The following is a 114,105-nucleotide window of genomic DNA, read 5'->3' on the forward strand; positions in this document are numbered from 1 at the left end:
GGTCAACACGGCGGTGAACGCCGGGGGTTCGGCCGCGTCCGCAGGCGTGGGACTGCTCGCCGGGCGGCTTCCGCTCGCGTGGTGCTTCGTCCTCGCGGGGCTGCCCGCGCTGTGTTCCGCGCTCGCCGTCAGATCTTCCCGCGGTGCCCGCGCAGATGCTCCGCGACCGGTGTCAGGGACTCCCGCAGATCAGCCAGGGCCTCGCCCGACAGCAGATCGATGAAGTGGCGCCGCACGGAGGCCACGTGGTGCGGGGCGACCTTCTCCATGGTCGCCGCGCCCTGCTCGGTGAGGACGGCGAAGAGCCCGCGCCGGTCCGACTCGCAGTTCTCGCGCCGGACCAGGCCCGCGTTCTCCATGCGGGTGATCTGGTGCGAGAGACGGCTCTTGGACTGGAGGGTGGCGGCCGCGAGGTCGCTCATCCGCATCCGCTTGTCCGCCGACTCCGAGAGGTTCACCAGGATCTCGTAGTCGTTGTTGGTCAGGCCGAACGGCTGGAGATCCTTCTCCATCTGGTACGTCAGCATCCTGTTGACGTCCAGGTAGGTGCGCCAGGCGCACTGCTCGTTGTCGCTCAGCCAGTTCGTGGCCGTCTCGGTCTCCATATGTGGATTCTACCTAAGAAGTTGAATTCTGAACCAACCGGGAGGATGTGACGCCCGGCACCCGACGCGGGGCACACCCCTCGGGCGTGACCGTCGCCCGGAGGGGCTCAGGCGTTCGACGTCACACTCCGCAGACTACCGCTCACAGCCCGAAGCGACGCTGCAGGTCCCCCAGCTGGCCGGGAAGACGCGGTGCCCCGGCCGCCGGCACGTGCCCGCCCTGCCCACCGCCGGGTACCCCGGGCTCGGCGGCCACCTGCCCGGTCGCCTGCTCCGCCATGAGCGCTTCGGTGGACTGGAGCAGCACCGTACCCGCCCCCACGAACTCGAACTGGTGCTCCTCGCCCGAGGCGCCGCCGATCCCGGTCAGTGACCGGATTCCGCCCAGGACGCCGGTCAGGTACCCGTGGTCGTAGTGGTGACACGGTGAGGGGCAGTCCGCCCAACCGACCAGCGCCTGCGGATCCACCCGGATCGGCGGCTCCAGGAAGACCACGGGCCCGTTGGAGGCCGCCACGAACTTGCCGGTGCCGATCAGGGTCAGGAACCCCGGCACGATCGACTGCTTGAGCGCGAGCGAGGGCTGGTACGCCAGGAGGTTGCCGGACCGGATGGTCAGATTGCCCTCGTCCAGGTCGTAGCTGTTCACATCGAAGGCGCGGTCCGCGAGGAGCATCTTGCCGCTGCCGTCCGCCACCACCCAGTCGGCAGCGTGCAGCGGCGAGTGGAAGCTCGTGCGCAGCAGCCGGTCGAGCCGCCCGTGACCGATCCCGTTGAACTCGATCTGCCCGTAATAGGCGATCATCTTGCCCTTCTGCAGGAACCACTGGCTCGACTTGAGCTCCACGCAGAACGTGTACTTGTTGACGTTGTCGTCGCTGGGCAGCGAGTACGGATCGAAGATCACCGGGGCGCTCACAGCTTGTCCTCCGAGGCCTGTACGTACACCGCGCCCTGTCCGGACAGTTCGAGCTGGAAGGCCTCGCCGGAGCCCCGGCCCACCATCTCGCGCCAGCCGAGCGCGGCCGAGAGCTTGTTGCGTACGTCGCCGTGGTGGGCGACGTACGCCTGCGGGTCGACGTGGACCGGACGCTGCGGGGTGATCGGCAGCTCGATCACCCCGCCGTGCGCCATCACCGCGACCGCGCCATGGCCCTTGAGGGTCGTGGTGAACAGGCCCTGCCCGGTCACCTGGCCGCGCACCATGCCCATGACCCCGCCCTGCGAGCCCATGAACATCGTGCCCTGCTGGAGAGAGCCGTCGAAGGCGAGCAGCCGGTCGGCCTCGACGTACAGGGTGTCGCCCTGGAGGCTGATCACCTGGATGTGGTGGCCGCCGTGGCCGAACATCACCGTGCCACTGCCCTCGACCGTCATGAGTGGCGTCGCCTCGTTGGCGACCCGGCGGCCGATCATCGACATGAGGCCGCCCTGGCCGCCCTGGATGTTGGGCGTGAAGGACACGTCGCCCTTGTACGCGAGCATCGCGCCGCGCTGGCTGAACATCTTCTGGCCGGGCAGCACCGTGGCCTCGACCATCTTGGAGTTGATCTCGCGGAACGGCATCAGACGTCCCCGCCGATCGTGTTGCGCTCGCTCGGCTGCACGTACACCAGGCCCTCGCCCTCGAACCGGATCTGGAACGCCTCGCCGGAGCCCTCGCCGACGAAGGTGCGGAAGGTCACCCCGGACTGGAAGTGCTGGCGCAGGTTGCCCTGGTGGGCGATGTAGGCGCCGGGGTCGACCAGGAGCGGGTACTGGGCGCTGACGCGCAGCACCACCGCAGGCCCGTCCGACATGATCGCGGCCTGGCCCCGGCCCTCGATCGTCGTGGTGAACAGGCCATTGCCCTGGCTCGCGCCGCGCAGGCCGGTGAAGGTGGTACCGGTGCGCAGCCCCGCATCGGTGGCGAGCAGATTGCTCGCCTCGACGTAGAGCTTGTCGCCGGTCAGGCTCACGAGGTTGATCTCGTTCGCACGGTCGGCGAAATAGCACGTGCCGTGGCCCTTCACCTCCATCACGGTCATCTGCTCGCCGGTGAGGCGCCGGGTCACCATGCCGCGCAGACCCTCGCCGCCGCCGGACATCTTCTTGAACGCCATCTGTCCGTCGTAGGCGACCATCGAGCCGTTCTTCGCCTTGACTGCGTCGCCGGTCATGTCGACGGCGAGCACCTTGCTGCCCTGAAGTCGGAACATTGCCACGGCCCGACGGTAGCGGGCCGGGGACCCGCCCCGACAGGGGCAAGGGGACGATGTCAGAATGAGGAACGTTTGTGCACGCGTTCACAAACGATCACCGTCCCGTGAACGCCGTCATTCGATCACTGCCGCCCGCTCTCTCCCAGCGAAAGTGCCCCTCACGTGGACCTCAAGACAGCCTCCGCCCTGCATCGACTCCGACTGATCTCGCTCCCCGAGGCCATCTCGTTCCCGATCCTGCTGGTGTGCTCGGTGCTCAAGCGCACCACCTCGTTCGACGGGGTGATGGTGATGGGCATGGTCCACGGCATCCTCTTCACGCTGTACGTGCTCTTCTGGCTCGACGCCTGGAACCGCACCAAGTGGCCCGCGAAGACCGGCATCCTCTACTTCGTGCTCGCCGTCCTGCCCTTCGGCGGCTTCTTCGCCGAGCGCAAGCTCCGGCGTGAGCTCGACGACGCCGTGATCGCGACCAGGGCCCGCAAGGAAGGCGTGGTCAACGCATGATCGTCGCCTTCTCGGTCAGCCCGCTCGGCGTCGGCGAGGACGTGGGGGAGTACGTCGCGGACGCGGTGCGCGTCGTGCGCGAGTCCGGCCTGCCCAACCACACCGACGCGATGTTCACCAGCATCGAAGGTGAGTGGGACGAGGTCATGGACGTCGTCAAGCGCGCCGTCGCCGCCGTCGAGGCCCGCTCGAACCGGGTCTCTCTCGTCCTCAAGGCGGACATCCGCCCCGGCGTCACCGACGGTCTCACCTCCAAGGTCGAGACGGTCGAGCGCCACCTCGCCGACGAGTAGGCACCCGTCACCGGGCCGCCGAGCAGCGGCCCCCGCCCAGCACGTCGAGAGCCCCCCGGCCCGCCCAGGCCGGGGGGCTCACGCATGTACGCGCAGAAGACGGCGACGGGCCCCCGCCGCCGAAACGGCCCGCCACCCTAGAACCGCTCACTCGGAGTACTCCAGTCGACACGCCGGGCTTTCTCCACTTTTGTGGGGTTATCAACCCGATGCAAAACCCCTGCTCGACGATCAGCTGGAGGGCACGTGCGCCCGGAGGGCTACGCATACGACACCCACAGCCGACTGGCCGGACCGCTCACGGAGCCGGGCGCCAAGCCCTACCGGGTGCAGTACCGGAGTCTGCTCTCACAGGAGCCGCACCGCATACGCGCCGTCCTTCTGATGACCCTCGCGCCGATACTCACCGGCCTGCTGCTCGTCTATCTCATCTGGCCCACCCACTGGGTCGAGCGCGAGGGCGGCGACCGCTGGCTCGTGGACCTCGACATCACGATGCTGGTCTCGATCGGCCTGATCGAGCTGTTCATGGTCGCCAACGTCGCCTCGGTCGCCCACGCCACGCTGGTCGCCCGCGACCCCGTCCCCGTCACCCCCGAAAAGGGCACCCGGGTCGCCTTCCTCACCACGTATGTGCCGGGCACGGAACCCATATCCATGGTGCGCACCACCCTGGAGGCGGCCGTCCGGCTCACCCACCCCGGGCCCCTGGACATCTGGCTCCTGGACGAGGGCGACGACGACGAGGCCAAGGCGCTCTGCACGGAGCTCGGCGTACGCCACTTCACCCGCAAGGGCGTCCCCGAGTGGAACCGCAAGAAGGGCGCCCACAAGGCCCGTACCAAACACGGCAACTACAACGCCTGGATCGCGATGCACGGCGGCCACTACGACTTCTTCGCCTCCGTCGACACCGACCACGCCCCGCTCCCCAACTTCCTTGAGCGGATGATGGGTTACTTCCGCGACCCCGACGTCGCCTTCGTCGTCGGGCCGCAGGTCTACGGGAACTACGACTCGCCCGTCACCAAGGCCGCCGAGTCCCAGCAGTTCCTCTTCCACGCGCTGATCCAGCGGGCCGGCAACCGCTACCGGGCGCCCATGTTCGTCGGCACCAACAACGTGGTGCGGATCGCGGCGCTGCGGCAGATCGGCGGCCTGTACGACTCGATCACCGAGGACATGGCCACCGGCTTCGAACTGCACCGGCACAAGAACCCGAGGACCGGCCGGCACTGGCGCTCCGTGTACACCCCGGACGTACTGGCCGTCGGCGAGGGCCCGGCCTCCTGGACCGACTTCTTCACCCAGCAGATGCGCTGGTCGCGCGGCACCTACGAGACCCTGGTCAAGCAGTACTGGAAGGCGCCCTTCACGATGCCGCCCGGCCGGCTGCTCTCGTACACCCTGATGCTCGTCTACTACCCCATGACGGCCGTCAACTGGCTGCTGGGCATCGTCAGTTGTGTGCTCTTCCTCTGGTTCGGCGCGTCCGGCACCGAGGTCACCGCCTCGGTCTGGCTGATGCTCTACAGCGACGCCGCCGCCCTCCAGATCGGCCTCTACCTGTGGAACCGGCGGCACAACGTCTCGCCCCACGAACCCGAGGGCTCGGGCGGCCTCGCCGGGATGGGCATGTCGGCGCTCTCCGCGCCGATCTACCTCAAGTCGCTCGGCTCGGCGGTGCTGCGCACCCGCGGCCGGTTCGTCGTCACCCCCAAGGGCGGCCGGGCCAGTCCCGACCGGCTGTGGACGTTCCGCATCCACCTGTTCTGGGCGGCCGTCCTCACGTCCTCACTGATCGCCTCCGTGCGTTACGGCCACACCCACGCCGCCATGCGCACCTGGGCCGTACTCGCCCTGTGCATCGCGCTCGCGCCGGTCGCGATCTGGGCCTGGACCTCGCTGCGTGAGCGCGCCGCGACCCGCGCGGCCGTGCCGCTCCCGCAGCACAAGCCCGGCGGCGAGGCCGAACCCGCCGTCGCCACGACGACCGGAGGGAACTGACGTCATGGCCTACCGGCCTTCGAAACGGATGAAGAAGACCCTGTTCGGCGGTGGCGCCGTCGTGCTCCTCGCGGGACTCAACGCACCCGCCGCACTCTCCTTCGCCACCGAGCAGTACCACGCCTACGAGATCGCCCAGCCCGAGTACATGCGGAAGTACGGCGCCTGGCACGGCGTCGACATCCCCAAGGAGTACCGGACCAACGCCATCCACGCGGCGCTCCTCCACACCGGCAAGGTGCTGATCATCGCGGGCTCGGGCAACAAGCAGGACCACTTCGACGCGGGCACCTTCGACACCGTGCTGTGGAACCCCAAGGACAACAGCTTCAAGAAGATCCACACGCCCGAGGACTTCTTCTGCGGCGGCCACGCCCAACTCCCCGACGGCAAGCTCCTGGTGGCCGGCGGCACCGCCCGCTACGAGGTCCTCGACGGCGAGGTGAAACGGGCCGGCGGTGGCATGCGGGTCAAGAACGAGGACCCCAACAAGGCCGTCACCCTCAAGAAGGGCACGACGTTCCGCTCCCCGTCGGGCGTCGAGTACGTGTCGAAGTTCGACGTCACCGTGCCGCGCGCCAAGCGCGAGTTCGAGGTCTCGTACTACGCCAACGGCCGGATGAAGCCGTGGAAGACCAAGACCACCGCCGCCGAGGCGCGGGTCTTCGTCGAGGCGGCCGTCGAGGGCCCCCAGTCGGTCGCCACCGACCAGGCCCAGTACGAGGTCGTGGGCCTCGCAGGCAAGGACGCCGACAACGTGTACGGGCTCGCCGAGAAGATCACCCTGGACAAGCAGGACTACCAGGGGATCAGGGCGGCCTACGAGTTCGACCCCAAGGCCGAGAAGTACGTACCCGTCGCCCCGATGAAGGAGGCCCGCTGGTACCCGACGCTCACCACGCTCAAGGACGGCAAGGTGCTCGCCGTCTCCGGGCTCGACGACGTGGGCGTCATCCTCGCCGGCAACAACGAGATCTACGACCCGAAGACCAAGAAGTGGTCATCCGGGCCCTTCCGCTACTTCCCGACCTATCCCTCGCTCTTCCTGACCAAGGGCGGCAAGCTCTTCTACTCGGGCGCCAACTCCGGCTACGGGCCCGCCGACAAGGGCCGCGAGCCGGGCCTGTGGGACGTCGAGAAGAACACCTTCACCAAGATCGGCGGCCTGAACGCCGCCGATCAGCTGGAGACGGCCAGCTCACTCCTGCTGCCGCCCGCACAGGACCAGCGGTTCATGCTGCTCGGCGGCGGCGGCGTGGGCGAGTCCAAGAAGGCCACCCCGCGCACCGCCGTGGTGGACCTGAACCAGAACAACCCCGTCTTCACGTCCGGACCCGAACTCCCGCAGGGAACACGGTATTTGAGCAGCGTGCTCATGCCGGACGACTCCGTCTTCACCACCGGCGGCTCCTCCGACTACCGGGGCCGGGGCGGCTCCAACATCTTCCGCGCCCAGTTCTACGACCCCAAGGCGAACGCCTTCCGCGAGGCGGCGGACCCTACCATCGGCCGCAACTACCACTCCGAGGCGCTGCTGCTCCCGGACGGCCGGGTCGCCACCTTCGGCTCCGACTCGCTCTTCGGCGACAAGAACAACACCAAGCTCGGCAAGTTCGAGCAGCGCATGGAGATCTACACCCCGCCGTACCTCTACGGCGACAAGGGCGAGCGCCCCGCGCTCGGCGACGGCCCCGAGGCGGTGCCCGCGGGCGGCAGGGCCTCCTTCAAAGCCGCCCATCCCGAGCGCCTGGTCAAGGCCCGTCTGATGCGGCCGAGCGCGGTCACCCACACCACGGACGTGGAGCAGCGCTCCATCGAACTGGGTCTGACGAAGGACAAGGACTCGGTCACGATCACCGTCCCCACGGACCGCGCGCTCGTCCCGCCCGGCTGGTACATGGTCTTCGTGAGCGACCAGGACGGCACCCCGTCCGAAGCGAAGTGGCTCCGGGTGGACTGAGCGTGCGCCGGGCCGACGGGGGCGTCAGTAACGGGCGCGCTTGGCGAGCCCGAGGGCGTACTCCGGCCACCAGGTGCCGGCGGACGGGCCCCCGCGACAGGGCCCGTCCGAATCGCCCGGCCGCTTGATCCACAAGAACGCGTCGACGAGCGGGTCCCCGGTGCTGACCGACGGCGGGGTGCCGAGCGAGCGCCCCGGCGGGTTGCACCAGGCCTGGTCGCGGCCGTCGAGCAGCGGGCCCTCGCCGTTGCGGCTGGTGTCCATGACGAAATGCTTGCCGCCGAGCCCCTGGGAGACCTTCACCCCGTACGCCCGTACGGCGCCGTTCGTCTGGAAGTTGGAGACGTTCAGGGCGAAGCCGTCGGCCTTGTCGATGCCGGCCCGCTTCAACGGCTCCACCAGGCTGCCCGGGTCGGGGATCCACGACGGGTTGCCCGCGTCGAGGTAGACCTTGGTACGGGGCAGCGTCTTGAACGTCTCGATCGCCTCGGCCAGGAGCTGGTAGCGCTCGGCGTGGTGGTCGGGTGTGGTGCACCCGTCGACCATGTGGGCGATCGCGTCGGGCTCCAGGACGATCACGGCCGGCGCGTCCCCGATCGCCTCGGCGAACATCCGGGTCCAGGCGCGGTAGCCGTCGCCCCCCTCGGCGCCGCCCGCCGAGTACTTGCCGCAGTCGCGGTGCGGAATGTCGTACGCCACGAACAGCGCGGTCCGGTGCTCCTCGGCGGCGCCCGCTACGGCCTTGCGGATGCGGGCCCGCGGGTCGTTTCCGGACGGCCAGGTGGCGACCGGCCGGTCGGCGATCCGCCGCAGGGCCGCGGCGTCGGCGGTACGCCCCTGGCCTTGCCAGAGCTTGACCTGCCGCGCGGCGTCGCTCTCCGGGTCCACCCAGAACGGGGAGCCGGACGCGGGCGCGGGGGCGGCCTCGGCCCGCGAGCCGGTCCGCGCGCCGGGCCCCTCCCCGGATCCGTCGCCGCCGGACGAGCAGCCGGCGACGGCGGCGAGCAGCACGGCCGACACGGTGGCGAGCAGGATTCGGTACCGGGACATCGGGCCCCTTGGGGGTCGCGAGGGTGCACACGGGACGGCGTACACGGACGGTGTGCACGCGATGGTGTGCACAGGGCCGGACCATCGTGACATGACGGGCCGTCAGGTCGGCGGAGTGCCGCGCCCCGCGCCCTGGGCGGCGGGTCGGCGGTACCGAACTACGAGACGGAGCTGACCGGCATGTGACCAGTGGGTAAGGTCGTCGCGTGCCCAAGCCGCTCAGCCTTCCCTTCGATCCCATCGCCCGAGCCGACGAACTCTGGCAGCAGCGCTGGGGTCCCGTGCCCTCGATGGGGGCGATCACCTCGATCATGCGGGCACACCAGATCCTGCTTGCCGAGGTCGACGCGGTGGTGAAGCCGTACGGGCTGACGTTCGCGCGGTACGAAGCGCTGGTCCTTCTGACCTTCTCCAAAGCGGGGGAGCTGCCGATGTCCAAGATCGGCGAACGCCTGATGGTCCATCCGACGTCGGTCACCAACACGGTGGACCGCCTCGTGAAGTCGGGCCTGGTCGACAAGCGCCCCAACCCGAACGACGGCCGCGGCACGCTGGCGTCCATCACGGACAAGGGGCGCGAGGTGGTGGAGTCGGCGACGCGTGACCTGATGTCGATGGAGTTCGGCCTTGGCGCCTACGACGCGGAGGAGTGCGCCGAGATCTTCGCGATGCTCCGCCCGCTACGAGTAGCAGCCAACGACTTCGAAGACTGACCCAGGTCTCCGCCCCGGCCCCCATGGGCAACGGGTCCCCTGCAGCGGGCGTGCTCGGCGGGGGCGGGCGCGGTCGGTCGGTGCCGGGTGCCCCACAGGCGCGCGGAACTGCGCGACCGGCCACGCACGGTCCGCACTCGAAAGTGGGGTGTCGGGGGCTGCGCCCCGGACCCGTTCGCGCCAGGTGGGCGCTCGTCCTCGATGGCCGGACGGGCCGGGTACGCCGGGGCGGCGTGCTGCCATGGGGCATCCCGGCAGGGGGGCGGGCCGCCGCGCGCGGGGGCGGGGGAGAGCCCCCGCAAGGCGTGCCCCGGGGGAAGATCGCCCCGCATGTCCGGTTACGCTCGACCGCATGAAAAAGAGCGTACTGACCCGCTACCGGGTAATGGCGTACGTCACAGGCGTGCTGCTGGTCCTGCTGACCCTCGGCGTCATCGCCAAGTACATCCTCGACATGAACGGCGCCGCCGACTTCACGAAGGTCATCGGCATCGCCCACGGCTGGCTGTACGTGATCTACCTCGTCTTCGCCTTCGACCTCGGCTCCAAGGCGAAGTGGCCGGTCGGCAAGCAGCTGTGGGTGCTGATCGCCGGAACCATCCCCACCGCCGCCTTCTTCGTCGAGCGCAAGGTCTCCAAGGAGCTGGAGTCGAAGGTCAGGGACACCGTCCCGGCCGGCGCCAGCGCCTGACCCCGCCGCACCCGGCCGCACCCCGAGGGAGCCCCACCGCCGCGCAAGCGCAACGCGTGGCGGTCGCCCATCGACATTTACTAGGACGTCCAAGTAAATTTGAGCCATGGACGCTGACGCGATCGAGGAAGGCCGCCGCCGCTGGCAGGCCCGTTACGACAAGGCCCGCAAGCGCGACGCGGACTTCACCACACTCTCCGGGGACCCCGTCGACCCCGCGTACGGGCCCCGGCCCGGCGACACCTACGACGGGTTCGAACGGATCGGCTGGCCCGGCGAGTACCCCTACACCCGCGGCCTGTACCCGACCGGCTACCGGGGCCGCACGTGGACGATCCGGCAGTTCGCCGGGTTCGGCAACGCCGAGCAGACCAACGAGCGCTACAAGATGATCCTGGCCGCGGGCGGCGGCGGCCTGAGCGTCGCCTTCGACATGCCCACGCTCATGGGCCGCGACTCCGACGACCCCCGCTCGCTCGGCGAGGTCGGCCACTGCGGCGTCGCCATCGACTCGGCCGCCGACATGGAGGTCCTCTTCCAGGACATCCCGCTCGGCGACGTCACCACGTCCATGACCATCAGCGGCCCGGCCGTCCCCGTGTTCTGCATGTACCTCGTCGCCGCCGAGCGGCAGGGCGTCGACCCGGGCGTCCTCAACGGCACCCTCCAGACCGACATCTTCAAGGAGTACATCGCGCAGAAGGAGTGGCTCTTCCAGCCCGAGCCCCACCTGCGCCTCATCGGCGACCTGATGGAGCACTGCGCGCAGGGCATCCCCGCCTACAAGCCGCTCTCCGTCTCCGGCTACCACATCCGCGAGGCCGGGGCGACGGCGGCGCAGGAGCTGGCGTACACCCTCGCCGACGGCTTCGGCTACGTGGAGCTCGGCCTCAGCCGCGGCCTGGACGTGGACGTCTTCGCCCCCGGCCTCTCCTTCTTCTTCGACGCCCACGTCGACTTCTTCGAGGAGATCGCCAAGTTCCGCGCCGCGCGCCGCATTTGGGCCCGCTGGATGAAGGAGGTGTACGGCGCCCAGTCGGACAAGGCGCAGTGGCTGCGCTTCCACACCCAGACCGCCGGGGTGTCGCTGACCGCACAGCAGCCGTACAACAACGTCGTGCGCACCGCCGTGGAGGCCCTGGCCGCAGTCCTCGGCGGCACCAACTCCCTGCACACCAACGCCCTCGACGAGACCCTCGCCCTGCCGAGTGAGCAGGCCGCGGAGATCGCGCTGCGCACCCAGCAGGTCCTGATGGAGGAGACCGGCGTCGCCAACGTCGCCGACCCGCTGGGCGGTTCCTGGTACATCGAGCAGCTCACCGACCGCATCGAGGCGGATGCGGAGAAGATCTTCGACCAGATCAAGGAGCGGGGCACCCGGGCGCACCCCGACGGGCAGCACCCCATCGGCCCGATCACCTCCGGCATCCTGCGCGGCATCGAGGACGGCTGGTTCACCGGAGAGATCGCGGAGTCCGCCTTCCGCTACCAGCAGTCCCTGGAGAAGGGCGACAAGCGGGTGGTGGGCGTCAACTGCCACCACGGTTCGGTCACCGGCGACCTGGAGATCCTGCGGGTCAGCCACGAGGTGGAGCGCGAGCAGGTACGCGAGCTCGCCGACCGCAAGTCGCGCCGCGACGACGCCGCGGTGTCGGCGGCCCTGGACACGATGCTGGCCGCGGCCCGCGACGGTTCGAACATGATCGCCCCGATGCTGGACGCGGTACGCGCCGAGGCGACCCTGGGTGAGATCTGCGGGGTGCTGCGCGAGGAGTGGGGCACGTACACGGAGCCGCCCGGCTTCTGACCCCGGACGCCGGTCCGCTTCCCGGAGCGGGCCGGCGCACGGCCGGCCCGGCGCCCCCAACCCCGCTTCCCGCTGCGGCCCGCCCCGAGTCTCGCGCAGTTCCCCGCGCCCCTGAACTGCTCTATACCGGCCCGCACGGGCAACCTCAGCCCGTCATGGGGGTTCCCCGGCCCTTAAGGCCTTGGGGAGTTTGCGGACGAGCGCCCTTCAGGCGCGCACGGGGTCCGGGGCGGAGCCCCAGGTAGCTGCACCCTCAAGTAGCCGTACGAGTGGCCCGAACCGCCGTCAGCGGCGCGGCAAGGTCAGGCGGAACTGGGCTCCGCCGCCCGCCGCCCGCTCGACCGTCAGCGCAGCACCATGCGCCCGCGCGATCTGCCGAGCCATCGCAAGCCCCAGCCCCGACCCCGGGAGCGCCCGGGCCTGCTCGGCCCGGTAGAACCGGTCGAAGACGTACGGGAGATCGGCCTCGGCGATCCCGGGCCCGTGATCCCGTACCGTCAACTCCCCAGCGGAAAGCGTCACTTCCACCGGCGCCCCCGGGGGGCTGAACTTCGCCGCGTTGTCCAACAGGTTGGAGATCAGCCGGGCCAGCCGGGAGGGAACCCCCGGCAAGGTCACCGACGCGTCCACCAGCTCCAGCCGGAACGGGGTAATAGGCCAGTGCGCCCGCGCCGTGTCCACGGTGTGCGTGAGCAGCGGTGCCAGCGCGACCTCCTCAAGGAGCGGCACCGGCTCCTCGTCCCGCGCGAGGTCGATGAGGTCGTTGACCAGCACGGACACCTCCCGGATCTGACGCCCGAGCGCGGCAGAGGCGCGCTCGCGCTGAGCCGCGGTCAGCCGTTCCGCCCGCGCCAGCAACTCCGCGTTGGTGCGCAACGCGGTCAACGGCGTCCGCAGCTCGTGCGACGCGTCCGCCACGAGCCGCCGCTGCGCCGTCACCGACTGCTCCAGCTCGCCCAGCATCGTGTTGAAGGACGTGGCGAGCCGCGTCACCTCGTCCTCCTTGTCGGGCGGCCCCGGCGGAAGCTCGATGCGGTGGCTCGGGTCGCGGGTGGCCGCGATGTGCTCGGCCGTCGCGGTGAGCCGCGCCACGGGGGCGAGACCCGTACGCGAGACCCAGTATCCGAGCGCCCCGGCGAGCAGCACCCCGGCCGCCCCGACCCCGCCCATCAGCCAGGCGGCCTGGCTCACCCCCTTGCGTACGGTGTCCGAACGCAACGCCACCTGAAGGGAGTTCGAGCCGCCGAAGGGCGTGGTGAGCATGCGCGCCGGCTCGCCGTCGGGCAGCGTGATGTTGGTGGAGTACGGCCTGCGCTCCCCGGTGGCGACCTCGCGCACGGGTGGGCTCACCGGCAGCAGATAGGGCTTGGCGGGATCGTCCGCCGGATCGGCCGGCACGACCTGCGCACAGGCGGGCGCCGCCAGATAACGGCACTCCCCGGCCAGCACGCCGGGGGCCGCGCCCCGGTTCTGCTGGATGGCCAGGGTCGCCGACTGGGTGAGGTTCAGGTCGAGCTGGTGGTACAGCTCGAAGCGGAGTACGAAGAACGCGGCCGTGCACACCCCGACCGCGACCAGCGCCACCGCGGCGGACGCGGCCACCGCGAGCCGGGTGCGCAGCGGACGGTGCCGGCGCCAGCGGGCCCCGAGGCGCCGCCGGGAGCTCACGACGCGTCCAGCCGGTAGCCGACCCCGTGCACCGTGTGGACCAGGCGCGGCTCGCCCGCCGCCTCCAGCTTGCGGCGCAGGTAACCCACGTACACGGCAAGAGAGTTGGAGTCGGGGCCGAAGTCGCGGCCCCAGACCAGTTCGTGGATCAACTCTCTCGGCAGCACCTGCCCCGGGTTGCGCAGGAGCAGTTCGAGCAGCGCGAACTCGGTCCGCGTGAAGTCGATTCCGCGCTCGCCCCGGCGGGCGGTGTGCGCGACCGGGTCGAGCACGAGGTCGGCGTACCGAAGCTCCTGCGCCTCGGCCGGATCGGGGGCGGCCCGGCGCAACAACGCCCTTACACGGGCGATGAGTTCATCCAGGGCGAAGGGCTTGACCAAGTAGTCGTCCGCGCCCGCCTCCAGGCCGTCCACCCGCTCGCTCACCGAGTCGAGCGCGGTGAGGACGAGCACCGGGGTGCGGTCGCCCATCGCGCGCAGCTGGCGGCAGACGCCGAGCCCGTCGAGGACCGGCATCATCACATCGAGGACGATCGCGTCCGGCCGCCAGAGGGCCACGTCCGAGAGGGCCGCGAGCCCGTCCGGGGCGCCCTTCACCTCGTACCCCTCCACCGCGAGGCCGTCCTCGACGGCCGCCCGTACCTCCGGCTCGTCGTCGACGACGAGAATTCTGACCGCGCGCGTGGTGCTCATGGGCAAAGCCTGCCAAACGAGGCTCTTAGAACCCTCTTAAGCCGCCCCGTGAACCTCGGTGCCATGCGCACACCATTGTCAGTAGTGATCGGGGCGGGCGGTACCGGCGGGCACATCTACCCCGGGCTCGCGCTCGCCGAGGCGCTGCGGCGGGCCGTACCCGACGCGGTGATCTCCTTCGTCGGCACGACCAGAGGCCTGGAGGGCGACCTCATACCGGGCGCCGGCTACCGGTTGCACACCGTCGACATGATCCCCTTCGACCCCTCGCTCGGCGCCAAGCGGTATCTGCTTCCGGCCGCGCTCCTCAGATCGGGCGCGCAGTGCCGGTCCATCCTCAAGGCGCAGGGCGCCCAAGTCGCCGTCGGCATGGGCGGCTATCCGAGCGCGCCTGTGATCGTCGGCGCCAAGATGGCCGGTCTGCCCAGCCTCATCCACGAGTCCAACGCGGTGCCGGGCCGTGCCAACCAGTTCGCGGCCCGGCTCACCCCCCACATCGCGGTCGCCTTCGACCGCAGCCGCGCCCACCTCTCGGGCGGCCAGGACGCCGTCACCACCGGCATGCCCATCGCCGCCGCGCTCGCCTCCCTCGACCGTACGACGATGCGCGCCGGGGCCCGCAGCGCCCTCGGCGTGCCGCCCGGGGCGCGGCTCGTCCTCGTCAACGGCGGCAGCCTGGGCGCCGCCCGGCTCACCGCGGCCGCCGTCGGCCTCGCCCACCGCTGGCGCGACCGATCCGACGTCCACCTCCTCGTCAAGACAGGCCCGGCTCAACTCGCCGACACCGAACGTCAGTTGACCGGGCTCACCGGGGTGCGTGCCGTGCCTTACCTCGACCGGATGGACCTGGCGTACGCCGCCGCCGACCTCGTCGTATGCCGGGCGGGCTCCGCGACCGTCGCCGAGCTCGCCACGACCGGTGTGCCCGCCGTCCTCGTGCCCTACCCGCACGCGCCCGGCGACCACCAGACCCACAACGCGCGGGTCCTCTCCGACGCGGGCGCCGGCCTGCTCGTGCCGGACGCCGAGACCACCGCGTTCCGGCTCGCCGGCCTCATCGAGCCCCTGCTCGCCGACCCCGCCCGGCTCGCCGCGATGAGCGGCGCCGCCGACCCCGGCAACCACGCCCGCGCCGCCGACCTGCTGGCCGCCCGGGTCCTCGAACTCGCCTCCCACCCCGCCTCGCGCCTCAAGGAGTACGCAGCATGAACACCACCACCCCCACCACCCCGTGGCACGGCCGCACCGTCCTGGTCACCGGCGCCGAAGGGTTCATCGGCTCGACCCTGGTCGACCTGCTCGTCGAACTCGGCGCGAACGTCCGGGCGTTCGTGCACTACAAGCCGTACGCCGAGAAAGGCCACTTGGCCCATCTGCTGAACCACCCCCGGGTAGAGACGGTGGCCGGGGACGTCCGCGACGCGGGCCGGGTCTCGGACGCGGTGGCCGGCTGCGACACCGTCTTCCACCTGGCCGCCCTCATCGGCATCCCGTACAGCTACGACTCCCCGGGCGCCTACGTGCAGACCAACGTGGTCGGCACCGAGAACATCGCCGAGGCCTGCCGCCGGCACGCGGTGCGCCGCCTCGTCCACACCTCCACCAGCGAGGTGTACGGGACCGCCCTGACCGTGCCGATCAGCGAGGAACACCCGCTCCAGCCGCAGTCGCCGTACTCCGCCTCCAAGATCGGCGCCGACATGACGGCGCTCTCGCACTGGCACGCCTTCGAGCTCCCCGTCACCGTGGTGCGCCCCTTCAACACCTACGGCCCGCGCCAGTCGGCCCGCGCCGTGATCCCCACCATCCTGGCCCAACTCCACGCGGGCGTACGGGAGATCAAGCTCGGCTCGCTCACCCCGACCCGCGACTTCACGTACGTCACCGACACCGCGCGGGGCTTCCTCGCGGTCGCGGAGTGCGACCGGGCGCTCGGCGAGGTCGTGAACCTGGGCACGGGCCGAGAGATCGCGATCGGCGATCTGGCCGAGGCGCTCATCGCCGCGTCCGGCCGAGAGGCCTCCGTGGTGGTGGACCCGGCCCGCCTGCGCCCCTCGGGCAGCGAGGTCGAGCGACTGCTTTCGGACAACTCACGCGCCCGCGAATGGGCCGGCTGGGCTCCGCAGGTCGCCCTGGAGGACGGCCTGAAGCACACCTCGGAGTGGGTACGGGAGAACCTGGCCCTGTTCGCGCCGGAGCGGTACCAGGTCTGAGCGCTCGGCACCGCCACCGGCATCGGCGCGGGGGCGGCGCTGCCTCAGGCCGTCGCCGCGAGCCCCGTGCAGATGAGGAGGGTGAAGTCACGGGCCCACTCCTCGTCCACCGGCTCCGCGCTCACCAGGGCGCGGTGCACCACCGCGCCCGCCACCACGTCGAAGATGAGGTCGGTGTGGCGGGCGGAGACCGCGGGGTCGGCCTCGTAGGGGAGTTCGCCGCGGGCCTGGGCGCGCTCACGGCCGACCAGAACCAGCCGCTTCTGGCGGTCCACGATGGCGGAGCGGATCCGCCCGCGCAGCGCGTCGTCCCGGGTGGATTCGGCCACCACCGCCATCAGCGCCGTCTTCGCCTCGGGGCGCTCCAGGAGCGCCGCGAACTGGAGGACCACGCCCTCGACATCGGCCATCAGGCTGCCCAGGTCCGGGAGTTCGAGCTCGTCGAAGAGGACCGCGACCGCGTCCACGACGAGCTCGTTCTTCCCCGCCCAGCGCCGGTAGAGCGTCGTCTTGGCCACCCCGGCCCGGGTCGCCACGTCGCCCATCGTCAGCTTCGACCAGCCCAGGTCCACCAGCGCCTCCCGGGTCGCCAGCAGGATCGCGGCGTCGGCCTCCGCGCTGCGGGGGCGGCCCGTACGACTCGTACAGGACGGTCTCGCGGCGCGGGATGAAGAAGGCATGACGGCGACCATACCGGCCGGTAGCAATCGCGCCAGGGGGCCCGCGGTGTGCGCGAGATCACCCCGCACGCCGGGCGTGCACCAGTTACGCTACGGCTCGTAGCGAAAGCCTTGAGCGGCCTTCCGCGACAACCACATGTCACAGGCGCCCGGGTGGGGACCCGGGAGCCGCACGCAACACCGTACGACCGTCGTCAAAGACCGGTGGCGCGTCCGTGGTGCCCGATGTCTCGCAATCCGGCGGGAGGCGTCGAGCGGGCCCGGATCCTGCCACCGGCGCACCAGGCACCTGCGCGGAAGGGGGAGGATGTACGTATGCAGCCTAGGAACATGTCCATGAGCGGCGTCGTCGACCTCGCCGCGGTGAAGGCGGCCGGTGAGGCCAAGAGCAAGGCGGAGCAGGCGCGGGCCGAAGCAGCCCGGCAGGGCGGGGTCCCGGCCGTGGCGCCGTCCGCGCTCGTCATCGATGTCGACGAGGCCACTTTCGAGCGCGACGTCCTGACCCGCTCCGCCGAGGTGCCCGTCGTCATCGACTTCTGGGCCGAGTGGTGCGAGCCCTGCAAGCAGCTCGGCCCGCTGCTCGAACGGCTCGCCGTCGAGTACAACGGCCGTTTCCTCCTTGCCAAGATCGACGTCGACGCCAACCAGATGCTGATGCAGCAGTTCGGGATCCAGGGGATCCCGGCCGTCTTCGCGGTCGTCGCGGGACAGGCGCTGCCGCTCTTCCAGGGCGCCGCCCCTGAGGCGCAGATCCGCGAGACGCTCGACCAGTTGGTGCAGGTCGCCGAGGAGCGCTTCGGCCTGACCGGGATCGCGGTCGACCAGGACGCGGCCGCCGCTCCCGCCGCGGAGGCCCCGGCCCCGGCCGGCCCGTACGACGCCCTGCTCGAAGCCGCCGTCGTCGCCCTCGACTCGGGCGACCTGGCCGGCGCGGTCCAGGCCTACAAGAACGTCCTGAGCGACGACCCGGGCAACCCCGAGGCCAAGCTGGGGCTCGCACAGGCCGAACTGCTCCAGCGCGTGCAGTCCCTCGACCCCGCGCAGGTCCGCAAGGACGCGGCGGAGAAGCCGGCCGACGCGGCCGCGCAGATCGCCGCGGCCGACCTCGATCTGGTCGGCGGCCATGTCGAGGACGCGTTCGGGCGGCTCGTCGAGACCGTGCGGCGCACGTTCGGTGACGATCGCGAGGCCGCGCGCGTGCGGCTCCTTGAGCTCTTCGAGGTGATCGGCGGGGACGACCCGCGCGTCACCGCGGCCCGAACCGCGCTGGCGAGGGTGCTCTTCTAACCCCTCTGCCGATCCACCCGTGGACGCCTGCGCGCGTTCACCCGCCTGTCACCGAATGAGTGCCCGAGCGCGGTAACGACGGGTGATTTGGCGACAGAGAGACAAGACGCGGCCGCGCTTTACCAAAACTTGGTAAACGCGGCCGCTGTTACTTCCAGTAAGTTGAGCCGCTTCTTACGTCCGCTTTTCTGCGGCCATTTCCTCTTCTGTCCGGTCGCTCGGCAGCACCCTGTGTGCCCGCTTGATGCCCGCCGGTCGTGGCTCGGTTATCAGGCCGTTACTGGCTAGTAATGACCCCCCTTGTGCCCCGGCTCGGAATGGACCACGATCGGCCACGCTCGGTCCAATAACGCACCAGCCCGACAGCCACTCGGCGCGGCCGCTGACTTGGGTCCCCACCGGGCCGGCCGGTGACAGTGGCACCGGCCGTGGACAGGGGGGTCTCTGCTCTCCCGGCAGGGCCTGTCCAGAGGTTGCGCGAACGCGTGGCCAGTGGTTGTCGCTCGGGGGTGATCGCCGGTGTCGGACGAGGTGCGCGAGTCGTACGCGGTCGACCTCCCGCGCGTTCCCCTTCCCGAGGACGTAGCACTTCTCCCATCCCGTGACAGCCCTTGAGGGGTCCGTCCCGGAGATGTACGTCCGAGAAGGAGGAAAGTCATGGAGTCCCAAGTACGTGGCGGGACCAGATGGAAGCGGTTCGCTCTGGTCATGGTGCCGAGCGTGGCCGCGACGGCCGCGATAGGCGTCGGCCTGGCACAGGGCGCGCTCGCGGCGTCGTTCAGTGTGTCGGGCGTCGACTTCAAGGTGACGGCGAAGTCCCTGACCGGTCAAAACCTCCTGCAGTACGGGAGTGTGGCGACCGGTAAGTCTCTGGACGGCAAGGACGACGTTCACCCCGTCGTCGTGTCCGGTTTCAGCAGCGCCACCATCAACGACATGTGTCAGTCGGTCGTCCAGCCGCTGCCGTTCGGTCTCGGCAACGTGACGATGACGCTGAAGGCCGGTCAGCAGAAGGAGATCGAGGCGAGCAACCTCTACCTCGACGTCTCCCAGCTTCAGACCGACGCGACGTTCACCAACATCGACATCGGTGTCGCGGCGGGCGAAGGCAAGCGGGACGCCAAGGGCAACGTCGTTACGAAGATCCAGCCGGGTGCGGACGGGAAGACGCCTGGCGGCAACCCGTACGGGTTCGCGCAGCGGGCCGACGTGGCGCAGCTCGACAACGTCTCGCAGCGCGCGTGGGCCACCACCGCGGGCACGTTCAAGCTCCCCGGGCTGAGCCTGAGCTTGAGCAGGAGCGGCGCGGAGTGCGAGCTCTCCAAGGCCACCAACTGAGTCAGGCCTTGAACCGTTGACCGACGGGCGTCCCCTAGAGCCCGTCGGTCAACGGAATCACTTCTTCACACCACAGCAATTGCGGTACCAGGGAGCTGTTTTCATGAGCGCCGAGACCACGGGTTCCTGCGACAACCAGCACTGGTGGCTTCGATACCGGGCGTGGAGGGGCCGTCGGCCGTTCTGGGCCGGGCTCTTCACCATGGCCGGCGGCGTGCCCATCATGTACTTCCCGTACGCCAACATGCACCTCGGCAACGTCACGCTGGCGATGTCGACGACGGCCGGTGCGGGCTCGCTCATCATCGGTGTCCTGCTGGTCACGCTCGGCCTCACCATGTGGTTCCACAGCGTGGTGCGGACGTTCGCCGGCATCGCGGCGATCCTCTTGGCGCTGATCTCCATCCCGATCGCCAACATCGGCGGCTTCGTCATCGGCTTCATGCTTTCCCTCTTCGGCGGAGCGCTGGCTTGCGCCTGGGTGCCGTCCAAGCCGCGCCGTGGTGACAAGGTCGAACAGGGCGGCACGGTGGAACACGGCGGCACGGTGGAACACGGCGCCACGGTGGAACAGGCCGGGAACACTCCGGAGCCCGGAACCGCCTCCACCGAAACGACAGTTGACGCCAACGGCGGGAGGAACAGTGCGGGGTGACGAGACGCAGCTGGACTCGACCGGAGGCGGCGACCCGCGGGAAAGAAGCGGGCCGCGTCACGCGGCCCCGAGGAAGTCGCTGCTGACCAAGTGGCACATGCCCGCGGGCAAGGCGATGGCTCTCGCCGCCATGCCCACGGCCGTGCTGGTCGGGATGAGCCTCACGCCCAAGCTCGCGATGGCCGACGAGCGGACGGACATCCCGTTTGCGCCCGGCCCCTGTGTGACCCGCTCCGACAGCCCCTCGGCGTCGCCGAGCCCGTCGGGCAGCGCCTCGGGCAAGGCATCGCCGAGCCCTTCGGCGACGAAGTCGGCCGAGAAGAAGTCGGACGACACGGCGACACCGGACACGAAGACGCCCACGCCCACCGCATCCGGTTCCGCCGGTGACGGCGTCGACAAGCTCCTCAAGCCCGCGGACAAGCCTGCCGACCAGCACAGTACGGACCAGCCGGACACGGCAGGATCGTCCGCGAGCCAGTCCGCGACCCCGCCGCCCGCGAAGAAGAGCAACCCGCTCGACCCGCTGGGTCTGGGTGACGCGCTCAAGGATCTGTTCGGCGTTCACGACACGCCGGCCCCGACGCCCACCCCGACCGCGTCGACGCCATCCGCGCCGAAGCCCACGGCGAGCACGAAGCCGAAGCCCTCGGCGAGTACGACGCCCAAGCCGTCGACCAAGCCGGCCAAGCCGAGTACGCCCGCCGCCAAGGCAGGTACCACCCCGCTCGACAAGACGGCCGAGGCGATCAAGAAGGCGGCCGACGAGGCGGGCCAGAAGGTATCCGAACTCCCGGACGCGGCAAAGGGGTTGGACCCGAAGGCGGACACGGCCATCCCCGACGGCGCCAAGCCGCCCTTCCCGTGCCCGACCGCCGACCCGAAGGCGCTCTCGGCGGCGAAGCTGGACAGCGGCGTCCCGGTGCTGCCCACCCAGCCGTGGATCCTCAAGAGCTCGATGCTCACTCTCAAGGGCCTCAACTACGAGGGCATCGTCGAGGTGAAGGCGGGAGACACGACCAAGAAGGTCCTCAAGTTCACGGCTTCGTCGATCGACATCGACAACCTGGACCAGCAGGTGTACGGGCCCGAGGTGAACGGCAAGCCCACCACGGCCCATGTCGTGGCGCGCTCCGGCTCGACCTCGACGATCCGCAACGGCACCGTGACGATGTACACGGAGGAGCTGAAGGGCAACCTCTTCGGCCTCATCCCGATCACCTTCAGCCCGGCGACCCCGCCGCCGCTGAACGTGCCGTTCGCCTTCTTCACCAACGTGACGATCCGCCAGGCCGGCCAGTTCGGCGGCACCCTGACCGTCCCGGGCCTGCACAACTACATGACGGACGGCAACCCAACGACGTAGGAACTGGAAGCCCCCCGCAAAGCGGAGCCGCGGCCCGCACTCCAAACGGAGCGCGGGCCGCGGCTTTTTATTTTACACACAGATTACTCACAGTATCTTTACCGTCTTTACTCATTCACCCTAGTGTTCGTATTGCTGCGGCCTTCGGCCCGGCGCGTGGGTCCGTGGGGGGGGTCTCCATGTGTAGAACCACGCTCGCGACATTCTTGCGGGGGGCTCTGTGTTGAATTTAGCCAAACTGCCGATGCGTCGCTCAGGCATCTGGGCAATGGTACTTGCGGGGGTAGTTCTCCTCGTGCCAGTTGTGAGCATTTTGCCGCAACAACTCCTATCGGGTTCGGGCGGAGCCGTGACGGCCAAGTCCGAAGTCGGCTCGGGGGCCGCTCAGAGCAGTATGAAGTTCCCGCTGCTCGGGCGAAAGCCAGACGGACATCTAGTTGACTACGAGCCGAACGGCACCGGCGGCGTCAAGGCCGGTGTTGACATGGGAGGGGGGTTTGGTGACGCGACGGCCATAATTCAAGCGAATGTCTCGGCCGGCGGCTCAGGCAATGACCTGTACTACCGGATGAACGACAAGCTCTACTACACGGCCGAGCGTGGTAACGACACCAAGCTGGTCGGTGGCGGTTGGGACATATACAGCCTGCTGGTCTCGGTGGGCAATATGGGGGGCTCGGCCCAGCCTGATCTCATTGCACGGGACGCGGCAGGAGCAATCTGGCTCTATCAAGGCCGGGCTGACGGCCTGTGGGAGACAAGGATCAGGATAGGAAGTGGTGGCTGGAATGGCATGGATCGTCTGGCTGGCAGGGGAGACTTCACAGGCGATGGGAAACCCGACCTCATAGCGCGCTCTACAGACGGAACGCTCTACATTTACCCGGGCACTGGAAATGCTGTGGCGGACTCGGCCTTGGGGAGTCGTGTCACCGTCGGCAAAGGCTGGGACGCTTACGTTCTGTTGGTCTCCACCGGCGATAGCGATGGCGACGGGAAAACAGATTTGATTGCCAGCGACAAGGCTGGTGCACTGTGGCTGTTCAAGGGAACGGGGAACCCTAGCGCCCCCTTCGCTCCTCGAGTGCAGATAGGCACTGGAGGATGGGGCGGTTTCAACACCCTTTTCTGAGTTTTGCGTCCCGTTCCCCATCGAGCAGAAGGATGATTTCGTCATGCCCGTTAACGCCCCGCGTGCTAGACGCCGACGCTTGAACAGATGGTCGAGGCTCCTGGCTTCTGGAGCCTTAGCTACTTCAGTGGCCGTTACTGTCTCCGGGAGCGGATTACAGCCATTCCAGCCTGTACCACACTTGTCTGCCAACGCCACAGACGCACCCGTCGGTTACGACCTGAATGCCGCTGCCCAGGTGCGTGCGGACCAGTGCAGGCTCGGATTCATTCTGAGCAAGGGCGGCGCCGAGATGAAAGCGGTGGCTCGGGCCGGCCTGCACGGCAGCGACGCCGACCTACATGCCGCTGCGGCGCCGAATTATTGGGATGGAACCCCGCTCAGCATCGCATATGAAAAGGACCGAGCATGGTCGGATGCGAAGGGGAAGGAATTGGACAGCCCTTTCCCCGAAGACAACAGTCGCCTCGACGCCTGGTGGAATGATATCTCGGTCAACTGGCCGAACGGAGTACCTTACCCAGGCGACAGCTTGCGCGACCTCTTTAGCGAGACGGGCTATTCGGGATGGATATCTGACCGATTCTGGGCCTCTGAAGGGGACTTCTATGGGGATCTCACCCCTCTAGCGAGTAAGGAATCCGCGAATGCGGTCTCGCTAATCGCGAAGTCCCTCTACTATCCAGAGTCACCCGGCACCTATTACGACCGTACAGCGTTCGAAGACATGACATTTATGCATGGCATGTATGCTGACGACGCGCGACTGTTTCTGCAAAGCGGAGGGTTTCCCGCCGCTGCACCAAATCAAGACTCATTAGCGTTTCGGGTCGATGTGGAGAATTTGAAGGCGCGCTTCGCTTCGTGCGCAACTAACAACCCGCCAGATCCGCACCATGTTCTCGAGCCTGAGGTAACCGCCGCGTCCTTGGAGTGGCAGGCCGAGATAGCAGGACAGAAGGATCAGAGCGACGTCATCTTTGCTGCTGAGGCCAATGCGAATAAGGATCTCCAGGTCACAGCTCAAGCGATGGGCGAGGCCATTGCTCAGTCGACGATCGCGAGCGTTTTGACGTCCTGGCAGGGATATTGGGCCAGCCAGAATCCACAGACGAACCGCGACTACCCGCAGGCACAAACATTCGCCGATGTCAGAACCCGCATCGGAAATGCTCAGGCACGCGCCACAGGCCGCCTGTATGTCGCCTCACGGGCTGCGCTGGACGCCAAATCGCAGGCCTCCGCCGTAGAGGCCGCCCAACAAACCGCCTACGCCATCGCTGACGCAGCTGGGCAACCGCGGGGCAGAGGCCTGATGTACGCGCAGCAAGTCGCCCAGATCACTAAGGCATCGGCTGCGTCTGCTCTCGCCGCGTCCAAGGCCACGGAGACCGCGATGAACGCGACTCGGGCCTCGGCTGCTGACAGTAAGACGCTCAGCGCTTTGGCCATGACTCAAGCTCACGCTTCTCAGGCGGAGTTCCGGCGCAAGGCCGCTGAGGAAGCTGCGACTCAGGCGAAAGCCGCTGCTGACGGAGCAGCGCTTCAGGCCACCAAGGCAGCCGCGAACGCAGACAAGGCGAAGACCGCGCAGAGCAAGGCGGAGGCAGCGGAGCAGACGGCAAAGGTTGCCGCCGCCGACGCTGCGACGAAGCGTAGTACGGCCGAAGCTGAGCGAGACAACGCCAAGAGTCAGAAGGAGACCGCGGACAAAGAGCGCGCCAAGTCGGGTGTCGCAGAACAGAGCGCGCAATCTCAACGCAAGGTCGCAGCTGATCAGTTGGCGGTCGCGACGGCGGCCGGCGAGACGGCTGCTAGCAAGAAGGATGATGCTCTGGCTCAAGAGCATCGTGCGCAGACGGCACGGGACGGAGCCGCGGAAGCAGAGCGCAAGCGCGACGCTCTGACCGCGAAGGCTGAAGCCGCTGAAGCCCTATTTGCCGCAGTGGATGGGACCGCTGATGCCATCGAGGCCCGGGACGCTGCCACTGCGGCTCGTACGGCTGCTAACAATGCGGCGACAGCTGCCACTTCGGCTCGGCAGGCCGCCAATGAGGCAACTACGGCGGCTACAAATGCTAGAGAGGCGGCGACGCTCGCCGAGGGCGCAGCGAAGCGGGCTCAGGCTGCCGCTGACGCCGCGAAGCGCGATGTAGCGATCACCGAAGCTTCGGTGAAGAAGGCACACGCGGCAGCCGCGGATGCCATCGATGCGTCCGAGGCCGCCAAATGGAACGCGGTTTCCGCGAAGGCGTTCGCGGAGACCGCCAGACAGAAGGCGGCGTCGGCCAAGGCAGATGCGGTTGTGGCTCGTTCGGAGGCCAATCTGGCCGGCGCCGATGCCGTCCGCACGGCTGGCTTCTCGTATGCCACTGCGCAGGCTGCGGCTGCTGCACGCGACTCAGCGGGTCAAGTGATCAAACCCGCCAACGACGCGATCTCCCTGGGTTCGCCCTATAAGGAGTCCGACACATCGGCCGGTCTTGCGGTCTTGACGGGGCAAGCGGCCAAGACCGTCGCCGAGCAGCAGAAGGCCGTCGCACAAGCCAAGGCTGATCAGGCGGCCAAGGCTGCCACCGAGGCGAAGGAGCTTGCCGCAAAGGCTGACGCGGATGCGAAGGCGGCCGCCGAAGCTGCGTCGCAAGCTGCCGACTCGGCTGCCAAGGCGCTCAAGTCCGCCCAAGCGGCGCAAAGTTCGGCGGACACCGCAGCTGCGTGCGCGGAGGCGGCGAAGAAGGCCGAGGCCCGCACCGTCGAGTACAACCAGCAGGCCACGGAGGACGCGGCGGCCGCACAAGGCGCGGCTGATACGGCAGGCACCTATGCCGACCAGGCGGATTCGGCAGCCACCGACGCAGAGAAGGATGCATCCTCAGCTCGCACAGCGGCCACTGACGCAGAGGCAGACGCTGGGGCGGCCGGTGCCATCGCTGGCCAAGCAGAGCAGGACGCGACTACAGCCGAGACAGCGGCTTCACACTCCCGTGACCTGGCGGTTGAGGCTACGCAGATCGCGATCAGCACGCAGAACGCGGAGATTCAGAGCTGGGAGGAGCGGCAGCGCTCTGCGGACGGCGGGTCTGGTGTTGACGGCGTGGTCATGCGGCCGAGTGATGAGTCAAAGATCGACATCAATCCGATGAGCGATTGCGTCGGTACCCACACCGGCAGCGCGATCGGCTGCGAAATCGATCTCGAGTACCACATCTACGGCGAGATGGATTACTACCTCGAAACGTGTCCGCTCCCCGGGGTCTCGCGTGCCAGCTGCGGCAGTGCCATCAAGCGGGACTACTTGATGAGTGCGCCGCTTGACGTGAAGTTCCGTGAGGACAAGGTTCACATCGACGGAATGGAACTCACCGCCTCCGTCCTCAAGGCTCTCGCGCAGGCTGCGGTCAAGGACATCAATGACTGCCGGCACGGGGTGCTCAGAGGGTGCTTGTGGCTCGTGGGCAGTGTTGTGATCCCTGGGCTACTGATCAAGGCGGTTGACGCGGTTCTCGCGGTTCGAACGGCGATGCTGAGTGGTGCCCGGCTAACGACGGCTATTTGGGGCCTGCGTGGAGTCGGACTCAGCGCGTCGGCCCTCGCAAATATAGAGCGAGCGGGCATGGAAGCTTTGATCGCGCGGTGCTTCCCAGCCGGCACGATGATCGTTACGGACGCCGGACGAAAGTCGATCGAGAAGGTGCAGGTAGGCGACCGGGTCTGGTCGGTTGATCCGGCCTCCGGGCGCAAGTCGGTCCAACGGGTCCTGAAGCTGTTCAGTCACTCGGTGAGCCAGCTGGTGGAAATCCACACGGCGTCGGGCAAGGTCTCGGCCACGGCGGAACATCGGTTCTGGGTCCAGAAAAAGGGCTGGGTCCAGGCACGAGACTTGCGGCCAGGTGACGACCTCAAGACCCGGAACGCCGAGGACGACACGGTCCTCGGTACGGTACTGGTCAAGAAGCAGACGCAGGTCTTCAATTTTGAAGTCGAAAATTCGCACACATATTTCGTGTACGCGGGGTCGACTCCTGTTCTTGTTCACAACGAGTGCGGAGAAAGGATGCTCAGCGACCTCGTAGTTGATGGGGATCACATCGCTCTTGGGATCAACCCGATGGTGGACAGGCTTGCTGATCAGATCGGTGCGAGGACGTTCAACGCCAAAATTTTCGGGAACCCAATGGCAATGGCGGGTGGCCAACCCGAGTGGATGGCCGGAGTTCGTGAGGCCCTAGATAGATCCGCGGTTAAGATTTCCGTGTCGCTGGACGGAGTGGCAGGCGCCACGTCTCCCGGGGAGGCTTTGAGCATGCTGGTAGAACGAGGCAGGCCGCTAGTCAGTGGTGACTGGAGCGAGGCAGCTAGAAGTGGCAACGGCACGGCTTGGGAAATGGCGACGTTGCGCCTCAAAGTAATCGGTGGAAGGCGCACCTGGAAGTCGATCGACTGGTATTGGAATGGGAGTATAGTCGAAGACATGCCCATTCCTGACTGGGCGCAATAAATCAAATGAAGGGAAGGAGCGCGCCATCTATGGATGAGTTTGTGCGGGAGGGTCGCCTCTTCCGAGTGGTTGAATTTAACCCGTCTCACCGACAGTTGTCGCTGTGGAGCGAGGCCCTGGCGATGGACGAGACTACGACTCGGGTTGAGGTCTATATCGGACATGTGAGTTTGATGTTGCTCAGGCCGTACTACGAGAACGGTCTGCACATTCGGCGCGCTACCGGAGTCGAGTTTGCGGAGCTCCGTCACCGACATCAACTGGCAGAGGAAGATGCTGGGTGGACGTGGATGATTTCGCCAGATGACGGCAGCTTCGTCGTTGGCGGGCGGCCTGCATGGCGTGAGGCAGAGTACGCGCTGATGGACCGGGAGTCCTTGTTCGATTTCACCAAGTCATGGCCTCCGGAATACCCGGCGCAGTGGGGCACAGTCGGGTAGCTAACCGTCAGGGTTATCGGCACCGCAGGTGTCGTACTGCAAGACTCTGCGGCAGCGCCGCCCTTGAGGGACCGTGGCCGAAGCGCAGGAGCAGCATTCCTGCGTTTCGGCGGCATCCTCAGCGTGATCTCCTGTTGCTCGTGCCGTTTGGAGCACCGGCTTCTTGCCCGCTAGAAACACTCTGTCACTCGTAGAGCTTGGGCCAACCGCCCCTTGCCGCGGTCGCCGCCTGGCGTTCCTGCGGGGCGGTGACGGTGGCACGGAAGCGGGCAGGACGCCCCTGCATCCCGTAAGGATTGGTCCATAGCGCGCTCACTACGAGGGTCGGCAGTTTTCGTCGGGTTCGCTACTTCTGCGGTCGCCATCCGTCCCACCCAACACAACGCCGGTCCAGGGGAATACGATCTGCCTTTCAGCGAGGCGGAGGGCTATCTGCGATCGCCAAGGTTTCGCAGTCACCGGACTCGTCGCGCTGTCGTGTGGGGCGAGTTGGGCGTTCAACGTGCGAGGGATTGGCGTGGCACCGGCCGAGGCCATTCGGCAGCGGATCGGCTTACACCGCGAAGCGGTGTACTCGGGAGGGCGGTGGGGTCGGCCCGGATACCACCGTTCCTCGGTGCCTTGCTCATGTGCACCCAGGCGGCCAGGAGGGGGTATTGCCGCTTACGCGCTCTGGCACCTCTGCTGAGCAGCGTCATCGCGGCAAAGGTCGCACGGCACGTCAAGTGGGGACCTTCGGCGGGCGTTCGCCGGGGCCGCGTGGACGAGACTCGGAGGAGCAACCTACGGATCCGTAGGTTCTGCGCCCCGGCCCTCCACGTGCCCCGGAACGAACGGATCACCCGCATGCCGACGCCCGCAGCCCGCCCCCACCCCCTCCTCATCCAAGGCGGCATGGGCGTAGCCGTGTCCGGGTGGGGGTTGGCTCGGGCCGTGGCGGAGCGGGGGCAGCTCGGGGTGGTGTCGGGGACCGCGCTCGACGCCGTGCTCGCCCGGCGGCTTCAACTGGGCGACCCGGGCGGGCACATGCGGCGGGCGCTCGCCGCCTTTCCCGTGCCGGGGGCGGCCGCGTACGTACTGGAGCGGTACTTCGTCGAGGGCGGTATCCAGCCCGGTGAACGCATGCGGGCCATGGCCCGGCTCCGGGTCGACCGGGGTGAGCACGCCGAACTCCTCACCGTGCTCGGCAATTTCGTCGAGGTGTGGCTCGCCAAGGAAGGGCACGACGGCCTCGTCGGGGTCAACTACCTCGCGAAGATTCAACTCGCCACCGCGCCCGCCCTGTTCGGTGCGATCCTCGCCGGGGTCGATCACGTCCTGGTCGGTGCCGGGATCCCGGGGCAGATCCCCGCCCTCGCCACCGCGCTCGCCCGCGCCGAGCCCGTCACCACCCAGGTCGCCGTGGAGGGGGACGAGGACCCGGTCCCGTACACCTTTGATCCCAGGGGTGGGCTCATGGCGCAACTGGTGTGCGGAGAGGGCGAGTTGCGGCGGCCGGATGTGTTGGCCATCGTCTCGCTGCCCGTGCTCGCCGCCTACCTGGTGCGCGACCCCGCCACCCGCCCGGACGGGTTCGTCATCGAGACGCACCGGGCCGGCGGGCACAGCGCGCCGCCGCGCGGGAAGCTCGTCGTCGACGCGGACGGGGAGCCCGTCTACGGGCCGCGTGACCACCCCGACCTCGCGAAGGTCGCCGCGCTCGGCATCCCGTTCTGGCTCGCGGGCGGCGCCGCGCACCCCGCGCGGCTCGCCGAGGCGCGGGCGCTGGGTGCCGAGGGCGTCCAGCTGGGCAGCGTCTTCGCGCTGTGCGAGGAGTCGGGGCTGCGCGAGGATCTGCGGACGGAGCTGAGGACGCGTGCACGCGCCGGGACGCTGCGGGTGCGCAACGACCCCCGGGCCTCGCCGACCGCTTTCCCCTTCAAGGTCGCCGAACTGCCCGGCACCCTCTCCGAGCCGTCGGTACGCGCGGCCCGGCGGCCCGTGTGCGACCTCGGCTATCTGCGCACCCCGGCGCGCGCCGCGAGCGGAGCGCTCGTCTACCGCTGCGCCGCCGAGCCGGTCGCCGCGTACGTCCGCAAGGGCGGGGCCGCCGTGGACACCGCCGGACGCGTGTGTCTGTGCAACGGGCTGCTCGCGACCGTGGGGCTCGGCCAGCGCAGGCCCGGCGGCGCGGTCGAACCGGCCGTCGTGACCATCGGGCAGGATCTCGGCTTCCTCGACGACATCAGCCCGGACGGCCGCCCCTACACGGCGGCCCGGGTCGTCGACTGGATGACGGGTGCGGGGTCCCCGGCGAGGATCCCGGCTCAGCGTTACGCGCCCGAGTGACCCGAGCCCGAAGCGCCGTGCCTCTTGCGGCGGGTCAGGATCAGGACGCCCGCGCCGCCGGCCACGACCACGGCCGCGCCGATCCCGGTCCAGCCGAGCGCGCCGATCCCGGAGTCCGCGGAGCCCGCCGCAGGGGCCTGATAGCCGGTCGCCGGTTTCGGTGCCAGCGGGTCGAGGGTGCCGACCGGCGTGGCCTTGCCGGCCGCCGTGAAGCCCCAGTCCAGGAGCTGGCGCATCTCGGTGTAGACCTTGTCCCGTTTGTTCTCCTGCGGGTTCATCACCGTCACCAGGATGGTGTGGCCGTCACGCCGGGCCGCCTCGGCCAGGGTGTTGCCCGCATTCGTGGTGTAACCGTTCTTGCCGCCGATCAGGCCGGGGTACTTGGCCACCCCGTCGAGGCCCGACAGCAGACGGTTGGTGTTGGAGATGCCGAACGGCTTGCCCTTGGTGTTGGGCCCGCCGGGGAACTCCGCCGACGCCGTGCCGCAGTACTCCGTGAAGTCCTTGCTCTTCAGGCCCGAGCGCAGGAACAGCGTCAGGTCGTACGCCGATGACACCTGGCCCGGCGCGTCATAGCCGTCGGGGCTCAGGACGTGGGTGTCCTTCGCGCCGAGGCCTTCGGCCTTCTTCTGCATGTCGGCGACCGTCTTGTCGACGCCGCCGTTCATCGTCGCCAGCACGTGCACCGCGTCGTTGCCCGAGCGCAGGAACACCCCGCGCCACAGGTCGGCCGCCTGGTAGGTCTGGCCCGGCACGATGCCGACGGCGCTGCTGCCGTCGCCCATGCCCTTGAGGTCCTCGTCGCTCACCTTGCGGCTCGCGTCGTGCGGCACCACGGGCAGCACGGTGTCCGCGAAGAGCATTTTCAGGGTGCTGGCCGGGGGGAGCGGCCAGTGCGCGTTGCGCGCGCCGAGCACCTGGCCGGTGTCGGCGTCCGCCACCACCCATGAGAGCGCGGAGAGATCCGGCGGCAACGCCGGTGCGCCCGCGCCGAGTTGGTCGCCCGGCTTGCCCAACTGGGCGCCGCCCACCGGCGACATGTTCGCCGGCGGCACCTTCTTGGCCTCACCGCCCGGCGCGCCCGGCGTCGCCGTGCGCGGCTTCGCGGGGTGGCCGCTCGCCACGGCCGGCCCGGCGGTGACGCTCGCGGCGACCGCGGTGGCGGTGAGCGCCACGAGTGCGCGTCGGGCCTGCGGCGATATGGGAAGACGCATGCACGCGAACGTACCCCAGGAGTTGGCCCGGAGTTGACCCGCCCGACCGTGGAGTTCGCCACGCCGCGGTCATGGAACGCTCAGCCACCACATCCCGTCCACCCACCATGCCGGTGCGGGCCGGCACCGAACAGTGCGGCCGGCTGGAGATGTGCGTGCCGCCCGGCATCGAGTAGTCGGGGGCGCGGCCGCGCGAGACGAGAGCAGCGGCCGCACACCGCAGCGGTCCGCCCCGGAAAACGCCGGAGGGCGGCCCCCGTACGAGACGGGGCGCCGCCCTCCGAGACGCTGGAGCCGGGGCTACTCCTGCTCGGTGCCGCCGAGGTGGTGCACCCGGACCATGTTGGTGGTGCCGGGGATGCCGGGGGGCGAACCGGCCGTGATCACCATGGTGTCGCCCTCGCTGTAGCGCTTGAGCTTGAGCAGCTCGGCGTCGACCAGGTCGACCATCGCGTCGGTGGAGTCCACGTGCGGGACGACGTACGTCTCGACGCCCCAGCTCAGCGCGAGCTGGTTGCGGGTGCCCGGGTCCGTGGTGAACGCGAGGATCGGCTGGCACGTGCGGTAGCGCGAGAGGCGCCGGGCCGTGTCGCCGGACTTGGTGAAGGCGACCAGCGCCTTGCCGTCGAGGAAGTCCGCGATCTCGCAGGCGGCACGGGCCACCGAGCCGCCCTGGGTGCGCGGCTTCTTGCCCGGGACCAGCGGCTGGAGGCCCTTGGAGAGGAGCTCCTCCTCGGCCGCCTCGACGATCTTCGACATCGTCTTGACCGTCTCGATCGGGTACGCGCCCACCGAGGACTCGGCGGAGAGCATGACCGCGTCCGCGCCGTCCAGGATCGCGTTGGCGACATCGGACGCCTCGGCGCGGGTCGGCCGCGAGTTGGTGATCATCGACTCCATCATCTGGGTCGCCACGATCACCGGCTTGGCGTTGCGGCGGCACAGCTCCACCAGGCGCTTCTGCACCATCGGGACCTTCTCAAGGGGGTACTCCACCGCGAGGTCGCCACGGGCCACCATCACACCGTCGAAGGCGGCGACGACGCCCTCCATGTTGGCGACGGCCTGCGGCTTCTCGACCTTGGCGATGACCGGCACACGGCGGCCGACCTCGTCCATGACCTTGTGGACGTCCTTGACGTCGTCGGCGTCGCGGACGAAGGAGAGCGCGACCAGGTCGCAGCCCATCCGCAGCGCGAACCGCAGGTCCTCGATGTCCTTCTCGGAGAGCGCCGGGACGTTGACCGCCGCACCGGGCAGGTTGATGCCCTTGTGGTCGGAGATGACACCGCCCTCGATGACGATGGTCTTCACACGCGGACCCTCGACCGAGATGACCTTGAGTTCGACGTTGCCGTCGTTGATCAGAATCGGGTCGCCCTTGACGACGTCGCCCGGCAGCCCCTTGTAGGTGGTGCCGCAGATCGACTTGTCGCCGGGGACGTCCTCGGCGGTGATCGTGAACTCGTCGCCCCGGACCAATTCCACCGGTCCTTCGGCGAATTTGGCGAGACGGATCTTCGGGCCCTGGAGGTCGGCGAGCACGCCCACCGCGCGCCCCGTCTCCTCGGCGGCCTTGCGGACCCGGTCGTAACGGGCCTGGTGCTCGGCCTGGGAGCCGTGGCTGAAGTTGAAGCGGGCCACGCTCATGCCGGCCTCGATCAGAGCGACGAGCTGCTCATGAGAGTCGACGGCGGGGCCCAGGGTGCAAACGATTTTGGAACGGCGCATAAGGCGGATCCTATCGGTTTGTTTCGCTGCGGAATATTCCGTCTGGTGGAATGTACAAATGGGCGGGATGACGCTCAGGTGTCGCCCCGGCAAATCGGAAATCCCCTCAGCTATTCACCAGCGCATACGTCTGCTGGGCGATTTCCAGCTCCTCGTCCGTCGGCACCACCGCCACCGCGACCCTGGCGTACTCCGGGGAGATCAGCCGCGCGCGGTCGGACCGTACGGCGTTGAGCTCGCCGTCCACCGCCAGGCCCAGCTCCTCAAGACCGGCCACCGCGGCCGCGCGGACCGGCGCGGCGTTCTCGCCGACCCCTGCCGTGAACGCGATCGCGTCGACCTTGCCGAGCACGGCGTAGTAAGCCCCTATGTACTTCTTCAGACGGTGAATGTAGATGTCGAAGGCGAGCCGCGCCCGCTCGTCCCCCTCGTCGCAGCGGCGGCGGATCTCCCGCATGTCGTTGTCGCCGCACAGCCCCACCAGGCCGCTCCGCTTGTTCAGCAGCACATCGATCTCGTCCGCCGACATGCCCGCCACCCGCTTGAGGTGGAAGGTGACCGCCGGGTCGATGTCACCCGACCGGGTTCCCATGACCAGGCCCTCCAGGGGGGTGAGACCCATCGAGGTGTCGACGCACCGGCCACCGCGCACCGCGGAGGCGGACGCGCCGTTGCCCAGGTGCAGCACGATCACATTGACGTCCTCGGGCGCCTTGCCGAGCAGCTTCGCCGTCTCGCGCGACACATACGCGTGCGAGGTGCCGTGGAAGCCGTAGCGGCGGATGCGGTACGCGTCGGCCGTCTCCACGTCGATGGCGTACCGCGCGGCGGACTCCGGCATCGTCGTGTGGAAGGCCGTGTCGAAGACGGCGACCTGCGGCAGGTCGGGGCGGAGCGCCTGCGCGGTGCGGATGCCCGTGATGTTCGCCGGGTTGTGCAGCGGGGCGACCGGCACCAGCCGCTCGATCTCCGCCATGACCTCGTCGGTGATCACGGTCGGCGCACTGAACTTCAGACCGCCGTGCACCACCCGGTGACCGATCGCCGCCAACTCGGGTGAATCCAGGCCGAGTCCATCGGCCGCGAGCTCCGCCGCGACCGCCTTGAGCGCGGCCTCGTGGTCGGCGATCGGGCCGTTCTGCTCGCGGGGATCGGCGCCGGTGGCCAGCGGGGTGTGCTTGAGCCGGGAGGTCTCCTCGCCGATCCGCTCGACGAGCCCCACGGCGAGCCGCGAGGTGTCGCGCATGTCGAGGAGCTGGTACTTCACCGACGAGGACCCGGAATTGAGCACGAGGACGCGGGTGCCCTGGTTGGCGGTGGTCATGCGGAGGCCTCCTGCCCCTGCGCCTGGGCCTGGATGGCCGTGATGGCGACGGTGTTGACGATGTCCTGGACGAGGGCGCCGCGCGACAGGTCGTTGACCGGCTTGCGCAGACCCTGCAGCACCGGGCCCACGGCCACGGCGCCGGCCGAGCGCTGCACGGCCTTGTAGGTGTTGTTGCCGGTGTTGAGGTCCGGGAAGATCAGCACGGTCGCCTGCCCGGCCACCGTCGACTCCGGCAGCTTGGTCGCGGCGACCGTGGGCTCCACGGCCGCGTCGTACTGGATCGGCCCCTCGATCCGCAGATCGGGACGCGCCTCGCGCACCAGCCTGGTGGCCTCGCGCACCTTGTCGACGTCCGCGCCGGAACCCGACGTGCCGGTCGAGTACGACAGCATCGCGATCCGCGGGTCCACGCCGAACTGCTGGGCGGTGGCGGCCGCCTGGACCGCGATGTCCGCGAGCTGCTCGGCGTTCGGGTCCGGGTTGACCGCGCAGTCCCCGTACACCAGGACCTTGTCGGCCAGGCACATGAAGAAGACCGACGAGACGATCGAGGCCTCCGGCTTCGTCTTGATGATCTCGAAGGCCGGCCGGATGGTCGCCGCCGTGGAGTGCACCGAACCCGACACCATGCCGTCGGCCAGGCCCTCCTGGACCATCAGCGTGCCGAAGTAGTTCACGTCGGCGACGACGTCGTGCGCCAGCTCCACGGTGACGCCCTTGTGGGCGCGCAACTGGGCGTAGCTCTCGGCGAACCGGGTGCGCAGCTCCGAAGTGTGCGGGTCGATGATCTGGCACTTGGTGACGTCGATGCCGAGGTCGGCGGCCTTCTTGCGGATCGCCTCCACATCGCCGAGCAGCGTCAGCTCGCACACATCGCGGCGCAGCAGTACGTCCGCGGCGCGCAGCACCCGCTCCTCGGTGCCCTCGGGCAGCACCACCCGGCGGCGGTTGGAGCGCGCCTGCTCCAGAAGGTCGTGCTCGAACATCATCGGGGTGACCCGGCCGCTGCGCGCCACCGAGACCCGGGCGAGCAGGTCGGCGGTGTCGACGTGCCGCTCGAAGAGACCGATCGCGGTCTCCGCCTTGCGGGGGGTCGCCGCGTTCAACTTGCCTTCCAGGGCGAACAGTTCGGCCGCCGTGGGGAAGGAGCGCCCCGCCACCGCCACCACCGGCGTGCCGGGCGCGAGCCGGTCGGCGAGAGTCAGGATCTCCGGGCCCGGACGCTCGTCCAGGGTGAGGAGCACGCCCGCGATCGGCGGGGTGCCGGCGCTGTGCGCGGCGAGCGAGCCGACGACCAGGTCCGCGCGGTCTCCCGGGGTCACGACCAGACACCCCGGCGTCAGCGCGTTCAGGAAGTTCGGCAGCATGGCCCCGCCGAACACGAAGTCCAGGGCGTCACGCGCGAGCCCCGCGTCGTCGCCGAGCAGCACCGTGCCGCCGAGGGCCGCGGTGATCTGGGCGACGGTGGGAGCCGAGAGCGCCGGCTCGTCCGGCAGGACGTAGCAGGGCACCGGAAGGCGCGCCGAGAGCCGCTCCTCGATCTCGTGCCGGTCGGCCGGTGCGACCCGGTTGACGACCATCGCCAGCACGTCGCAGCCGAGCCCGTCATAGGCGCGGTGCGCGTTGCGCGCCTCGGCCCGTACGGACTCGGTGGTCTGGCCCCGGCCGCCGACCACCGGTATCACCGACGCGCCGAACTCGTTGGCGAGCCGGGCGTTGAGCGCCAGCTCGTCCGGGAGCTGGGTGTCGGCGAAGTCGGTGCCGAGGACCAGGACCACCTCGTAGGCGCGCGCCACCCGGTGGAACCGCTCGACGAGCCGGGAGACGAGTTCGTCGGTACCCTGCTCCGCCTGGAGCGCGGACGCCTCCTGATAGTCCATCCCGTACACGGTGGCCGGGTCCTGGCTCAGCCGGTAGCGGGCTCTGAGGAGGTCGAACAGGCGGTCCGGCCCGTCGTGCACGAGGGGGCGGAAGACACCCACTCGGTCCACCTGACGGGTCAGGAGCTCCATGACTCCCAGCTCGATGACCTGGCGGCCGTCTCCCCGGTCGATCCCGGTCACGTACACGCTGCGCGTCACGCGTGCTCTCCTGTTCTACGTCGCAGGAAATTGTCCCCATAGGTCCTATAGGGACGGCATTGCCCTCTTGACAATACCTCTGCGGATGGATAGGACGCCCGCCGGACGAAGGGCCCGGCGGGAGGGTCTGAAGACCCCCGGTCCATCATGGTGGGAGTAGCTGGATGGGCGGTCGGCCCAGGGTGCGTGGGACAATCTGAATTGCTCACGTTATGAGGGATACGGGCGTGACGTCCCAGGACCGGCGAAGCAGGAGATCCAGCACGATGCGCATCGGAGTACTCACCGCAGGCGGCGACTGTCCCGGCCTGAACGCAGTGATCCGGTCGGTCGTGCACCGAGCCGTGGTCGGTCACGGCGACGAAGTCATCGGTTTCGAGGACGGGTTCAAGGGCCTACTCGACGGCCACTACCGCCCGCTCGACCTCAACGCGGTCAGCGGCATCCTGGCGCGCGGCGGCACCATCCTCGGCTCCGCCCGTCTGGAGCGCGACCGGCTGCGCGAAGCCGCCGAGAACTGCGCCGAGTTGGCGATGCGGTACGGCATCGACGCGCTCATCCCGATCGGCGGCGAGGGCACGCTCACCGCGGCCCGCATGCTCTCCGACGCGGGCATGCCCGTCGTCGGCGTGCCCAAGACCATCGACAACGACATCTCCGCGACCGACCGCACCTTCGGCTTCGACACCGCCGTGGGCGTGGCCACCGAGGCCATCGACCGCCTCAAGACCACCGCCGAGTCCCACCAGCGCGTCATGGTCGTCGAGGTCATGGGCCGGCACGCCGGCTGGATCGCCCTGGAGTCCGGCATGGCCGGCGGCGCCCACGGCATCTGTCTGCCCGAGCGGCCCTTCCAGGTCGAAGACCTGGTCAAGATGGTCGAGGAGCGCTTCTCGCGCGGCAAGAAGTTCGCCGTCGTCTGCGTCGCCGAGGGCGCACACCCCGCCGAGGGCTCGATGCCGTACGAGAAGGGCGCGATCGACCAGTACGGCCACGAGCGCTTCGCCGGCATCGGCAACCGGCTCGCCGTCGAGCTGGAGCGGCGCCTGGGCAAGGAGGCCCGCCCGGTCATCCTCGGCCACGTCCAGCGCGGCGGTGTACCGACCGCGTACGACCGTGTGCTGGCGACCCGGTTCGGCTGGCACGCGGTGGAGGCCGTGCACCGCGGCGAGTTCGGCAACATGACCGCGCTGCGCGGCACGGACATCGTGATGGCCCCCCTCGCCCACGCGGTGACCACGCTCAAGACGGTCCCGGACAACCGGATGTACGAGGCGGAGTCGGTCTTCTAGTCCGCCGGACGGAGAGGCGGAGGGGCGGCCGGCGGGACGGTCGGAGCTCTTACGGGGGCCGAAGGTCCTGAATGTCCGGCCGCCCACGCACGCTAACCGTGAGCCAGCTCCCAGAAGCGGTCCACGATGCGTTCGAGGAAGTCCCGGCCCGCGTCCCCCGTGTCGGCGTCGGCGCTCCAGTTGAGCGTGGCGACCATGTGCGACTGGTACTCGGTGTGCAACTGGTCGAGCACGCCCTCCAGATGCTGTCGCGACAGCGGCAGAAGCTTCGCCGTCGGCTTGACGTACGCCTGCCAGCGCGTGGTGACCGCGCTGCGCAGCAGCTCCGAGAGATCCGCGTTCTGGCCGGTGGCCGTCACGTAGTCACGCAGCGACAGCTGGAGCAGATCGGCGAGCGCCGCCGACTGGCGCTCGTTGCCGCGCCAGCGCCCCGCGTCCTCCATGCGCCGGTACGCCGTCACGTCGAGCCCGACCCGGCGGGCCATGTCCTCGATGGTCATGCCGCGCGCCATCCGGTGTTCGCGCAATGTGGAGGCGGCCGCCATGAGATCTCCGGGCGAGCACCACAGAACCCCCGCGAGTGCGGTCAGCTCCCGCGCCTCGGGCGCCGCGAGCCCCCGCTCCCACGCCATCACGGTGTCCGGAGAGACCTGGAGGCCGTACTGGGCGCGCATGCCGTAGGCGACATGGCCCGGGGCCATGCCGAGGGCTTCGCGCAGTCGGCGGGCCGCGAGCGCGTTGAAGGGAGGGGTGGGGTGCACGCGCACACCGTAGGACGGTAAGTGACATCTGCCTACGGTGTGTTCCACCAAAGAACGTGAATTGGAGGAAAGTACGGTTTTGGTGGCGTCCGGGTTACTTAAGGGTTGGGTAAGCGTGTGCTCGCCCGGGCGGGCCCCCTCACCGTCCCGGCCTAACCCTTCACCGCTCCCGCCGGCGCGAAACCTCCGCCGAGCCGCCGCGCGATCAGGATGTACAACAGCAGCACCGGTGTCGAGTACAGGATCGAGAACGCGGCGAGCTGCCCGTACACCACCGAACCGTAATTGCCGAAGAATGTGAAGATCGAGACCGAGGCGGGCAGCCGGTCGGGGGAGAGCAGCAGCATGAAGGGGACGAAGAAGTTGCCCCACAGCATGATGAAGGTGTAGATCGTCACGACGGTCACGCCGGGCCCCATCAGCGGCAGCACCACCCGCACCAGGGTCTGCGGCATCGAGGCGCCGTCCGTCCAGGCGGCCTCCTCCAGGGCGATGGGCACGCCGTCCATGAAGTTCTTCATCAGCCAGATGGCGAACGGAAGCTGGGACGTGGCGAGGAACAGCGCCGTGCCGTACACCGTGTCCACCAGGTTCACCCGCACGAAGAGCGCGTACACCGGGACCATCACCGCCGTGATCGGCAGGCATGTCGTGAACAGGATCGTCAGCAGGTACGGGCGGGTCACGCGCGAGCGCAGGCGCGAGAGCGGGTACGCCGCGAGCGCCGCGCACACCACCGTCAGGAGCGTCGAACTCCCGCACAGCACCAGGCTGTTGAGCATCGGTGTGAAGGTGATGTCGGGGGTCAGGACGGCCGAGAAGTTGGCGGCGCTCACCGAGCCCGGGAGCCGGACCCGCAGATCGGCCTGGGTGTCGACGGAGGCCAGCAGCAGCCACAGGAGCGGTACCGCGAAGGCCGCCGCCACCGCGAGCAGGGCCGCGTCGGCCGCGAGCCTCCGCCGGGTGCGCCGCCGCACCCGGGCCGCCCGGCCCCTCACACCTCCACCTTCAGCAGCCGCAGATAGACCACCGAGAACAGCGAGCCGACCAGGAGCAGCAGCAGCGCGACCGCCGTGCCGTAGCCGATCAGGCTCTTCAGGAACGCCTGGTCGTACATGAACACCGGCAGCGTCTGGCTCCGGTTGCCGGGGCCGCCCCGCGTCATCGCCCAGATCAGCCCGAACACGGACAGCGTCTGGAGGGTGTTGAGCATCAGATTGGTGCCGATGGAACGGCGGATCATCGGCAGCGTGATGTGCCAGAACCGGCGCGCCCCGCTCGCGCCGTCGACCTCCGCCGCCTCCTCGACGTCGCGCGGGATCCCGGCGAGCGCCGCCGAGTAGATCAGCATCGAGAACGCGGTGCCGCGCCACACGTTCGCGAACGACACCGCGAGCACCGGAAGCGTGAACAGCCAGTTCTGGACGGGCAGATGGAGCCAGCCGAGGATCGCGTTCAGTGTTCCCTCGCGGCGGAAGAAGGCGTACAGCAGGAAGGCCGCCACGATCTCCGGCAGCACCCACGCCGTGATCACCAGCGCCCCGGTCACGGTCCGCACCGGGCGCGAGGCGCGCCGCATCAGCGCGGCGAGCGCCAGCCCCAGCGTGTTCTGCCCGACCAGTGCCGACAGCACGGTGAAGACGAGGGTGAGCCACACCGCGTTGCGGAAGGCCGGGTCGGCGAAGGCGCGCCGGAAGTTGGCGAAGCCGACGAAGTCGACCGCCGACGACCCGGTCAGCCGCATGTCGGTGAACGCGATGGAGACGCAGTAGCCGATCGGTCCGGCGAGGAAGAGCAGCAGGAGCAGCGTCGCGGGGGCGATCGGAAGCCACCGCACCGCGCGGGCCCGCCGGCTGCCCCGCGCCGCCGTGAGGGCGCTCAACTCGCGCCCTGCGCGATCGACTTGACCTGGTCGTCGTATGCCTTCGCGGCGGACCGAGCCGACCCGCCGGTCGTCACCGACTCCATCGCCTCGCCGATCGCCGACGACACCTGGGGGTACGCCGGCAGCGCGGGCCGGTAGTGGGTGAAGGGGACCAGGCCGGTGAAGAAGGTGATGCCGGGCATGGAGCGCAGATACGCCGGGTCGGCCGCCACGTCCTTGCGGACCGCGATCTGGGCGTCCGCCACATCCCATTGCACGGCGTTCTCCGGCGTCTGGAGCGTCTTGACGAAGTCGAAGGCGAGGGCCGGGTTGGCCGCCTTCGCGGGGATCGCCCAGGTCCAGCCGCCCGACAGGGAGACCTTGCCCGGTGCCTGCCCGTACTGCGACGGCATCGCGGCCTGGCCGAGCGTGGCCGACCACGCCGGCCACTCCTTGGGCCCCTTGTCGATCCAGTTCTGGCCGAGCCAGGAGCCGTCGAGGGCGATCGCCAGCTTGCCGTTCGGCATCCAGTCCGTCGCCAGGTGGGTGCCCACATTGGGGTCGAGGGCGTCGGAGGGATCAGGGCCCAGCTTCTCCGCGTACACCGTCCGTACGAAGTCGAGGGCGTCCTGGAAGCCCCGGGTGCCCGCCACCCACTTCTTGGCGGCCGGGTCGTACAGCGGGTTCGCGCCGGTCCCGTACAGCAGCATTTCCAGGCCCTGCATGGCGGATGCCTCGCCGCCCGCCTTGCCGGTGTAGACGTTGAGCGCGATGACGCCGGGGACCTTTCGCTTGACGGTGCGGGCGGCGTCCAGCACCTCGGCCCAGTTCGTGGGCTGCCAGTTCGCGGGCAGTCCGGCCCTGGCGAAGATCTCTTTGTTGAACCACAGACCCCGGGTGTCCGTGCCGTCCGGCACCCCGTACGTCCTGCCGTCCTCGGCCTTCGCCGCCGCCTTCGCGGTGTCGACGAACTGACCCCACTGGTCCCAGGCCGACAGGTAGTCGTCCAGCGGGCGCAGATAGCCCGCGCCGATGTCGGCATTGATGCGGAACGTGTCCTCGTACACCAGGTCCGGCGCGGTCTTCGGCGAGCGCATCATCTGCTGGACCTTGGCCGCGTAGTCGTTGTCGGCGGCCTGGATCGGCACCAGCTCGGCCTTCTTGCCGGGGTGCGCCCGCTCGAACTGCTTCTTGACGTCATCGAGGAACGCGTCCTTGAAGCGGATCTTGTTGTCGGTGGACCGGTTGTAGGCGATCCGCACGGTGTCGGCGTCACGGCCGGAGCCGCCTGCGCAGGCGGTGAGCGCTCCGGCGGCGAGAGCGGCGGCGAGGATCAACGAGAGCCGGCGTCCGGGCGCCGCTCTCAGTGGGCGGGGCCGGGAGACGGGGGCTGCGGCGGGGGCGGTGGGGCGCACGGGCACGACCTCCTCGGGCCGGGCGTGCGGCCATGGCCACGGCCGCACTCGGCTGCCCGGTGAACGTAAGGGCGCCCGCTGCCAAGGTCAACCCCGCAGCAGCCCGCACAGGGCTTGCTCAACTTCCTTGACCGCTGGCCGAGTTGAGCCAGCGGTACTGCAACTCCGGACGCCCGATCTGACCGTACTGCGGGGTGCGCCCGGCGCGGCCGGAGGTGACCAGATGCTCCAGATAGCGGCGGGCGGTGATCCGCGAGATGCCGACGGCGAGGCCGGCCTCCGCCGCCGTCACACCGTCCGGGGCCTCCCGCAGCGTGCGGGTGACGGCCTGGAGAGTGGGTGCGCTGAGCCCCTTGGGGAGCGCGGAGGGCTGGGGAGCGCGCAGTGCGGCGAGCGCCCGGTCTACCTCCTCCTGCCCGCTCGCCTCCCCGGCCGTCGCCCGGAACTCGGCGTACCGCACGAGCCGGTCGCGCAGCGTGGGGAAGGTGAACGGCTTCAGCACGTACTGCACCACCCCCAGCGAAACACCCTCGCGGACCATCGTCAGGTCCCGCGCCGACGTCACCGCCACCACGTCCGCGCCGTGCCCCGCAGCGCGCAGCGACCGGACGAGCTGGAGGCCGTGCCCGTCCGGCAGATACAGGTCGAGCAGGAGCAGATCCACCTCGGTCCGCTCCAGGGCGCGCAGCGCCTCGGCCCGCGAATGGGCGACCGCCACGGCGGTGAAGCCCGGCACCCGGCCGACATAGAGCCGGTGCGCCTCCGCGGCGACGGGATCGTCCTCGACGACCAGCACCCTGATCATGCGCGTACTCCCTGCTCCATCTGCTCCATCTGCTCTATCGGCAGCCGTACGGTGAACTCGGCGCCTCCGTAAGGGCTTTGGTCGAGCGCGATGGTGCCGCCGTGCCGTGCCGCGGTGAGCCTCACGAGCGCCAGGCCGAGGCCGCGCCCCGGGCTCTTCGTCGACCAGCCGCGCTCGAACACGGCCTCGGCGGCCGCCGGGCCGATGCCGGGCCCGCTGTCGGCGACCCGCACCACGAGATCGCCGTCCTCGGCGATGAGGGTGACGGCGACCTCGGCGGCCGCGCTGCCCTGCGCCGCGTCCACCGCGTTGTCGAGCAGGTTGCCGAGCACCGTGACCAGATCGCGGGCGGGCAGGGTCGCCGGCAGCAGGCCGTCGCCGATCGCGCTGCCCTCGGTGAGGACCAGCCGCACGCCCTGCTCGTTGGCCTGTGCCGCCTTGCCGAGCAGCAGGGCCGCGAGCACCGGCTCGCCGACCGCCGTGACCACCTGGTCGGTGAGCGCCTGAGCCAGCTCCAGTTCGGCGGTGGCGAACTCGACGGCCTCCTCGACTCGGCCCAGCTCGATGAGCGAGACGACCGTGTGCAGCCGGTTCGCCGCCTCGTGCGCCTGCGCCCGCAGCGCCTGCGTGAAGCCGCGCTCGGAGTCCAACTCGCCTGACAGCGCCTGGAGTTCGGTGTGATCGCGCAGGGTGACCACGGTGCCGCGCCGGTCGCCGGAGGAGACCGGGCGGCTGTTGAGGACCACGATCCGGTCGGCGGTCATGTGCACCTCGTCCACCCTCGGCCCGTCGGTGAGCAGCGCCCCGGCGAGCGCGGCGGGCAGACCGAGGCCGGCCACCGGGCGGCCCACCACGTCCTCGCCGAGCCCGAGCAGCTCGCGACCGCCGTCGTTGATCAGCGCGATCCGCCGCTCCCCGTCGAGCATGAGCAGCCCCTCGCGTACCGCGTGCAGGGTGGCCTGGTGGTAGTCGTGCATCCGGCTCAGCCCGGCGGCGTTCATGCCGTGGGTGTGCCGGCGCAGCCGCGCGTTGATCACGTAGGTACCGAGGCCGCCGAGGGTGAGCGCGCCGCCCGCCATCGCGCCGAGCGCGGCCAGCTGCTTGTGCACCTGCTCGCTGATCCGGTCGATGGTGATGCCCGCGCTGACGAGCGCGGTGATCCGGCCATGATCATCGGGGTCGCGCACGGGTGCCACGACCCGCACGGAAGGGCCGAGCACCCCCATGTGGGTCTCCGCGAACGTCTTGCCGCGCAGCGCGGGGCCGGTGTCACCGAGATACGCCTTCCCGATCTCGCCCGGCACCGGGTGCGTCCAGCGGGTGCCGTCCGGCGCCATCACCACGACGAAGTCGACGCCGGTCGTGGTGCGCAGCGTCTCCGCGTACGGCTGGAGGGCAGCCGTGGGGTCCTTGGTGCGGGCTGCGGCGATCACCGAGGGCGAGGCGGCGACGGAGGTGGCGGTCGCGATCGCCTGGCGCCGCGCGGTCTCCTCGGCCTGGTGGCGGTCGGTGACGTACGAGAAGAGCGCGCACCCTGCCACGATCGAGGCGACCAGGACCACCTGCATGGCGAAGAGCTGACCGGCGAGGGAGCGGGGTCCTGGGAGACGCATCCGGTAAGTGTGCTGGCTGGTTCTGTGTGAACGAAATGCACGTAAGGGTGACCGGCGTCACAGGGTGCTGGATAGTCGCGGGGATCGCTGAATCGGCCATCGGGACATGGCCGGCCCCGGCCGTGGGACATGGCCGCAGCGGCAGCCGCTATCTAGGAGGACCCCCCGTGGCCGAGCCAGCCGCCACCCCACGCAGCGAAGGCCCCGCAAACAGCCGAGGCCCCGCGCGCAGTGAACGCCCCGCACGCAACGAACGACCCGCGCGCCGGGAGCGCACCCACTACCTCTACCTGGCCGTGATCGGCGCGGTGCTGCTCGGCATCGTGGTGGGGTTCGCGGCGCCGGGGGTCGCCGTCCAGCTGAAGCCGATCGGCACCGGGTTCGTGAACCTGATCAAGATGATGATCTCGCCGATCATCTTCTGCACGATCGTCCTGGGCGTCGGCTCGGTGCGCAAGGCCGCGAAGGTCGGTGCGGTGGGCGGCCTCGCGCTCGGCTACTTCCTCGTGATGTCGACCGTGGCGCTCGCCATCGGCCTCGTGGTCGGCAACATCCTGGAGCCCGGCAGCGGCCTCCACCTGACCGAGGCCGCGCGGCACGCCGGCGCCAAGCAGGCCGCGGGCGCGAGCGAGTCGACCGCGGACTTCCTGCTCTCGATCATCCCGAAGACCATGGTGTCCGCCTTCACCGAGGGCCAGGTCCTCCAGACCCTCCTGATCGCCCTCCTCGCCGGCTTCGCCCTCCAGGCGCTCGGCTCGGCCGGGCAGCCGGTGCTGCGCGGCGTCGAACACATCCAGCGGCTCGTCTTCCGCATCCTGGCGATGGTCATGTGGGTGGCGCCCATCGGAGCGTTCGGCGCGATCGCGGGGGTGGTCGGCGAGACCGGCGTGGACGCCCTGAAGGCGCTCGCCGTCATCATGATCGGCTTCTACGTCACCTGCGCCCTGTTCGTCTTCGTCGTACTCGGCGCGATCCTGAAGCTCCTGACCGGCGTCAACATCTTCAGCCTCCTGAAGTACCTGGCCAGGGAGTTCCTGCTGATCCTGTCGACGTCGTCGTCGGAGTCGGCGCTGCCCCGCCTGATCGCGAAGATGGAGCACCTGGGGGTGAGCCGCTCGGTCGCCGGCATCACGGTGCCGACGGGCTACTCCTTCAACCTTGACGGCACCGCGATCTACCTGACGATGTCCTCCCTGTTCATCGCCAACGCCATGGGCAAGCCGCTGGGCGCGAGTGAGCAGATCTCGTTGCTCCTGTTCATGATCATCGCCTCGAAGGGTGCGGCGGGCGTCACCGGCGCGGGCCTCGCGACCCTGGCGGGCGGCCTCCAGTCGCACCGCCCCGAACTGGTCGACGGCGTCGGCCTGATCGTCGGCATCGACCGTTTCATGAGCGAGGCGCGGGCGCTGACCAACTTCGCGGGCAACGCGGTCGCCTGCGTCCTCGTGGGCACCTGGACGAAGGAGATCGACAAGGCCCGGGTGGGGGAGGTCCTGGCGGGACGACTCCCGTTCGACGAGCGGATGTTGACGGCGGGGGAGGCGGAGCCGTCGGTGCCGGAGCAGCGCGACGAGCGGAAGGCGACCTCGCAGGTGCCTAGTTGAGGATGTTGACGGCGCGGGCGACGACCAGCACGACGGTCAGCAGCGACACCGCGGACTGAAGCACCATCAGCATCTTCGCCCACCGGTTGAGCGGCATGACGTCGGTGGGGCTGAACGCGGTGGCGTTGGTGAACGACAGGTACAGGTAGTCCGGGAAGGCCGGTTCCCAGTGCGGCGGGGCCAGTTCGGGGCTCTGCATCTGCGGGAAGAGGAAGTCGGGGTAGGCGCGGTCCGCCCGCACCCGGGCGAGCGGGCCGCCCCGGTCCCACTCCCAGTACCAGAGCGCGAACACGATCACATTGGTCAGCCAGATGCCACCGCCCGTCACCAGCAGGGCGGCCGCGTCGTGGCCTTCCTGCCCCCGCACGAGCCCCACCACGAGCCGCACCGCAGACCAGCCGTTGGCCGCGCTGATACAGGCGATCAGCACGAGCCCGGCCGGCCGGTAGAGCCGCGAGGGGCGCTCGATGCGTACGGGGTTGGCGGCGACCAGGGCGACCATGAGCGCGATCTCCAGGGCGGGCAGCAGCCACCCCGGCTGAATGCTCAGCCGCGCGGGCAAGGTCCACTGCAACGCGACCGCGACCCCCACGGCTGCGGTGGATGCCCACCGTGTCTCCCCTTGAGTGACGCGCAACCAGGCGGGGAGCGGGGGGTGCGGCGCGGAGCCGGGGCTGGATACGGTCGCGGGCGCGGGGCCTGAGCCAGGCGCGGGCTCGGGCTCCGGGTTGGCGTCGTTGCGTGGGTGCGTCACGGGGTCATGCTGCCAGGCGCCCCCGCAATGACCGTGGCTGAACTGCGGTTCGCCGCCGTGCGCCTGTCGGAACGCCTCGTCGACGTCATGCGCCTCGGGAAAGCCGAGGGGCCGGCTCGGGGTGCGGCCCCCGTACTGAGGAGGGCGCGGCGCCCCCAGCCGGGGGCGGGGTCCGGTACCGGGGGCCTGGCCGGCCGGGGTCAGCTGCCGAGGGCCTTCACCGCCTGGTAGTACGTCCACGCCGTCGCGTCGCACGACGTCTTCTTCGCGCCGCTGTACGCAGTGCAGACCCGCTTCAGGTCCTCGTACAGGGCGCTGTCGATGCGCGCCTTGTTGGCCGGGAACTGGCCCGCCGCCTTGTAGTTGCGGTAGCCGAAGTCGTGCCGGGCGCAGGAGGACTTGAAGGGGAAGCCGAAGGGATTGTCGGGGGAGTCGGAGCAGTAGTCCGTCGACCAGTCGAAGCCGTACGCGGACCACTGGGACTGGTCGGCGCGGGCGGCCTGGAACGCGTTCGAGCTGGTGGCGCTCGTCTGCGTGAAGGAGGCGAGCACCTGCGGCTTGTCGGCCGGTGCGGCCTGGGCCGGGGCGGTGGCCAGACCGGCGAGGGCGAGCGCGGCGGCGGCGGTCATGCTCAGCGTGGTACGACGGCGCATCCTGAACCTCCGTGAGGGAAAGGGCGGTTGACCCGGCCGTCACTTTCGCCGCACGGGCTCCGCGCGCGCTACAGATTCACTGGAGGCTAAAAGACAGGGGGAGTGGCGCGGTCCGGTGCGCGCCCGTGCTGTCGAGCGACGTCAACAACCCTGCTGCGGCGGCTGTTTCACAGTGCGAAGCCCGTGGCGGGTTCCGCCGCGACCCCTCGGGCGGCCGGCCCGTTGTCAGAGGGGGGAGGTAGCGTGCCGGCGACGCGTCTTCTGCTGCTGCCCCCGGGGGATCACCGTGGACATCCTGCTCATCGCCGGCCTGTGGCTCGACGGGACCGCATGGGACGAGGTCGCGGCGGAACTCGCCGCGCTCGGCCACCGGCCGGTGCCGCTCACCCTGCCCGGGCAGGGCGACGGCGACGCCTCCGCGACCCTCGACGACCAGGTCGCCGCCGTGCTCGCGGCTGTTGACGCCGCGCCGCGGAAGCCACTGGTGGTCGGGCACTCCGTGGCCGCGAGCCTGGCCTGGCTCGCGGTCGACGCACGCCCCGGCAAGGTCGCGGGCGCCGTCCTGATCGGCGGCTTCCCCGCTCCCGACGGCCGGGCCTACGCCGACTTCTTCGCGATCGAGGACGGCCGAATGCCGTTCCCGGGCTGGGCCCCCTTCGAGGGGCCGGACGCCGCCGACCTGGACGGGGCGGCCCGCGAGCGCATCGCGTCCACCGCGATTCCCGTACCGGAAGCGGTGGCCAGGGGAATCGTGCGCCTCGCCGACGAGCGCCGTTTCGGCATCCCCGTCGTGGTGGTGTGCCCGGAGTTCACCCCCACCCAGGCGAAGGAGTGGATCGCCGAGGGCGAGAGCCCCGAACTCGCGCGCGCCGCCCATGTCTCGTACGTGGACCTCGACTCGGGCCACTGGCCCATGGTCACCCGCCCGCGCGAACTCGCCCGGATCCTGGCGGAGTCCGCCCACTCCTGACCCTGCGCGAGCCATACCCGGCCGGCGCCCCGCCCGGCGCGAGCCGCACCCGGCCGGCGCCCCGCCCGGCGCGAGGCGGACCGGACGGGGCACCCGCCCCGCGCACCCGGCCAGCCCGCGCACCCGGCTAGCGCGTGAGCGCCGCCGTCACAACCTCCGCCGCGCGCCCCGCCGGCACCCCCGCCGAGAGCAGCAGCGTCGTCGCCGCCGCGCGACCGGCCTCCGCGGCGGGCAGCGCCCCCTCGTTCACGGCCTCCATCAGGCCGAACAGGGACTGCTCATGTACGTAGGCGAGGGCAGCCGGGGCCAGCGGTGAGGCGAACACGCCCTCGCGCAGGCCCCGTTGGAGCAGGTCCACGCACTCCTTGCGGACCGGCGCGAGGCGCTGCTTGATGCCCGCCATGGTGACGCTGCGCTGGGCCAGCGCGACCAGAAGCCGGTAACGGTCGGCGATCTCCCAGACCGCGAGGGTGGCGCGGGCCAGCGCCTCGGCCGGGTCCGTGATCCCCTCGCGTCCCTCGCGGTGCGCGTCCGCGACGGTCTCCGCCGCCTCGTCCACCAGCGCCGCGATCAACGCGTCCCGGCTCGGGAAGTGCCCGTACACCGTGCGCCGTACGACACCCGCCGCCCGGGCGATGTGGTCCATCGACGCGTCCGGGTCGCGCATCAGCTCGGCGAAGGCCACTTCCATGATGCGGCGGCGATTCGCGTCGGCGCGGCCCCCCGAGGGGGCGGCAGGGGTAGCAGTCACCGCCCCATTTTGCACAGCGCCGTGCAGAGGCGTAAATTGCACAGCAGTGTGTAATTGCACAGTGATGTGCAAGTAGATCTTCCCCCATGGGGGCCCGGAGGCCGCAGCAGACCTCCGGGGAGAGCAAGACCGAGGAAGGGTGAGACACCGTGGGTCTCGTCATCAAGGATCCCGTCGAGACGATGGGGGCGCCCTACCGGCGGCGCTGGTGGGCGCTGCTCGTGCTCTGCCTGAGCCTGTTGATCATCGTGATGGCGAACACCGCCCTCACCGTCGCCGCCCCCGACATGACCAAAGACCTCGGGCTCAGCAGCTCCGACCTCCAATGGGTCATCGACGGCTACACCGTGCCGTACGCCGCGCTGATGCTGCTGCTCGGCGCGATAGGCGACAAGTACAGCCGCCGGGGCGCACTCGTGCTCGGGCTCCTCGTCTTCGCGGGCGCCTCCGTGGCCGGCTCGCTCGTCGACAGTTCGACGGGCGTCATCGCCTCCCGCGCCGTCATGGGCGTCGGCGCCGCGTTGATCATGCCCGCGACCCTGTCCCTGCTCGCCTCCACCTTCCCGCGCGCGGAGCGTGCCAAGGCGATCCTGCTGTGGACCGCGACCGCCGGAATCGCCATCGCCGCAGGGCCGTTGGTCGCGGGCGCGCTTCTGGAGAACCACGGCTGGGCCTCGACGTTCCTCATCAACGTGCCGATCGCGCTGCTCGCGGTCGTCGGCGCGCTCGTCCTCGTACCGCCGTCCAAGGCCGCCCACCACGACCGCATCGACTACATCGGCGGCCTGCTCTCGGTGGTCTCCGTCGGCGCGCTCGTCTACATGATCATCCAGGGCCCGCACTTCGGCTGGGACGCCAAGGCGATCGGCGCCGCCGTCGTCGCCGGCCTGGGCTTCGTGTTCTTCGTCCTGTGGGAGCTGCGCCACCCGCGGCCCGTCCTGAACGTACGCCGCTTCGCGCACCGCATGTTCTCCGGCTCGCTGCTCGCGGTCGCGCTGTTCTTCCTCGCCGTGTTCGGCGCGTTCTACTACCTCACCCAGCACCTCCAGTTCGTGCTCGGCTACACCCCGCTGGAGACCGGCATCCGCATGCTGCCGCTGGCCGGCGCGGTCTTCGTGGGCTCCGCCCTGACCGGTCTGCTCACGCCGCGGCTCGGCATGAAGGTCACGGTCACCGCCGGCATGGTCGCCGGAACCGTCGCGCTCGCGCTGCTCACGCGCGTCGACTCCGGTTCCGGGTACGGCGACTTCCTCGCCCCGCTGATCATCCTCGGTGTCGCCATCGGACTCGCCCTCTCACCCTGCACCGATGCGATCATGGGCGCGTTCCCCGAGGCCGAACTCGGCGTCGGCGGCGCCGTCAACGACACCTCGCTCGAACTCGGCGGCTCGCTCGGCATCGCCATCCTCGGCTCGGTGCTCGCCAAGTCGTACTCCTCGCACCTCGCGGACGCCACCGCGGGTACGAAGCTGCCCGCCTCCGCGCTCAGCACCGCGCAGGATTCCGTGGGCGCCGGGTATGCCGTCGCCCAGGGCATCGGCGAGCAGGCCAAGCAGCTCGGCGCGCAGGCGCTGCACGCGGGCTCCCCGCAGCAGGCGGCCCAGCTGAAGGCGCAGGCCGAGCAACTGGCCGCCGGCGCCCAGCAGATGAGCCATGCGGTCGGCTCCGCCTTCTCCGACGCGGTCGCCCGCACCAGCCTCGTCGGCGCGGTGATCCTGGGGGTCGGAACCGTCCTGGTCGCCGTGCTGCTGCCGCGCCGCGGCAAGGGGGACGAGCAGGCGGGCGAGAGCGTCGAGGAGCGCGAGAGCCTCACCATCTGAAGCCGGCACGGTGGAGGGGGGCGGCCGGTGTTGCCGGGTTCACCCAGGCAGTGCAAGTTCCTTCCGCCACCCCGCCCGCCCCGGCAGCGCAAGCTCCGCCATGGCTCACCCCGGCAGCGCCGCCCGCCCCGCCCGCTCACCCCAACAGCGCAAGCTCCGCCCCGCTCAGTACGAGATCGGCCGCAGCCGCGGAGTCCCGTACCGAAGCGGGGCGGCTGCCTCCCGGGATCGGCACCACCGTGGGCGATAGGCTCAACAGCCAGGCCAGAACGACCTGTTGAGGGCTTACGTTCCGTGCACGCGCCACCGTGTGGAAGGCGGAATCGGGTGCGGGGGCGCCGCCCGTTCCTTCGAGCGCGCTGCGCGAGATCCCGCCCAGCGGGCTCCACGGCAGGAACGCCAGCCCCAGCTCCGCGCAGAGCCGCAGCTCCGGCTCGCTGTCGCGCACGGCCGGTGAGTAGCGGTTCTGTACGGAGACGAGCAGGTCACCCAGGACGCGCCGCGCCTCGCCGATCTGCCCGGTGTCCACATTGGAGATCCCCACCGCACGGACCTTGCCCTCCTCTGCCAGCTCGCGCAGTGCGCCCACGGACTCGGCGAACGGCACCCCTGGGTCGGGCTTGTGCAGCTGGTAGAGGCCGATCGCCTCGACACCGAGCCGCTTGAGCGAGGCCTCGGCGGCGCGGCGCAGATGGCCCGGGTCGCCCTGAACCGTCCAGCCGCCGTCGTCGGTACGGCCCCGGCCGCCCTTGGTGGCGACCAGGACATGATCGGTCGCGCCGCCGTAGGCGGCCAGGGCGCGGGCCACCAGGAGTTCGTTGTGGCCGGGCTCGCCGCCCGGCGCGTAGTAGGAGTCGGCGGTATCGATGAGGGTGATCCCGGCGTCGAGCGCGGCGTGCACGGTGACCTGCGCCCGGGTCTCGTCGGGGTGGCCCTCGATGGACAGGGGCATCGCCCCGTAGCCGATGGCGCCCACCTGGAAAGGGCCAAGGTTGCGGTACTGCATGTCAGTTGACTCCCAGTGTCTCGGTGACGGCGCGCGTCAGCCAGTCCTCGGTGTGCGAGAAGGTGAAGCCGAGGGACTCGGCGCGGGCGTTGTCCATGGCGTACGAGCGGGCGAAGGAGAACGGCGACACCGCGCCGACCTCCACCGGCTGGTAGCGCACTGCCGGATGGCCGCCGTCGAACGTACCGGTGATCGCGGCCACGATGTCCTCGGTGACCAGCGGCCCGTGCGATGCGGCGTTCACCGGACCGGTGAAGTCCTGCCGCGTCACCCAGAACAGGAACGCCGCGATCTCCTCGACGTCGATGTACGTCGCCGGACGGTTCGCCGCGGCGATGGCGACGGGCTCACCGGCGCGGATCCGGTCGGCGTAATGGGTGAGGCGCCCGGTGAAGTCGTCCGCCCCGCCCAGGACATGGGCCACCCGCACCGCGACGTGGGGAAAGGGCGGTCCGGTGGCGAACACCGCCTCGGCCTGCCGCTTGCCCTCCCCGTAGTACTCGGCCACGAACTCGGGCTCGTGCCAGGGGAGTTCAGGGGTAATGATGACGGTGGCCGCGTCGAGCGCGTCCTCGCCGACGGGCTCGGCGCGGTCCTCGTACTCGTACACCTCGACCGTGGACGTCATGACGTACCGCGCGGTGCGGCCGGTGAAGACGCGGCGCGCGATCGCGGCCTGGCGGGGGGTGTAACAGACCTGGTCGACGACGGCGTCGAAAGTGCGCTCGCCGATGGCCGCGGCCAGGGACGGCTCGTCGTCGCGGTCGGCGATCAGGTGGACCACGCCCGGCGGGGGTGGCGCCGACCCCCGGTTCAGGACCGTGACCCGGTCGCCGGCCGCGAGCAGCCGGGTGATCAGCCGCTTGCCGAAGTAGCGGTTTCCGCCGATGACCAGAACGTCACGCATGCCGTCAATTCCCTTCCCCATCACGGGTTTTCCCGGATACCAGTGTTACGTTGACGGCTCCGGGACTGAAGGGGGAAACATGGGAGATCTTGCGGCGGTACCGAAAGAACCACGGCATTCGCGGAGTGCGGCCAACGATTCCTCAGCGGGGTTCGATCAGGTGGACCGGCAGCTGCTCGATCTCGTCCAGCGGGAGGGCCGAATCAAGCTCAGTGAGCTCGGCCGGCGGGTCAGGCTGAGCCCCGCGGCCGTCACCGAGCGGCTGCGCAGACTGGAGGCGGGCGGCACGATCACGGGGTACGGGGCGCGCGTCGATCCGGCCCGCCTCGGCTACGGCATCCAGGCGTTCATCCGGGTCAACCCGCACGGCGGCTACAACCTGAAGCACCCGAGGACGCTGGAGCTGATGGAGCGCCCGGAGATCATCGAGGTGCACCACGTGGTGGGCGAGGACTGCTGGATCCTCAAGGTGGCCGTGGCCGACACCGCCCACCTGGAAGAGGTCCTGGAGCAGACCTCGGTGCTGGGACGTACGACGACGTCGATCGTCCTCTCGTCGCCGGTCGGCGGCCGCGAGGGAAAGCCACTGCTGCCGCCGGTACGGGACTGACCGGGCCCCGACCGCGCCGGGTTCGCCCCGCCCGCCCGGCTTGCCCTGCCGCCGACGTCAAGGATTACCGTCCTTGTCATGCGCATCGGCGAGCTCGCGGCGCGGGCAGGGACGACCACCCGCACGCTTCGGTACTACGAGTCGCGTGGCCTGCTGGCCGCGCGGCGCACAGGCAACGGCTACCGGACCTACGACGAGGACGACCTGCGGCTGCTCCGGCAGATCAAGACCCTGCAGGACTTCGGGTTCGAGCTGGAGGAGACCCGGCCGTTCGTGGAGTGTCTGCGGGCCGGCCATCCGGCGGGGGACACCTGCCCCGCGTCGCTCGCCGTGTACCGCCGCAAGCTGACCGAGCTCGATGCGCTGATCGGTGAACTCACCGCCGTACGCGCCCAGGTCGGCGAGGAGCTGGCACGGGCGGAGGTGATGGCGACGGCGCGGGTCCCGGGAGGCCCCGAGCCGCGCTGCGAACTGAGCCCGCCGACGCCGGCCGGGCAGATCCCACCGCACACAGCAGAGCACTCAGCAGAGGAGACGACGCAATGATCAAGGCGGCAGGCGTGGACGAGGTCACCGACGAGACCTTTGACGCCGAGGTGATGAAGGCCGGGCTTCCGGTCCTGGTGGAGTTCACGGCCGACTGGTGCGGGCCGTGCCGACAGCTCGCCCCGGTCCTGAGCGCGCTGGCGGTGGAGGAGGCGGACCGGCTGAAGATCGTCCAGCTCGATGTGGACCGGAACCCGGAGACGACCGCGAAGTACGGCGTCCTGTCGATGCCCACGCTGATGGTCTTCCGCGCGGGCGAGCCGGTGAAGGCGATGGTGGGTGCGCGCCCCAAGCGGCGGCTGGCGCGGGAGCTCGAAGACGTCCTCTGATGTGAGCCGCACCGACCCCTGACCTGACGTGTCCCGAGCGCAAAGAAAATGCCCCGGATGAATTGACATCCGGGGCATTCCCTTGCGTATATTAGGTGTTTCGTGTCTCGGCACAACAAAGATACGAAGAAGCCTTATGAGAGCACTGTAACGCGTCAGGAGTGGAATTGTCAACCGAGGAATTTCGGAAGGAACAGCAATTCATCACCGGTCTCTACGCCCGCCTCGACGAGCTGCGGGACCAGGCCGAGGCCGCGACGCGGACGGCGTTGGCGCAGGCCGGGACGGGTCTCCAGGCCCGCCTTGAGCGCGATGTGCTGGTCGCCGAACAGTCCGGACTGCTCGGCGCCCTGAATGCGGGCGAGAACGGGCTGTGCTTCGGCAGGCTCGATTTCCAAGACGGTACGTCGCGTCATGTCGGACGCATCGGAATCCGCAGGGACGACCGCGAACGTACCCCTCTCGTGATCGACTGGCGCGCGGAAGTCGCCCGCCCCTTCTATCTCGCCACCGGCTATTCCCCCATGGGATTGCGGCGCCGGCGGCACATCACCACCGAGGGCCGCACCGTCACCGCGCTCCACGACGAGCTGCTCGACCTGACCGACTCCGAGCGCACCGGACACGAGAGCGCCACCGCCGACGAGGTGCTGCTCGCCGCGCTCGACGCCGCCCGCACCGGCCGGATGCACGACATCGTGCAGACCATCCAGGCCGAGCAGGACCGCATCATCCGCGCCCCGCACCGCGGAGTACTCGTCGTCGAAGGCGGCCCCGGCACCGGAAAGACCGTCGTCGCGCTGCACCGGGCGGCCTATCTCCTGTATGAGCACCGGGAGTTGCTGGCGCGCAGGGCCGTCCTCGTCGTGGGACCCAACCCCGCGTTCCTCGGCTACATCGGCGATGTCCTGCCCTCACTCGGCGAGACCGGGGTGCTCCTCTCGACCCTGTCCGAGCTCTTCCCCGGCGTACACGCGACCGGCACCGACACCCCGGAAGCGGCGGAGGTCAAGGGCCGCGCCGCGATGGCCGACGTGCTCGCGGCCGTCGTACGCGACCGCCAGACCGTGCCCGAGCGGGGCATCGACATCCCGCACGAGGGCTACGGCACGCTCCAGCTCGACCGGGCGATGGCGGAGGACGCCCGGTGGAAGGCGCGCGAGAGCGGGCTCCCGCACAACCTGGCCCGCCCCCACTTCGCCTTCCACATCATCGACGCGCTCACCGCGCAGCTCGTGGAGCGCATCGGCGCCGACCCCTTCGGCGGGCCGAACCTGCTGGGCCCCGACGACGCCGCGCAGATGGGCAAGGAGATCGCGACGAGCCCCGAGGTGCACGCGGCGATCGGGGAGCTCTGGCCGCAGCTGACGGCCGAGGAGCTCGTGACGGACTTCCTCGCCGACCCGGCCCATCTCCCGGACGCCGACGCCAAGTCGATCCGGCGCGAGGGCGGCGCGTGGACACCCGGCGACGTGCCGCTGCTCGACGAGGCGGCGGAACTGCTCGGCGAGGACGACAGTGCGGCGCGGGCCGCCGCCGAGGCCGAACGCCAGGAGCGGATCGCCTACGCGCAGGGCGTGCTCGACCTCTCCGCGGGATCGGAGTCGTACGAGTTCGAGGACGAGGAGTCCGAGGTGCTCGCGGCGCACAACATCATCGACGCCGAGCGGATGGCGGAGCGGCACGAGGAGGCCGACCACCGCAGCGCGGCCGAGCGGGCCGCGGCCGACCGTACCTGGGCGTTCGGCCACATCATCGTCGACGAGGCGCAGGAGCTCTCGGCGATGGCCTGGCGGCTGCTCATGCGACGCTGCCCGACCCGTTCGATGACGCTCGTCGGCGACCCCGCGCAGACCGCGGAGGCGGCGGGGGTGGGGTCGTGGGAACGGATCCTCGCGCCGTACGTCGCCGACGGGCACTGGGAGCACGTGCGGCTGGGCGTCAACTACCGTACGCCCGCCGAGATCATGGAGGTCGCGGCGGAGGTGTGCCGTGCGGGGGACCCGTCCTTCGTGCCGCCGCGCTCGGTGCGGTCCACGGGGGTACGCCCCTGGGCCCGGCGCGTAGCGCCCGACGTGCTCGGCGCGGAGGCGGCCCGCGCGGTGTCCGCCCAGCGGGGTGCGGGCCGCCTCGCGGTGATCGCCCCGGCCCACCTCCACGAGGCGCTCCGCGCGGCCCTGCCCGCCGACACGGCCGGTGGCCCCACCCCGGACCTGACGAGGGAGGTCGTGCTGATCGACCCGCGTCAGGCGAAGGGGCTGGAGTTCGACGGGGTGCTGGTGGTGGAGCCGGGGGAGTATGGGGCGAGCGATCTGTACGTCGCGCTGACGCGGGCGACGCGGTGGCTCGGGGTGCTGCATGTGGGGGAGTTGCCGGGGGCGCTGGGGGGTTTGAGCGCCGCCTGAGCTCCGCGGAGGTCCATCGGGGGAGAGCCGGTGTGCGCGGAACGCGCAGTTCCCCTCGCCCGGCCCCCCACAGGCGGCAGGTGCCGGCGCCCGCATGGCCCACGCAGAACACCGGCTGTTTCGGCGGCCTGGAGCATCTGCCGCTGCCGGATCCGGTCTGTCAGGCCGTTCAATCGTCCTACTGAGCGTCGAGAGGACCTCGCGCCGTTCGACCTGTCCACCCTGCCGGTGCCGGACAAATAGGTCGAACGGCTCGTGGCGGCTCGGTCAGCGAGTCGTTCCCGGGCCCTGTTGGGCGACGGTGTTGCTGGTGGGCGTGCCGTCGGCGCCGGCCAGAGTCACCACGTGCCGGACCCCTTCGGGGTCGAGCACCACGACCTGCCAGCCGCTGCCGCCACCCTGCTGGGCAACCACCCGCAACGATTCGACCTTGCCGCCGGAGACGGCACCCGTCGCCTTGTCCACGGCCTGCGTGGCCGGCAGAGCGGGGAGCGGCGCCGGGGCCTGCTCAAGTTCACCGGCGGCGCCACCCCATCGCTGCTGCCCGGCCTCCCGCGTCTTCTTCTCCCCGCCCCGGCTTTCCGACTGCGGACCGCCGCGGTGGTCCTGGCCCTCGGGGGCGTACCGGCCGCCGGCACGCTCCTCGTGGTGGTGCTCAGCCACGACCGCAGCCGCCGCGCCTCCGCCGATCAGGATCACAAGCCCGAGCGCCACCCATCGTGTACGCCCCTGGCGGGTCAGCCGGGTGAAGCGGCCGCGGCGCCGCGGCGCCTTGGCCGGCCCGGCAGCCTCCTCTCCCGGACCCACGGGGTGCTCGGGAGGCTGGGGGTTGGACTGAGTCATCTGGCTGCTCCTCGCGTTCCACCGGGCACGCACCCGGCTCGGGCAGATCATGCGGGGAACATGCTGAAGCTTTGCTGAAGCGACCTGAAGAACCCTTCAGCAAGCCGGCGGCTCGACCTGAGAACCTTGCCCCATGCGCGTACTGGTGGTCGAGGACGAGCGGCGGCTGGCCGCGGCCCTGCAACGAGGGCTCCAGGCCGAGGGCTTCTCGGTGGACGTCGCCCACGACGGCCCGCAGGGTCTGTGGCTGGCGGGCGAGCACGATTACGACGTCATTGTGCTCGACATCATGCTGCCCGGAATCAACGGCTACCGGGTCTGCGCCCGACTGCGCGCCGAGGGCTGCGAGTCCGGCATCCTGATGCTCACCGCGAAGGACGGCGAGTACGACGAGGCCGAAGCCCTTGACACCGGCGCCGACGACTTCCTCTCCAAGCCGTTCTCATACGTCGTCCTGGTGGCCCGGCTGCGCGCCCTCATCCGGCGCACGGGCCGGCGCGGCCCGCAGATCATGGAATTCGGCGACCTGGTGATCGACCCGGCCGGCCAGCGCTGCACCCGGGGCGGGACCGAAGCCCGGCTGACCTCGCGCGAGTTCGCGGTGCTCGTGCACCTGGCTCGCCGCGCCGGCGAGGTCGTGCCCAAGCGGGAGATCCTGGAGCAGGTGTGGGACGCCGCGTACGAGGGTGACCTGAACGTCGTCGAGGTCCACGTCAGCGCGTTGCGCCGTAAGATCGACACCCCGTTCGGGCGGGCTGCTGTGGAAACCGTCCGGGGTGCGGGTTACCGGCTGGCTGCCGACGGTGGCTGAGCAGGAGGCGGGCAGCGACGCAGCGCCTGGCGGCTTGCGCCGCCGAGCCGTCGCCATGCTCCGCAGTCTCGCCCGGCCGCTCCGTCCCCGGTCCGTGCGGGCCCGCGCCACGCTTGGCGCGTCGGTCGTGGTCGCGCTGGCGCTCGGCATCGCTTCCTTCGGGTTGCTCGGGCTGCTGGAGAGCAACCTGATGCGCAACGCCCAGACCGACGCCGAACGGCAGGCCGTCCTCACCGCAGGTCTCGCGGCCGAAGGCCGGCTGGGCGCCGTGCTGACGCCGGACCGAGGCACCGATTTCCTCCAGGTCGTCGACGCCCACGGGCGGGTGCTCGCGGCCAGCCCCAACCTGACCGGCCGTCCCGCCCTCTCCACCGCCCGCCCCAGCGCACCGGGCACCGTACGAGGAACCTGGACCGGCCGTCCGGTGCGCGAGGAGCACCGCCAGCGCGTCGTGCAGGTCACCACCGCCACCAGGAACGGCCTCATCACCGTGTACGCGGGCACGTCACTGCGGGAGGCCGACGCGGCGGACGAGTTCATCCGGGCCTCGCTCATCTTCGCGGTGCCGCTGCTCGTCCTCACCGTCGCCCTGGTCACCTGGCGGGTCACGGGCTGGGCGCTGCGCCCCGTCGAGGCGATCCGGGCCGAGGTGGCCGAGATCAGCGACCGCGATCTGCACCGCCGGGTACCCGTACCGCACAGCCAGGACGAGATCGCCCGGCTCGCGGCCACGATGAACACCACCCTGGACCGCCTGGAAGCATCCGTGTCCCGCCAGCGCCAGTTCATCGCCGACGCCTCCCACGAACTGCGCAGCCCCATCACCGTGCTCCGTACGCAACTGGAGGTGGCCCAGGCCCATCCCGACCCCGACCTGTGGGGCGAACTCGTCAGCGGGGCCCTGGAAGACACCGTCCGACTCCAGGACCTCGCCTCCGACCTGCTGCTGCTCGCCCGGCTCGACACAGCGCAGGCGCTGCCCTCCGCTGCCGTCGACTTCACGGAAGTCGTCCGGGAAGCCGCTCGTACGCGCAAGCTTGACCGGGTCCCGGTAGTGACGGAGATCGCCCCGGAGGTCACCGTACGCGGAAGCATGCTGTGGCTCGCCCGACTCGTCACCAACCTGCTCGACAACGCGCAACGGCACGCCGACCAACGTGTTCTGCTGACCCTGCGCGTGGACGAGGCTCACGGGACAGCGGTGCTGGAGGTTCGTGACGACGGGCCGGGCATCCCGGCAGCCGATCGTGAACGAGTCTTCGAACGCTTCACCCGGCTCGACGACGCCCGGAGCCGCGACCAGGGCGGTTCAGGTCTCGGCTTGGCCATTGCCCGCGACATCGCCACGCATCTGGGCGGCTCACTCACCGTCCAGGACTCAGGGCCGGGAGCCCACCTGCTGGCCCGGCTCCCGCTGGACGCACTCTTCCCTCGCTGAGCTGCTGAGGGGTGCTCAGCACAGCGGGGTGCCGGCGAACAGGTCCGCCGGCTCGGGGTGCCGGCGAACAGGTCCGCCGGCTGCCCCGCCGCAACGGCTCCGACATCGCTCTGCCCGGCAACGACTTCTGCTTGGGCGTTCCCCTTCTTGCGGCGCCGGCTGCGGGACTTCCTGTCGTGGGGGCCCAGCAGAGCTGGAGGATGGGCATCCCGTGCCGTGGGGGTGATCGGGTGCCCCGGCGCGGGATGCCCATCAGTCGCCGTGAGGGGTTCAGCCGATCTGTGCCCCGTATGCCTGGAGTGCTGCCGGGACGGGCTGGAAGAAGGTCTCCCCGCCCGAGGAGCAGTCGCCGCTGCCTCCGGAGGTCAGGCCCAGGGCGGTGCTGCCGTCGAAGAGCGAGCCGCCGCTGTCGCCGGGTTCGGCGCAGACGGTGGTGTCGATCAGGCCGTCGACTTGGCCCTCCTCGTAGGTGACCGTGGCATCGAGTCCGGTGACCTCCCCCCCCGTTGACGCCGGTGGTGGAGCCGCTGCGCTGGACCTGCTCGCCGACGGTGGCGTCACCGGCTCCGCTGATCGGCTGTGAGGATCCGTCGTACAGGTCGACCGCGCTCGGGTGGTCGATGTCGCTGGTGTAGCGCACCAGGGCGTAGTCATGGCCGGGGAACGTGGACGCCTCGGTCACAGCAATCTCCGAACCGCTTTGCTGGTCGGACCAACTGGAGACGGCATTGCCGCAGTGCCCGGCGGTCAGGAAGTACGGTTGTCCGCCCACTGTGACGTTGAAGCCGAGCGAGCAACGTGCGTTGCTCCCCCAAATCGCGTCGCCGCCCGCGATGAGGGGCTGGAAGCGGCCGGCCGTTCTCTTCAGGGTGACCGTGTCACCGAGGTCGCGTACGGCCTTGTCGAGCTGGGCCAGCCGGGTGCCGGTGACGGTACGGTCGGCCTTGACGACCACCGTGTTACTGACGGGGTCCATCGACCAGGCCGTGCCCGGTATGGACGCCCGTTCCTTCAACTCCCTTTGCGCAGACTTGAGTTGTCTCATCGAGTGCTTGACGGTGCGGGGTTGGGCACCTGCCGTGCGGACGGTGTCGGCGGTCGCGGCGTCGACCACATTGACGATGAGTTTCCTGGTCTTGGCGTCGTAGTACGAGCCCGCTGTTCGGCCGGCGAGGGTGGCGTCGATCCGGTGCGCCAGCCGGCCGGCTGATGCGGCGCTCAGGGGGGCGGCGTTCGGCGCGGGGGCCGCGGCCGCGTTCTGCATGGTCAAGGTCGCGCCGAGCGCCAGGGCTCCGGCCGCGGCGGTGGCCGCACGTCGTCCTGACATCCATCTCTGCTTCAACTCACAACCTCCTGTGGGGGGTGAGCCCGGCCTCGGGTCGCGCACCGGGCCCATGGAGCGTGTCGGCCGTGGGCGTCGCTTCCCGGATCCCGGCAGGCGACGCGTGCATGCCAACTCGACGGGACGAGTATCGTCATCTGTTGCTCCCTTGCGCAAGTGATGAACTCGCGTTGTATGTAAGGGATTTGGCGATACTTGCGAACAATCAGAGGTCATACGCGAAGTCCTGCGGGCCGTTCGCAAAGGAAGTCGGCGCGTTCGTGGGGAAGACGGACCCCTATGGCAGACGCTGAGCAGCACACCGCGCCGCGTCGGCTGTTTCGGGCGGTGCCGGCCATGGCCTCGATGGCGGCTGCCTACCTCGTGTGGACCACTATCCCGGACGGCCGCACGGCCGCTCACTCCCCGAGAGCCGCCGTGGCAATGGACAGGGAAGCGGCGACGGGAATACGGGGCGTCCGGAGCCGCCGCCCCCAAGTTGCCGCACGGGTGGGGGGCAAGCGCCGCCGGGGTCTGGGGCACAGCCCCAGGGGGCTCCGGGGAAACCGAACCCTACGCGGGAGGCGGGGCCGTGCTTTCGCGGGGTTGCAGCCGCGGCAGTGGGTCCTGGAGCTGGCGCGGCGCGCCCCCATCCAGCAACTCCAAGAGCTGGGCCGCCGCCCGCCACCCGAACTCGTCCGCCTTGCGCACCAACGCCGTCAACTGCGGATGCAGCGTGTGGCAGATGACCGAGTCCTCCCAGGACACGACCGACACATCCCGCGGAATCAGCAGGCCCCGCTCCGCCGCCACACTGACCGCCGCCACCGCCATGACCTCGTTGTCGCAGATGAGGGCCGTCGGCGGCACCGGCCCCGAGAACAACCGCCGTGCGGCCTTCGCACCCTGACGGTCCGTGAAGTCCGTTGTGACGGACACCGTGTGTTCCAGGCCGAGCCGTCGCGCCGTCGCCCGCAGCGAGGCGATCCGGCGCGCGGTGTGGGCGAAGCCCGGCGTACCCGCGATGTGACCGATGCGGCGGTGCCCGAGTCCGTACAGGTGACGCACGATCAGATCCATCGCCCCGGAGTCGTCGGCCCAGATGTTGGAGAGCCGTGCCTGGCGCGGGAGTTGGGGTGAGCCGGGGTTTCCCGGGGCCTCCATCCCGCCGATGATGACGGCGGGCAGGCCAAGTACGGCGAGGGTCTCAGGGCGCGGGTCCGAGACGCGGGGGTCGACCACGATGACCCCGTCGACCCGGCCCTCCGCCCACCACCGCCGGTACAGCTCGCACTCCGCCTGGACGTCGTCGACCATCTGGAACACCAGCGCCTGGTCGCGCGGCGCGAGGCTCGCCTGGATGCCCGAGACGAGCTGGAGGAAGAACGACTCGCCGCCCAGGCTGTCCGCGGGGCGGGCGAGGACGAGCCCGATCGCCCCCGCGTTCTCGCCGGACAGCGCCCGCGCCGCCGAGCTCGGCCGCCAGCCGAGCCGGTCCGCGACCCGTATGACCCGGCGCCGGGTCGAATCGGACACCCCAGGGCGGTTGTTGAGGGCGAAGGAGACCGCGCTCGTGGAGACGCCCGCCTCTCTGGCCACGTCTTTCATCGTCGGGCGGCGGGGCGGCGGCGCATCGCTTTCGATCTCGCTCATGCGCAGATGGTAACGCGGTTTAGTCGAAGGTCACTAAACCGCCTTAGTTGAGTGCCAACATTCAGGACTTTAGTCCTTTTTAGATCTCCTGACCTCGACGTTTAGTCAATCCGGTCGCTTATTCGGTATTGACGGCCAATTAATACCCGCTGCATGGTGTGCGGCAACGTCATCGGGACGAGGCGAAGGAGTCAGCCACTCATGTCCATTCATCGCAGTGTCGCGATCAGGACGGCCGTCGGTCTGGGCGCCGCCCTCTCGCTCACCCTGCTCACCGCGTGCGGTGGCGGCGGTGGCGGCAAGGGGTCGGCCACCGACGGGAAGATCGAGGGTGAGATCAAGTTCCAGACCTGGAACCTCCGCGCCAACTTCAAGGACTACTTCGAAGGCGTCATCAAGGACTTCGAGAAGGTCAACCCCGGCACCACGGTGAAGTGGGTCGACCAGCCCGCCGACAACTACGCCGACAAGCTGAGCGCCGACGCCACCGCCGGCACCCTCCCCGACGTCGTGAACCTCTCCCCGGACCTCGCCTATCCGCTCGCCAAGGCCGGCACCCTGCTCAACCTGGACCAGGACAAGGTCGCCGCCAAGTTCAAGCCCGAGTACCTGGACGGCGCCTGGCAGGGCTTCGACATGCCGGGGCTCGACGGCTCGTACGCCTTCCCCTGGTATCTGAACACCGGGCCCCTCTTCTACAACAAGGCGATGTTCAGCGACGCCGGGCTCGACCCCGAGAAGGCGCCCAAGACGTTCGACGAACTCTTCGCGGACGCGGCCCGGTTGGCGAAGAAGGGCAAGGCGACCCTGGCCCAGCCGCCGACCGTCGAGGACTTCGGACGGTACGGCGTCTCCATCATGAGCAAGGACGGCACGAAGTTCACCTTCAACGACGCGAAGGGCGTCGAGTTCCTGACGAAGTATCAGGACATGTTCAGGGAGGGCGGGCTGCACAAGCAGGCCCTGACGCTCACCGCCGAGACGGCCGGGCAGAAGTTCCTCCAGCAGGAAGTCGCCATGAACCCGGGCAGCGCCCACGACCTGGACACCTTCAAGAAGAACGCCCCTTCGCTCTACGGCAACCTCGGCATCACGGACGTGCCGACCAACACCGGCAAGCAGAACATGTATCTGCAGGGCCTCTCGGTCAACGCGCAGAGCAAGAACGCCGCGACCGCGCTCGCCTTCGCACACTTCGTCACGGACCAGAAGAACCAGGAGGACTTCGGCCACAAGGTCGCCGTCTTCCCCAGCACCAAGGGCTCGCTCGACAAGGAGTACTGGACCAAGGCCGACGGGTCCGAGGAGGGCCGGATCAGGGTCGCCTCGGCCAAGATGCTGCCGACAGCCGTCAACTACACGCCGGTGCTGTTCAGCGACGAGATGAAGACGATCCTGCGCAACGAGATAGCCAAGTGCCTTCAGGGCAAGGCGTCTCCGAAGGAGGCGCTGGACAGCGCGGCCAACCAGATGACCAAGCTGATCCAGCAGAAGTGACCCGGTGATCGAGCGATGAGCATCCCCCTACCGGCCGCCCGGCGGGCCCGCCGATGAGCGCTTCGACCTCCACCGTCGCCAAGGGGGCCGCGGGCCGCCCGCGCACCGCCGCCCCCGGCCGGCGCGCGGGCCGCGTAGCCGGCCGCCCCGCGGGCCGCACCCACCGGGCCCTCACCCCCTGGCTCCTCCTCGCGCCCGGGCTCCTGATCACCCTCGCCTTCAACCTCTATCCGTTCCTCGCCACGTGGTGGAAGTCGTTCACCGACGCCCGCACCCTCACCCCCGGCGGCTTCGTCGGCTTCGACAACTTCACGGCGCTCCTCCACGACGACCAGTTCTGGGTCGCGCTGCGCAACAGCGCGCTCTACGTGGTCCTCGTCGTGCCCTGTCTGGTCCTGCTGCCGCTGCTCCTCGCCCTCCTGGTCCAGCGGCACATCCCCGGCATCGCCTTCTTCCGGTCGGCGTACTACACGCCGGTCGTGGCGTCGGTGGTCGTCGTCGCCCTGATGTGGGTGTGGATGCTGGACGACCGCGGCTTCGTCAACGGGGTGCTCCACATGATCGGCGTCGACCCGGTGCCGTTCCTGTCCAACCAGTGGCTGCTGCTGCTCAGTTCGATGGCCCTGACCGTATGGAAGGGGCTCGGCTACTACATGATCATTTACCTGGCCGCGCTCGCCAACGTACCCAGGGAGCTCCACGAGGCCGCCGAGGTCGACGGTGCGGGACCGATCCGCCGCTTCGTCTCCGTGACCATGCCCTCCGTGCGCTCCACGATGGTCCTGGTCGGCGCGCTCTCCGCGGTCTCCGCCTTCAAGGTCTTCAGCGAGGTCTTCATGATCGCGGGGCCGACCGGTGGCCCCGGCGGCGCCGACACCACCCTCGTCATGCTCATCCAGCGCGCCGGCACCGGACTCCAGGGCCGCACCGGCTACGCCTCCGCCATGTCGATCGTGCTCTTCCTGCTGACCCTGGTCCTGATGCTGCTCGTGCTGCGGGCCGACCGGAAGGACAAGGACTGATGGCCGCCCTCGCCCAGCAGCCGGCCGCACCACGCCGCGCCCGCGCCCCCCGGTGGCGCACCGCCCTGCGCTACGCGGTGCTCGTGATCGTGCTGCTCATCATGATCGGCCCGTTCCTGTGGCAGCTGTCCACCTCGCTCAAGGGCACCACCGAGGACATCTACACCTCGCCGCCCCGGCTGCTGCCCGCGCACCCGACGTTCGCCAACTACCGCGACGTCGCCGACATCATCCCCGTCTGGGACTTCATCCTGAACTCCCTGAAGGTGGCCGTCACCAACGTCGCGACCAACGTGATCGGCGCCGCGATGGCCGGATACGCGCTCTCCCGGCTCCGTTTCAAGGGCCGGGGCGCCGCCGGCATCGTCTTCGTCCTCGCGCTGCTCGTGCCGACCGAGGCGACGATGCTGGCCCAGTTCGCGACCATGCGCTCCCTGGAGCTCAACAACACCCTGGCCGCCGTGGTGCTGCCCGGCTGCATCGGCGCGATGAACGTCCTCCTGATGCGCAACGCCTTCGACACCATCCCGTACGAGATCGAGGAGGCGGCCGTCATCGACGGCGCCAACGTCTGGCAGCGCTTCACCCGCATCGCGCTGCCCGCCGTGAAAGGCACCCTCGCGGTCGTCGCGATCTTCTCCTTCATGGGTGCCTGGGACGACTTCCTGTGGCCCCTGATCGTGCTCTCCGACTCCGAACACTTCACGCTCACCGTCGGCCTGAACTTCCTGCACGGCACGTTCTCCGACAACCAGCGCGTCGTCGCGGCGGGCACCATCATCGCCGTCGCCCCGCTGATCGTGCTGTTCGCCTGCCTCCAGCGGTTCTTCTTCCGCGGGGTCGGCGAGGGCGCGGTCAAGGGGTAGCGCCCACCCCGGGCGTGCCCGTCGGGCCGCCAACTCCCCGCCCGCAGAACTACTTTGGAGCTCACCCCATGGCAGCCCCGCGCTTCGGCGTCAACTACACGCCCAGCCAAGGCTGGTTCCATCACTGGCTCGACTACGACCCGGACGCCGTGCGCACCGACCTCGACGCGATAGCCGCGCTCGGCCTCGACCACATAAGGGTCTTTCCGCTCTGGCCCTACTTCCAGCCCAACCGCACCCTGATCAGGCCCCGCGCGGTCGAGCACCTCCTCGACCTCGCGGACGCCGCCGCCGAACGCGGTCTCGACGTCAACGTCGACGGGCTCCAGGGCCATCTGTCGAGCTTCGACTTCCTGCCCGCCTGGACCCGCACCTGGCACCGCCGCAATCTGTTCACCGACCCGGACGTCGTCGACGGACAGGCCGCCTATCTGCGCACCCTGGCCGCCGCCCTCGCCGACCGGCCCAACTTCATCGGCCTCACCCTCGGCAACGAGATCAACCAGTTCGCCGCCGGCCCCCACCCCGACCCCGACCGGGCCACCCCCGACGAGGTCGACGCGTGGCTGGAGCGGATGCTCGCCGCATGCGAGGAAGGCGCGCCCGGACGGCTCCATCTGCACGCCGAGTACGACGCCTGCTGGTACCAGGACGACATGCCGTTCACGCCGGCCCAGGCGGCCCGGCGCGGCACCGTCACCGCCGTCCACTCCTGGGTCTTCAACGGGACCGCCCAGCTCCACGGGCGGCTGTCGGTGCCCACCGAGCACCACGCGGCCTACCTGGTCGAGCTGTCCAAGGCCTGGGCGGCGGACGCGCACCGCCCGGTCTGGCTCCAGGAGGTCGGGGCGCCCGCCCCGCTGGTGGCGCCCGTGCACGCGGCGGCCTTCACCGAGGCGACCGTCGAGAACGCCCTGGACTGCCCGGACCTGTGGGGCATCACCTGGTGGTGCTCGCACGACGTCTCGCGCGACCTCGCCGATTTCCCCGAACTCGAATACGGGCTCGGCCTGTTGACCAACGACGGACGCCCCAAGGACACGGCCGAGGTGATCTCCCGTACCGCCGAGGCGTTCCGCGACGGCGCCCGTGCCTACGCCCCCGCACCCCGCACCACCGCCCTCGTAGTGCCCGGCGCCGCCGCGTCCCGCTCCACCTGTGCCCCCGGCGGCGCCGTCTTCGAGGCGTTCTTCCGGCTCACCGCCGACGGCGCCCGCCCCACCACCGTCCTCGCGAGCCGCGCCGACGACCGGGACCACCTCGCCGCGCGCGGCATCACCGCCGTCCTCACCCCCGACCAGGTCCGGTAACGCTCCCACCAGGAGGCACCCCGTGAACCAGCACCCCGTGAACGCACAACCGGTGAACCCGCACCCCGTGAACCCGCACCCCACCAGACGAGCCGTGGTGGCCGCCGCCGGTGCCGCAGCCCTCGTGCCGGCGCTCCCGGCATACGCCGCCCCCGCGCCCAACGGCACCCCGCGCCCACCAACTGCCGTTGCTGACAAGCCCCTTCAGCCGTACGCCTCCTACTGGTACCCGGACTCGCTGCCCGCCGGCAGCCCCGGCGCCGGCATCACCTGGCGCAGTCTGAAGTCCTGGCGCGCCGAGAGCGACCCCGACCTGGCGTTCAACGCGGCGTCCGTACCGCTGGCGGCCCGCTTCACGCCCCCTGCCGCCAACACCACGGCCCGTGCGGGCCAGGCCCGCATCCAGTCGCTCGTCTCGTTCGGGCCCACCGCGTCCAACCCCTCGCAGGGCGCGCCCACCGCCGACTACTACGCCCTCACCCACTGGGCCTACCTGGACGAGCTGGTCTTCTGGGGCGGCTCGTCCGGCGAAGGGCTGATCCTCGCGCCGAACGCGCCGATCGTGGACGCCGCCCACCGGCACGGCGTGCCCGTCCTCGGCAACGTCTTCCTGCCGCCCGCCGCGTACGGCGGACAGCTCCGGTGGACCCGCGACCTCGTGCAGAGGGACGCCGCCGGGCACTACCCGCTCGCCGAGCGGCTCGTCGCGGTGGCCGCCGCGTACGGCTTCGACGGCTGGTTCGTCAACGCCGAGACCGGCGGCGGGAACACCGCGCTCGCCCTGGCCATGCGCGGCTTCCTGACCGAGCTGAAGCAGCTCGGCGCGGCCAAGGGACAGCGCGTCACCTGGTACGACGCCATGACCGCCAACGGCTCGGTCAGCTGGCAGGGCGCCCTCAACAGCCAGAACGAGATGTTCTTCCGGGCCGCGGACACCATGTTCCTCGACTTCCGCTGGACCGCCGCCACGCTTGCCGCGTCCGGCACGAAGGCAGACCAACTGAACCGCAGCCGCTACCAGTTGTGGGCCGGAGTGGACGTGGAGTCCAACGGCTGGAACACCTCCGTGAACTGGGACGCCTTCGCGTCCGCCGCGAAGCCGCACATCGCCTCCTACGGCTTCTACCGGCCGGAGTGGACCCGCAACCACCTCCCCGAGAGCCGCACCCCCGGCGACTTCCACGCCGCCGACGACCGTTTCTGGACCGGCTCCTCGCTCGACCCCTCGCGCCCGGCGCCGGCCGACCCGTGGCGCGCGCCCGCCACCGTCGTCGCCGACCGCTCCACCGTCAGCGCGCTGCCCTTCGCCACCACCTTCAACACCGGCCACGGGGTCCGCTGGTACGACGGCGGCACGGTGACGTCGAGCGCCGGGTGGAACCACCTCGGGCTCCAGGACCGGCTGCCGTCCCGCCGCTGGATCACCCGCACCGACGGCCACCACCCCGCCGTCACCTTCGACTTCGAGGACGCCTGGCGCGGCGGGAGCAGCGTCCTTGTCTCGGGGGAGCCGGGCGCGCCGGTCACTCTCGACCTGTACGCCACCCGCCTGCCGCTGACGAGCCGTACGGTCGTCGAGCTCACCCACCGCGCCCATGCGGACGTCACCGTCGAGCTGGCCGTCGCCACCGCCGAACCCGCCCGGCCGGGCGACCCGTACCCCTGGCGCCTGCTGCCCGCCGGCACCCTGAAGGCGGGCGCCTGGACCACCACTCGGCTCGCCCTGTCCGGTCTGACCGGCACCGCACGGGCGATCGGGGTGCGCCTGACCGCGCCGGGCGCGCTGAGCTACCGCCTGGGCGCGCTCGCCGTCTCGGACAGTCCCCAAGTAACCGCCGAACCAGCCAAGTTGACTGTCGTAGCCGGATCGGACGGCCTGCGCTTCAGCTGGCGCCCCGCGCCCGGCCCCGTACGCCACTACGAGCTGCACCGGCTGCTGCCCGACGGCACCCGGCGCTTCCTCGGCGGCACCTGCCAGAGCGCCTACTTCGTGCCGGGCCTCCTACCCGAACCGGGTGAGAAGTCGGCATGCTTCGAAGTGCGGGCGGTGGGCGAGCTCTACACCGCGTCCGGGCCCGCCACCGCCGCCCACCCCTGGTAGTCCACACCCGGTAGTTTCACCCCTTCCGAAACGGAGCACCCCCCATGCATGACGACCGCGGCCTGGTCGAAGCCCGCCTCAACCGCGTTCTGGACGAACGCATCCGTCCCGCCGTGTATCCGGAGTCGGTGCCGCTGGACGTCGCCGTGTGGGTGGCGCCGGATGAGCCCGTGCCGGTCGAGGAGGGGCTCGCGGCCGAGGTGACACCGGTCGCGGTCGGCGACCTGTGGGGCGCGCCCTGGGGGACCAGCTGGTTCCGGGTGACCGGGCGGGTGCCCGAGGCGTGGGCGGGCCGCACCGTCGAGGCCCTCCTCGACCTCGGCTTCGACGAGAACATGCCGGGCTTCCAGTGCGAGGGTCTCGTCTACCGGCCCGACGGCACCCCGGTGAAGGGCCTCAACCCGCGCAACCAGTGGGTGCGTATCGGCGCCCCGGCCGACGGCGGCGAAGAGGTGTGCCTGCACATCGAGGCCGCGTCCAACCCGGTCCTGCTCGACTACCACCCCTTCGTACCGACCCGGCTCGGCGACATCGAGACCGCGCACAGCGACCCGCTGTACAAACTGACCCGGATGGACCTCGCGGTCTTCGACGAGACGGTGTGGGGCCTGGTCATCGACCTGGAGGTGCTGGGCGAGCTCATGCACGAGCTGCCCCTGGACTCGGGGCGCCGCTTCGCCATCCTGCGCGCGATCGACCGTGCCCTGGACGCGCTCGACCTCCAGGACGTCAACGGCACGGCAGCCGCGGCCCGTTCGGAACTGACCGAGGTCCTCGCGTCCCCCGCCGAACCCTCCGCGCACCGGATCAGCGCGATCGGCCATGCCCACATCGACTCGGCGTGGCTGTGGCCGCTGCGCGAGACCGTACGCAAGGTGGCGCGTACCACCTCCAACATGACCGCGCTCCTGGACGACGAGCCCGAGTTCGTCTTCGCGATGTCGCAGGCCCAGCAGTGGGCGTGGATCAAGGAGCACCGGCCCGAGGTGTGGGCGAAGGTCGTCAAGGCGGTCGCCGACGGACGGTTCGTGCCGGCCGGCGGCATGTGGGTGGAGGCCGACACCAACATGCCGGGCTCGGAGGCGATGGCCCGCCAGTTCGTGCACGGCAAGCGGTTCTTCATCGACGAGTTCGGCGTGGAGAACGACGAGGCGTGGCTGCCGGACACCTTCGGCTTCGCCGCGGGCCTGCCGCAGATCATCAAGGCCGCCGGATCCAAGTGGCTGCTCACCCAGAAGATCTCCTGGTCGCAGACGAACAAGTTCCCCCACCACACCTTCCAGTGGGAGGGCATCGACGGGACCCGGATCTTCACCCACTTCCCGCCCGTCGACACCTACAACTGCGCGATGAAGGGCAGCGAGATCGCGCACGCGGCCAAGAACTTCAAGGACAAGGGCGTCGCCCGGCACTCGCTCGCGCCGACCGGCTGGGGCGACGGGGGCGGCGGCACGACCCGCGAGATGATCGCCAAGGCCGCGCGGCTGCGGAACCTGGAGGGCAGTGCGCAGGTGGTCTGGGAGACCCCGGCCGACTTCTTCGCGAAGGCGGAGGCGGAGTACGCGAACCCGCCGGTGTGGGTGGGCGAGCTGTATCTGGAGCTGCACCGGGCCACGCTCACCAGCCAGGCCAAGACGAAGCAGGGCAACCGCAGGAGCGAACACCTGCTGCGGGAGGCCGAGCTGTGGTCGGCGACGGCAGCCGTGCGCGAGCCGGAATTCGCTTACCCCTACGCGGAGTTGGACCGCATCTGGAAGACGGTCCTGCTGCATCAGTTCCACGACATCCTGCCTGGGTCCTCCATTGCCTGGGTGCACCGCGAGGCCGAGAAGACGTACGCGGCGCTCGCCGCCGAACTGACCGCGCTCATCGAGAAGGCCCAGCGGGCGCTGGCGGGCGAGGGCACGCAGGCCCTCGTCTTCAACGCGGCCCCCCATCCGCGCCACGGTGTGGCGGCCGGTGGCGCGGCGGTCCGCGCGGCGGAGAAGGAGCCCGGCCTGTCCGGGCGTCCCGACGGCGGCTTCGTCCTGTCCAACGGGCGGCTGCGGGTGGAGATCGACGGGCGCGGCCTGGTCGTCTCCGCGTACGACCTGGTGGCCGGCCGCGAGACGATCGCGCCGGACCACCCCGCGAACCTGCTCCAGATCCACCCCGACTTCCCGAACATGTGGGACGCGTGGGACGTCGACGCGTTCTACCGCAACACGGTGACGGACCTGGACGCCGCGGACGAGGTGACGGCGGCCGAGGGCGCGTCGGTCCGGGTGGTGCGCTCGTTCGGGTCCTCGAAGGTGACGCAGACCCTGACGCTGGCCCCGGGATCCCCGCGCCTGGACATCCTGACGGAGGTGGACTGGCACGAGACGGAGAAGTTCCTGAAACTGGCCTTCCCGCTGGACGTGCACGCGGAGCGGTACGCGTCGGAGACCCAGTTCGGCCACTTCTACCGGGCCACCCACACCAACACGAGCTGGGAGTCGGCCAAGTTCGAGGCGTGCAACCACCGCTTCGTGCACCTGGAGGAGCCCGGCTGGGGCGTAGCCCTGGTCACCGACTCGACGTACGGCCACGACGTGACGCGTACGGTCCGCACCGCCGACGCCGGAACGACGACGACCCTGCGCGTCTCGCTCCTGCGCGCCCCCCGCTTCCCCGACCCCGAGACCGACCAGGGCCCGCACCGCTTCCGGCACGCCCTGATCCCGGGCGCGACGATCGGCGACGCGGTGCGCGAGGGGTACGAGGTGAACCTGCCCGAGCGGATGGTGCCCGGGGCCGGCCCGGTGGCGCCCTTGGTGACGGTCGACAACGACGCGGTCGTGGTGACCGCGGTGAAGCTGGCGGACGACGGCAGCGGTGATGTGGTGGTCCGCTTCCACGAGGCACACGGCGGCCGCGCCCGCGCAACCGTGACACCCGGCTTCGCCGCGGCAGGCGTCACGGTGACCGACCTCCTCGAACGCCCGCTGTCCGAAGCCGAGTTGACCGACGGCGCGGTCGAGGCAACCCTGCGCCCCTTCGAACTGCGCACATTGCGGTTCACGCGGGCGTAGCGAGGTGCGGTCGTTGCGCCCCGGCCCGCCCGTCGTGGGCCGGCCGGGGCGGCGGCGTTCGGTCTCACGCGGGCCGCCGGGGCGCGGCCTGCGGTCTTACGCCGGGCGGAACCACACCGTGGCGAGTGGGGGCAAGGTCAGGTTGATGGAGACCGGGCGGCCGTGGGACGGGGTCGGGTCGGGCTTCAGGGGGTCGGGGTTGCCGACGCCGCCTCCGCCGTAGCGGGCCTCGTCCGTGTTGAGGGTCTCCCGCCAGGCGGGCACCGTGTCCGGGACGCCCAGGCGGTACTCGGCGCGGACCACCGGCGAGAAGTTGGAGACCGAAAGGAGCGGCGCGCCGGACGCGTCGTGGCGCAGGAACGCGAAGACGTTGTCCTCCGCCGCGTCTCCCGCCAGCCACGAGAAGCCCGCCGGGTCCGTGTCGCGCTCCCACAGGGCGGGCTGGGTCGCATAGGCGCGGTTCAGGTCGCGCACCAGGTCCCGTACGCCACGGTGGTCCGGCTCGGCGCTGTAGGAGGGGTCGAGCAGCCACCAGTCGGGTCCGTGCTCCTCCGACCACTCGGCGCCCTGCGCGAACTCCTGGCCCATGAAGAGGAGTTGCTTGCCGGGGTGGGCCCACATGAAGCCCAGGTAGGCGCGGTGGGTGGCGCGCTGCTGCCACCAGTCGCCGGGCATCTTCGACACCAGGGCCCGCTTGCCGTGGACCACCTCGTCGTGCGAGATCGGCAGCACGTAGTTCTCGCTGTACGCGTACACCATCGAGAACGTCATCTCGCTGTGGTGGTACTTGCGGTGCACCGGCTCATGCTGGACGTAGCCCAGCGAGTCGTGCATCCAGCCCATGTTCCACTTCAGGCCGAAACCGAGACCGCCGTGGTCGGTGGGCCGGGTCACGCCGTCCCACGCGGTGGACTCCTCGGCGATGGTCACCACACCCGGGCAGCGCCGGTAGACCGTGGCGTTCATCTCCTGGAGGAAGGCCACCGCGTCGAAGTTCTCGCGCCCGCCGTGCTCGTTGGGGCTCCACTCGCCGTCCTCGCGCGAGTAGTCCAAGTACAGCATCGAGGCCACCGCGTCGACGCGCAGCCCGTCGACGTGGAACTCCTCGCACCAGTACGTCGCGTTGGCGACCAGGAAGTTGCGGACCTCCTTGCGGCCGTAGTCGAATTCGAGGGTGCCCCAGTCGGGGTGCTCGGCGCGCGTGGGGTCCTCGTGCTCGTACAGGGTGCGTCCGTCGAACTCGGCGAGCGCCCAGTCGTCCTTCGGGAAGTGCGCCGGCACCCAGTCCACGATCACGCCGATGCCCGCCTCGTGCAGCGCGTCGACCAGGAAGCGGAAGTCGTCGGGGGTGCCCATCCGGGATGTCGGGGCGTAGAACCCGGTCACCTGGTAGCCCCAGGAGCCGCCGAAGGGGTGCTCGGAGACCGGCAGGAACTCGACGTGGGTAAAGCCCAAGTCCTTTACGTAGGCCGGGAGTTGGTCGGCCAGCTGGCGGTAGGTGAGGCGCGGGCGCCAGGAGGCCAGGTGGACCTCGTACACCGAGAACGGTGCCTCGTGAACCGGGCGCGCGGTGCGGCGCGCCATCCACTCCTCGTCGCGCCACACATGGTGGGACTCGGTGACGATCGAGGCGTTGGCCGGCGGCACCTCCGTGCGGCGCGCCATCGGGTCGGCCCGCAGGGTGTGGGTGCCGTCGGGGCGCATGATGTCGAATTTGTAGAGCGCGCCGTCGCCGACGCCGGGCAGGAACAACTCCCACACACCGGTCGAGCCGAGCGAGCGCATGGGGTGGGCGGTGCCGTCCCAGTACGTGAAGTCGCCGCTGACCCTGACCCCCTGCGCGTTCGGCGCCCACACCGTGAAGCGCGTCCCCGTCACGCCCTGGTGCACCATCGGGCGGGCGCCCAGCGCCGTCCACAGCTCCTCGTGGCGGCCCTCGCCGATCAGATGCAGATCGAGGTCGCCGAGCGAGGGCAGGAAGCGGTACGGGTCGTGCACCTCGATCTCGTTGTCCTCGTAGGTGACGAGCAGGGTGTAGTCCGGCACCGCGCGCAGCGGCAGCACCCCCGAGAACAGGCCGTCCCCGTCGTCGTGCAGCTCGGCCCGCAGCCCCTTGCCGAGCACGGTCACGGCGCGGGCGTACGGGCGCAGGGCGCGGATCGCCACCCCGCCCCGCACCGGGTGCGCGCCGAGCAGGGCGTGCGGATCGTGGTGTCCGCCGGCGAGCAGGCGCCCCCGGTCCGCCGCGGAGAGTGCGGGCGCGGGCCGCACGCCGCGAGTGGCGGCCCGGCGGGGCGCGGGAGGCGTCTTGGCGGGCTTCGCCGCCGTCGCGGCGGGTGCCGCTGCGCCGGTGGCGGTTTCGGAGGAGTTGCGGGCGGGGCGGGGGGTCACGGGGACTGCCTCCTGGGATGGCGTGGTGCGCGGGGTGGGGTTCAGGCCCGGGCCAGGCGGTCGATCGCCGCCATCGGCACGGGCAGCCAGTCGGGGCGGTGCCGGGCTTCGTAGAGCACTTCGTACACGGCCTTGTCGGTCTCGTACGCGCGCAGCAGCTCGGGCGCTTCACGGGGGTCGCGGCCGGAGCGCACCGCGTAGCCCGCGCAGTACGCGGCCCGGCACTCCTCGGCCCAGCGGGGGTTGGCCTCCCGGGCGGAACAGGACGCGTAGTCGAAGGAGCGCAGCATGCCCGCGACGTCACGCACCGGGGGCTGCGGGCGGCGCCGCTCGGCGAGCGGACGGCTCGGCTCGCCCTCGAAGTCGATCACCGACCAGGGGCCTTCACCGGCCCGCAGGGCCTGACCGAGGTGGAGGTCGCCGTGGATGCGCTGGGCGGTGCCCGCCGTGTCGAGCAGCGCGACCGCGTCGAAGGCGGCCCGCAGGCCGGGGACGTACGGGGCGAGCGCGGGCACGGCCTGGGCGGTGGCGTCCAGACGCTCGGTCATCGCGGCCGCGATCAGCGCGGTCTGCGGCCGGCCGAGCGAGACGGACGGGAAGGCCTCGGCGAGCGCGAGGTGCACATCGGCGGTGGCCCGCCCCAGCTCGTACGCCTCCTTGGTGAAGGAGCGCCCGTCGGCGAGGGAGGCGAGCGCAAGGGTCCAGCCGTCGTCGGCGCCGCGCAGATACGGCTGGAGCACGCCGAGCGTCGTCTCCTGGGGGTGGGAGGTGCCGAACCAGGCGGCGGGCGCGGGCACCCGGTCGCACCCCTGACGGGCCAGGGCCCACGGCAGTTCGAGGTCCGGGTTGACCCCGGGCTGCACCCGCCGGAAGACCTTGAGAATGAACGTATCTCCGTACACCAGTGAGGAGTTGGACTGTTCCACGCCGAGCAGCCGGGGTGCGAGTCCCGGCGCGACCGTGACCTCCGGATCGCGTTCGAAGGACAGCGGGCCGACGCTCCCCGAGGTGCGGAGGCGTTCGAGGAGCAGGGCCGCGGACTGGGGGTCCTGGAGGGCGTCGTACACCGTGCGCCCGGCGAGCGGGCCCTGGCTGGCACGGCCGATGAGGGCGGGCGCGAGCCGTGGCGGCAGTTGGTCGCGGACCCCGACGAGGAGCTGGTAGCAGTCGGCGGGCGGTGCCTGGGCCGTGCCTGCGGATTGCGGCGGCCCCGCGTGTTCGGCGCGTACGAGCAGGTGCAGCAGGTTCGGCAGCAGCTCGGTCGCGGTGAGCAGCGCGAAGTCCGTGACGGGCCGGCCCTTCCCCGCGAACCAGCGCTGCCGCGGCAGCCATTCGTGCAGCAGAGGGGCGAGTGAGGTCAGCAGCCGGGTGAGGGGAAGGCCGGTGGTACGGGGCGGTGCGGCCTTGGGCATGACGGCGCATCCTTTCCCCGGGCACACAATCGAGTTGCGCAGAGTGTCCCGGATTGCAACAGAAGCTGTCCGGCGGCGCGCGGGGTTCGGGGTTCAGAGTGCCCCGGGCGGAGCGCTGGAAACCGCTCCGCCCGGGTCCTCGTCACACGACGGCGGGCGGCGTGGGGTCCTTGCGCAGACGGAACCAGTAGAAGCCGTGGCCCGCCAGGGTGAGCAGATACGGCAGCTCGCCGATGGCCGGGAAACGCACCCCGCCGATCAGCTCCACCGGGTGCATCCCGTTGAACGCCCGCAGGTCCAGCTCGGTGGGCTGGGGGAAGCGGGAGAAGTTGTGCACGCACAGCACCAGGTCGTCGCCGTGTTCCCGCAAGAACGCGAGGACGGCCGGGTTGGAGGAGGCCAGCTCGGTGTACGAGCCGAGTCCGAAGGCATGGTTCTGCTTGCGGATCTCGATCATCCGCCGCGTCCAGTGGAGCAGCGACGACGGCGAGGCCATGGATGCCTCGACGTTGGTCACCTGGTAGCCGTAGACGGGGTCCATGATCGTGGGCAGGAAGAGCCGGCCCGGGTCGCAGGAGGAGAACCCCGCGTTGCGGTCGGGGGTCCACTGCATCGGGGTGCGCACCGCGTCACGGTCGCCGAGCCAGATGTTGTCGCCCATCCCGATCTCGTCGCCGTAGTACAGGATCGGCGAGCCGGGCAGCGAGAGCAGCAGCGCGGTGAACAGCTCGATCTGGTTGCGGTCGTTGTCCAGGAGCGAGGCGAGGCGGCGCCGGATGCCGATGTTGGCGCGCATCCGGGGATCCTTGGCGTACTCGGCGTACATGTAGTCGCGCTCTTCGTCCGTGACCATTTCGAGGGTGAGCTCGTCGTGGTTGCGCAGGAAGATGCCCCACTGGGCGTTGCGCGGGATCGCCGGGGTCTTGGCGAGGATTTCCGAGACCGGGTAGCGGGACTCGCGGCGCACCGCCATGAAGATGCGCGGCATCACCGGGAAGTGGAACGCCATGTGGCACTCGTCGCCGCCCTTGGTGAAGTCGCCGAAGTAGTCGACGACGTCTTCCGGCCACTGGTTGGCCTCGGCGAGCAGCACCGTGTCCGGGTAGCTCGCGTCGATCTCGGCCCGTACCCGCTTGAGGAACTCATGCGTTGCCGGAAGGTTTTCGCAGTTGGTTCCCTCCTCCTGGTACAGGTAGGGCACCGCGTCCAGACGGAAGCCGTCGATGCCCAGGTCGAGCCAGAAACGCAGCGCCGAGACGATCTCCTCCTGCACGGCCGGGTTCTCGTAGTTGAGGTCGGGCTGGTGGGAGAAGAAGCGGTGCCAGTAGTACTGCTTGCGGACCGGGTCGAAGGTCCAGTTGGACGTCTCGGTGTCGACGAAGATGATCCGGGCGTCCTGGTACTGCTTGTCGTCGTCGGCCCAGACGTAGTAGTCGCCGTAGGGGCCGTCCGGGTCGCGGCGCGACTCCTGGAACCACTCGTGCTGATCGCTGGTGTGGTTCATCACGAAGTCGATGATCACGCGCATGCCGCGCTGGTGGGCGGCGTCCACGAACTCCACGAAGTCGGCGAGGTCACCGAACTCGGGCAGCACCGCGGTGTAGTCCGAGACGTCGTAACCGCCGTCGCGCAGAGGGGATTTGAAGAACGGCGGGAGCCAGAGGCAGTCGACGCCCAGCCATTGCAGATAGTCCAGCTTGGCGGTGATGCCCTTGAGATCCCCGACGCCGTCGCCGTTGCTGTCCTGGAAGGACCGCACGAGCACCTCGTAGAACACCGCGCGCTTGAACCACTCGGGGTCGCGATCCTTGGCGGGGGTGTCTTCGAACGTGTCGTGGACGGGCTCATTGACGATCATGGTGTGGGTGACCCTCCGATCGGCGGGGACGGTCGCAGGACCAGGATGTGCGCGGGCGCTCGGCCCGGTTCCAGGCGCACGTAGTTGGCCCTGCCCCAGTGGTAGGTCTCTCCGGTGAGCTCGTCGCGCACCGGGAAGGACTCGTCCCAGGTGAGGCCGAGTTCCGGCATGTCCAACGAGACCGTGGCCTCCTGGGTGTGGTGGGGGTCGAGGTTGGCGACCACCACAACGGTGTTCGAACCCGAGCGCTTGCTGTACGCGATCAACGCGTCGTTGTCGGTGGAGTGGAAGTGGACCGAACGCAGCTGCCGCAGGGCCGGCTGGCGGCGCCTGATGCGGTTGAGTGTGGTGATCAGCGGTGCGATGGAGCGGCCCGCGCGCTCGGCCGACTCCCAGTCGCGGGGCCGCAGTTGGTACTTCTCGGAGTGCAGGTACTCCTCGCTTCCCGGCGCGGCGGGCTCGTTCTCGCAGAGCTCGTAACCGGCGTAGACGCCCCAGGAGGGCGAGAGCGTCGCGGCGAGCACCGCCCGCACCTCGAAGGCGGGACGGCCGCCGTCCTGGAGGTAGCCGTGCAGGATGTCCGGGGTGTTCACGAAGAAGTTGGGCCGCATGTAGGGCGCGGTCTCGGTCGCCAGCTCGGTGACGTACTCGGTGAGCTCCTGCTTGGTGGTGCGCCAGGTGAAGTAGGTGTACGACTGCTGAAAACCGATCTTGGCGAGGGTGCGCATCATCGCCGGCCGGGTGAACGCCTCGGCCAGGAAGATCACCTCCGGGTCGGTGCCGTTGATCTCGGCGATGACCTGTTCCCAGAAGACCACCGGCTTGGTGTGCGGATTGTCCACGCGGAAGATGCGTACGCCGTGCCCCATCCAGAACCGCAGCAGCCGCACCGTCTCCTCGACCAGGCCCGGCATATCCTGGTCGAAGGCGATCGGGTAGATGTCCTGGTACTTCTTCGGCGGGTTCTCGGCGTACGCGATCGTGCCGTCGACGCGGTGGTGGAACCACTCGGGGTGCTTGTCGACCCAGGGGTGGTCGGGGGAGCACTGGAGGGCGAAGTCGAGGGCCACTTCGAGGCGCAGGTCGCGCGCTGCGCTCACGAAGTCGTCGAAGTCCTCCAGGGTGCCCAGATCGGGGTGGACGGCGTCATGGCCGCCGTCGGACGAGCCGATCGCCCAGGGCACACCGACATCCAGGGGCCCCGCCTCCAGGCTGTTGTCGGGGCCCTTGCGGTAGGTGGTGCCGATGGGGTGGATCGGTGGCAGATAGACGACGTCGAAGCCCATGGCGGCGATCGCGGGCAGCCGCGCGGCCGCCGTGCGGAAGGTGCCGGATACCGGCGGGCCCTCACCGCTGACGACGGCGCCCTCGGAGCGCGGGAACAGCTCGTACCAGGACCCGTACAGCGCCCGCCGCCGCTCCACGAGCAGCGGCATCGGCGCCGAGGAGGTCACCAGGTCGCGCAGCGGATACATCGAAAGGGCCGCGTCCACACCGGGGTCCAGGGCGGCGGCCAGCCGGTCGCCGGGGGAGCGGCCGGTGTCGCGCAGGGCGTCGGCCACCGCGAGGACCGCCTCGCGCCGCCCCTTGGCCTTGGGTACCCCGGCCGCCGCCCGTTCGTACAGCGCGGCGCCCTCCGCGAGGACGAGCTCGGTGTCGAGGCCGGCCGGGATCTTGATGCGGGCGTGGTGGCGCCAGGTGGTGAGCGGGTCGCCCCACCCCTCCACGGTGTACGTCCACAGGCCTTCCGAGGTCGGGGTGACCTCGGCGCCCCACAGGTCGGTGCCGGGCGCGAGTTCTCGCATCGGGGTGAAGGGGCGCCGGCGCCCTCCGGGGTCGCGCAGGACGACGTTGGCGGCCACGGCGTCATGACCCTCGCGGAACACGGTGGCGGTCACCTGGAAACTCTCCCCTGCCACCGCCTTCGCGGGCCTGGTGCCGTTCTCGACGGCGGGGCGCACGTCGAGAACGGGGATGCGTCCGATGGACGGGTTCGGGTTCACGGGTTCACCTGCGGATGATTGGTATGGTTTGCCGCGTTTGCGGGAGTCTGTCCTTTTTAGCTGCTCCCTGGGCGACTGACCGGCTGCGGGCATGGCCGCTCCTGTCCGCGTTCACTCGAATGGCGTGCGGGAAACACTGCAAGAAGGCGTACCGAGTGAGCCTTCCACGGTGTACGGGTGGGCATTCCGGCTGTTTGCTAACTACCTGCGCGTAATGCATCGGACAAGGAAACCGCCCCGAACCGTGGCCGACAACCGCCCAAACTTTGCCTGCCCGCACGTGAGGTGACGGCGGTTCAGGGAACGGTGTCCCGTGGCGGACACCGTCCGGAATCCATGGCTCCGGACCGCGGGGTGCAGTCGTGGCCCGGGGCGCACCGGCATTACCTTCGGGAGTGAAGGAGGGGCGCACATCACCGTGTGCCCGCCCCGCTACGTACGTCCCCTGCGAAGGTGGAAGCGTGAAGGCAATCCGTCGATTCACCGTGCGCCCTGTCCTGCCCGACGCCCTTCGTCCGCTCAGCGATCTCGCGCGCAATCTGCGCTGGTCCTGGCATGCGGAGACCCGAGACCTCTTCAAGGCCCTGGACCCCGACGGCTGGCGGGCGGCGGGTGAGGACCCCGTGCGGCTGCTCGGCGCCGTCGGCGCCGCCCGGCTCGACACGCTCGCCCAGGACCGCCGCTTCCTGCGCCGGCTCACCGCGGCCGCCGACGACCTCGACGACTATCTGCACGGCCACCGCTGGTACCAGGACCAGAGCGGTGAACTCCCGTCCGCCATCGCCTACTTCTCGCCCGAGTTCGGTGTCACCGCCGCCCTTCCGCAGTACTCCGGCGGCCTCGGCATCCTCGCCGGCGACCATCTGAAATCCGCCAGCGACCTCGGCGTGCCCCTCATCGGGGTCGGCCTCCTCTACCGGCACGGCTACTTCCGCCAGTCGCTCTCGCGCGACGGCTGGCAGCAGGAGCACTACCCCCTGCTCGACCCCAACGAGCTGCCCGTCTCCCTGCTGAGGGAAGCGGACGGCACCCCCGCCAAGGTGTCGCTCGCCCTGCCCGGCGGCCGCGCCCTGCACGCCGCGATCTGGCAGGCCAGGGTCGGCCGGGTGCCGCTGCTCATGCTCGACTCCGACGTCGAGGACAACGGCCCCGGCGAACGCGACGTGACCGACCGCCTCTACGGCGGCGGCAGCGAGCACCGCCTCCTCCAGGAGATGCTGCTCGGCATCGGCGGGGTGCGCGCGGTGCGGACGTACTGTCGCCTCACCGGGCATGCCGCGCCCGAGGTGTTCCACACCAACGAGGGGCACGCCGGGTTCCTGGGGCTCGAACGCATCCGTGAACTCGCCGGAGATGGGCTGGAATTCGACGCCGCGCTCGAATCGGTGCGGGCCGGCACCGTCTTCACCACCCACACCCCGGTGCCCGCCGGCATCGACCGCTTCGACCGCGAACTGGTCGCCCGCCATCTGGGCGACGATGGCGAGCTGCCCGGCGTCGACGTCGAGAAGATCCTCCAGCTAGGCCTGGAGACCTACCCCGGCGGCGAGCCGAACCTCTTCAACATGGCCGTCATGGGGCTGCGGCTCGCCCAGCGCGCCAACGGCGTCTCCACCCTGCACGGCGCCGTCAGCCGGCAGATGTTCGCGGGGCTCTGGCCCGGCTTCGACCCGCAGGAGGTGCCGATCACCTCCGTCACCAACGGCGTGCACGCCCCCACCTGGGTGGCGCCCGAGGTCTTCCGGCTCGGCGCCCGCCAGATCGGCGCCGGCCGCACCGAGGACGCCCTCGCGGTCGGCGGCTCCGAGCGCTGGGACGCCGTCGCCGACATCGGCGACGGCGAGATCTGGGAGCTGCGCAGGGAGCTGCGCGAACAGCTCGTCACCGAGGTGCGGGAACGGCTGCGTGCCTCCTGGCGCCAGCGCGGCGCCGGCTCGGCCGAACTGGGCTGGATCGAGGGGGTGTTGAGCCCCGACGTGCTCACCATCGGCTTCGCCCGGCGTGTCCCCTCCTACAAACGGCTCACGCTGATGCTGCGCGACCGCGAGCGCCTTATGGAGCTGCTGCTCCATCCGACGCGGCCGGTGCAGATCGTGGTGGCGGGCAAGGCGCACCCCGCCGACGACGGCGGCAAGCGGCTCGTACAGGAGCTGGTGAAGTTCGCCGACGACCCCCGGGTCCGCCATCGCATCGTGTTCCTGCCGGACTACGGCATGAAGATGGCGCAGAAGCTGTACCCCGGGTGCGACGTGTGGCTCAACAACCCGCTGCGCCCCCTTGAGGCCTGCGGGACGAGCGGGATGAAGGCGGCTCTCAACGGCTGTCTCAACCTGTCGGTCCTGGACGGCTGGTGGGACGAGTGGTTCGAGCCCGACTTCGGCTGGGCCATCCCGACCGCCGACGGCGCGGCGACCGACGAGGACCGCCGCGACGAGCTGGAGGCCAACGCCCTCTACGACCTCATCGAGGACCGGGTCGCCCCCCGCTTCTACGACCGCGGCCCCTCCGGCCTTCCCGACCGGTGGATCGAAATGGTCCGCCAGACCCTCACCACCCTGGGCCCCAAGGTGCTCGCGGGACGCATGGTGCGGGAGTACGTGACCCGTCTGTACGCACCGGCCGCCGCCGCCCACCGCTCCCTCGACCCTTCCACGGCACGGGAGTTGGCGGACTGGAAGACGCGGGTGCGGCGCGCCTGGCCGCGGGTCGCCGTCGACCACGTCGAGGCGGTGGCCCCCGACGCGGCCGTCCAGGGCGGCACCGCGGAGCTCGGCTCCACGCTGGCCCTTCGGGTACGGGTCGCCCTGGGCGAGCTCGGTCCCGACGACGTGGAGGTACAGGCGGTGGCCGGCCGGGTGGACGCCACCGACGCCATCGCGGACGCGGCCGTCTTCCCGCTGAAACCGGCGGGCGGCGCCGACCTGGAGGGCCGCTGGGTCTACGAAGGCCCGCTCGCCCTCGACCGTACCGGCCCGTTCGGCTACACGGTCCGTGTCCTGCCGGCCCACCGGGGCCTCGCGACCCACGCGGAGCTCGGCCTGGTCGCGGGTCCGACCGAGGCGACGGGTGAGGGCGCGGGCGTGCTCATGCGCTGAGCGCCGGCCTCCGTACGGCCGTGAAATGGGCGGTGCCCGGAGCCTCATGGGCTCCGGGCACCTTCACTTTCCGGCCAGCCGCCTGGTCAGAAGGTGAGTTCCAAGAAGGTGAACTCCCCCCATTGCTCCGGGAGTCCGGTGGTGCGGCTCGCCGAGGTTCAGAAGGAGAGCTTGAAGTCGGTGATGGTGCCGACGTCCTGCCGCGCCTTGTCCTGGACCTTGAGCTTCCACACGCCGTTCGCCGCGACGCTGGAGGCGTTCACGGTGTACGTCTTGTTGAGGTTCTGCGTCGAGTCCGACGAGGAGCTCTTCAGACGGAACGACGTGCCGTTCGGGGCCACCAGATCGATCTGGAGGTCACCGATGTAGGTGTGCGTGATCTTCACGCCGACCTGGAGGGCGGACGGCGCGTTGCCGGTGATCCCCGAGACGGTGACCGGCGAGGTCACCGCGGCACCCGGGTAGTCCGGAATGGCCACGCTCGCCGTGTTCTCGAAGACCTTGCCACCGGGGTCTGTGCCGCCGCCGTGACGGGCGCCGACGTTGATGGCCGCCCACGCGTCGGTGACGTTGGTGACCTCGGCGCTGCCCGCGCCGTACAGCTCGGTCGCCGCGGCGATGGTGCCCGCACGGGCCCCCGCGTAGTCCGTGCTGGAGTTGAACTTGGTGGTCAGCGCCTTGTACCAGATCAGCTGGGCCTTGTCGCGGCCGATGCCGGTGACCGGCAGGCCGTCGGAGGTCGGCGAGTTGTAGCTCACGCCGTTGATGACCTTGGCGCCGCTGCCCTCGGACGCCAGGTAGAACCAGTGGTTCGCCGGGCCGGACGAGTAGTGGACGTCGAGGTTGCCGACGCCGGAGTACCAGCTGTCCGCGGAGCCGCCGTCCTTGCTCGGCTTGTCCATGTAGCGCAGCGGGGTGCCGTCGCCGTTGATGTTGATCTTCTCGCCGATGAGGTAGTCACCCGGGTCGGAGGAGTTGTTCGCGTAGAACTCCACCGAGGTGCCCATGATGTCCGAGGTGGCCTCGTTGAGACCGCCGGACTCGTCCGCGTAGTTGAGGCCCGCGGTGGCGGCGGTGACGCCGTGGCTCATCTCGTGGCCGGCCACGTCGAGCGCGGTCAGCGGGTCGTTGTTGCCCGTGCCGTCGCCGTACGTCATGCAGAAGCAGCTGTCGTCCCAGAACGCGTTGACGTACGCGTTGCCGTAGTGGACGCGGGAGTAGGCGCCGACGCCGTCGCCCCGGATGCCGCTGCGGCCGAACACGTTCTTGTAGAAGTCCCAGGTCTCGCCCGCGCCGTACGCGGCGTCCGCACCCGCGGTCGCGGCGTTGGCGTTGGTGCCGTCACCCCAGGTGTCGTTGGTCTGGGTGAACAGCGAACCCGTGCCGGACGTCCCGTGGTTCAGGTTGTACGTCTTGTGGCCACCGCGGGTGTTGTCGGTCAGGGTGTAGTTCGACCCGGACTGGGTGGTGCTCAGCGTGACCTGCCCGCTGTAGCGGGTGTTGCCCACGCCGGTCTCGATGCCCTGCCACTGGTGCAGCTTGGCGCCCGTCTTGGCGTCCGTGATGACGTGCAGCTGGTTCGGGGTGCCGTCGTCCTGGAGACCGCCCACGACCGTCTCGTACGCGAGGGTCGGCGCGCCCTTGACCATCCAGATGACCTTGCGGGCGCTGTCGGCCTTGGTGGCCTTCGAGCCGGCGGCCTTGGCGGCCTTGAGGGCCGTGGTGGCCGCGGCGGCCGGAGCGGCGGCGGGGGTGGTGGTCGAAATCCCCTGGAGCTGCGCGTTGTTGGCCTTGAGGACGTTCGCGGTCTTGCCGGACGCGGTGTCGACCATCAGGTCGCCACCGAGGACGGGCAGGCCCTGGTAGGTCCGCTCGTAGCGGGTGTGGACCGTGCCGTTCTGGTCCTTGGAGACGTCGTGGACGACGAGCTTCTCCTGCGCGCCGAGGCCGAGCGTCTTGGCGGTGTCCGCCGTGGTCGCCGTGGCCTGGCGTATGAGCTCGGCGCGCTGGGAGGGGGTGAGACTGGCGGGCAGGGCGCCCGGATTGCGTACCGCCTGGGCCTTGAGGGCCGCGGTGGCCGCGGAGTCGTCGGGGTGTGCGCTGGCGGTCCCGGCCTGGAAGCCGACACTCAGCATGGCGGCAGCGGCGATCAGGGCGCCGGTGGCGGTGGCACGACGACGATGCGTGGATCTCACGCGAACTCCTTCTGCGAGGGGGATCCGGGCGACTGGGTGGGGTCGGCCGGGCAGAGCAAAGCGGAGCAGGTGCGGCAACGAGATGTTGTGCGTGAAAACTGTGTGCGAGGAACGGGGGAAGAGTGCCAGGCGGGAAGAACCTGTGTCAGGAGCGCGTCAACAAGTTGGCCGAAAAACGTCCGTTGTCCGAAGGTCGTCGTTCGTTAAGCGGACGTTTCGCGGATGCTCACGGCGATGCCGTCGAGAAGTCGGTCGAGGCCGAAACCGAAGAGCGAGTCCAGGTCCATCGCGAACGGCTCGTGTTCGAACAGAGTGGTGAGCACGGGGTAGTGGCCGCGCTTCACGATGGCCGCAAACCGACCCCCGTGCCGCTCCATCCACGCGTCGTTGGAGACCCCGGTGTCCTGGAGCGCGTGCCCCTCCAGCTCCATCGCCAGGCCGAGCCCCTGGACGAACGCGACGAGCGTGAGGTGCGCGAGCATGACCTGGTGCGCACCGAGTGAGGTGCCGCGCAAGGCCCTGAGCACCGACTCCGTGTACGTCATCGCCGCGGGCATGGGCTCCGGCCGGCTGAAGGACGCCATCGCCCGCGCCATCCACGGATGCGCTCGGTACGCGCCCCACAACCGGTGGGTGCTGTACGTGAGTTGAGCCCGCCAGTCACCGTCCGGGCGGCCCGGATCCGCCTCCGCGAACCCCACGTCCGTCATGAGCCGTACGAGCTCTGCCTTGTTCGGCACATGCCGGTACAGCGCCATCGTGGAGGTGCCGAGACCGGCCGCGACCCGCCGCATGGAGAGCCCCGCGAGCCCCTCCGTGTCCGCGATGCGGACCGCGGCGGCCACCACGGCGGCCCGGCTCAAAGGAGCCCCCCGCTCCAGCCCGCGCGCCGGCGCCGCCTCGGCGACCACTGTGCCGACCCCCGGCACCGCCCGCACCAGACCCTCCCGCGCCAGCACGCCGAGCGCCTTGGTCGCGGTCGCCATCGCCACCCCGGACTCCCGCACGATGGCCCGCGTCGAGGACACCCGGTCACCCGGCGCGAGCTCGCCCGACATGATGCGGCGCCGGATGCCGGCAGCGATGGAGAGGTAGGGCGCGGGATCGGTCACGGCGGGCAGTGTACTAGTGCGCGTAGCGGCGTACTCCCGTGCCACCAGCGGGATTTGGAGAGGGTGCACTAGGTCGACGGTGTCGCCGTACGCGCCCCTCTGCTTCGCTCCCTCCATGGACACCACCACCGGCCCCCACGCGGGCCGCACCGACCCGGCCGCGCCGCGCGCCGGACGCGGGGAATGGACCGCGTTCGCCGTCCTCATGCTCCCGCTGCTGCTCGTCTCGATGGACGTCTCCATCCTCTACTTCGCCATCCCGTCCATCAGCGAGGACCTCAGGCCCAGCTCCACTCAGCAGCTGTGGATCCTCGACATGTACGGTTTCGTGCTCGCGGGACTGCTCATCACCATGGGCGCGCTCGGCGACCGCATCGGCCGACGCCGCCTCGTGCTCGCCGGGGCGGCCGTCTTCGGCCTCGCCTCGCTGGCCGCGGCCTACGCCGGCTCGCCCCAACTCCTCATTGCGGCAAGGGCGTTGCTCGGCGTGGGCGGAGCCGCCCTGATGCCCGCCACGCTCGCCCTGATCCGCAACCTGTTCCGCGACGAGCGGCAGCGCGCCAAGGCGGTCACCGCGTGGACCGGCGTCATGACCGTCGGCATCTCCTTCGGGCCGGTCGTCAGCGGAGCCCTGCTCGAGCACTTCTGGTGGGGCTCGGTGTTCCTCGTCAACCTCCCCGCGATGCTGCTTCTGCTCATCCTGGCGCCGCTGCTGCTGCCCGAGGTGACGCAGCCGGTGGCCGGCCGCTTCGACTGGCCGAGCGCGGTGCTGTCGCTCGCCGGGCTCCTCCCCGTAATCCAGGGAATCAAGCAACTCGCCCGTGACGGCGTGGGGTTGGCGTCTGTGGTGTCCCTCCTGTGCGGGCTCGCCCTCCTGTGCGTCTTCGTGCGCCGCCAGTCCCGGCTCGCCCACCCCCTGGTCGACCTGGAGCTGCTGCGCCGCCGCACCTACGGCGGGGCGGTGCTCGCCAATCTCCTCGCCATCGCGGCGACCGTGGGTATGGCGGTGTTCCTCACCCAGTACCTCCAGACGGTGCTCGGTCAGAGCCCGCTGCGCGCGGCGCTGTGGAGCCTGGTGCCGGCGGTGGGGGCGTTCGTGGGGGCGCCGTGCGGGGCGGCGCTCGCCCGCCGCCACGACCGGGGGAGCGTCATGGCGGCCGGCTTCGCCCTCTCCGCGTGCGGGTTCCTGGCGCTGACGCGGGTCCGCACGGACTCGGCGCTGTGGTTCACGCTCACCGCCTGCGCGGTGTACACGTGCGGCCTCGTCGCCGCGATGTCCCTCGCCAACGAACTCGCGCTCGGCGCGGCGCCGCCCGAGCGGGCCGGATCGGCGGCGGCGGTCCTTGAGGCCGGCCAGGAGCTGGGCGGGGCGCTCGGCATGGCGGTCCTCGGCTCCGTGGGCGCGGCGGTCTACCGCCACGGCATGTCCGGCGCGCCGGCGCCGGCCCGCGAGACGCTGGGTGCGGCGGTTGCGCTTGCGCGCGGCGATGTGGGTTTGGCTTCCTCGGCCTACGCGGCGTTTACGCGGGGGCTGGATGGGGTGGCGTGGGGGGCGGCGGGGTTGATGGTGGGGGCGGGGGTGTCGGCGTGGCTGCTTCTGCGCGAGCGGCGGGTAGGGGTGGGGGTCGGGGCCGGGGTCGGGTAAGCGGGGCTTCTCGGCCCCGGAGGGGCGGGGCGATGCGCAGTTCCCCGCGCCCCGTGGGGGGTTGGGCCTGGGGCAGGGCCACTGGCTGGTTTGGTCCGCTGTGCGTAGTCAGGGGCGCGGGGAACTGCGCGACCAGCCCACGACGGCGTGCGGACGACGGCGCTCGGTGCCGGGTCGCTGGTCGGGCAGGTCTGCTGCAACGTCCAGGGGCGCGGGGAACTGCGCGGAGCCTCGCGCGGTACTGTGCGGCCGTACCGCACGCATCAGGAGCAGCCCAGTGACCGATCACCGTATAGGCCCACCCCACTTCGGCCCCGAGCGGGAGACGCTCCGCGCCTTCCTCGACTACCACCGCGCCACGCTCGCCATGAAATGCGAGGGGCTCGGCGACGAGGAGCTGCGGCAGCGGTCCATGCCGCCCTCCACACTCAATCTGCTCGGCCTCGTCCGGCACATGGCCGAAGTCGAACGCGCCTGGTTCCGGCGGGTGTTCGAGGACCACGACGCTCCCATGGTGTGGTCGGACCACGTCGACTTCCAGGCCGCCTACGACACCGAAGGCGCCACCCGCGCCGACGCGTTCGCCGCATGGGAAGCCGAGGTGGCGCACTCCCGGCGGATCGAGCGCGAAGCCGAGTCGCTCGACCTCGCCGGGCTCCAGCCGCGCTGGGGCGAGGAGGTGTCGCTGCGCATGGTGATGCTGCACATGATCCTGGAGTACGGCCGCCACAACGGCCACGCCGACCTCCTGCGCGAGGGCGTCGACGGCGCCGTGGGTGCCTGAGCGCACCCCGCGTGCGGCCCGGCCGCGGCTCAGCGCCAGGGGATGTTGCGCCAGGGGCTGCCCTCGTGATCGGTGAGGATCCGGTGGGCGGTCACGTTCTGCTGGTAGTAACTGCCGTACGACTCCTCGTCGAAGCGCAGCACCCGCCCCAGCGCGTACCCCGCTGAGAAGTCCCCCCACGAGAGATACGCCGCCTTGCTCAGGGCCCCCGCGTGCACGATCACCTGCTCTGCCTCGTGCGGCGTGCAGAACCGTGCCGACAGGCCCCAGCGCGCCAGGTTCACCGCGCGTCCGTAGTCGTAGGCGACGGCCGTGGTGACCCGGCCGTCCGGCGGGAGCAGCCCGTCGGCCCGGAACCGGGCCTCGTAGCGGGCGATGCGCCGCACCAGCTCCTCGATCTCCTTGACGGCGACGTGCCCCACCCCGATGTCCTGGGCGTGCCCGGCGGCCGTCTCGCGCCACAGCTCGGCCGGCGGTGCCTCGTCGAGCCCGGCCCGCAGCTCCTCCCGTACGCGCAGCACGAAGTCGGGCTCCGCGGGGCTGTTGCGCGCGTCGAGCAGGGCGTCCACCTGCTGCCGCCACCCCGCGGGGTCCGTGATGCCCCACGAATCGCGAAGCATCCGGAGCTCCGCGGTGTACTCGTGGTAGACGGTGCCCACCTCGTTCCACGGCACGTCGTGGCTGACCGCGAGATGCGCGCCGCAGGCGAGCCCGTACGCGAGCGGGCCGCGCAGCGCGCCGTGCCGCAGCCCGGTCAGCCGCTCGGGGCGTCCGGCTGCCGCGTGGAGCCGGCGCCACCGCGCCAGGTGCTCGGCGCCGGTCGGCAGGAACAGCTGGGCCGGGGTGCCCGCGTTGACCGCGAGCAGCGTCCGGCCGCCGAGCAGACCCGAGTCGGCGATCCACCCGAGCGAGACCCCGTGGAACACCCAGTCCGGGTGCCACGGCGGCAGCATGCCGCGGGTGAACACCGGTTTGCAGGGGCGCCCGGACGCATCCCGGTAGGCGGGCCAGCGGACCCGGTCGGGCCGCGCGTCGACCTCGGCCTTCGGCGCGGCGATGTAGAGCACCTCACGGGCCAGCACCCGCATCTGCTCCTCGGTGTCGCCGCGCAGCCCCGCGCTGTGCAGCAGCCACTCCGTCTCCGTCGGTGCCGCCCAGCTGATCCCCGTTGCCGTTGCCACGCCCGCAATCCTACGAAACCGGTCCCGCCGGGTGGGGCGGGGGCAGGTGGGTGGGCACGGGGAGGGAGGAGCGGTGGGGTGGCGGAGGGGGCGGTGGGGTCCTGCGGCCGTCCGCTGTCCCGAGCGCTACGGTCGGCGGCGCGTCCGCTGGCCCGAGCGCTACGGTCGGCGGCGCGTCCCCTGGCCGGAAGGCTACGGTTCTCGCATGACCGTTCCCGCCGAACTGCTGCACCACGACGTCCTGTTGCGGATCCTCACCCCCAACGACGCGGACGCGCTGTGCCGCGCCCAGGTGACCAACCGGGCTCACCTGCGACCGTGGGAGCCGCGCCGCCCCGAGCGCTTCTTCACCGTCGAGGGGCAGGCGGAGCGCATCGCGGTGCTGCTGAAGGAGTTCGGCGAGGGGCGCGCCGTGCCGTGGGTGCTGGAGAAGGACGGGGACGTCGTTGGCGCCTTCACGCTGTCGGGCGTGGTCCTCGGACCGTTCCGCAGCGCGTCGCTCGGCTACTGGGTCGCCGCCGACCAGCAGGGCCGGGGCCTCGCCGGGGCTGCGGTGGGGCGGGTGTGCGCGGCCGCCCGCGACGTCGTCGGCCTGCACCGCGTCGACGCCTGCACCCTGCTCGACAACCACGCCTCGCAGCGCGTCCTGGCGAAAAACGGCTTCGAGCTCTTCGGCATGGCGCCGCGCTATCTGCACATCGACGGGGAGTGGCGCGACCACCGGATGTTCCAGCGGATCCTGCACGATGAGGCGCCGCCGGGTCGCTGAGCCCGAGCCTGGCCTTCGCCCGCGCAGTTCCCCGCGCCCCTGGCGGGGCCGTTCTTGGCGGGGTGGCAAGCGGAGGCCGGCTCGGGCCCGCCGGATGTCAGGCCAGGCTGTCCTGCCAGGCGCGGTGGAGGTTCGCGAAGCGGCCCGTGCCGGCGATCAGTTCGGCGGGAGAGCCGTCCTCGACGATGCGGCCGTGCTCCATCACCAGGACCCGGTCCGCGATCTCGACCGTGGACAGGCGGTGCGCGATGACCACCGCGGTACGGCCGCTCAGGACCGTGAGCATGGCCCGCTGCACCGCGCGCTCGCCCGGAACGTCCAGCGAGCTGGTCGCCTCGTCGAGGATGAGTACCGCCGGGTCGGCGAGCAACGCCCGTGCGAATGCGACGAGTTGGCGCTGGCCCGCCGAGATCCGGCCGCCCCGCTTGCGTACGTCCGTGTCGTAGCCGTCCGGCAGGCTCGCGATGAAGTCGTGCGCGCCGATCTGCTTCGCGGCCCGCTCGATCTCCTCCCGGGTGGCGTCCGGGCGGCCGATCGCGATGTTCTCGGCGACCGTGCCGGAGAACAGGAACGCCTCCTGGGTGACCATGACGACCCCGCGCCGCAGATCCCGTACGGACAGCTCCCGCAGATCCGTACCGTCGAGCAGTACGCGGCCCGCCGGGGTCCCGCGCCGCCCGGCGTCGGCCGGGGCGCCGGGGGAGGGGTCGTAGAAGCGGGCCAGGAGCTTGGCGAGGGTGGACTTGCCCGCACCCGTCGAGCCGACCACCGCCACGGTCTGGCCCGCGGGGATGGTCAGGTCGAAGCGCGGAAGCACCTCGCCGCCGGTCCGGTACGCGAAGCTGACCTGCTCGAAGTCGACGCGGCGGCCCGGGAGTTCATTCCGGGTCTCGGGCAGGGGGATCGGGTCGGCGGGCTCCGGGACGGACGGGACCTGGGCGAGCAGCCCGGCCACCTTCTCCAGGGAGGCGGCGGCCGACTGGTAGGAGTTGAGGAACATCCCGAGCCGGTCGATGGGGTCGTACAGGCGACGCATGTACAGGACCGCGGCGGCCAGCACACCCAGGGCGAGGGTGCCGTTGGCGACGCGGGTCGCACCCCACAGCACCATCGCGGCGACCGCGATGTTGGCGACGAGCCGGGAGCCCACCACATAGCGCGCCATCTCCAGGAGCGCGTCGCCGTTCCTGCGCTCGTGGCGCCGGTTCAGCTCCTGGAACTCGGCGTCGTTGGCGCGCTCGCGCCGGAACGCCTGCACCGGCCGGATGCCGTTGAGGGTCTCCGCGAACTTGACGATCACCGCAGCGATCGCCGTGGACCGCGCCCCGTAGATGGCCCCGGCCCTGCGCTGATAGGAGCGGATCAGGAAGTGCAGCGGAAGATAGGAGGCGACGGCGAGCGCGCCGATGCCCCAGTCCAGCCAGAGCAGCATGGCGCAGATGTAGAGCGACGAGAGGATCACCGCGATCAGCTCCTGCAGGCCCTCGCTCAGCAGCTCGCGCAGCGACTCCACGTCCGTGGTGGAACGCGAGATGAGCCGGCCCGATGTGTACCGCTCGTGGAAGTCCACACTCAGCGCCTGGGCGTGCCGGAAGATCCGGCCGCGCAGATCGAGCAGGACGTTCTGGTTGACCCGCGCGGAGGTCTGGATGAAGGCGTACTGGAAGAACCCGGAGGCCAGCGAGCACACCAGGTAGCCGGCGCCCACGGCGACGAGCGGCCCGTAGTCGTGCGCGCGGAACGCCGGTACGCCCCGGTCGATGGCGTACGCCACGAGCAGTGGGCCCGCCTGCGCCGCGGCCTGCTGCACCACGAGCATCAGCGTCGCGAACACCACGCGGGCGCGCAACGGCCGCAGCAGGGACCGCAGCAGCGCGCCCGTCGCCCCGGGCGGCGCGGGCAGCTCGTCGCGGTCGAACGGATCGATGTGCCGGATGTCCGGCCCGGCCACCCTCTCGTCGTCGGTGGCCGCTTCCTGCCCGACCGTGGTGGTCATCGCCCGTCCTCCCGCTCGTCGTCGTGATGGTCGCCGGCGCCCGACATCAGCCAGGCGTAGGCGGCGTTGGTGCGCAGCAGCTCCTGGTGCGTGCCGACGGCCGTGATCCGGCCCTCCGACAGGAGCGCCACCCGGTCGGCGAGCATCACCGTCGAGGGGCGGTGCGCGACGACCAGCGCGGTGGTGTCCTGGAGCACCCGCCGCAGCGCCGCCTCCACCAGCGCCTCCGTGTGGACGTCGAGCGCGGAGAGCGGGTCGTCGAGGATCAGGAACCTCGGCCGCCCCACGACGGCCCGCGCCAGCGCGAGCCGCTGCCGCTGCCCGCCCGACAGACTCAGGCCCTGCTCACCGACCTGTGTGTCCACGCCGTGCGGCAGCCGCGCCACGAACTGCGCCTGCGCGATGTCGAGAGCGCGCTCCAGATCCCGCGAACTCCCGCCGCCCATCAGGACGTTGTCGCCCACCGAGGCCGAGAAGAGCGTGGGCTCCTCGAACGCCACGGAGACAAGCCCGCGCAGCCGGTCCCGGGACATCGCGGCGATGTCCTCCCCGTCGAGCGTGATCCGCCCGCCGCTGACGTCGTAGAGCCGCGGCACGAGCGCGGTGAGCGTGGTCTTCCCGGACCCGGTGCCCCCGACCAGAGCCATGGTCTCGCCGGGCCGGATGTGCAGGTCGACCCCGTTGAGCACGGGTTCGCTGCCCTCGGCCGCGTCGGGATACCGGAACACCACGGAGTCGAACCTGATCCCGTCCGCCACGATCGTCTCGGCCCCCGGGGCATCGGCCTCGGCGCGGGGTGCCGCACGGTCGGCCCCTGGTGCACGGTCCGCGGACGAAGCGGCATCGGAGGCCGCCACAGGAGCGGGGCCGCAGCCCGGCACGGGACCGGGATCCCGCGCCACCCCGGTGTGGCGGAGGCCGAGATCCGGTGCGGGGCCGGCGGGCCCGGGGCCGAGGGGCGGAGCCCCTTGGGGGTGGCCCGTGGAGGCGCCCGGCGCCTGCGCCTCCTCCTGCGCGTCCATCGCCTCGAAGAACCGCGATGTCGCCGTCGCGGACTCCTGGCTCATCGCCAGCAGGAACCCGATCGACTCCACCGGCCACCGCAGGGCAAGCGCCGTGGACAGGAACGCCACCAGCGTCCCTGCCGACAAGTCCCCGTCGGCCACCTGCACCGTGCCGAGCACCAGCGCCGCGCCGATGGCCAGTTCGGGGATGGTGGTGATCAGGCCCCAGATCCCGGCCAGCAGCCGGGCCTTGGCGAGCTCGGTGCCGCGCAGCCGGCCGGCGAGTTCGCGGAACGCCACCGCTTGGCTGCGGTGTTGCCCGAACCCCTTGATGATGCGGATGCCGAGCACGCTCTCCTCGACGACCGTCGTGAGATCGCCCACCTGGTCCTGGGCCTTGCGGGCGACCAGCGAGTAACGGGTCTCGAAGAGCGAGCAGATGACCACCAGCGGGATCACCGGCACCAGCAGCACGAGGCCGAGGCTCCACTGCTGGGAGAGCAGGATCGCGAACCCGGCCAGGATCGTCACCCCGTTGACGGCGAGGAAGGTCAGCGGGAACGCCAGGAACATCCGCAGCAGCATGAGGTCCGTGGTGCCGCGCGACAGGAGCTGACCCGATGCCCACCGGTCGTGGAAGGAGACCGGGAGGCGCTGCACGTGCCGGTACAGATCGGCCCGCATGTCGGCCTCGACCCGTGCGAGCGGCCGCGCCACCAGCCAGCGCCGCAACCCGAAGAGCGCCGCCTCGGCGAGCCCGAGCAGCAGCAGGTAGAGCGCGCCGAGCCACACCCCGCCGGGGTCGTGCCCGGCGATCGGCCCGTCGACGATCCACTTCAGGACGAGCGGGATCACCAGACCGAGGCAGGAGGCGACGATCGCCACACCTGCCGCGCTGAGCAGGCGTGTTCGTACGGGGCGTACGTACGGCCAGAGTCTCAGGAGCGAGCGGGTGGCCGACTGGTCCTTGGTAGCTGCATGTGTTTCGGACATCAGAGCTGAGCCTACGGACGGGCACCGACAGTGCCCACTGAGTTTCGGCCGGGTCCCGCTGGTCCGCTGGTCCTAGGGCCTGTCTTCAAAGGGTCAGATCCACATGAGGAGTGACGCGATGGTGAGTGCCGCTTCGTAGGATTCGCGGGTTTTGTCGTAGCGGGTAGCGATGGCCCGATACTGCTTTAACGCGTTGAAGCAGCGTTCGACGACGTTGCGCTGTTTGTAGCGCTCCTTGTCGAAAGCGGGTGGCCTGCCGCCGTTGCTGCCACGACGGCGACGGTTCGCCTGCTGGTCCGACCGTTCAGGGATGGTGTGCGGGATACCATGTTTTCGCAGGTAGTTGCGTATGGATCGACTGCTGTATCCCTTGTCGCCCAGGAGATGATCGGGCCGGTTGCGAGGTCGGCCTGGGCCTGGACGGCGAACCCTGATCTTCGCGAGGACCTGCTCGAACTGCGTGCAGTCGTTGATGTTGCCGCCTGTGATGACAAATCCGAGCGGACGCCCGCGGCCGTCGCAGGCGAGGTGAATCTTGGTCGTCAGTCCGCCACGGGATCGTCCGAGGGCGTGAGCGCGTGCCGTTTCCGCGGGGCCTGCCCTTTTTTACGGGCGCCGGCCGCGTGCTGGTGAGCGCGGGTGATCGTGGAGTCCACCGATACCAGCCAGTCAACGTCCCCAGCCGCATCCTTCTGGGCCTGAACGGCCTCAAGCATCCGCGTGAACGTGCCATCGAGCGCCCACCTGCGGAAACGTGTGTACAGCGTCCGCCAAGACCCGTATCTCTCCGGCACATCACGCCAGGCCGAACCGGTCCGCAGCTTCCACACGATCCCGTTGAGCACCACCCGGTCGTCCCGCCGGGGCCGCCCCGTGTCCGTCCGAGGAAGCAGCCCCGACAGAACGTCCCACTCTTCGTCCGAGAGCTCATGTCGCCGCACCACGCATCATATGATGCCCCATCAACAGCCTTTGAAGACAGGCCCTAGGACCGCTCGCGCGCCGCGGAGCGGGCCCGGGGCAAAGGCCCCATGAGCCACTCGCCCGCCGCGAGGTGACGCCGCGAGCCCGCGCTGCGAGGTGGTGCCGCGAGCCCGCGCCGCGAGCCCGCGCCCGCGAAGTCGTACCGCCGATCAACCGATCGGTTGATACCGCATCGAGCGCGATGGGCGATGTGGCGGACCCCCGCCGGCCGGGATTCTCAAGGCATGGCAATCATCGAAGTCAACGCGGTGCGCAAGGCGTACGGCCGCAGGCCCGCCGTCGACGGCGTCAGCTTCACCGTCGAGGAGGGCGAGATCTTCGGGATCCTCGGCCCCAACGGCGCCGGCAAGACCACCACCGTCGAATGCGTCGAGGGGCTCCGCGTTCCGGACGCCGGGACGATCCGGGTGGCCGGGTACGACCCGGTCGCCGACCACGACGAGGTGACCCGGGTCCTCGGCGCCCAGCTCCAGGAGAGCGAGCTCCAGCCCAAGCTCACCGTGCGCGAGGCCCTTGAGCTGTACGCCGCTTTCTACCCGGACCCGGCCGACTGGCGCCCGCTCGCCGAACGCCTCGGCCTCACCGAGAAGCTGACCACCCGCTTCGCCAAACTGTCCGGCGGCCAGAAGCAGCGCCTGTCCATCGCGCTCGCCCTCATCGGCAATCCGCGCGTGGTCGTCCTCGACGAACTCACCACAGGGCTCGACCCGCGGGCCCGCCGCGACACCTGGAAACTGATCGAGGACGTACGCGCCGGCGGGGTCACCGTCCTGCTCGTCACGCACTTCATGGAGGAGGCGCAACGCCTCTGCGACCGGGTCGCCGTCATCGACAAGGGGCGGGTCGCCGCTCTGGACACGCCCTCCGGACTGATCCGGCGTGCGGCGGGCTCCACCGTCATCTCGTTCACCCCCTCCGCCCCCCTCGACGGCCTCGCCCTCAGCGAGCTGCCGCAGGCCGCGGCCGTGGAGGAGAAGCACGGCCGGGTGACCATCCACGGCACCGACGAGACCGTCAACGCCGTGATCACCCTGCTCGCCCGGCACCACATCACCGCCCATCAACTCCGTGTCTCCGAGGCCACCCTCGACGACGCGTTCCTGGACCTGACGGAGGCCTCGGCATGACCAGCACCCTCATCCCGCCGCGCCCGGACCGCGCCGCCCGCGCCGCCCGCGCCTCCCGTCCGGCCGCCGTCGCCGTACTGAAGACCGAGGCCACGCTCTTCCGCCGGGAGCCCGCCGGACTCTTCTGGATCATGGTCTTCCCGACCGTCCTGCTGGTGGTGCTCGGCTCGATCCCGGGCTTCCGCGACCCCGACAAGGCGCTCGGCGGCATCCGCTTCGTCGACGCCTACGTACCCGTCGCCGTACTCCTCTCCATGATCATGGCGGGCCTTCAGGCCATGCCGCCCGTCATCACCGGATACCGCGAACGCGGCATCCTGCGCCGGATGTCGGCCACCCCCGTACGCCCCTCCGCCGTGCTCGGCGCGCAGGTGGGGCTGCATGGCGCGGCCGCTCTGGTCTCCGCCGTCCTCTCGCTCGCCGTCGGCAGGATCGCCTTCGGCGTGGCGCTGCCGCACCAGCTCCCCGGATACGCCCTCGCGCTGCTGCTCGCCGTCCTGAGCGCGCTCGCCCTGGGCGCCCTGATCTCCGCGCTCTCCCGCACCTCCAAGATCGCCAACGCCATCGGCTCCGCGGTGTTCTTCCCGATGATGTTCAGCGCGGGTGTCTGGCTGCCCGTCCAGGCGATGCCCGACACGCTGGCCCGCGTCGTGGAGCTGCTGCCCTTCGGCGCCGCCGCCCAGGCCCTCACCGAGGCCGCGGCCGGCCACTGGCCCGGCTGGGACCACCTCGGCGTCCTCGCCCTGTGGACGGTGCTGCTCTCGGCGGCCGCGACCCGTTGGTTCCGGTGGGAATGACCGCGGTGGCCCGCTGGGGCGGTGCCCCCCGCGGCTTCGGCGTGGACGACACTGGGGCCATGAGCGACGGGGTGCACGAGGTGAAGCGGGACCCGGTGGAGGAACGCTGGGAGACCTTCCACCGCTGGGGCCCCTACGGGCTGCTCTTCGTCGGCTGCCTCGCCGCCACCGCCACCGCCGACCTGCTGATGAGCGCCGGTACCCGCTGGACCGCCCTCGGTCTGGTCGGCGCGGCCCTGCTGCTCCAGCTCTGCTGGGACCGGGTGCGCCGCGCCCGGCCGGGCCCGTCCGCCGCCGGAGCCGTCTACTACTTCCTGCGCTGGGGCCTCGCCTTCGCGCTCACCTGGCTCAACCCGTTCTTCGCCTTCTTCGCCGTCTGCGGCTACTTCGGCGCCCAGGCGGTGCTGCCCCGGCGCCTGGTGCGGGTCGGCCTGTTCGCGACCGCCGTCATCATGGCCGGCTCGCAATCGGGCGGCCTGCCTCCCGACGGGTCCATGGGGTGGGTGGTGTTCGGCGCCGTACTCGCGATCAACTGCGTCCTGCTCACGGTGTTCAGCCACCTCGCCGCGCAGGAGGACGAACGGGCCCGGGTGCAGACCGCGACCATCGCCGAGCTGGAGACCACCAACGCCCGCCTCCAGCAGGCCCTCGACGAGAACGCCGCCCTCCACGCCCAACTCCTGCTCCAGGCACGGGAAGCGGGCGTCGCCGACGAGCGCCGCCGGCTCGCCGCCGAGATCCACGACACCATCGCGCAGGGCCTGACCGGGATCATCGCCCAGCTCCAGGTGGTCACGAGCAGTACCGACCCCGCCCTCGTACGCGACCACCTCGCCAGCGCCCAGGCACTGGCCCGGCACAGCCTCGGCGAGGCCCGGCGCTCGGTGCAGAACCTCAGCCCCCTCGACCTCGAACACGACGTCCTGCACGAGGCGTTGAAGAAGACCGTCGCCGAATGGGGCGCCCGGCACGCGGTGCGCGCCGACTTCACCGTGACCGGTACCGCGGTTCAGCTCCACGACGAGATCGAGGCCACCCTGCTCCGCATCGCCCAGGAGGCCCTCGCCAACACCAGCCGCCACGCCCACGCCTCCCGCATCGGCGTCACCCTCTCCTTCATGGGCGACGAGGTCTTGCTCGATGTACGCGACGACGGCCGGGGCTTCGACCCGCTCGCCCTGCCGGCCCGCTCCGGCTCCGGCGGCTTCGGCCTCGACGGCATGCGGGCCCGCGCCGAACGCATCGCGGGCAGCGTCGTGGTGGAATCGGAGCCCGGCCATGGCACCGCCGTCTCGGCCCGCGTACCGTTGGTCCCCCATGACCACTGACGCCGCCATCACCCTCCTGATCTGCGACGACCACCCCGTAGTGCGGGACGGTCTGCGCGGCATGTTCGCCTCCGCCGACGGCTTCGAGGTCCTCGGTGAGGCCTGCGACGGCGTCGAGGGCGTCGACCTCGCGCAGCGACTCGACCCGGACGTCGTCCTGATGGACCTGCGGATGCCGGGCGGAGGGGGAGTGGCCGCGATCGCCGAGCTCACCCGGCGCGGGCTTCGCTCCAAGGTCCTCGTCCTCACCACGTACGACACCGACTCCGACACGCTGCCCGCGATCGAGGCGGGCGCCACCGGCTATCTGCTCAAGGACGCCCCGCGCGAGGAGCTGTTCACCGCGGTCAGGGCCGCCGCCGCGGGCCGCACGGTGCTCTCGCCCGCCGTCGCCTCGCGCCTGGTCACAGCGGTGCGCACGCCTGCCGTGCCCGCGGGCGAGCCGCTTTCGGGGCGTGAGCGCGAGGTCCTCGAACTGGTCGCGAAGGGCACCTCCAACCGGGAGATCGCCCGCGCCCTGTTCATCAGCGAGGCCACGGTGAAGACCCATCTCACGCACATCTACGGCAAGTTGGGCGTCAAGGACCGCGCCGCCGCGGTCGCGGTGGCGTACGACCGCAAGATCCTCGGCTAGCCACCGCGTGGCCCGCGGGCCCTACTCCGCCACCTTCAGGACCAGCACCGACCGGCCCGGCAGGGTCACCGTAGTGCCGCCCGGGTGCACCCGGCCCGGCGGCGCCGCCTGTTCCTCCTCCGAGGTGTCCACGACCACCTCGTACGACGCGGCCCACGGCGGCCCCGGCAGCACACAGCTCTCCGGGCGGTCACCGGAGTGCAGCAGGATCAGGAAGCTGTCGTCGGTCACCGGGGCGCCCCGGGCGTCGCGCCCGGGAATGTCGCGGCCGGAGAGGTACAGGCCGAGAGTGGCGGCCGGCGCGTACCAGTCCCGCTCCGTCATCTCCTCGCCCCGCGCCGTGAACCAGGCCAGATCCCGCAGCCCGTCCGCGCCCTGCGCCCGGCCCGAGAAGAAGGCCCGGCGGCGCAGCACCGGGTGCCGGTGCCTCAACTCGACCAGCCGTGCGGTCAGTTCGAGCAGCCGGCGCGAGCCCGGCTGGTCGAGGAGCGACCAGTCGACCCAGCTCACCTCGCCGTCCTGGCAGTACGCGTTGTTGTTGCCGCCCTGGGTGCGGCCCATCTCGTCGCCCGCGACGAGCATCGGCACACCCGTCGAGACCAGCAGCGTGGTGAGCAGGTTCCGCAGCTGGCGGCGGCGGAGCGCGTTGATGCCGGGGTCGTCGGTCTCGCCCTCCGTCCCGCAGTTCCAGGCGCGGTTGTCGTCGGTGCCGTCCCGGTTGCCCTCGCCGTTGCCCTCGTTGTGCTTGCGCTCGTACGAGACCAGGTCGCGCAGGGTGAAACCGTCGTGCGCGGTGATGAAGTTGATCGACGCGTACGGCCGGCGGCCGCCCCAGGCGTACAGGTCGCTGGAGCCCGAGAGCCGGTAGCCGAGGTCGCGCACATCGGGCAGCGCGCCGCGCCAGAAGTCGCGTACGGCATCGCGGTAGCGGTCGTTCCACTCCGTCCACAGCGGGGGGAACGAGCCGACCTGGTAGCCGCCGTCGCCCACGTCCCACGGCTCGGCGATCAGTTTCACGCGCCGAAGGACCGGGTCCTGGGCGATCACGGCGAGGAACGGGGAGAGCATGTCGACGTCGTGCATCGAGCGGGCGAGCGCCGCCGCCAGATCGAAGCGGAAGCCGTCCACACCCATCTCGGTCACCCAGTAGCGCAGCGAGTCGGTGATCAGCCGCAGCACATGGGGCTGGACCACATGGAGGGTGTTGCCGCACCCCGTGTAGTCGGCGTAACGGCGGGCGTCGGCCTGGAGGCGGTAGTAGCCGCGGTTGTCGATGCCGCGCAGGGACAGCATCGGCCCCAGCTCCGAGGCCTCCGCGGTGTGGTTGTAGACCACGTCGAGGATGACCTCGATGCCGGCGGCGTGCAGCGCGCGCACCATCCGCTTGAACTCGCCGACCTGCTGCCCGGTGCTGCCGCTCGCCGAGTACGCGGCGTGCGGCGCGAAGTACCCGATCGAGTTGTAGCCCCAGTAGTTGCGCAAGCCCCGCCGCAGCAGATGGTCCTCGTGGGCGAACTGGTGCACCGGGAGCAGCTCGACGGCGGTCACACCGAGCCGCACCAGATGGTCGATCGCGGCCGGATGGGCGAGCCCCGCGTAGGTGCCGCGCAGATGCTCGGGTACCCCCGGGTGGCGGCGGGTGAAGCCGCGTACGTGCAGCTCGTAGATGACCGAGTCCGACCAGGGCGTCTTGGGCCGGTGGTCGTCGGCCCAGTCGTCGTCGTCCTGCACGACCACGCCCTTGGGGACGTGCGGCGCCGAGTCCCGGTCGTCGCGCACGGTGTCGGCGACCTGCTGCTGCGGCCAGTCGCGCACATGCCCGTACACCTCGGGCGGCAGCACGAAGTCGCCGTCGACGGCCCGCGCGTACGGGTCGAGCAGCAGCTTCGCCGGGTTCCAGCGGGCCCCCGTCCACGGGTCCCAGCGGCCGTGGACGCGGAACCCGTAGCGCTGGCCCGGCCGCACGCCCGGTACGAAGCCGTGCCAGATCCCATGGGTCAGCTCGCTCAGCGCGAGCCGGGTCTCGGTGCCCGCCGGGTCGAACAGGCACAGCTCGACCGCTTCGGCGCCGCCCGCCCACAGCGCGAAGTTGGTGCCCGCCACCCCGTCGGGGCCGACCCGGAAGCGGGCCCCGAGCGGGGTGGGGGCGCCCGGCCAGACAGGGGGGCGCAGAGCCCCCGGTTCACCCCGGTGGCCATGCACCCTGCGGCGCCCTTCCCGGGCGGGCGCGCCCTCGATATCGGGCGCGCTCCCGGCGGCACCCCGCACTGCCTCCTGCTCGGCTGCGCTCGACACCTGACGGCCTCCTGCGGCTCGGCACAGGGCAGCCGCGGCGTCCCGGCCGCGGCTCCCCGTGCGTGTCCTTCCCCTTGTTCTTCCCGCAACAGCCCTCGTACTCACGTTTCCCCCGGCGGGGCGCGGTCGTTGGGCCGGTCGTGAGAGACGTACTGAAGCGGGCAGGGGCGGGCGCGGCCGCCGCCCTGGCATGGGCAGGACTGACGGCGGTCCTGGTGACCGCGCTGACCGGGTGCTCGGGCGGCACCCTGGACATCGGTGACATCGGCGGCAAGCCGTTGACTCCGCAGGAGGCCATCCTGGTGTCCCCGGACGACGGGGCCAAGGGAGTCATGGCGGACCAGAAGGTGGAGGTGCGGGTGCCGGGCGGGCGCCTGGAGCGGGTCAAGGTGATGAAGACGGAGGACGCCCAGCCCGAGGAGGTGCCGGGCAGAATCTCCGAGGACGGTCTGACGTGGACGCCCAACGCGGGGGCGCTGCAACTGGCCGCGCTCTACACGGTGGACTCCGTGGCGCTCGACGGCCACGGCCGCCGCCAGGCCCGCCACACCACGTTCACCACCTTCGTGCCCGAGCACCGGTTCATCGGCTACTTCAAGCCCGAGAACCGCTCCACGGTGGGCATCGGCATGATCGTCTCCTTCAACTTCAACCAGGCGATCAAGGACAGGGCCGCCGTGGAGCGCGCCATCAGGATCACCTCGCAGCCCCCGGTGCAGGTGAAGGGCCACTGGTTCGGCAAGGACCGGCTCGACTTCCGGCCCGAGAAGTACTGGACGCCCGGCACCAAGGTGACCGTCGACATGCACCTGCGCGATGTCGTCGCGGCGCCCGGTGTGTACGGCATCCAGGACAAGACGGTCGGCTTCACCGTGGGCCGGGCCCAGGAGTCCCTGGTGGACGCCGAGGCCCACACCATGGAGGTGCGGCGCGGCGGCGAGCTGGTGTCCACCCTGCCGGTCTCGGCGGGCTCGCCGAAGAACACCACGTACAACGGCAAGATGGTGGTCACGGAGATGTACGACGTGACGCGGATGAACAGCCAGACCGTCGGCTTCGGCGGCGAGTACGACATCCCCGATGTGCCGCACGCCATCCGGCTCACCAACACCGGCACCTTCCTGCACGGCAACTACTGGGCCTCCTCCAGCACGTTCGGCACCACCAACACCAGCCACGGCTGTGTGGGGCTGCGCGATGTGAAGGGCGGCAGCTCGGACACCCCGGCCGGCTGGTTCTTCGACCGCACCCTCATCGGCGACATCGTCGAGGTCGTCAACTCCCATGACCGGCTGGTCGCTCCGGACAACGGGCTCGGCGGTTGGAACATGGACTGGGCGAAGTGGAAGGCGGGCTCCGCGCTCTCCTGACCGGGCTCCGCGATCGGGCAGGCCCCGCCGCGTCATTCCCCGGCGTTTTCCCGGCACCCCACCCATTGCACGGCGCACGACCGTTCCCGGCCCGCCAACCGGGGACGGTTTCTGTGTTTCACCGATGAGTGCCAGGAAAACTTGGGACTGAACGGTGACATGGCAGGGGAGGTCGGAGGCCCGTTCGGTGTGATTGTCTGACGCGGTGCGTGCGCGTGGACGTGCGCGGGGGTGAGTGAGTGCGGGCGGTGGCGGGGCCACGCCGCGCGAGGGGAGAAACAGTCTTGAACGGGCAGCCAATTTCGGGCGCTCCGGCCATGGCCGGACGGCGCGGGCGCCGGGGCAGCGCACTTCTGGCCCTCATGTTCGGCGCGTTGCTGCTTCTGGTCACCGCGTGTGGCGGGGGCGACGGTTCGGGGAGCGCCAAGTCGAAGCCGGGGGGCGGCGGCGAGGACACCAAGGCGTCGGAGGCCGTGGTCACCATCGTCCCGGCGGACAACGCCAAGGACGTCGCCACCAACGGCGCGCTGAAGATATCCGCCGGCAACGGCAAGCTGTCCGCGGTCACGGTCGCCGACAGCAAGGGCAATCCGGTCGCGGGCAAGATATCCGCGGACGGTGTCGGCTGGGTTCCCGACCAGCACCTCGCCTCCGCGACGCAGTACAAGGTCCACGCGGTCGCCAAGGATGCCAAGGGCCGTGAGTCCGCCAAGGACACCACGTTCACCACCCTCGTCCCGACGAACACCTTCATCGGGCAGTACGTGCCCGAGGACGGCTCCACCGTCGGCGTCGGCATGCCGGTCTCGCTCAACTTCAGCCGGGGCATCACCAACCCGGACGCGGTCGAGAAGGCGATCACCGTGACCGCCGAGCCGTCCGTCCCGGTCGAGGGCCACTGGTTCGGCAACGACCGCCTCGACTTCCGGCCCGAGAACTACTGGGCGCCCGGCACCAAGGTCACCGTGAAGATGAACCTGGACGGCGTCGAGGGCCGGCCCGGGGTCTACGGCAAGCAGACCCGCACCATCCACTTCACCATCGGCCGCTCCCAGGTCTCCACGGTCGACGCGAGCGCCCACACCATGAAGGTCGAGCGCGACGGCAAGGTCGTGAAGACCATCCCGATCAGCGCGGGCTCGCCGCAGAACACCACGTACAACGGCCAGATGGTCATCAGCGAGAAGTACGAGGTGACGCGGATGAACGGCGCCACCGTCGGCTTCGGCGGCGAGTACGACATCAAGGACGTGCCGCACGCGATGCGCCTGTCCAGCTCGGGCACCTTCATCCACGGCAACTACTGGGGCGCCCCCTCGGTGTTCGGGTCGGCCAACACCAGCCACGGCTGCGTCGGTCTGCGGGACGCGCGGGGCGCGGGCGACCCGTCCACGCCGGCGGCCTGGTTCTACAACAGCTCCCTCATCGGCGACGTGGTCGTCGTGAAGAACTCCAAGGACAAGGTCATCCAGCCCGACAACGGGCTCAACGGCTGGAACCTGTCCTGGTCGGAGTGGACCAAGTAGGGCTGACGAACCCCGAGGGACCCGGCGCTGTGAGTAACGGCACCGGGTCCCTCGCCGTTAGTGAGCGTTAACCTGCCTGCATGACTGTGAACCTCGAAGTTTCCGAAGGCGTCGGCACCATCCGTCTGAACCGGCCTCCGATGAACGCGCTCGACGTCGCGACCCAGGACGGGCTGCGCGAGCTGGCCGAGGAGGCGGCCCGCCGCGAGGACGTGCGGGCCGTGGTCCTGTACGGCGGGGAGAAGCTGTTCGCGGCCGGCGCGGACATCAAGGAGATGCAGGCCATGGACCACGCCGCCATGGTCGTACGCGGCCGTGCGCTCCAGGAGTCCTTCACCGCCGTAGCCAAGATCCCCAAGCCCGTCGTCGCGGCCGTCACGGGCTACGCGCTCGGCGGTGGCTGCGAGTTGGCGCTCTGCGCGGACATCCGCATCGCCGGTGACAACGCCAAGCTCGGCCAGCCCGAGATCCTGCTCGGCCTGATCCCGGGCGCCGGCGGCACCCAGCGCCTGGCCCGCCTGGTGGGCCCGTCCAGGGCCAAGGACCTCATCTTCACCGGACGCCAGGTGACGGCGGACGAGGCGCTCGCGATCGGCCTGGTCGACCAGGTGGTGCCGGCGGCCGAGGTGTACGAGCACGCCCTGGCCTATGCCGCGCGGCTCGCCAAGGGCCCGGCGATCGCGCTGCGCGCGGCCAAGGAGTCGATCGACGCGGGTCTGGAGACCGACCTCGACACCGGTCTGGCCATCGAACGCAACTGGTTCGCGGGCCTGTTCGCCACCGAGGACCGCGAGCGGGGCATGCGCAGCTTCGTCGAGGACGGCCCGGGCAAGGCCAAGTTCCTCTGAGTGCACCGGAGTTGAGGGGCCCCGTCAACGCGGCCTGTACATGTGAGGGCAGTGTGTACACCCTGTGGGGGGATTAGCACAGCCTTAAGGCAACCTTAAGGAAAACCCCTCCGGAACGCTTGGTGATCAAGTAAACGCAGTACGTCATCGCAGCTCAGAGGGGGTGAGACGAGCCCCGTTCTGCCCCCGTCATATGCCAAACCGCGTCCCCGGAATGTCAGGTTCCGGGGGCGCGATTCCTTCGGAACGGCCCCGGAGTCCGGCCCGGGCCGCCATGATGGTGGCATGGCGGGGCTGGAGGGTGTGGAGCAACCGGCGCAGCGCGTCAGTGCGACCGCGGCGCGATGGATGCCGTCCGCCGACGACGAACTGGCGCTGAAAGCGCTGGAGTTGTTCGGTAATCCGACGGAGGGCGAGGTGCGTCTGGCGTCGCGCCCGGAGTCGGCGGCGACCGCGCGGCGGATCACCCAGTCCGTGGTCCTGCGCCAGTGGGCGCTCTCGCCGACGCTCGCCGAGCACGCGGTGCTCCTGGTCTCCGAACTCGTCGGCAACGCGGTGCGCCACACGGGGGCCCGGGTCTTCGGTCTGCGCATGCTGCGCCGCCGGGGCTGGATCCGTATCGAGGTCCGCGACCCCTCGCGCGGGCTCCCCTGTCTGATGCCGGTGCACGAGCTCGACGTCAGCGGCCGCGGTCTCTTCCTGGTCGACAAGCTCTCGGACCGCTGGGGCGTGGATCTGCTGCCGCGCGGCAAGACCACCTGGTTCGAGATGCGGGTCGCCGACCGCTGATTCGCCCCGCGGGCGGCCGGCCGCCGACATCGCCCCGCGGGTCGCCGGCCGCCGACTTCGCCCTACAGGCCGCCGCCGCTCTGACATCGCAGAAGCCCCCTGGCTGCCGGGTGCGGCGCCGCGGGGGCTTCTGAGGAGCGCCGTGGATCTGGGGGGGTGTGATCCACGGCGACTGAAGACGACCTGGCCCGGGTCAATGGGGGTCGTGGCTCCGACTATGACAGATGGGCGGCCCATCATCAAAAGCCCCTTGTCGGACATACCGTCATGAACCACCACAGTTTAGCTGTGAATCGTAGGTGAGCTAGACCACGTACCTTCTAAAGCATGAATAAATATCGGGGCCGATGAGTGATTCATCGAGCGGTGTGCCACCCTCCGAGCCCCGCCGAGCGCGACCCGCAAAGGTCCTGAAATGGGTCAATCATTACAAATCACCCTTCGGCGCACTTAAATGTCCATGTGCTGAATCCCTCACCCCGTGCGGTCGACCGCCGCAGCGCCCTGCGCGCCGGGGCGGGCGCGGCCATCGCGGGGGCGCTGACGGCAGGCTGTTCGGACGACCGGGACGGCCACCGGCCGGCCGGCTCCCCGACGCCGCCGTCCGCCTCCGCGGCGGCCGCCGCCCACCCCCAGGCGCCCCGCCCCGCGCCGGCCCCCCGTTCCTTCCCCGGCCAGCCGGTCCAGATCAGCAGCGGACCCCCGGGCCGCCCCCAGGTCGCGCTCACCTTCCACGGCCAGGGCGATCCGAAGATCGCCACCACCCTGCTGGGCGAGGCCGAGAAAGCCGGCGCCCGCGTCACCGTGCTCGCCGTCGGCACCTGGCTCGACGAGCAGCCCGCGATGGCCCGCCGCATCCTGGACGGCGGCCACGAACTGGGCAACCACACCCTGCACCACACCGATATCTCCGCCATGGACGAGTCGGAGGCCTACGCCGAGATCACCGGCTGCGCGGACCGGCTGCGCCGCCTCACCGGCTCCATCGGAACCTGGTTCAGGCCCTCCCGTACCCAGTACGCGACGCCGCTCGTTCAGAAATTGGCCCGGCGCGCGGGGTACCCGCACGTCCTGTCGTACGACGTCGACTCCCTCGACTTCACCTCGCCCGGCGCCTCGGCCGTGACCCGCAACGTCACCGGGCAGATCCGCAACGGATCGGTGGTGAGCCTGCACTTCGGCTATGCGGACACGGTCGCCGCGCTGCCCGTCCTCCTCGCCGAACTGGAACGCCGCCGACTGCGCGCGGTCACGACCACGGAGCTGCTGACCTGATGCCGACCGTAACGAAGACGACCACCGCGCTGCTCTCCGCGGCCGCCCTGCTCGCGGCCCTCGCGGGCTGCGGATCGGGCTCCGACCACAAGGACGAGGCGATCGGCTCCAAGGCCGCGGTCCCGCCCCCCGCCGTCGTCAAGAAGACTGTGCCGCAGGGCCTGCCGGGGATGCCACCCGTCCTCGACCCCAAGGACGCCTACGCGGCGGACCGCCCCAACGCCTTGCAGCCCGCGGTGAAGAACTTCCTGCCGCGCGTGTACGTGCCCAACACCAACTCCAACACGGTCTCCGTGATCGACCCGGCCACGTACAAGGTGATCGAGACGATTCCGGTCGGCCACCAGCCGCAGCACGTCGTGCCGTCCTGGGACATGAAGACGCTCTGGGTCAACAACGACCTCGGGGACTCGCTCACCGCCATCGACCCGGCGACCGGCAAGACCGGACGCACCGTCCAGGTCTCCGACCCGTACAACCTCTACTTCACGCCCAACGGCAAGTACGCCATCGTCATGGCCTCGATGGACCGCGAGCTCGTCTTCCGCGACCCGGTCACCATGAACCGCGTCAAGACCGTCCCGGTGACCTGCGCGGGCGTCAACCACGCGGACTTCTCCATGGACGGCCGGTACTTCATCGTCTCCTGCGAGTTCTCCGGCGAACTCCTCAAGGTCGACACCGAGAAGATGAAGATCGTCGGACAGCAGAAGCTCCCCTTCGACGGGGCGATGCCGCAGGACGTGAAGATGTCGCCCGACGGCAAGACGTTCTACGTCGCCGACATGATGGCGCACGGCATGTGGGTCCTGGACGGCGACACGTTCAGCAAGCCGACGCTGCTGCCCACCGGCAAGGGCTGCCACGGCCTCTACATCAGCCGCGACTCCAAGGAGATGTACATCTCCAACCGGGGCGAGGGCACCATCTCCATCTTCGACTTCACCAAGAACAAGCTGACCAAGAAGTGGGAACTGCCCGACGGCGGCAGCCCCGACATGGGCGGCGTCTCCGCCGACGGCAAGGTGCTGTGGCTGTCCGGGCGCTACAACGCCGAGGTGTACGCGATCGACACCGCCACCGGCAAGGAGCTGGCCCGCATCCCGGTCGGCTCGGGCCCGCACGGACTCGCCGTCTACCCGCAGCCCGGCCGGTACTCGCTCGGCCACACCGGCATCTTCCGCTGAGCCGGCCAGGGGAGCGACGGCGAAGTGGCCCGGGGCCCGCCGGCCCCGGGGCACCTCCGCGTCACCACAGCACCGGCAGCCGCTCCGGCAGCCGCTTGATGAAGCCCGTACGCCAGACCAGCTGTTCGGCCGGCACCGCGAGGCGCAGCCCCGGCAGCCGGTCCACCAGGACCGTGAGCGCCGTCTCCGCGTGCAGCCGGCCGAGCCCGGTGGCCGGGCAGAAGTGCCGGCCGGCGCCGAACGCCAGATGCGGGTTGTGCTCGCGGTCCAGGTCGAGCCGTTCGGGATCGGCGAACACCTCCGGGTCGAAGTTGGCGCCCTCGACCAGGACCAGCACCAACTCGCCCTTCTCGACGAGAACGTCACCCAGCTGTACGTCTTCGAGGGCGAGCCGGGGCAGCCCGTCGCCGATCGACAGATTCCAGCGCAGCAGCTCCTCCACGGCCCGCCCCATGCGGTCGGGGTGCTCGCGCAGGTATCCGATCAGCTCGGGACGCTGGAGCAGCGCGAGGACCGCGAGGACGAGGAACGACGAGGTGGAGACGGCGCCCGCGCCGAACAGGGAGACCGCGACCGTGGCCAGCATCTCGTCGGTGAGGTGCGCGGACTCGCGGTCCTCGCGCAGCGCGCCGAGCCGGCCGAGCAGGCTCTCGGGCGGCACGTCCGGCGCGTTCAGCCGCTCCACCATGTAGCCGAGATCCTTGTACCAGTTGAGCCCGGCGCCCTCGAAGGTGTGCGCGCTGGTCATGAAGGCCACGTCGAGGCCCGACATGAGCCGGCGCCAGTCCGCGAACGGCACCCCGATGACATCGCAGTGCAGTGCCGCCGAGAACGGGTCGGCGAACCCGGCCCGCAGGTCGGCCGGCGGGCCCTCGGCGAGCAGCGCGTCGACGAATTCCTCGGCCCGCCCGCGCAGCCGCTCGGCCAGGCCGTCGGCACGCGGGCTGAGCGACTTCATCACGGCGGTGCGCAGCCCCGCGCTGTTGATGTTGCCCATGTTGTTGACGACCTCGGGCGGGATCGTCAGCGCGTACTGGCGCGGGACCCCGGCGTTCGCGGTGTCCTTGAGACTGAACCGCTCGTCCTCCAGGACCTGCTTGGCCAGGGCGTGGCTGCTCACCAGCCAGGCCTCGTCACCGGTGAGCGTACGTACCCGGGCCACCGGCTGCTTCTCGCGCAGCCGGGCGCACTCGGCGGGCAGGACGTCACCGCGGCGGGAGAGCGGGAAGTCGAGGACGGACTCGGGGATCATGCGGGGATTCCTTCCGGGCGCACCACGGCGTAGGCCTGGTTGCGGGACGCGCGCAGCCCGCCGCCCTTCGCGTACAGGAGGTCGGTCAGGGGGATCGGCACGTGGTACGACGACACCGAGGACGGCACACCGAGGATGCCCGGGGTGTCCAGGAAGAAGGGGAGCTCGGCGCTGATGTAGTCGAGGCACGCGGAGAGCTGCTCGGCGCTCGCGGCCGGGTCGCCGGCCTTGGTGGAGAGGAAGTGCGCCGCCATCCGCTCACAGGCGGCGCGGAAGCCCGGGTCGGTCGCGAGGAAGTGCCGCACCCTGCGGTGCAGCAGCTCGTACACCGGGTTCCCGGCGAACTCCGAGAGCCCGTGCACCCCGACCTGGGTGCCCGGTGCGTCCGCCTCCTCGACGCCGCGCAGCACCCGGCGGCGTACCGCCTTCACCTCCTTCAGCGCGCGCCGAGCCGCGTGCTCCGGGTCGTAGCCGAGCGCGCCGAACAGCTCGGCGACGTGGAGGTCGGCGTACACGATGTCGATACGGGTGAACCGTGCGGAAGCCCAGCGGACGAGATCGGTGATGCGCCCGGCGCTGAAGTAGCTGTTTCCCGGACTGACCCCGATGAGGACGTGGTCACCCTCGTCCCATATCTGGTGGCAACTTCGCGTGAAGGGCTGCACGGTGAATGCTTCAGTTGTGATGGTCACAGCCGGTACGCCCCAGCGCCGCTAGTCCCTGGGGGCCCTGTGCTCCCGGTGTGGCGACGACAGCATGAAGTTATCGCCCAGTGGCGGAGCGTGAGCATCCGGTGATCGGGATATGGCGCGAACTCCTCTTTGTGCGGCGCAAATTGATCGTTTCCGTACTTCGAACAGTCACGGTCCCGGGCGGTGGGGTCTGGACCCGTTACCGGGGCGCGATCAGCAGCGCCTCCGATCCGACCGGCCGGAACCCCGCCGCCTGGAAGGTGCGCACACTGCGCGCGTTGCCCGGCGACTGCTGCGCCCACAGCACGCCGTCGGGCACCAAGTGGCGTGCGGACAGGGCGAGTTGGGCCCCGAGTCCGCGGCCGCGCGCGGCCGCGTCGAGCTCGATGGCCACCTCCCAGCGGCCCGCGACCCCGCGGCCGAGGATCAGGACCCCGCCGTCCGCCGCCCACACCCGCACGTCGTCCCGGAACGTCAGGGCCCGCACCACCCGCGGATGCTCCTGGTCCTGGATCTCGGTGAGAACCAACGGCGGCTCGCCCGGGAGGGCGGGGGCGCAGGTCAGCAGGTCGACGCAGTTCATCGACCGGCCGGTGCGGGCCATCAGAGCGGCCAGGAAGCCGGGGTTCATCGACGCGCCGAACGGATCGGCGTCGGTCCCGGCGAGGGTCGCCCTGATCCAGTCCTCCGCCTCGTCCAGAAAGATCACCGAGTGCGCCGTGAACGCCAGCACGCCGGCGTCGCGCGGCCCCGGCTGCGCCACGATCGTGGTGCCCCCGTCCGTCGGCGGGAACCGGCCACCGGCCGCGGCCGCCAGAACGTCTCCGAGCGTCTCACCCATCGTCATCCCGCACTTCTCTCGCTCTTCCCCGTGAGTCTCCCTTGAGTCTCCACCCGCTGGAAGCAGCAGACTCGACGACGTGATCGACGACGGCCCGCACACCTCCACCATCGGGCAGCTCGCCCGCCGCACCGGGCTTCCCGTGCGCACCATCCGCTACTGGTCCGCAGATCGTCGACGACTTCACCGATGAGGCGTTCGCCGGCCTGGACACCGCCGACGGCCACTTCCACGCCCGGGTCCGCGGCGTGGCCGCCGAGCTGCCCGACGACCCGACCCCGCGCCAGGTCGATGCCTGGATCGAGCGGGCCGATCGGGTCGAGGACGACGGCTTCCGCGCGCAGGTGCGGCGTATCTACTTCCAGCTGCTCGCGATCGCCAACGGGTACGAGCCGTCGCCCGGCGCGGCCGCCGCCTTCCGATGGCTGGCCGCCGCATTGCGCGCGCACGTGGGCGGCTAATCTGACCGGCGTCAGAAAAGCACCAAGCAGTAGCACCAACAAAGGGGTGGACCCAGTGGCGGACATCGAAGAGGCGCGCAAGGCGTTCGCGAAGCTCGACATCGACGGCGACGGACGCGTCACCGCGAGCGAGTACAAGGCGGTCATGGCGCAGCTGGGCGACTTCCACGTCACGGAGACCGTGGCCCAGGCCATCATCAAGGCCAAGGACGCCAACGGCGACGGCAAGCTCTCCTTCGAGGAGTTCTGGGCGTCCCTGAACAAGTGACCCCGTCCGGTGCCGGTCGGCGTCCCTGGACTGGTGATCCCGACCGGTGCCGGTCGGCGTCCCTGGACTGGTGATCCCGACCGGTGCCGGTCGGCGTCCCTGAACAAGTGACCCCGTCCGGTGCCGGTGGCGCAGGCCCGCCCGCCTGGCTAGCGACCGGTGCCGGTGGCGCAGGCCCGCCCGCCTGGCTAGCGACCGGTGCCGGTGGCGCAGGCCCGCTCACGCCGCTAGCCACCGCCATCGGGGCCGGGCCGGAATAACCCGCTGTGCCGGCAGGTTGCCGGAGCGTGCCAACGCACTCTCTCCGGAAGGCCAGCTCATGAAGATCGGCATCATCGGCGCGGGCAACATCGGCGGCAACCTGACCCGTCGTCTCACCGCGCTCGGACACCAGGTGTCCGTCGCCAACTCCCGTGGCCCGCACACCCTTTCCGCCCTCGCAGAGGAGACCGGCGCCACCCCGGTCACCGTCGCGGAAGCCGCCGACGGGGCCCAAGTCGTCGTGGTCACCGTCCCCCTGAAGCGCGTGCCGGACCTGCCCAAGGGGCTCTTCGACAAGGCGGCCGACGGCGTCGCCGTCATCGACACCGGGAACTACTACCCGAAGGAGCGCGACGGCCGGATCGACGCGATCGAGGACACCGACGGCCTCACCGAGAGCCGCTGGACCGAGCAGCACATCGGCCACCCGGTCATCAAGGTCTTCAACGGCACCTACGCACAGGACCTGTTGGAGCGCCCGCGCCCGCAGGGCGACCCCGAGCGGATCGCCGTACCGGTGGCCGGCGACGACGCGGCGGCCAAGCAGCTGGTCCGCGAACTCGTCGACCAACTGGGCTTCGACACCGTCGACGCGGGCGGCATCGACGACTCCTGGCGCCAGCAGCCCGCGACCCCGGTCTACGGCCTGCGCGGCGGCGTCAAGGAGATCACCGAAGCCCTGGCGGCGGCGCCGAGGGAGCGGCCGGCCGCCCACACCTTCTGAGCCGCCGACGGCCCGCGGCCGCTGAGCCCCGCGGGCCCGGCCTGCTCCGAACCAGGGGCCCTAGCACTCGATGATGTTGACCGCGAGCCCGCCGCGAGCCGTCTCCTTGTACTTGACGCTCATGTCGGCCCCCGTCTCCTTCATCGTCTTGATGACCTTGTCCAGGGACACCTTGTGGCTGCCGTCGCCGCGCATCGCCATCTTGGCGGCGGTGACGGCCTTCACCGCGGCCATGCCGTTGCGCTCGATGCACGGGATCTGGACCAGGCCGCCGACCGGGTCGCAGGTCAGGCCCAGGTTGTGCTCCATGCCGATCTCGGCCGCGTTCTCGACCTGCTCGGGGGTGCCGCCGAGCACCTCGGCGAGCGCGCCCGCCGCCATCGAGCACGCGGAGCCCACCTCGCCCTGGCCAGCTTCTGCGAGACGGCGGCGACCTTCTCGGTGGCGGTACGGATCTCGGCGGAGTCCTCGCCCTTGAGCTTCTCCTTCAGCTCGGCGACGGCG

90 protein-coding genes and 3 pseudogenes (1 of these 93 running past the window's edge) are annotated in these 114,105 nt (G+C 70.4%); 52 read left to right on the forward strand and 41 right to left on the reverse strand.

Annotated elements, in window-relative coordinates:
- Positions 1–223 carry the final stretch of an MFS transporter gene (locus AB0D31_RS06060; RefSeq protein WP_362717632.1) on the forward strand. 1,016 nt of this gene lie to the left of the window's left edge, so only the last 223 of its 1,239 coding nucleotides appear in the window; the start codon falls outside the window, past its left edge; its stop codon occupies positions 221–223.
- Here the strand turns inward: AB0D31_RS06060 and AB0D31_RS06065 are convergent.
- The 4 genes from AB0D31_RS06065 to AB0D31_RS06080 all read right to left on the reverse strand — a co-directional run bounded on the left by AB0D31_RS06065 (position 129) and on the right by AB0D31_RS06080 (position 2,803).
- Positions 129–605: a MarR family transcriptional regulator gene (locus AB0D31_RS06065; protein WP_362717635.1), complete on the reverse strand. Its 477-nt coding sequence runs from the start codon at positions 603–605 to the stop codon at positions 129–131. The two genes, AB0D31_RS06060 and AB0D31_RS06065, sit on opposite strands and share 95 nt — an antisense overlap.
- A 142-nt stretch (positions 606–747) precedes the next feature.
- The gene (locus AB0D31_RS06070) at positions 748–1,524 is read right to left on the reverse strand and encodes an AIM24 family protein (RefSeq protein WP_362717638.1); all 777 of its coding nucleotides are present in this window, start codon (positions 1,522–1,524) and stop codon (positions 748–750) included.
- Positions 1,521–2,171, reverse strand: a complete 651-nt coding sequence (locus AB0D31_RS06075) for an AIM24 family protein (RefSeq protein WP_362717641.1) — start codon at positions 2,169–2,171, stop codon at positions 1,521–1,523. The genes AB0D31_RS06070 and AB0D31_RS06075 overlap by 4 nt, the downstream gene beginning before the upstream one ends.
- A complete protein-coding gene (locus tag AB0D31_RS06080) occupies positions 2,171–2,803 on the reverse strand; it encodes an AIM24 family protein (RefSeq protein ID WP_362717856.1) in 633 nt (210 codons plus the stop codon). Before AB0D31_RS06080 ends, AB0D31_RS06075 begins: the two co-directional genes overlap by 1 nt.
- Before the next feature lie 165 nt (positions 2,804–2,968).
- Between AB0D31_RS06080 and AB0D31_RS06085 the strand changes: the two genes are divergently transcribed.
- The 4 genes from AB0D31_RS06085 to AB0D31_RS06100 all read left to right on the forward strand — a co-directional run bounded on the left by AB0D31_RS06085 (position 2,969) and on the right by AB0D31_RS06100 (position 7,573).
- Positions 2,969–3,313 (forward strand): DUF3817 domain-containing protein, encoded by a 345-nt coding sequence (locus AB0D31_RS06085; RefSeq protein WP_362717644.1) that lies wholly within the window; start codon positions 2,969–2,971, stop codon positions 3,311–3,313.
- Positions 3,310–3,606 (forward strand): MTH1187 family thiamine-binding protein, encoded by a 297-nt coding sequence (locus tag AB0D31_RS06090; protein ID WP_362717647.1) that lies wholly within the window; start codon positions 3,310–3,312, stop codon positions 3,604–3,606. The genes AB0D31_RS06085 and AB0D31_RS06090 overlap by 4 nt, the downstream gene beginning before the upstream one ends.
- A gap of 246 nt (positions 3,607–3,852) precedes the next feature.
- Positions 3,853–5,613, forward strand: a complete 1,761-nt coding sequence (locus AB0D31_RS06095; RefSeq protein ID WP_362717649.1) for a cellulose synthase catalytic subunit — start codon at positions 3,853–3,855, stop codon at positions 5,611–5,613.
- Positions 5,614–5,617: 4 nt separating this feature from the next.
- Positions 5,618–7,573, forward strand: coding sequence for a galactose oxidase early set domain-containing protein (locus AB0D31_RS06100; RefSeq protein WP_362717651.1), 1,956 nt, complete (start codon positions 5,618–5,620; stop codon positions 7,571–7,573).
- A gap of 24 nt (positions 7,574–7,597) precedes the next feature.
- Here AB0D31_RS06100 and AB0D31_RS06105 read toward each other — a convergent pair whose 3' ends face one another.
- Complete coding sequence (locus AB0D31_RS06105) at positions 7,598–8,623, reverse strand: glycoside hydrolase family 6 protein (protein ID WP_362717654.1); 1,026 nt, start codon at positions 8,621–8,623, stop codon at positions 7,598–7,600.
- A gap of 206 nt (positions 8,624–8,829) precedes the next feature.
- Between AB0D31_RS06105 and AB0D31_RS06110 the strand changes: the two genes are divergently transcribed.
- The 3 genes from AB0D31_RS06110 to AB0D31_RS06120 all read left to right on the forward strand — a co-directional run bounded on the left by AB0D31_RS06110 (position 8,830) and on the right by AB0D31_RS06120 (position 11,834).
- Entirely contained in the window at positions 8,830–9,336 is a 507-nt protein-coding gene (locus tag AB0D31_RS06110; RefSeq protein ID WP_267056451.1) for a MarR family transcriptional regulator, read from the forward strand.
- Positions 9,337–9,688: 352 nt separating this feature from the next.
- Entirely contained in the window at positions 9,689–10,027 is a 339-nt protein-coding gene (locus AB0D31_RS06115; protein ID WP_362717657.1) for a DUF3817 domain-containing protein, read from the forward strand.
- Between the two features lie 106 nt (positions 10,028–10,133).
- On the forward strand, positions 10,134–11,834 hold the full coding sequence (locus AB0D31_RS06120; RefSeq protein WP_362717660.1) for a methylmalonyl-CoA mutase family protein: 1,701 nt from the start codon (positions 10,134–10,136) through the stop codon (positions 11,832–11,834).
- A gap of 285 nt (positions 11,835–12,119) precedes the next feature.
- Here AB0D31_RS06120 and AB0D31_RS06125 read toward each other — a convergent pair whose 3' ends face one another.
- Both AB0D31_RS06125 and AB0D31_RS06130 read right to left on the reverse strand, forming a co-directional pair.
- Complete coding sequence (locus AB0D31_RS06125; protein WP_362717663.1) at positions 12,120–13,502, reverse strand: HAMP domain-containing sensor histidine kinase; 1,383 nt, start codon at positions 13,500–13,502, stop codon at positions 12,120–12,122.
- Positions 13,499–14,194 carry a response regulator transcription factor gene (locus tag AB0D31_RS06130; protein WP_362717665.1) on the reverse strand — a complete coding sequence of 232 codons (696 nt, stop codon included), beginning with the start codon at positions 14,192–14,194 and terminating at the stop codon, positions 13,499–13,501. Before AB0D31_RS06130 ends, AB0D31_RS06125 begins: the two co-directional genes overlap by 4 nt.
- Positions 14,195–14,257: 63 nt before the next feature.
- Here AB0D31_RS06130 and AB0D31_RS06135 point away from each other — a divergent pair, with 63 nt between their 5' ends.
- On the forward strand, positions 14,258–15,403 hold the full coding sequence (locus tag AB0D31_RS06135) for a UDP-N-acetylglucosamine--N-acetylmuramyl-(pentapeptide) pyrophosphoryl-undecaprenol N-acetylglucosamine transferase (RefSeq protein ID WP_362717668.1): 1,146 nt from the start codon (positions 14,258–14,260) through the stop codon (positions 15,401–15,403).
- Entirely contained in the window at positions 15,400–16,407 is a 1,008-nt protein-coding gene (locus AB0D31_RS06140; RefSeq protein WP_362717671.1) for an SDR family NAD(P)-dependent oxidoreductase, read from the forward strand. Before AB0D31_RS06135 ends, AB0D31_RS06140 begins: the two co-directional genes overlap by 4 nt.
- Positions 16,408–16,451: 44 nt before the next feature.
- Here the strand turns inward: AB0D31_RS06140 and AB0D31_RS06145 are convergent, their stop codons facing one another.
- Positions 16,452–17,087 carry a TetR/AcrR family transcriptional regulator gene (locus tag AB0D31_RS06145; protein ID WP_362717674.1) on the reverse strand — a complete coding sequence of 212 codons (636 nt, stop codon included), beginning with the start codon at positions 17,085–17,087 and terminating at the stop codon, positions 16,452–16,454.
- 315 nt (positions 17,088–17,402) lie between these two features.
- Here AB0D31_RS06145 and AB0D31_RS06150 point away from each other — a divergent pair, with 315 nt between their 5' ends.
- The 8 genes from AB0D31_RS06150 (at position 17,403) to AB0D31_RS06185 (ending at position 30,131) form a co-directional block, all read left to right on the forward strand.
- Positions 17,403–18,374 carry a tetratricopeptide repeat protein gene (locus AB0D31_RS06150; RefSeq protein WP_362717677.1) on the forward strand — a complete coding sequence of 324 codons (972 nt, stop codon included), beginning with the start codon at positions 17,403–17,405 and terminating at the stop codon, positions 18,372–18,374.
- Positions 18,375–19,031: 657 nt separating this feature from the next.
- Positions 19,032–19,712 carry a DUF6230 family protein gene (locus AB0D31_RS06155; RefSeq protein WP_362717679.1) on the forward strand — a complete coding sequence of 227 codons (681 nt, stop codon included), beginning with the start codon at positions 19,032–19,034 and terminating at the stop codon, positions 19,710–19,712.
- Between the two features lie 103 nt (positions 19,713–19,815).
- The gene (locus AB0D31_RS06160) at positions 19,816–20,367 is read left to right on the forward strand and encodes a DUF6114 domain-containing protein (protein WP_362717682.1); all 552 of its coding nucleotides are present in this window, start codon (positions 19,816–19,818) and stop codon (positions 20,365–20,367) included.
- Positions 20,357–21,733 (forward strand): hypothetical protein, encoded by a 1,377-nt coding sequence (locus AB0D31_RS06165; RefSeq protein ID WP_362717685.1) that lies wholly within the window; start codon positions 20,357–20,359, stop codon positions 21,731–21,733. The genes AB0D31_RS06160 and AB0D31_RS06165 overlap by 11 nt, the downstream gene beginning before the upstream one ends.
- A 349-nt stretch (positions 21,734–22,082) precedes the next feature.
- On the forward strand, positions 22,083–22,865 hold the full coding sequence (locus AB0D31_RS06170) for an FG-GAP-like repeat-containing protein (RefSeq protein WP_362717688.1): 783 nt from the start codon (positions 22,083–22,085) through the stop codon (positions 22,863–22,865).
- A 181-nt stretch (positions 22,866–23,046) separates the two neighbouring features.
- Positions 23,047–27,363: a polymorphic toxin type 27 domain-containing protein gene (locus AB0D31_RS06175; RefSeq protein ID WP_362717691.1), complete on the forward strand. Its 4,317-nt coding sequence runs from the start codon at positions 23,047–23,049 to the stop codon at positions 27,361–27,363.
- Positions 27,364–27,392: 29 nt separating this feature from the next.
- Entirely contained in the window at positions 27,393–27,803 is a 411-nt protein-coding gene (locus AB0D31_RS06180) for a hypothetical protein (RefSeq protein WP_362717694.1), read from the forward strand.
- An 846-nt stretch (positions 27,804–28,649) separates the two neighbouring features.
- On the forward strand, positions 28,650–30,131 hold the full coding sequence (locus tag AB0D31_RS06185; protein ID WP_362717697.1) for a hypothetical protein: 1,482 nt from the start codon (positions 28,650–28,652) through the stop codon (positions 30,129–30,131).
- Here the strand turns inward: AB0D31_RS06185 and AB0D31_RS06190 are convergent.
- The 4 genes from AB0D31_RS06190 to pta form a co-directional block, all read right to left on the reverse strand.
- Positions 30,116–31,345 (reverse strand): D-alanyl-D-alanine carboxypeptidase, encoded by a 1,230-nt coding sequence (locus AB0D31_RS06190; protein ID WP_362717700.1) that lies wholly within the window; start codon positions 31,343–31,345, stop codon positions 30,116–30,118. The genes AB0D31_RS06185 and AB0D31_RS06190 overlap by 16 nt on opposite strands.
- 300 nt (positions 31,346–31,645) lie before the next feature.
- Positions 31,646–33,076 carry a pyruvate kinase gene (gene pyk / locus AB0D31_RS06195; RefSeq protein ID WP_362717702.1) on the reverse strand — a complete coding sequence of 477 codons (1,431 nt, stop codon included), beginning with the start codon at positions 33,074–33,076 and terminating at the stop codon, positions 31,646–31,648.
- A gap of 106 nt (positions 33,077–33,182) precedes the next feature.
- On the reverse strand, positions 33,183–34,400 hold the full coding sequence (locus AB0D31_RS06200) for an acetate kinase (RefSeq protein ID WP_362717705.1): 1,218 nt from the start codon (positions 34,398–34,400) through the stop codon (positions 33,183–33,185).
- Positions 34,397–36,484 (reverse strand): phosphate acetyltransferase, encoded by a 2,088-nt coding sequence (gene pta, locus AB0D31_RS06205; protein ID WP_362717708.1) that lies wholly within the window; start codon positions 36,482–36,484, stop codon positions 34,397–34,399. Before pta ends, AB0D31_RS06200 begins: the two co-directional genes overlap by 4 nt.
- 266 nt (positions 36,485–36,750) lie before the next feature.
- Here pta and AB0D31_RS06210 point away from each other — a divergent pair, with 266 nt between their 5' ends.
- Complete coding sequence (locus AB0D31_RS06210; RefSeq protein WP_362717711.1) at positions 36,751–37,776, forward strand: ATP-dependent 6-phosphofructokinase; 1,026 nt, start codon at positions 36,751–36,753, stop codon at positions 37,774–37,776.
- A 92-nt stretch (positions 37,777–37,868) separates the two neighbouring features.
- Here AB0D31_RS06210 and AB0D31_RS06215 read toward each other — a convergent pair whose 3' ends face one another.
- The 6 genes from AB0D31_RS06215 to AB0D31_RS06240 all read right to left on the reverse strand — a co-directional run bounded on the left by AB0D31_RS06215 (position 37,869) and on the right by AB0D31_RS06240 (position 44,234).
- Positions 37,869–38,543, reverse strand: a complete 675-nt coding sequence (locus AB0D31_RS06215) for a helix-turn-helix transcriptional regulator (RefSeq protein ID WP_362717714.1) — start codon at positions 38,541–38,543, stop codon at positions 37,869–37,871.
- A 146-nt stretch (positions 38,544–38,689) separates the two neighbouring features.
- Positions 38,690–39,535 carry a carbohydrate ABC transporter permease gene (locus tag AB0D31_RS06220; RefSeq protein ID WP_362717717.1) on the reverse strand — a complete coding sequence of 282 codons (846 nt, stop codon included), beginning with the start codon at positions 39,533–39,535 and terminating at the stop codon, positions 38,690–38,692.
- Positions 39,532–40,419: a sugar ABC transporter permease gene (locus AB0D31_RS06225; RefSeq protein WP_362717720.1), complete on the reverse strand. Its 888-nt coding sequence runs from the start codon at positions 40,417–40,419 to the stop codon at positions 39,532–39,534. The genes AB0D31_RS06220 and AB0D31_RS06225 overlap by 4 nt, the downstream gene beginning before the upstream one ends.
- Positions 40,416–41,738, reverse strand: a complete 1,323-nt coding sequence (locus AB0D31_RS06230) for an extracellular solute-binding protein (protein WP_362717859.1) — start codon at positions 41,736–41,738, stop codon at positions 40,416–40,418. The genes AB0D31_RS06225 and AB0D31_RS06230 overlap by 4 nt, the downstream gene beginning before the upstream one ends.
- A 196-nt stretch (positions 41,739–41,934) precedes the next feature.
- Entirely contained in the window at positions 41,935–42,621 is a 687-nt protein-coding gene (locus tag AB0D31_RS06235) for a response regulator (RefSeq protein WP_362717723.1), read from the reverse strand.
- Positions 42,618–44,234 carry an ATP-binding protein gene (locus tag AB0D31_RS06240; RefSeq protein WP_362717726.1) on the reverse strand — a complete coding sequence of 539 codons (1,617 nt, stop codon included), beginning with the start codon at positions 44,232–44,234 and terminating at the stop codon, positions 42,618–42,620. The genes AB0D31_RS06235 and AB0D31_RS06240 overlap by 4 nt, the downstream gene beginning before the upstream one ends.
- A gap of 290 nt (positions 44,235–44,524) precedes the next feature.
- On the opposite strand from AB0D31_RS06240, the gene AB0D31_RS06245 reads away from it, so the two are divergent.
- The gene (locus AB0D31_RS06245; RefSeq protein ID WP_362717862.1) at positions 44,525–45,838 is read left to right on the forward strand and encodes a cation:dicarboxylase symporter family transporter; all 1,314 of its coding nucleotides are present in this window, start codon (positions 44,525–44,527) and stop codon (positions 45,836–45,838) included.
- Here AB0D31_RS06245 and AB0D31_RS06250 read toward each other — a convergent pair.
- Positions 45,831–46,430 carry a hypothetical protein gene (locus tag AB0D31_RS06250; RefSeq protein ID WP_362717729.1) on the reverse strand — a complete coding sequence of 200 codons (600 nt, stop codon included), beginning with the start codon at positions 46,428–46,430 and terminating at the stop codon, positions 45,831–45,833. The genes AB0D31_RS06245 and AB0D31_RS06250 overlap by 8 nt on opposite strands.
- Before the next feature lie 362 nt (positions 46,431–46,792).
- Positions 46,793–47,245 (reverse strand): phospholipase, encoded by a 453-nt coding sequence (locus AB0D31_RS06255; protein ID WP_362717732.1) that lies wholly within the window; start codon positions 47,243–47,245, stop codon positions 46,793–46,795.
- Between the two features lie 286 nt (positions 47,246–47,531).
- Here AB0D31_RS06255 and AB0D31_RS06260 point away from each other — a divergent pair, with 286 nt between their 5' ends.
- Complete coding sequence (locus AB0D31_RS06260; RefSeq protein ID WP_362717735.1) at positions 47,532–48,215, forward strand: alpha/beta hydrolase; 684 nt, start codon at positions 47,532–47,534, stop codon at positions 48,213–48,215.
- Between the two features lie 127 nt (positions 48,216–48,342).
- Here the strand turns inward: AB0D31_RS06260 and AB0D31_RS06265 are convergent, their stop codons facing one another.
- On the reverse strand, positions 48,343–48,906 hold the full coding sequence (locus AB0D31_RS06265) for a TetR/AcrR family transcriptional regulator (RefSeq protein WP_362717864.1): 564 nt from the start codon (positions 48,904–48,906) through the stop codon (positions 48,343–48,345).
- A gap of 209 nt (positions 48,907–49,115) precedes the next feature.
- Between AB0D31_RS06265 and AB0D31_RS06270 the strand changes: the two genes are divergently transcribed.
- The gene (locus AB0D31_RS06270; protein ID WP_362717738.1) at positions 49,116–50,786 is read left to right on the forward strand and encodes an MFS transporter; all 1,671 of its coding nucleotides are present in this window, start codon (positions 49,116–49,118) and stop codon (positions 50,784–50,786) included.
- A gap of 136 nt (positions 50,787–50,922) precedes the next feature.
- Here the strand turns inward: AB0D31_RS06270 and AB0D31_RS06275 are convergent, their stop codons facing one another.
- On the reverse strand, positions 50,923–51,792 hold the full coding sequence (locus tag AB0D31_RS06275) for an aldo/keto reductase (RefSeq protein ID WP_362717740.1): 870 nt from the start codon (positions 51,790–51,792) through the stop codon (positions 50,923–50,925).
- 1 nt (position 51,793) lies between these two features.
- Positions 51,794–52,699: an NAD-dependent epimerase/dehydratase family protein gene (locus AB0D31_RS06280; protein WP_362717742.1), complete on the reverse strand. Its 906-nt coding sequence runs from the start codon at positions 52,697–52,699 to the stop codon at positions 51,794–51,796.
- Positions 52,700–52,778: 79 nt separating this feature from the next.
- On the opposite strand from AB0D31_RS06280, the gene AB0D31_RS06285 reads away from it, so the two are divergent.
- The 4 genes from AB0D31_RS06285 to AB0D31_RS06300 all read left to right on the forward strand — a co-directional run bounded on the left by AB0D31_RS06285 (position 52,779) and on the right by AB0D31_RS06300 (position 56,589).
- Positions 52,779–53,309: an Lrp/AsnC family transcriptional regulator gene (locus AB0D31_RS06285; protein ID WP_362717745.1), complete on the forward strand. Its 531-nt coding sequence runs from the start codon at positions 52,779–52,781 to the stop codon at positions 53,307–53,309.
- Positions 53,310–53,387: 78 nt separating this feature from the next.
- Complete coding sequence (locus tag AB0D31_RS06290) at positions 53,388–53,855, forward strand: MerR family transcriptional regulator (RefSeq protein WP_362717747.1); 468 nt, start codon at positions 53,388–53,390, stop codon at positions 53,853–53,855.
- The gene (gene trxA, locus AB0D31_RS06295) at positions 53,852–54,184 is read left to right on the forward strand and encodes a thioredoxin (RefSeq protein WP_362717750.1); all 333 of its coding nucleotides are present in this window, start codon (positions 53,852–53,854) and stop codon (positions 54,182–54,184) included. The genes AB0D31_RS06290 and trxA overlap by 4 nt, the downstream gene beginning before the upstream one ends.
- A gap of 167 nt (positions 54,185–54,351) precedes the next feature.
- On the forward strand, positions 54,352–56,589 hold the full coding sequence (locus tag AB0D31_RS06300) for a helicase (RefSeq protein ID WP_362717753.1): 2,238 nt from the start codon (positions 54,352–54,354) through the stop codon (positions 56,587–56,589).
- Between the two features lie 267 nt (positions 56,590–56,856).
- Here the strand turns inward: AB0D31_RS06300 and AB0D31_RS06305 are convergent, their stop codons facing one another.
- Entirely contained in the window at positions 56,857–57,432 is a 576-nt protein-coding gene (locus tag AB0D31_RS06305) for a hypothetical protein (RefSeq protein ID WP_362717756.1), read from the reverse strand.
- A 133-nt stretch (positions 57,433–57,565) separates the two neighbouring features.
- Here AB0D31_RS06305 and AB0D31_RS06310 point away from each other — a divergent pair, with 133 nt between their 5' ends.
- Positions 57,566–58,243 (forward strand): response regulator transcription factor, encoded by a 678-nt coding sequence (locus AB0D31_RS06310; RefSeq protein WP_362717759.1) that lies wholly within the window; start codon positions 57,566–57,568, stop codon positions 58,241–58,243.
- Positions 58,236–59,681: a HAMP domain-containing sensor histidine kinase gene (locus AB0D31_RS06315; protein ID WP_362717762.1), complete on the forward strand. Its 1,446-nt coding sequence runs from the start codon at positions 58,236–58,238 to the stop codon at positions 59,679–59,681. Before AB0D31_RS06310 ends, AB0D31_RS06315 begins: the two co-directional genes overlap by 8 nt.
- A 270-nt stretch (positions 59,682–59,951) precedes the next feature.
- Here AB0D31_RS06315 and AB0D31_RS06320 read toward each other — a convergent pair.
- Both AB0D31_RS06320 and AB0D31_RS06325 read right to left on the reverse strand, forming a co-directional pair.
- Positions 59,952–61,008: pseudogene (locus AB0D31_RS06320) on the reverse strand (S1 family peptidase).
- Positions 61,009–61,575: 567 nt separating this feature from the next.
- The gene (locus tag AB0D31_RS06325; RefSeq protein ID WP_362717764.1) at positions 61,576–62,655 is read right to left on the reverse strand and encodes a LacI family DNA-binding transcriptional regulator; all 1,080 of its coding nucleotides are present in this window, start codon (positions 62,653–62,655) and stop codon (positions 61,576–61,578) included.
- Between the two features lie 201 nt (positions 62,656–62,856).
- Here AB0D31_RS06325 and AB0D31_RS06330 point away from each other — a divergent pair, with 201 nt between their 5' ends.
- From AB0D31_RS06330 to AB0D31_RS06355, 6 genes are all read left to right on the forward strand, one after another.
- Positions 62,857–64,152 carry a sugar ABC transporter substrate-binding protein gene (locus AB0D31_RS06330; protein WP_362717768.1) on the forward strand — a complete coding sequence of 432 codons (1,296 nt, stop codon included), beginning with the start codon at positions 62,857–62,859 and terminating at the stop codon, positions 64,150–64,152.
- A gap of 53 nt (positions 64,153–64,205) precedes the next feature.
- Positions 64,206–65,174, forward strand: coding sequence for a sugar ABC transporter permease (locus AB0D31_RS06335; RefSeq protein WP_362717771.1), 969 nt, complete (start codon positions 64,206–64,208; stop codon positions 65,172–65,174).
- Positions 65,174–66,040: a carbohydrate ABC transporter permease gene (locus AB0D31_RS06340; protein WP_362717773.1), complete on the forward strand. Its 867-nt coding sequence runs from the start codon at positions 65,174–65,176 to the stop codon at positions 66,038–66,040. The genes AB0D31_RS06335 and AB0D31_RS06340 overlap by 1 nt, the downstream gene beginning before the upstream one ends.
- A 68-nt stretch (positions 66,041–66,108) precedes the next feature.
- Positions 66,109–67,350 carry a glycosyl hydrolase gene (locus AB0D31_RS06345; protein WP_362717776.1) on the forward strand — a complete coding sequence of 414 codons (1,242 nt, stop codon included), beginning with the start codon at positions 66,109–66,111 and terminating at the stop codon, positions 67,348–67,350.
- Positions 67,351–67,417: 67 nt separating this feature from the next.
- Positions 67,418–69,451 (forward strand): endo-beta-N-acetylglucosaminidase, encoded by a 2,034-nt coding sequence (locus AB0D31_RS06350; RefSeq protein ID WP_362717866.1) that lies wholly within the window; start codon positions 67,418–67,420, stop codon positions 69,449–69,451.
- A gap of 44 nt (positions 69,452–69,495) precedes the next feature.
- A complete protein-coding gene (locus tag AB0D31_RS06355) occupies positions 69,496–72,504 on the forward strand; it encodes a glycoside hydrolase family 38 C-terminal domain-containing protein (protein WP_362717779.1) in 3,009 nt (1,002 codons plus the stop codon).
- Positions 72,505–72,600: 96 nt separating this feature from the next.
- On the opposite strand, the gene glgB is transcribed toward AB0D31_RS06355, so the two are convergent.
- The 4 genes from glgB to AB0D31_RS06375 all read right to left on the reverse strand — a co-directional run bounded on the left by glgB (position 72,601) and on the right by AB0D31_RS06375 (position 80,168).
- Complete coding sequence (gene glgB, locus AB0D31_RS06360; RefSeq protein ID WP_362717869.1) at positions 72,601–74,940, reverse strand: 1,4-alpha-glucan branching enzyme; 2,340 nt, start codon at positions 74,938–74,940, stop codon at positions 72,601–72,603.
- Positions 74,937–76,307 carry a maltokinase gene (locus AB0D31_RS06365; protein WP_362717782.1) on the reverse strand — a complete coding sequence of 457 codons (1,371 nt, stop codon included), beginning with the start codon at positions 76,305–76,307 and terminating at the stop codon, positions 74,937–74,939. Before AB0D31_RS06365 ends, glgB begins: the two co-directional genes overlap by 4 nt.
- Before the next feature lie 142 nt (positions 76,308–76,449).
- Positions 76,450–78,165 (reverse strand): maltose alpha-D-glucosyltransferase, encoded by a 1,716-nt coding sequence (treS, locus tag AB0D31_RS06370; protein ID WP_362717785.1) that lies wholly within the window; start codon positions 78,163–78,165, stop codon positions 76,450–76,452.
- Positions 78,162–80,168: an alpha-1,4-glucan--maltose-1-phosphate maltosyltransferase gene (locus tag AB0D31_RS06375; RefSeq protein WP_362717788.1), complete on the reverse strand. Its 2,007-nt coding sequence runs from the start codon at positions 80,166–80,168 to the stop codon at positions 78,162–78,164. Before AB0D31_RS06375 ends, treS begins: the two co-directional genes overlap by 4 nt.
- Positions 80,169–80,629: 461 nt before the next feature.
- Between AB0D31_RS06375 and glgP the strand changes: the two genes are divergently transcribed.
- Positions 80,630–83,263, forward strand: coding sequence for an alpha-glucan family phosphorylase (gene glgP, locus AB0D31_RS06380; protein ID WP_362717791.1), 2,634 nt, complete (start codon positions 80,630–80,632; stop codon positions 83,261–83,263).
- 158 nt (positions 83,264–83,421) lie between these two features.
- Here the strand turns inward: glgP and AB0D31_RS06385 are convergent, their stop codons facing one another.
- Positions 83,422–85,458: a M4 family metallopeptidase gene (locus tag AB0D31_RS06385; protein ID WP_362717794.1), complete on the reverse strand. Its 2,037-nt coding sequence runs from the start codon at positions 85,456–85,458 to the stop codon at positions 83,422–83,424.
- Positions 85,459–85,661: 203 nt separating this feature from the next.
- The gene (locus AB0D31_RS06390) at positions 85,662–86,570 is read right to left on the reverse strand and encodes a TetR/AcrR family transcriptional regulator C-terminal domain-containing protein (protein ID WP_362717797.1); all 909 of its coding nucleotides are present in this window, start codon (positions 86,568–86,570) and stop codon (positions 85,662–85,664) included.
- Positions 86,571–86,685: 115 nt separating this feature from the next.
- Here AB0D31_RS06390 and AB0D31_RS06395 point away from each other — a divergent pair, with 115 nt between their 5' ends.
- Together AB0D31_RS06395 and AB0D31_RS06400 are read left to right on the forward strand one after the other, a co-directional pair.
- Positions 86,686–88,215: an MFS transporter gene (locus tag AB0D31_RS06395; RefSeq protein ID WP_362717800.1), complete on the forward strand. Its 1,530-nt coding sequence runs from the start codon at positions 86,686–86,688 to the stop codon at positions 88,213–88,215.
- Positions 88,216–88,492: 277 nt separating this feature from the next.
- The gene (locus AB0D31_RS06400) at positions 88,493–88,999 is read left to right on the forward strand and encodes a DinB family protein (protein WP_362717803.1); all 507 of its coding nucleotides are present in this window, start codon (positions 88,493–88,495) and stop codon (positions 88,997–88,999) included.
- A gap of 29 nt (positions 89,000–89,028) precedes the next feature.
- On the opposite strand, the gene AB0D31_RS06405 is transcribed toward AB0D31_RS06400, so the two are convergent.
- Positions 89,029–90,180 (reverse strand): DUF1266 domain-containing protein, encoded by a 1,152-nt coding sequence (locus tag AB0D31_RS06405; RefSeq protein ID WP_362717805.1) that lies wholly within the window; start codon positions 90,178–90,180, stop codon positions 89,029–89,031.
- Positions 90,181–90,385: 205 nt separating this feature from the next.
- Between AB0D31_RS06405 and AB0D31_RS06410 the strand changes: the two genes are divergently transcribed.
- Positions 90,386–90,949, forward strand: a complete 564-nt coding sequence (locus AB0D31_RS06410; protein ID WP_362717808.1) for a GNAT family protein — start codon at positions 90,386–90,388, stop codon at positions 90,947–90,949.
- A gap of 97 nt (positions 90,950–91,046) precedes the next feature.
- On the opposite strand, the gene AB0D31_RS06415 is transcribed toward AB0D31_RS06410, so the two are convergent.
- The 3 genes and pseudogenes from AB0D31_RS06415 to AB0D31_RS06425 form a co-directional block, all read right to left on the reverse strand.
- A complete protein-coding gene (locus AB0D31_RS06415; protein ID WP_362717811.1) occupies positions 91,047–92,945 on the reverse strand; it encodes an ABC transporter ATP-binding protein in 1,899 nt (632 codons plus the stop codon).
- Complete coding sequence (locus tag AB0D31_RS06420) at positions 92,942–94,942, reverse strand: ABC transporter ATP-binding protein (RefSeq protein ID WP_362717814.1); 2,001 nt, start codon at positions 94,940–94,942, stop codon at positions 92,942–92,944. Before AB0D31_RS06420 ends, AB0D31_RS06415 begins: the two co-directional genes overlap by 4 nt.
- A gap of 93 nt (positions 94,943–95,035) precedes the next feature.
- Positions 95,036–95,886, reverse strand: a pseudogene (locus AB0D31_RS06425) (IS5 family transposase).
- A gap of 264 nt (positions 95,887–96,150) precedes the next feature.
- Here AB0D31_RS06425 and AB0D31_RS06430 point away from each other — a divergent pair.
- Genes AB0D31_RS06430 through AB0D31_RS06445 form a run of 4 tightly spaced genes read left to right on the forward strand, consistent with a single transcriptional unit; the run spans position 96,151 to position 99,812 of the window.
- Positions 96,151–97,053, forward strand: coding sequence for an ABC transporter ATP-binding protein (locus tag AB0D31_RS06430; protein WP_362717816.1), 903 nt, complete (start codon positions 96,151–96,153; stop codon positions 97,051–97,053).
- Entirely contained in the window at positions 97,050–97,850 is an 801-nt protein-coding gene (locus AB0D31_RS06435; protein WP_362717819.1) for an ABC transporter permease, read from the forward strand. The genes AB0D31_RS06430 and AB0D31_RS06435 overlap by 4 nt, the downstream gene beginning before the upstream one ends.
- Positions 97,851–97,909: 59 nt before the next feature.
- Positions 97,910–99,178 (forward strand): sensor histidine kinase, encoded by a 1,269-nt coding sequence (locus tag AB0D31_RS06440; RefSeq protein WP_362717821.1) that lies wholly within the window; start codon positions 97,910–97,912, stop codon positions 99,176–99,178.
- Entirely contained in the window at positions 99,168–99,812 is a 645-nt protein-coding gene (locus tag AB0D31_RS06445) for a response regulator transcription factor (RefSeq protein WP_362717824.1), read from the forward strand. Before AB0D31_RS06440 ends, AB0D31_RS06445 begins: the two co-directional genes overlap by 11 nt.
- 21 nt (positions 99,813–99,833) lie before the next feature.
- On the opposite strand, the gene glgX is transcribed toward AB0D31_RS06445, so the two are convergent.
- Positions 99,834–102,107, reverse strand: a complete 2,274-nt coding sequence (gene glgX, locus AB0D31_RS06450) for a glycogen debranching protein GlgX (protein ID WP_362717826.1) — start codon at positions 102,105–102,107, stop codon at positions 99,834–99,836.
- A 140-nt stretch (positions 102,108–102,247) separates the two neighbouring features.
- On the opposite strand from glgX, the gene AB0D31_RS06455 reads away from it, so the two are divergent.
- The 6 genes from AB0D31_RS06455 to AB0D31_RS06480 all read left to right on the forward strand — a co-directional run bounded on the left by AB0D31_RS06455 (position 102,248) and on the right by AB0D31_RS06480 (position 109,102).
- Positions 102,248–103,477 carry an Ig-like domain-containing protein gene (locus tag AB0D31_RS06455; protein WP_362717828.1) on the forward strand — a complete coding sequence of 410 codons (1,230 nt, stop codon included), beginning with the start codon at positions 102,248–102,250 and terminating at the stop codon, positions 103,475–103,477.
- 284 nt (positions 103,478–103,761) lie between these two features.
- Entirely contained in the window at positions 103,762–105,003 is a 1,242-nt protein-coding gene (locus AB0D31_RS06460) for an Ig-like domain-containing protein (RefSeq protein ID WP_362717830.1), read from the forward strand.
- Between the two features lie 80 nt (positions 105,004–105,083).
- Positions 105,084–105,851 (forward strand): enoyl-CoA hydratase-related protein, encoded by a 768-nt coding sequence (locus tag AB0D31_RS06465; protein ID WP_362717832.1) that lies wholly within the window; start codon positions 105,084–105,086, stop codon positions 105,849–105,851.
- Positions 105,852–106,031: 180 nt separating this feature from the next.
- Positions 106,032–106,640, forward strand: coding sequence for an ATP-binding protein (locus tag AB0D31_RS06470; RefSeq protein ID WP_362717871.1), 609 nt, complete (start codon positions 106,032–106,034; stop codon positions 106,638–106,640).
- Positions 106,641–107,105: 465 nt separating this feature from the next.
- Positions 107,106–107,915: a polysaccharide deacetylase family protein gene (locus AB0D31_RS06475; RefSeq protein ID WP_362717874.1), complete on the forward strand. Its 810-nt coding sequence runs from the start codon at positions 107,106–107,108 to the stop codon at positions 107,913–107,915.
- Positions 107,915–109,102, forward strand: coding sequence for a YncE family protein (locus AB0D31_RS06480; RefSeq protein ID WP_362717834.1), 1,188 nt, complete (start codon positions 107,915–107,917; stop codon positions 109,100–109,102). The genes AB0D31_RS06475 and AB0D31_RS06480 overlap by 1 nt, the downstream gene beginning before the upstream one ends.
- A gap of 61 nt (positions 109,103–109,163) precedes the next feature.
- On the opposite strand, the gene AB0D31_RS06485 is transcribed toward AB0D31_RS06480, so the two are convergent.
- The 3 genes from AB0D31_RS06485 to AB0D31_RS06495 all read right to left on the reverse strand — a co-directional run bounded on the left by AB0D31_RS06485 (position 109,164) and on the right by AB0D31_RS06495 (position 111,887).
- A complete protein-coding gene (locus AB0D31_RS06485; protein WP_362717837.1) occupies positions 109,164–110,354 on the reverse strand; it encodes a cytochrome P450 in 1,191 nt (396 codons plus the stop codon).
- Positions 110,351–111,046, reverse strand: a complete 696-nt coding sequence (locus tag AB0D31_RS06490; protein ID WP_362717840.1) for a tRNA-dependent cyclodipeptide synthase — start codon at positions 111,044–111,046, stop codon at positions 110,351–110,353. The genes AB0D31_RS06485 and AB0D31_RS06490 overlap by 4 nt, the downstream gene beginning before the upstream one ends.
- A 199-nt stretch (positions 111,047–111,245) precedes the next feature.
- Positions 111,246–111,887: a GNAT family N-acetyltransferase gene (locus tag AB0D31_RS06495; RefSeq protein ID WP_362717877.1), complete on the reverse strand. Its 642-nt coding sequence runs from the start codon at positions 111,885–111,887 to the stop codon at positions 111,246–111,248.
- A gap of 79 nt (positions 111,888–111,966) precedes the next feature.
- On the opposite strand from AB0D31_RS06495, the gene AB0D31_RS06500 reads away from it, so the two are divergent.
- From AB0D31_RS06500 to AB0D31_RS06515, 4 genes are all read left to right on the forward strand, one after another.
- Positions 111,967–112,080, forward strand: coding sequence for a MerR family DNA-binding transcriptional regulator (locus AB0D31_RS06500; protein ID WP_362717842.1), 114 nt, complete (start codon positions 111,967–111,969; stop codon positions 112,078–112,080).
- A gap of 55 nt (positions 112,081–112,135) precedes the next feature.
- Positions 112,136–112,348, forward strand: coding sequence for a hypothetical protein (locus tag AB0D31_RS06505; protein WP_362717845.1), 213 nt, complete (start codon positions 112,136–112,138; stop codon positions 112,346–112,348).
- Between the two features lie 55 nt (positions 112,349–112,403).
- Complete coding sequence (locus AB0D31_RS06510) at positions 112,404–112,616, forward strand: EF-hand domain-containing protein (protein WP_053726211.1); 213 nt, start codon at positions 112,404–112,406, stop codon at positions 112,614–112,616.
- Positions 112,617–112,893: 277 nt separating this feature from the next.
- Positions 112,894–113,601, forward strand: a complete 708-nt coding sequence (locus tag AB0D31_RS06515) for an NAD(P)-binding domain-containing protein (RefSeq protein ID WP_362717848.1) — start codon at positions 112,894–112,896, stop codon at positions 113,599–113,601.
- A gap of 60 nt (positions 113,602–113,661) precedes the next feature.
- Here the strand turns inward: AB0D31_RS06515 and AB0D31_RS06520 are convergent.
- Positions 113,662–114,009, reverse strand: a pseudogene (locus AB0D31_RS06520) (L-serine ammonia-lyase, iron-sulfur-dependent, subunit alpha); the annotation flags it as partial.
- Positions 114,010–114,105 lie beyond the last annotated feature (96 nt).

The sequence above is a fragment of the Streptomyces sp. NPDC048361 genome (assembly GCF_040651795.1).
Taxonomy (GTDB): domain Bacteria; phylum Actinomycetota; class Actinomycetes; order Streptomycetales; family Streptomycetaceae; genus Streptomyces.

Bases quoted from the DNA above. Each gene is read 5' to 3' on its own strand.
- AB0D31_RS06340 (WP_362717773.1), top strand. From the start codon at position 65,174: ATGGCCGCCCTCGCCCAGCAGCCGGCCGCACCACGCCGCGCCCGCGCC.
- AB0D31_RS06210 (WP_362717711.1), top strand. From the start codon at position 36,751: ATGCGCATCGGAGTACTCACCGCAGGCGGCGACTGTCCCGGCCTGAAC.
- AB0D31_RS06180 (WP_362717694.1), top strand. From the start codon at position 27,393: ATGGATGAGTTTGTGCGGGAGGGTCGCCTCTTCCGAGTGGTTGAATTT.
- pyk (WP_362717702.1), bottom strand. From the start codon at position 33,076: ATGCGCCGTTCCAAAATCGTTTGCACCCTGGGCCCCGCCGTCGACTCT.
- AB0D31_RS06065 (WP_362717635.1), bottom strand. From the start codon at position 605: ATGGAGACCGAGACGGCCACGAACTGGCTGAGCGACAACGAGCAGTGC.
- AB0D31_RS06235 (WP_362717723.1), bottom strand. From the start codon at position 42,621: ATGATCAGGGTGCTGGTCGTCGAGGACGATCCCGTCGCCGCGGAGGCG.
- AB0D31_RS06480 (WP_362717834.1), top strand. From the start codon at position 107,915: ATGCCGACCGTAACGAAGACGACCACCGCGCTGCTCTCCGCGGCCGCC.
- AB0D31_RS06415 (WP_362717811.1), bottom strand. From the start codon at position 92,945: ATGACCACCACGGTCGGGCAGGAAGCGGCCACCGACGACGAGAGGGTG.
- AB0D31_RS06325 (WP_362717764.1), bottom strand. From the start codon at position 62,655: ATGAGCGAGATCGAAAGCGATGCGCCGCCGCCCCGCCGCCCGACGATG.
- AB0D31_RS06395 (WP_362717800.1), top strand. From the start codon at position 86,686: ATGGACACCACCACCGGCCCCCACGCGGGCCGCACCGACCCGGCCGCG.
- AB0D31_RS06440 (WP_362717821.1), top strand. From the start codon at position 97,910: ATGAGCGACGGGGTGCACGAGGTGAAGCGGGACCCGGTGGAGGAACGC.
- AB0D31_RS06090 (WP_362717647.1), top strand. From the start codon at position 3,310: ATGATCGTCGCCTTCTCGGTCAGCCCGCTCGGCGTCGGCGAGGACGTG.
- AB0D31_RS06305 (WP_362717756.1), bottom strand. From the start codon at position 57,432: ATGACTCAGTCCAACCCCCAGCCTCCCGAGCACCCCGTGGGTCCGGGA.
- AB0D31_RS06255 (WP_362717732.1), bottom strand. From the start codon at position 47,245: ATGCGCCGTCGTACCACGCTGAGCATGACCGCCGCCGCCGCGCTCGCC.
- AB0D31_RS06445 (WP_362717824.1), top strand. From the start codon at position 99,168: ATGACCACTGACGCCGCCATCACCCTCCTGATCTGCGACGACCACCCC.
- AB0D31_RS06345 (WP_362717776.1), top strand. From the start codon at position 66,109: ATGGCAGCCCCGCGCTTCGGCGTCAACTACACGCCCAGCCAAGGCTGG.
- trxA (WP_362717750.1), top strand. From the start codon at position 53,852: ATGATCAAGGCGGCAGGCGTGGACGAGGTCACCGACGAGACCTTTGAC.
- AB0D31_RS06435 (WP_362717819.1), top strand. From the start codon at position 97,050: ATGACCAGCACCCTCATCCCGCCGCGCCCGGACCGCGCCGCCCGCGCC.
- AB0D31_RS06430 (WP_362717816.1), top strand. From the start codon at position 96,151: ATGGCAATCATCGAAGTCAACGCGGTGCGCAAGGCGTACGGCCGCAGG.
- AB0D31_RS06495 (WP_362717877.1), bottom strand. From the start codon at position 111,887: ATGGGTGAGACGCTCGGAGACGTTCTGGCGGCCGCGGCCGGTGGCCGG.
- AB0D31_RS06145 (WP_362717674.1), bottom strand. From the start codon at position 17,087: ATGCCTTCTTCATCCCGCGCCGCGAGACCGTCCTGTACGAGTCGTACG.
- AB0D31_RS06485 (WP_362717837.1), bottom strand. From the start codon at position 110,354: ATGATCCCCGAGTCCGTCCTCGACTTCCCGCTCTCCCGCCGCGGTGAC.
- AB0D31_RS06140 (WP_362717671.1), top strand. From the start codon at position 15,400: ATGAACACCACCACCCCCACCACCCCGTGGCACGGCCGCACCGTCCTG.
- AB0D31_RS06100 (WP_362717651.1), top strand. From the start codon at position 5,618: ATGGCCTACCGGCCTTCGAAACGGATGAAGAAGACCCTGTTCGGCGGT.
- AB0D31_RS06420 (WP_362717814.1), bottom strand. From the start codon at position 94,942: ATGTCCGAAACACATGCAGCTACCAAGGACCAGTCGGCCACCCGCTCG.
- AB0D31_RS06185 (WP_362717697.1), top strand. From the start codon at position 28,650: ATGCCGACGCCCGCAGCCCGCCCCCACCCCCTCCTCATCCAAGGCGGC.
- AB0D31_RS06160 (WP_362717682.1), top strand. From the start codon at position 19,816: ATGAGCGCCGAGACCACGGGTTCCTGCGACAACCAGCACTGGTGGCTT.
- AB0D31_RS06240 (WP_362717726.1), bottom strand. From the start codon at position 44,234: ATGCGTCTCCCAGGACCCCGCTCCCTCGCCGGTCAGCTCTTCGCCATG.
- AB0D31_RS06265 (WP_362717864.1), bottom strand. From the start codon at position 48,906: ATGGAAGTGGCCTTCGCCGAGCTGATGCGCGACCCGGACGCGTCGATG.
- AB0D31_RS06290 (WP_362717747.1), top strand. From the start codon at position 53,388: ATGCGCATCGGCGAGCTCGCGGCGCGGGCAGGGACGACCACCCGCACG.
- treS (WP_362717785.1), bottom strand. From the start codon at position 78,165: ATGATCGTCAATGAGCCCGTCCACGACACGTTCGAAGACACCCCCGCC.
- AB0D31_RS06335 (WP_362717771.1), top strand. From the start codon at position 64,206: ATGAGCGCTTCGACCTCCACCGTCGCCAAGGGGGCCGCGGGCCGCCCG.
- AB0D31_RS06080 (WP_362717856.1), bottom strand. From the start codon at position 2,803: ATGTTCCGACTTCAGGGCAGCAAGGTGCTCGCCGTCGACATGACCGGC.
- AB0D31_RS06075 (WP_362717641.1), bottom strand. From the start codon at position 2,171: ATGCCGTTCCGCGAGATCAACTCCAAGATGGTCGAGGCCACGGTGCTG.
- AB0D31_RS06285 (WP_362717745.1), top strand. From the start codon at position 52,779: ATGGGAGATCTTGCGGCGGTACCGAAAGAACCACGGCATTCGCGGAGT.
- AB0D31_RS06280 (WP_362717742.1), bottom strand. From the start codon at position 52,699: ATGCGTGACGTTCTGGTCATCGGCGGAAACCGCTACTTCGGCAAGCGG.
- AB0D31_RS06115 (WP_362717657.1), top strand. From the start codon at position 9,689: ATGAAAAAGAGCGTACTGACCCGCTACCGGGTAATGGCGTACGTCACA.
- AB0D31_RS06190 (WP_362717700.1), bottom strand. From the start codon at position 31,345: ATGCGTCTTCCCATATCGCCGCAGGCCCGACGCGCACTCGTGGCGCTC.
- AB0D31_RS06200 (WP_362717705.1), bottom strand. From the start codon at position 34,400: ATGACCACCGCCAACCAGGGCACCCGCGTCCTCGTGCTCAATTCCGGG.
- AB0D31_RS06155 (WP_362717679.1), top strand. From the start codon at position 19,032: ATGGAGTCCCAAGTACGTGGCGGGACCAGATGGAAGCGGTTCGCTCTG.
- AB0D31_RS06365 (WP_362717782.1), bottom strand. From the start codon at position 76,307: ATGCCCAAGGCCGCACCGCCCCGTACCACCGGCCTTCCCCTCACCCGG.
- AB0D31_RS06355 (WP_362717779.1), top strand. From the start codon at position 69,496: ATGCATGACGACCGCGGCCTGGTCGAAGCCCGCCTCAACCGCGTTCTG.
- AB0D31_RS06275 (WP_362717740.1), bottom strand. From the start codon at position 51,792: ATGCAGTACCGCAACCTTGGCCCTTTCCAGGTGGGCGCCATCGGCTAC.
- AB0D31_RS06150 (WP_362717677.1), top strand. From the start codon at position 17,403: ATGCAGCCTAGGAACATGTCCATGAGCGGCGTCGTCGACCTCGCCGCG.
- AB0D31_RS06120 (WP_362717660.1), top strand. From the start codon at position 10,134: ATGGACGCTGACGCGATCGAGGAAGGCCGCCGCCGCTGGCAGGCCCGT.
- AB0D31_RS06465 (WP_362717832.1), top strand. From the start codon at position 105,084: ATGACTGTGAACCTCGAAGTTTCCGAAGGCGTCGGCACCATCCGTCTG.
- AB0D31_RS06130 (WP_362717665.1), bottom strand. From the start codon at position 14,194: ATGAGCACCACGCGCGCGGTCAGAATTCTCGTCGTCGACGACGAGCCG.
- AB0D31_RS06410 (WP_362717808.1), top strand. From the start codon at position 90,386: ATGACCGTTCCCGCCGAACTGCTGCACCACGACGTCCTGTTGCGGATC.
- AB0D31_RS06330 (WP_362717768.1), top strand. From the start codon at position 62,857: ATGTCCATTCATCGCAGTGTCGCGATCAGGACGGCCGTCGGTCTGGGC.
- AB0D31_RS06105 (WP_362717654.1), bottom strand. From the start codon at position 8,623: ATGTCCCGGTACCGAATCCTGCTCGCCACCGTGTCGGCCGTGCTGCTC.
- AB0D31_RS06135 (WP_362717668.1), top strand. From the start codon at position 14,258: ATGCGCACACCATTGTCAGTAGTGATCGGGGCGGGCGGTACCGGCGGG.
- AB0D31_RS06310 (WP_362717759.1), top strand. From the start codon at position 57,566: ATGCGCGTACTGGTGGTCGAGGACGAGCGGCGGCTGGCCGCGGCCCTG.